Below are 115343 nucleotides of genomic sequence, written 5' to 3' on the forward strand. Positions count from 1 at the left end.
TGGAATTGACGTTTCACTCCGATCTGGATGCCTTTCGGCGCCCAACAGAGCAACAAGAAGCCATTGCCGAAATTGCCGCCTTACCCGAAGGGCGAATTATAATTGCCCATGAGAATAATACCATCATCGGATACGTTACTTTTCACTACGCAGATGAGTGTGAACGCTGGTCCGAGGGCAACATGACAGACCTAATCGAGCTTGGAGCCATCGAAGTCGCAGACGAGTATCGCTCTCTTGGTGTTGGCCGTGAAATGCTCCTTACTGCGATGCAAGATACGTATATGGAGAACTATATTATTTTCACGACAGAGTATTACTGGCACTGGGACTTGAAAGGCAGCGGACTATCGGTATGGGATTATCGCAAAATGATGGAGCGGCTTATGCAAAACATTGATATGACCTGGTACGCGACAGATGATCCTGAAATCTGCTCCCATCCTGCGAATTGTCTTATGGTTCGGATCGGCAGTCAAGTACCTATGACCTCGGAGGAACAGTTTGACCGTGTCCGCTTTCGTCATCGGTTTATGTATTAAAGAAAAAGATAAAAGGTACGAATCGCGAATTGAATACATAAAAGAACCGCCTTACAGATCATTCTCCATCGTAAACGGAAAATGCATCTGTGAGGCGGTTTATTGGTGTCTCATTTCGATTTATTCGTGTCTCATTGCGGGTAAGTCACGTGTTTCGAATCACATATGTTCAAGCATGTGCTCAACAATACGATGGGAACGCTGAGAAGACTGCACCGTGAACTCGGCAAAATTCACATGTGCAGAACCGTCTGCCTTGTCAGACATGCTACGTAGCACAACGAAGGGTACACGGTTCATGTGACATACTTGAGCCACCGCAGCCCCTTCCATCTCTGCACAAGCCCCGTCCATCTCTCTATAGAGCATGTTTACGGTTTCCTTGCTGGCAATAAACTGATCACCCGACAACACCTTGCCAATCCGATATTGAGCGCCCTGCGCCTTGCACGCTTCTTCAGCAAGCGAGATTAACGCAGGCTCTGCCGGGAATGCCGATGTCTCCTGGTACGGTATCACTCCACGCTCGAATCCTAGTGGCGTTACGTCCATGTCGTGCTGCACACACACTGAAGAAATAACCATGTCGCCAATGTTCAATTCGGGATGAACTGCTCCTGCTACACCTGTAAAAATCACTCGATTCACCTGAAAACGATCAATCAGAATCTGCGTAGTTACCGCCGCATTTACTTTCCCTACGCCTGACTTGCATACCACAATCTGCTTGCCAAGCCACTCACCGGCGACATACGTAATCCCTGTCTGCTTCACCGTTTCAAGTTGTTTCATGCCCTGAAGCAGAAGTTCCACTTCCTCATCCATAGCACCCATAATTCCTATCGTTTCACGCACTGTTGTATCCTCCCTGTTCCCGTTCTGTATGTGAGATCATGTCATTACCCAAGCCGTTTTAAGCACAAAAGCTCCGTTTCCGGAGCTCCTGCACAATCAAAATCTATGTAGAGAGAATTGAATCTCCCTTTCGCTTACTTAATAAAATAGTCAATTAACCCGCGTGACTTACAGACAGACGAAGAATGGTTTCATGCGGCAAAATCACTCTTGGATTTTCCACATTTTCTTTCTTCATCAGTTTGGTCAGCAAACGCATCGCTACCGCGCCCAGATCATACATCGGCTGTGCAACAGTTGTTAACTGTGGACGCACCATGGAAGCCATACGAATGTTATCCACACTAATAATGGAGAAGTCATCCGGTACTTTCAATCCATCGTCCTGAATGCTGTGAATTGCACCAATTGCCATTTCATCTGTTGCAGCAAAGATCGCAGTCGGTTTTTTCTTGAGTCCAAGGAAGTATTTCATCGCTTCCACACCGGATTCATAACGATAGTTACCGATGCGTACCAGATCCTCTTGATATTCAATACCCGCTGCTTCCAGTGCCTTCTTGTACCCTTGGAAACGTGCAAACCCGTTAGCCGGATCCTGCAACGTTCCACTGATCATCGCGATCTCTTTGTGACCGTGGCGAATGAGTGTGTTGACAGCATCAAACGCAGCTGCTTCATGATCAATATCAACAGAAGGGAATGTGCCCTTCTCATCACTTGTTGCGCACAATACGATTGGAACTGCTGCAGACTGGAACGCTTGAATGTGTTCATCCGTTACCGTACCGCCCATGAAGAGCAGTCCATCCACTTGTTTCTCCAGCAGGGTGTTGATAACACGAATTTCTTTTTCTTTCTTTTTGTCCGCATTACAGAGAATGATATTGTAGTGGTACATATTCGCAATATCTTCAATTCCGCGGGCAATCTCCGCAAAGGTGGAGTTCGAAATGTCCGGAATAACGACTCCAACTGTCGTTGTCTTTTTGCTCGCCAGACCACGTGCTACCGCATTCGGACGATATCCGAGTCGTTCAATTGCTTCGTATACTTTTTTCCGCGTTTGCGGTTTGACATTAGGGTTATTGTTGACTACCCGTGATACCGTTGCCATAGACACTCCAGCTTCACGTGCCACATCATAAATGGTTACCGTCACAGTACTTCGCTCCATTACCAGTAAATTTTCATTCCATTTTCATTAAGATTTATATTACGACAAATTATTGCATTAATCAATTAAAATAGGCTCTAGGACTCACTTAAAGTGTTAGCAAGCATCTTACTGGTAATCTCTGAATGGGAAGTATGCCATACTGGATTTCCCTTTTTGACCAGAATAACTTGGGGAGATTCGTGCTTAACACCCAGTCTCTCAGCTGCTTCGTTAGATACCGGACGATCTTCCACCACATAGATGATGCCATATTTCACGCTTTCATTCGGAGAGTTATGCAGATAATCATTCATCTCCTGATAAGCATGTGCGCTGATTGGACAGCGGGTACTATGCTTGAACAGAAGCAAGGGTTGATCCTCCGTCGCCTGCACAGCGGAGTTTAGCTGTTCAATACTTGTCATTTTAGTCATGTCAGCCATTCGTTATACATCCCCCTTAATCAGCAATAACGCCTTGTTGAGCGTTTTCACTCTTCGATATCTTAACAAAAAGTGAGCAAAAAATCCAATTTTCATGAAAACAAGCATTCTACACGTCAAAACTAGACGGCATTTGAGAAATGCGCCTGCCATACAAAACCCGACAACTGTGCCAGTCTGCGCTCCGTATCCTCAATCCACGCCTTGTCTTCCGCTTTGTGTGCGTAGCTCATAATATCTAGCAATAGATTGATTCGTCCCTCTACCGCCTCTTTCATTCGGTATTCCATCTCTTGATCCGTGGCCTCCGGCCAGGCCAGAAGCTGTTCGTGGAGCAGGTCAGCCAGTTCATTCTGTTCCCCAAAAGAGACATCCTGCTTCACGGGCTGTTCACCCAGTTTGCTAATACATTCTGTCAAATCCGGTTTCACCGGCTGCAACACCTCGTATGATACACAGTCTGCACACGCAAAAACAGGTACATTACGAATTTCTACCTTCTTGGCGTATACGACCGTTCTTAATTCCAATTCCATTACATGTCCACATCTGCACGACTTGCGCACAACCATCACCTCATTCGTTCTTTACTCTCTATGTATGTACCATTCGACCTATTTCCGCCTAAATCCTGCTGTAAACTAAAGGTTGCACAAATTACCACTGTCACCAGATGAAGGTTGTCGAATGAAGGCTCGGGTTGGTTTGAAATCGTTCTATCCAGATGAGAACTTGTACTTAAACATACTTAAATTAGGAAGCCTATTAGCAAATCTGGTACAATATAAGACGCGATCTGCCAAATTCATTATCGAAGGAGAGTTCATATATGAGATTATCAGGTCAAAAAGTCATCGCACTGGTTGATGAAGAATTTGAAGATCTGGAGCTGTGGTACCCGGTATACCGCGTCCGTGAAGAAGGTGCCGAAGTGCATCTGGCTGGTGAGCAAAAAGGAAAAACATACGTCGGCAAATATGGTGTTCCTGCTACCGCTGAATACAGTTTCGATGAGCTCAGCAGTTCCGATTATGATGGAATTCTGGTGCCGGGAGGATGGGCTCCAGATAAACTACGGCGCTACCCCAAAGTGCTGGAGCTTGTAAAAGAGATGCATGCAGACCACAAGCCGATCGGGCAAATCTGCCATGCAGGCTGGGTACTCATCTCTGCCAAAATTTTGAACGGAGTCACCGTAACCTCAACGCCAGGCATTCGGGACGACATGGAGAATGCAGGTGCGATATGGAAAGATGAAGCCGTTGTCGTGGATGGGCATATCATCTCCGCTCGTCGTCCACCGGATCTCCCTCCTTATGGAAAAGCTTTCTGTGATGCACTTGCTGCAAAAGCTGCCAAATAAAAACGAGCTAAAACGAAAATAAAGTAAAAACCGCTATGCAATCCTATGCATGGCGGTTTTTATATCTTTTGGAAAAAGTGGTACAAAAGTGAATATATTAATTTAAAGGTATTGCTCGTCTGCTAATGCGTGCAGTCAGTTTACTTTAAGATGCGTTTGATCCGCTCTGGTCGTCAGGACTGCCGCTCGCATCATTAAATATCTGCAAACGCTGTTCAATTTCACTGCTCGTTCTGAGGGTAAAACACTTGCGTGCCTCCTCCTTCGCATCAGCAGCCGTAGTATTCAAAACTCTATGCTTCACGCGCAGCAAGGATTGAGGAGACATGCTGAGATGACGAATCCCGAGTTCCAGCCATAACGGAATGGAGCGCTCGTCCCCTGCCATCTCACCACACACACTAACGTCAATCCCAGCCGTATGTGCTGCGTCTACGGTCGCTCGTAGCATACGCAGAACAGCCGGATGATACGGATGATACATATGAGCAATCTGTTCATTCATTCGGTCTACCGCTAGAACATACTGTACCAGATCGTTCGTTCCGATACTGAAGAAATCTGCTTCTTCCGCAAGAAGATCTGCAATCATCACGGCAGCAGGGACTTCAATCATAATGCCTACCTGAATATTTGCATCGTAGGCCAAGCCCCGTTCATCCAGATCAGCCATCGCTTCCCGAAGGATTTCGTTAGCTTGTTGTAACTCCTCAACCGATGAGATCATGGGATACATAATTTTCACATTGCCCGCTGCGCTTGCACGTAGAATGGCCGTTAATTGTGTTTTGAACAGATCCTTACGATCCAAACTGATTCGAATGGCTCGATAGCCCAGAAACGGATTATCTTCTTCCGGTAATTCAAAATAATCGAGCTCTTTGTCGCCCCCAATGTCGAGTGTGCGAATCACAACCGCCTGTCCAGCTGTTTTCTCGGCAACAAGCCGGTACACCTCATACTGTTCCTGCTCTCCAGGGAAGGTCGAACGATCCATATACAGGAATTCAGTTCGGAACAAACCTACACCTTTGGCTCCGTGTTTCAAAGCCAGATCAAGCTCCTTCACGGAGCTGATGTTGGAAGCAAGCTTCAGCACAGATCCATCCTTGGTCACCGCATCTACGGTGGCAAGCACCTGCAACTGTTCTTTTTTCTGCATCTCCTTGTTGCGAAGCATCGTGTAACGTTCAATGGTTTTGCGATCCGGGTCTGTGAACACCAACCCATTATCACCGTCAACGACAAGCATGTCCCCTGTTTCGACCGGCATGCCAAGACTCGCTTCCAATCCGGAAACGAGAGGAATCCCGAGTGCACGTGCCATAATGGCCGAGTGAGACGTTTTACCTCCAATAAGCGTAACGATACCCAAAACATAGCTTGGATTTAAATGCGCCAATTGAGACGGTGACAGCTCTTTAGCAACGAGAATGTAAGGTTGTGTATCTGAAGGTAACGTAATCTCAGGTGCACCCAGAAGATGTTTAAGCAGGCGGTTACCGACATCCTTGATATCGATCGCCCGCTCCTTCATATATTCATCTTCCAGAAGGTCAAACATGGTGACAAAGTGGTCTATCGCCTCTTTTACCGCCACCTCTGCCGCCTTATACTGACGCTCAATAATCCCGCGGATCTCATTCATGAAAACCGGATCTTCCAGAATCGCCAGATGCGCATCAAAGATGCTGGATTCCTCAGGTCCTACAACTTCTTTGAACTCATTTTTGATATATTCGATCTCATCCTTCGATGTCCGTATCCCCTCGTACAGCCGTTCGAATTCCTGGGCAAGATCCACCGAATCCATCTTCTGGTCGGGTAGATCCCATTCCCAGCTGGGCAGGACAAATGCTTTGCCGATGGCGATGCCTGCAGCTCCATTGATGCCTTGTATCTTCATTCTACCCCTCCAACGTTCCTGTCATAGAGCACCACGGACATGACGGATGCCTGACCTTTCTTCACTTGCTTGAATGGAGCAAAACTCCATGATTTTACACGATCCGGATTCGTAATGACCATCGGAGTCGTGAGTGACGCCGCTTGTTCCCTTAATACGGCCAGATCAAATTTGATCAGCAGTTGTCCAGGCTCAACCGTATCGCCTTCTTGCACAAACGCTTCAAAATGCCCTTTCAGCTGTGAGGTATCGATCCCGATATGAAGCAGAACCTCCAGTCCCTCTCGTGTAGAAATGCCTAGGGCATGCATCGTTGGATACAAATGCATGATCGTTCCAAAGACAGGCGACACCAGTTCTCCTCGCTCCGGTACAAAAGCAACACCGTCTCCAACGAGCTTGGCTGCAAAAATCTGATCTGGAACTTCCTCAATCGGAAGCATTTTCCCCTGCACAGGTGCTGCGAACAGTACCTGCTGCAAATCCCGTTCCAGCAACTTCGCAATCTCTTCCCGAATCAGTTCGGAATAGGTGCCGAATACAACCTGCACGTTACCGCCGCCGAGCTTGATCAGTCCAGCAGAACCCAGATTCTTCATTGCACCCGTATCGATCAACCGATCATCGTGAACCGTCAGACGCAGGCGTGTAATACATGCCTCCACCTGCACGATGTTGCTTTTCCCGCCCAATGCTTCGAGAATCAACGGAGCTTGATAAGGGATATTTCCAACCCAATCTTCCAGCATAGACCCTTCTTCTCGCCCTGGTGTCGGGATTTTGAACGTACGAATCGCCCAGCGGAACAGAAAATAATAGACCAGCCCATATAGTATGCCAATCGGAATGAGCTTCCAAGCATTCTCAGACAGATGGAAATTGAGTATGTAATCAATAACGCCAGCCGAGTATGAGAAACCATGCCTTATATCTAGCCAATAACTTAGCCACATGGCCACCCCGGACATCACTGCATGTACGATAAACAGATACGGCGCCGCGAAAAGAAAAGCAAACTCGATCTGCTCGGACACCCCTGTTAAAAAACAGACCAATGCAGAAGTCAGAAACGTTTTTCTGATTTTTGGTTTTAGATCTTCCCTGGCCTCTTGAATAATGGCAAATGCAATCGCAGGGATAGCAAACATCATAATCGGGAAAAGTCCAGCCATGAAAAATCCAGCTGACGGATCACCAGCAAAGAAACGTGGTAAATCCCCTTGCACAATATTGCCACTCGGCGTTTCATAGGTTCCTAGCTGGAACCAGAATACGTTATTGAGCAGATGATGAAGCCCAAAAGCAACCAGCACCCTGTATAACACACCATAGATGAACAATCCGAAACCGCCAAGACTGTATTCCCATGTTGCAATGGAATTCAGGCCATGTTGCAGAACCGGAGCAAGCCATAACATAAAGCAGGAAAAAAGAGCCGAACAGAGTCCGACGATAAGCAAAACAAACCTTGATCCGCCGAAAAATTGCAAGATTTCGGGCAGTTTGATACTTTTGAACCGATTATGCATTCCACCGGCTAACGCACCGAGTATAATTCCAATTAATGATGCAGGTTGCACCGTGCCATCCCCGAAATTTCGGGTAACCTGATCATAGATAACGATACCAGCCAGCGCTGCAAGTCCAGCTTGACCGGCCTGGTTGGAGAGCCCCAGCGCCACACCGACAGCGAACAAATACGGCAAAAAATAAAAAATACCGTGTCCGGCCACGGTAGACACTTCACCAACAACTTTCATTCCCCAGGCGTCCCAGGGCAGACTGCCCACACTGAGCAAAATGGCAGCAGCGGGCAGGACCATTGTAGGCAGCATAACCGCTCTTCCGAGCTGCTGCAAGGATCCGAGCCAATTCATGGCGACCTCTCCTTTCTATCCTAGATGGTAAGCTTTACACAGCATTTTGTCAAAACAAAAGCATCATGTTTAACAGGAAAAATCCCGTGTCTTAGAAAAGACGCGGGATGTTCATTACAATCCTGAATTGGATATGCGATGCCAAGAACGAATTCATGACGACAGCTTGGCCTCTTAGCCGCGGCCAGCGCCGCGCAGAACGATGGAATCTTCTACCTTGATACAACGATTGGTGACTGCAGTCATGCCGTTCTCTGCCGCAATCTGGACAGCCTCATCGTTATGAATGCCGAGTTGAAGCCATAATACATTGGCCTTGATCGCAGCAGCTTCACGAGCGACTTCCGCGCAGAACTCCTCACGCCGAAAAACATTAACAATATCTACAGGCTCGGGGATATCTGCGAGTGTGGCATACACCTTCTCGCCAAGAATCTCTCCCTGTGCTTGCGGATTAACAGGGATAATGCGGTATCCTCTGCTCTGCATCGCTTCCGCGACCATATACGAGGTACGATCTGATTTGTCCGATAAGCCGACAACAGCGATGTTGCCTGCATTGCGCAAAATGTGTCCAATTTCTTCTCGAGTAGGGTTGTTAAATTCCATGTTCAAGCACCATCCTTTTCTGCTTAACGTGTTAATTTACTCTTTTACCCACTGAACCGAGGCGCCAAGCGCCTGCAAATGATCAAAATATTGCGGATATGACTTGGCTACATGGTGTGCATCCCGAATACGGATAGGCTGCTTGGCTCGCAGACCCACGACAGTAAGCGCCATAATGACACGGTGGTCATAGTGAGCATTAATCTCTACGCCGCCCTCGACACCTTCCGGACGCCCGTGTACGATAATCTCAGCCTGACGCTCCTCAACGTTCGCTCCGGCCTTGCGCAGTTCATTTAAGTAATCCGTAATTCGGTCACATTCCTTGTAACGCAGGTTCTCTACATTATAAAACCGTGACGTACCTTCCGCAAATACTGCTGCCGCTACCATAGCCAATACAGCATCCGTAGCCGCATCTCCGTCGAATTCGACCGCCTTCAATCGGCCATTTCCTTGAACATGAACCACATCATTCTCATGAGTGAGCGGCACTTCCATCATACGCAACACATCGACGATGGCACGTTCCCCTTGCTTGCTCTGCTCCATCAGCCTGAGAATTTTCACATCAGACTGTGTAACTGCTGCGGCAGCAAGTACGGCAGCCGAGCCAGGGTAATCCCCTTGCACAGTATACGTTGTTGGCTTGTATGCCTGTCCGCCAGGTACACGGAAGGACATGTAATCATCGCTTGCGTGGATGATGATCCCTGCTTGTTCAAGAACCTCCAGCGTCTGACCGATGACCACTTTGGATTTCAAATCATTCAGAACCTCAATTGTGCTGTCTTCAGCAAGCAACGGAGTAACAAACAGCAAGGCGCTCAAATACTGAGAGCTTACAGAACCAGACACGCGAATATGTCCGCCTTTGGCCTGGCCGCCTTTAATTGTAATCGGCAGTCGCCCTTGCTGATGATCTACCTGTACCCCCATTTGACCAAGTGCATCAATCAAATCATCATGCGGCCGTTTACCCAGTGAATCAGGGTATGTATTCACAAAAGTTACCTCAGGGCATAGTGCGGTAACCCCCATCAGGAAACGAAGTACTGCCCCGGCATTGCCTACGTTTAATTCACGTACATCACGGGGGTGGCTTCCGAAACCTTGAATGACGATTTTGCTGTCGTCTTCTTCCAGCACAGCGCCCAGATCGCGAATACATCTGCGCATCGCATCGCTGTCCTCACTATGTGCCGGAAAATGAATCGTGCTTGTTCCTTCCGCCAGCGCAGCGGCCAGCAGGTAACGGGTGGTGTAGTTTTTGGAGGACAAAGCTCCGATTTCCCCGTTCAAATTAGGGGTAGGGTTAACAATAACGTCCATGGATGATATTCTCCTTTTATTGATTGTAATAGTGAAGCTGCATAAATGGTTTTAGTGAGTCTCTGTAAGGCCAAATTGACATCCCCTGGTTCCCTTGGGTATCATTATAGGCGTTAAGTCCATATAGAAAAGAGGACCTGAATATGACACAAATCGCAGAAATTCAACCATCCGAGCTACGTCGCCGTTTACAAGCGGGGGAGAAGCTACAGATGATAGACGTCCGCGAGGACGAAGAGGTCGCGCAAGGCATGATTGCCGGTGCCAAACATATTCCACTGGGACAGATTCCAGATCGCTTGTCGGAGATTGATAAGTCCGGTGAGATCGTGATCATCTGCCGTAGCGGTTATCGCAGTGAACGAGCTTGTGAATATCTGCAACAGCTTGGATACGACGGCTGTACCAATATGGTCGGCGGTATGCTGGAGTGGCAACAAGAAGATTAAAAAGTTAGGGCCATTGTTATCGCTGGCGAACCTTTCAAAATGTTAATTTCCAATGGAGCACACACTCTGCTTTTCCCAAAACGGGCCCACATGGCCCGTTTTTCAATCTTCCTCTCTCGTTCAACTTCGATGATAACAAGCTTAGACGCGGTAATGCGCTAAAATTAAATGAGTCACTTCGGCCGCAGACAACGCAGTAGTATCCACCGTGTAATCCGCAAAACGATATGCATCTTTGCGTTCTTCCATTATCGTGCGAATGCGTTCCTCGGCATTACCTGCAAGTAGTGGACGGTTATCACACCCGCTCACACGTTCCACAATGACCTCAGGGTCTGCGGTTAGGGCAACAACCCAGCCATTCGCTGACATCGATTCACAGTTGTCCGGTCGAAGTACGACCCCGCCTCCAGTTGCAATGACCTGTCCTTCGTTTTTAAGGACCGTGCACAACACCCGGTTCTCTACGTCACGAAAGTACGCTTCTCCCTTGCCCGCAAACAATTCCGGAATGGTACAGCCTTCCTCCTGTTCAATCGCGGCATCCACATCGATTAACCGGTATCCCAGCTCATGAGAAAGCATATCAGCAACAGTTGATTTGCCCGTTCCCATCATGCCAATGAGAATAATATTTTTAGACTTGCTCAAGGTGTACACTCCTTTAATTCAAGCATTTCGTGAGCACTTTTGTCCTATCATAACACAGCCCTGCGAACGGGGGAAGGCCATGCCTGTACCAAGCTTCCTTTCGAGCCACGACCGTATATACTGTCCCTCCTCTCCCAATGATCTTCATTCATTCATTAATGTTACTCAACAGACTTTTAGTTTCTCTTATCGTATGAAAAAAGAGGAACCTGGTGGTTGTCGGTTTAAACCGATCCTCCAAGTCCCTCTTTACATGCTATGATTCGAATACTACTCCATCCAGTTGTGATGGAAGCTTCCTTCTTTGTCGACACGTTTGAATGTGTGTGCGCCGAAGTAGTCACGTTGTGCTTGCAGCAAGTTTGCTGGCAAACGCTCTGTACGGTAGCTGTCGTAGTAAGACAACGCGCTGGAGAAGCCTGGTACCGGAATACCTTGTTTCACCGCAACGGCTACCACTTCACGCCATGCATCCTGGTAGGATTCCACGATGTTTTGGAAGTATGGATCAAGGAGCAGGTTTTTCAGGGCTGCATCTTTGTCGTATGCTTCCTTGATGTTTTGCAGGAACTGCGAACGGATAATGCAACCGCCGCGGAAGATCATCGCGATGTTGCCGTATTTCAGATCCCAGCCATATTCGTCGGATGCGGCACGCATCTGTGCGAAACCTTGAGCGTAGGATACGATTTTACTTGCGAACAGCGCTTTGCGCACGCTCTCGATGAACGCTTTTTTGTCACCGGAGAACGCTTCGGCCTTAGGTCCGCTCAGGATTTTGCTTGCAGCGATACGCTCGTCTTTCATCGCCGACAAGAAACGGGAGAATACGGATTCCGTAATCATGGACAATGGTACGCCGAGATCCAGCGCGCTTTGGCTTGTCCATTTACCTGTTCCCTTTTGTCCAGCGGCATCCAAAATGACATCAACCATCGGTTTGCCCGTTTCCGGATCGTATTTGGAGAAGATGTCCGCAGTGATCTCGATCAGGTAGCTGTCGAGTTCGCCTTGGTTCCACTCTGTGAAAATTTGATGCAATTCCTCTACCGATACATTCAGTACCGATTTCAGCAAGTGGTATGCTTCACCAATCAACTGCATGTCACCGTATTCGATACCGTTATGCACCATTTTAACGTAGTGTCCCGCACCGTCAGGTCCGATATATGTACAACATGGGTCGTCACCGACTTTGGCCGAGATCGCCGTCAGGATCGGTTCCACCAGTTTATAAGCACTTTCTTGTCCGCCTGGCATAATGGAAGGTCCTTTCAGTGCACCTTCTTCACCGCCGGATACGCCTGTACCGATAAAGCGAATGCCTTTGTCTTCCAGTTCTTTACTGCGGCGAACCGTGTCAGGGAAATAGGCATTTCCGCCGTCGATGATGATATCTCCTTGATCCAAATGAGGAAGCAATTGCTCGATAGTAGCATCTGTAGCTTTACCTGCTTGTACCATGATCAGAATTTTGCGCGGGGATTCCAGGGAGGCTACGAATTCTTCAATGGAGAATGTACCTGTCAGGTTTCTGCCCTCGGCTTCTTTCAGCAGGTCATGTGTCTTCTCTGGGGAACGGTTAAATACCGATACTGAAAATCCTCTGCTTTCAATATTAAAGGCCAAATTTTTACCCATGACTGCCAGGCCGATTACGCCGATTTGTTGTTTTGTCATCTGGTCCTCCATCCTTTACTCCAATTAATTTTATTGAAAAAAAATCTCAACAATACACCCATTTTAACGGTTTTATGTATGAAAGTGAACCCTCCACCCGAGCCGGATAGCGGGAAATCGCTGTAATCAGCAAAGGTGTTCATCGTATTTTCATAAAATACGTTATTATAGTAAGAGTAATGAATCACCATCAGAGTGGAGGAACTTGTGAATGAGCTATGAGCAGCTTTCAAACGAAGAACGGTTTTCACTGGATATCCGTAGAACTTTTCTTTTGGGAACGTATATGAATGAATGGGGTATGCCTGAGAGCAGAATCGTACTTTCTAAAACAGAGCGCAACGTCTATGTGGAAATCTATTATTTCCCTGCAACGTTGCAGTCTGAGATTTCCCGGTTCGTCACTGTAGGTTTATCTCAAGCTACCCGACCTTCAGGGGAACAAGTCTCCGCAGAGTGGATGCTTGCGCTACCTTCCGATTTAGGCGGTGTAAGTGTAGAACGTGTCAACACCTACTTGGCAGATATCATTACGCATCATATCGAAAATGCTCCAGATTCGGATATCCCGCGTGTGATGAAATCAAGTACGCTAGCACCCACAGAATGGAATGCGACTGCCTTACTTATTGACGAATTGCGGGGAGAAAAGGAAGCTCTCGAACTTATTCAAATTGGTCAGGAGACAGTCCCTCTGTTGTGGGTCATTCCGATCACCCCAGATGAAGCAGATCTAATTCTGGAACAAGGGATTGAGGAATTTGATACTCATATAGACAGTTCGGACTATTCCATTATTGATCCTCAGCGTCCGTAGACGAGCGGAAAAGTACAAGTCCAGAGATTCAGAATCCAAAACTAACATTCCCTCTACATATCAAGGGGCCGCCCCTAGTCCGTTAATGACCTTTGGGAACAGCCCCTTTCAACAAAAACGATGCTCAAACACGCTTGGTCTCATCCTTCCAGCATCAGCAGATGCCCGGACAATCGCTGCAGTGCTTCACGGCAGGCATTGGCCTTCTCTGTATTATCGATCTGTACAGCATTATACAGGCGCTCCAGTTCATCGTCGATCTCCATACGCAGTAGCATCAGTCGTTCTTCGCCTTCGCGCGAGAGGAACATTTCTTCCATCTCTTCCGCCGTAGGCGCAGGTTCTTTTTGAAAAATAACTCGTTGCTTGAATCCCGACACTTCCACCAGACGAATGACTTCACCAAACAGAATATTCTCCACCGTCATTTGCTGATCCTTGAAGCGTTTCACCACAGCATGCCCGCGTGTATCGCCAATCAGTTTCTCCAACCACTCTGCGAGCTTGGCATCCTTGATCAGATAATCTCCTGTCATTTTATAGTTCCCACTGCGTGTTTGTTGAAAACGGAGCTTTACCAGCTTACGTCCGGTGCGGACTGACAGGATAAAGAAGGATTCGTCCTCGCTCCAATATAGTGAATACCCCTCACGAATTAGGTCTTTGATTAGATTTTGGATATGCCGACGGTTGAACCGCAGCTCCAGATTGCAATATTCAACTTCATAACTCTTGTTCACGGCACTCCCTCCATCTGTACCGGATCTGCTCCGGCCCTCATGTTTCAAGCGCTTGTGTTACATCGGCTTACCCTATTTTATACTTCATTTTATGTAAGGGTACTTGGTTATTTGACTATTTTTCACGGAATACGAATCCGAATTGAAGCTTTCCGCAGATGCACAGGGGCAAGCCCCCGGTAATTCATCGTGATTCGAATCTTTTCTGCTCCAATATGTACAAGTGACAAAATCATGATCATCATGTTGTACAGCCGACATAACTCACTTCATTTGCACTAATTGACGACTCCCAGGAATCACAACACATCAAAAAAAGAAGATCCTCAACCCTGATCAGGTTATGGATCTCCTTTTTTATATCCTTCATCTATCCAGCAGGTGCGGTACGGTAAGGCTTGCGTGCCAAGACAAAGTGAACGACGAAAAGTCCGGCCATTACAAGAGCGCTCGCGATAAACGGAGCCGGATGACTGATGTGATCCCATAACAACCCCGACACAATCGGACCAAAAACCATACCCGAACCTTGCAAAGTAAGGAAGAACCCCCAAATTGCCCCGCGTTCCCCTTCCGGAATCAGTGTGGCAACAAATGCATTCCAAGCCGGAAGAATCATCGCATAACTTACGCCAACAAGCATGACAATGCCAAAAACAACGGGAATGGCTGTCACTGTCGAGAAAACAAACAAACTTGCTGCCGCCATCAAAAAACCGATATTCAGGAACGGCTTCGTGCCGAACTTGTCCACCATTTTCCCAACAGGAAGCAGTGCGATGACGGTAATCCCTCCTCCTGCAATGAGTAGCAGGCTATACAGATTGGGTGAGATATTCAGATCTGTTCGTGTATACAGCGTAATGACAGGGCTGAGCAGGCCAATCACAAACGACTGCATAAATAGCGCAGGATAGACCAGCGGATTAACGTTGAGTGTGCTACGCACCCGGTGTAATGTACGCTTTACGCTCTGTTGTAACCGAATAAACGGAGTAAGAAGATTCGGCTTGGCTGGATATTTCTGATTTGCAGACATTCGGTCTTCTCTAGCATCTCCTGCTCCTGTTGCTTGTTCCCCCTGAGCCACAACGCGGCCCGGAAGAATCATAGCGACCAGAATGACCAGAATCGCACATCCCATCAGAACGAGGAAGATTGTACGGTAATCATGATCGGTCCGCTCCAGTAGCCAGTTCATGCCAACAGGCCCGAGCCCCGTGCCTCCCAAAGCCGCCATTTCCAGCGCACCCATCGCTGTTCCATTTTTATTCTGTGGGCCTGACATTGCAGTTACTCCCGTCATTGCGCAGGGCCACAGGGGTGACGTGCCGATTCCGAGAATGAGGCAAGCCATAGATAGTCCAACTGCACTTTTGAGAAAAAGAATCATGATCACGGCAATCAAAGTACAGATCAGAGCCGTTACCATCGTGGCGCGGAAACCGATTCGTTCTGCTGCCCAGCCTGAAGGGGCTCTGAACAGATTATCCCCCAGATATTGAAGAGCAAATGCTACGCCGATAACGCCAGCAGACAACCCCAGAATATTGTCCATATATACGGGGAGAACGGCGACCAGCAGTGCCCCCTTGATGATCTCCACTAGAAAAAGTGTCAGCCACATCGCAATAAAAAAAGGCGATCTTAAGATCTTGGCTGGTTTGATGTCGGTTTGCATTCTTTTTCCCCTTTCAAGGTTCATTTACCGTTCCTCTACACATAGTGTAACCGGGGGCATGACAAGCAAATCTCACCAATTCAAAAATTTGTCGTTCATACCGCTTGCATTCAGTGCTTATTTTGCTATACTCATCTTTGTTTACCATTTTACTTAGGAAGGGTTGTGACAGCACTGATGAATCACCACCGTACGCCGCTGTTTACCGCTTTGAAAGATCACGCGGCACTCAATCCCGTACAGTTTCATATTCCGGGACATAAAAAAGGATTGGGAGCGGATACCGAATTCCGTGAATTTATAGGCGATAATGCCTTCTCCATAGATTTAATCAATATCGCACCACTCGATGACCTGCATCAACCCACAGCTGTCATTCGGGAAGCACAGATGCTTGCCGCAGATGCCTTTGGAGCCGATTATACCTATTTTAGTGTACAGGGTACAAGCAGTGCGATTATGACGATGATTCTATCGGTATGCGGACCTGGGGACAAAATTATCGTGCCCCGCAACGTACACAAATCTGTCCTGTCTGCTATTATTTTCTCAGGAGCCAAACCTGTATTTGTTTCTCCTGCACAGGATGTTAACCTTGGTATCGATCACGGTGTAACCATTCAATCGATCCGTCGTGCGCTTGAGCGTCACCCGGATGCCAAAGCTCTGTTAGTCATTAATCCAACCTATTACGGTGTATGTACGGACCTGAAGTCCATCGTAGAGCTGGCTCACAGCTATCAAGTACCCGTTCTGGTGGACGAAGCACACGGGGTACTCATTCATTTCCATGAGGATCTGCCGCTGTCTGCAATGGCCGCTGGAGCCGATATGGCTGCTACAAGTGTGCACAAGCTTGGTGGTTCGATGACACAGAGCTCTGTGCTGAATCTGAATACCAAGAACGGGTATGTCAACCCACAACGTGTACAGACCATTCTCAGCCTGCTGACATCCACATCCACGTCATACGTATTGCTTGCATCGCTGGACACCTCCAGACGCAACCTGGCGCTCCATGGTCATGAGATTGCGCAAAAGGCGATTGATCTTGCTGAGTTTGCAAGACGTACAATCAATGATATTGATGGCTTGTACTGTTTCGGAAAAGAGCTGTTAGGCACAGAAGCCACTTTCAATTATGACCCAACAAAAGTCACGATTCATGTGCGCCATCTCGGCATTACAGGCTACGAAACCGAGAACTGGCTGCGTGAGCATTATAATATCGAAGTAGAGCTTAGCGACATGTACAATATTCTGTGCCTTATCACGCCAGGTGATACAGATGACAGCGTGAATATCTTGCTTAATGCGCTACAGGATTTGTCCCGTACTTATTATCAGGTCAATCCGGCGCATGAACTGGTTGTCAAAGTTCCAGACATCCCTCAGCTGATGTTGACCCCGCGTGATGCTTTTTACGGAGATACTGAGGTCATTCCTTTCAAGGAATCCGCTGGACGCATTATCTCGGAGTTCATTTATGTGTACCCGCCAGGTATTCCGATCCTGCTTCCGGGCGAGGTCATTACGCAAGAAAACATCGATTATATCATTGATCATGTTGAGGTTGGACTGCCCGTTAAAGGACCCGAAGACCGTAGCGTTACTAACGTCAAAGTCATCGTGGAAGCTGACGCCATTTTCTAGAATGGCATTCAGGTCTGAGACAGCTTGAACAGAAAAGGACTGGGTCTACCACCTGGTCCTTTTTGATTTTCATTTTTGGTGACTCTCCGTCTCCGCACCAGCCTGACAATCCAAAGCAACAACAAAAGACCCCCTGAAATTCAAGGAGCCTTCATGTTATATTCCAAAAGATTGACTATTCTTGGGAAGCAACCAGTTCGTTGTATGCTGCTTCAACACGGTTCCACTCTGCTTCATCTTCAATATTGTAGAGCACCATTTCCTCGTCTTCTTCTTCCATACGCAGGATGATGCCGTCAGCTTCAGGATTGTTGCGTTCCAGCAGAAGTGCATAAACGTGATCTTGCACGTCAAATGTTTCTACCAAAACCATTTCCACGTCTTGTCCGTTCTCATCAGTCAATGTGAGAAGGATCTCTTCGTGTTCATGATCGTGATCATGGTCGTGACCGCAACCGCAATTATCTCCATGCTCGTGTTTGTGATCGCTCATTGTAATACCTCGCTTCATTAATAGAAAATGTGTAACCTTGCATATCGTAACATGTTCACAGAGCTAGGTCAATTTAGAAGGATAGCGTCTATTCGCCTTTAATCATTCAAGGCTGTAATGATTTTTTCGGCGACCAGAACATAGTTGCTATTTGCATTTTCTTTAATATGAAAACCGACTTGATATTTGCCAGCACGACTAAAATCATAAGTGAAATCATACGTTCGGAACCAGAAGTTGTCCTTCTGCGTAGCGAGATCCTGTGCCTGAATATCCTTTACCTGACCGCTCGGGTCCGTTATGGTAACTTTCACGGCAGCCACATCGGTTGTGAGACTATCTACCTGAGAGAACACATTAAATTTCAATTTGCCCACATTGACGTTCCCAAACACAGTGTCTCCCTTGAACAGAAAAATATGTACGTTCGGCTTGATCACCGTTACTCGCTTGTTACTATTATCCCACCGAGTAATGCCTCCAGCCTCTCTAACAGGTACATAAGTCGTCCCATCAATTAAATAACCACCGTCAGACGCTTCCTTGCCGTTAATGAGCACACGAATCTTCTCGTTCACAGAGTCCGCAAATAATAAAGACCCGCCCAGCAAGGAGAATACCATGACACACAGCAGCACTCTTTTCCATTTCATCCCGTCAATATACCCTCCCTTGCTGTTAGCTTGTTTGTAGATTTATACTGCGAACGGCTCCACAAAGTTGCGCTGTTTTTCATCATTTTTCATTTTTTATCCAAAATATTTACCACGCTCTGGTAAACACAAAAAAAGGCTATCCTTTTTTTAGGATAACCTATGGCGTCGCATATTATATCTACGTCATTAGACGAAGTATCATGAAGATACGTGGCGAGTGAGGATACAGGGAACCCCTTTGCCAACCGCCCCGCCTTCTCTCATACGTGCAGCATATTCCGTCCCGCGCAAACAAGGTGTCTTGCAGCGTTCACATACATCGGATGTGACCAGCTTCATGGATACACGCATCTTGTCACTTTTTAACGCGGGAGCTTTCTTTCCTTTTGCCTTTGCCATCACGGATTCCCCATTTCCCATAATGCTGAATGAATAGTGCATCATATGGGGAAACGCCCAATTGTGTGCCTTCCTTAGAAAACGTATTTAAATACTAAAAAGATAACGAACAAAATACCACCGAGAATCAGCCAATTGCTGATCTCCCACCAAATACTTCTTCCTCCACCAGAGATGAGTTGCTGTGATTTCTCCTCATGACGCTGCTAAGGCAAAAAAACCTCCGAGTCTTCGGAGGTTTTTGTCTATTGCATTTATTTTATTCTAAAGGAAACGTTACGAAACCCGTCTGCTTACGCCTGCTCTACTTTAACGTTAACATTACCTTTGATCGCTTTGGAATAAGGGCAATATTCATGAGCAAGTTTCACAAATTTTTGAGCCGTTTCTTCATCCAGGCCGAGAATTTTCACTTCTAGCTCCACATCCAGCTTTACACCACCATCTGCCGGGTCCGCTACCAAGGCAACGGTTGCAGATACTGTGCTGCGTTCAATCGTTACATTGTGCTTTTTCAATTGAAATTCCAACGCAGAGTTAAAACATGCACTGTATCCTGCTGCAAACAATTGCTCCGGGTTAGTCGCTGTTGTGACTTGACCTCCAAGTTCAGGGGGTGTGGCTACATCCATCATAAATACGTTATCCGGGGATTGTACGATCCCTTGGCGTCCACCTGTATTAATAACTGTCGTTTCATATAGTGTTTTCATATTAAAATTCTCCTCTTCCGATTTAAGTTTTTGTTATATGTTTTGAACATGTTTTCTTTTAACTTGTTTACAAATTGATTGTACACAATTTAATTTGCTTTGTAAATAGTTTTTTTCTATAAAAAAAGAGCGACCTTGTAAGGTAGCTCTCTATATTATTTTAAGGCAAAACCAAAGCACAAACATTCGTGTAATCTCAAATACCTAGCAATGGAAAACGGAATGACATCTGAGTTTATTGGGATGTATCCGATTTTGATGTATCAGATTGCTCCGTTTTTTCACTCTGTTGATTTTGATTTCCGGAATTACGATTGAACCCTGGGCCTCCGAATCCACCCCTCATGCCGTTTCCTTTGAGACCATCTCCCAATTTGTTTAGGTCAACGGAAGATGCATCGATCAGCTTATCCGCACTCGCTTTTTGCCCTTCTGTAGTGGAAGGGATCGTTCCATCAAGCTGTCCTTGAATGCTCTCGGCACGCAGTGTTCCTAATTTAGTCAATTCAGCAACAGCTTCTTTATACTTGTCATATGTCACGAACGCTGTAGCATCATTTTTAACGTAATCCGTAATCAGATTGTTTAACGTCTCTACCGTTTGCTCAAATTTTCCGTTGGCAAAATAACCGTCCACGATTTGTTGCAAGTATTCATGATACTTCGCTTTGTACTCAGGAACCTCCAGCAACTTGCTTAGAATCGGCCGTTCTTCCATCGTTACGCCCGATAACGGTGTATCAATGGCAAGATTGACCACATCGGATGCGGAACCTGCCTGGAATCCACCAAAAGCCATATTGTAGTCCCAAGGCAACATACTGATCTTGCCGTTATTCTCATATAAATAATAGTTATGCCCCATATTGGATGTGTAACTATCCATGTTAACCACCATATTATGAGCTGCAAAATATTTGAGCACAGCATCCACATCTACATATTTCTCAAGATCGGTGCCCGCATTCAAGTTTTTGAGTGCTTCAATCACACGTTGTTCATCTTCTTCCGTCGTTTTGGTCCTTGCATTATCAAAAATGCCAGAATAACTGGACACTTTATCATCCGTGTACACTAAGGATACGCCGTTCGTGCCACCATTCATTCCACCGCCTCTGCCGAACCCCCGACCACCCTCTCCGCCAGTGTTGGCAGTCTGAGATTTGGCATCGCCTGTTCCTTCACCTTGATCGCTTGGTGGCCCCATGCCTTCAGGAGACTGACGGTCTCCCATCCCGAAGGCTTCCCCTTCTGCTGGCGGGTTCCCCATTCCCATTGGGTTTCCCATTCCGTCCGCTCCCATATTGCCATCGTTATTGGGTTTGTAGATTTCTCCTTCGCCATTCTTCGCTCGTGCCAGATATCCGCTGTCTATGTCTTCAACAGCCAAATATAAGCCCCACGCCTTTCCGTTTACGTTAATGTTGGCAAAAGAAAACAGCGGTGCATCAACTCCGATATAACTCATGATGTCATAGCTGAGATACTCTTTCATATAACTGGCGTCGGAAATCATATTATTTACGACCATTTTATCAAGACCATTCCAGGTCTGACCTTTGACGTATTTGTCAAACTTGATTTTGAAACTATACCGATCGGTTGAATCGTCCTGTGCCACTTGCCTCAAACTGGAGTTTCCTTTGGCTCGTATACCTACATTTTCTATGGTTGTTCCATTGATCGTTACATTGGCCTTGATATAGTTTTCCTCTGTTGCCGTGTCCAGCATTTCCTGCCAGGCATCCTCATCTACATCAATCGAGAAAGACATCACTTCCGTTTTATTAAAGTTTTGTGCGTAATCCACCGTTTTTGTCTGATCTTGTGTGGATTGGTTCTCTGTAGTTGTAGTCGTAGTCGTTGTTGTTTGCAGAGCTCCACTCTCATTGCTGCAAGCCGCTAATAACATCGAAGCAATCACTGTAGTTGTCATAACATTTCGCCATTTGTTATTTATCATATCATTTCCCACCTTTAGTTCTCTTTTATATTCCTGCTACAAAGAAGTTTAAAAGAGAAACCTTAAATGGAACTGAACAAGCAAAAAGAGCCACCTTCTAGGCGACTCTTTATAAACATTTCTTTTTTGCTTCTACTTTATGGTGGCTAAATGCATCATTCGACTTTTTTGCTGTCTTTCAATTTACCGTTGCCATCCAGCTCATAGGATTGGTAAATGTCATTAGAGAGCGTTAGAGATTCCAGAATCTTCTCCATAAAGGACGCTGATGCCTTGGTACTGAGATGGTCGCCGTTCCAATAGTAATGAATCATAAGACGATTTTGATTGTATGGATGTTTAATAACATATGCTCCGGAGTGTCCAGATGCGTTCATAGCCTCTTTCCAGTCCAAACCGATACCCTTTGCCCGAATATTAATGTTGTTTTTCAAAGCTTGGACCATACCATTCGACTTTGCATCACCAACAAGAATGAGGTTACTGCTTCCAATCTCACGTTTCAGCTTCTGCTTCAACTGTTTTCGATCCCGAACTACATCGTACTTCATGCCAAATACATCAAAAATCTGAGTTAACTTGCTGGTCGCTTGTTCCTGTTGTTTTGCTGCTTCTTTGCTCACCTGATCTCCAAGTACAATGGTTAATGGCTCCCCTCGAAAGGACTTTTCCATTAAACGAATCATCACTTCGTAAGGCAGATTTGGAATGTTATTCACCACTGCTTCATACTGGGGCTGATAGGCATCATGCATATATGCTGCAAGTTCCTTCTCCGACATTTGATATTCCTGCTTAAGCTCAAACCCTGGCTCCATTAAAGCTTTTTCCATGTCCTGACGCTGTTCTTTGCCAAGCACATCCTCAATGGTATCAAGTAATCCATCGATTGTAGCGTTTTGATAGACAAAGCGATGGAAGTATTCCTTCATAAACGAATCAAATTTGGGTTCACCAACAGAGCGGTATAATTGATAAATGGCCTGACGTCCTTTTTGATAAAATACATAATTAGCCATGTCTCCTACTTGTTCATTCGTAGAAGCAATGGGTAGATCAATAGGTGAAGGATCAAGCTGAATAGATCTGAACCCTCCCAGCTTATTGCCCTGCTTTTCTAAAAAATACACCGTGGAGAAATCGGCAAAACCTTCATCCAAAAAGGATTCCGTTTCTGAGTTGTTCCCGATTAAAGCATGGAACCACTGATGTGCAATCTCATGTATAAACGTGGTATCCTCTTCAGGAGATAACTCCGCAGGACGCTCCGGCATCTGTATTAATCTTGAATATTCTACGCCAAAGCCATCCACATAAGTTTCAATGACACGAAATTCGGGATATGGATATTTACCATATTTCTCGCTGTAGAACGCTATGACTTTAAATGCATAATCAATGTATTTGTCCACCGCAGCTTTTTTGGCAAGATCATCACCCGAATAAAAATATTCCACGGTTAGACCATCACGCGTCTCACGTTCTACCTTTAAGTTGGCGCCAGCAAAAAAAGCAAATTCTCTGGTGTTCGCTGCGCGCGCTGTAACCACTTTCCGCCCTTGTTCAGCACTGTCTTTGGAAGTGATATCTCCCGGCATAACCACCTGGTATGACTTAGGCACATTGAACTCAACATCGAAATCGGACGAGGTATAGTAATCACTCTCGAATGAAGTGCTATACGGTGCCATATTCCATAGATGTGTAGTCTCGTCATACACAGACATCACAGGAAACCAGTGTGCTCCGTTGACCTGATCCTTGTAATACGATATTCGTTGCATGCCATAAGGAATGTCGAGCCGATAATCCACTTGGAAGGTAATAGACTGACCCGGTTGCAAAGGTGCCTTCAATTGTACGCGTAATGCCTGATCTTTCTTATCAAAAAGAAGCTTCTCTCCTTGCTGCGTCACTTCCACAATATCCATCCCGCCCAAAAAATCTGACGCTTTCTTCTCCGGGTGTTCTTTGGCTATTTGCTCATTCTGGTCTGTATACATAATTGTTTGTGTTGCTTTGGATCGATTCGAATCTGCATAGGTATGCATGACCAACTCTTGAAGGGTATCTTTGCTCGTATTCAGGTAGGTCACCGTCTGGCTACCCTGTATTGTCATGTCTTTTTCGTCCAGACGTGCTTTGATCTGGTACTGAATCGGGGATTGATCTTGAGACATGGCTTGTTGTGAGCGCATGCGAAAAGCTTGTTGCATCTGGAACGCTTTCTGCGTTGTCTCAGAACTCGCAGCCAAGCTCTCCCCCTTCGAAGAGGTGGCATACGTGGTGTGGATAAATGAGGATGTTGTGAGCGCCAGTACCATTGTGCTTAATATGGCCTTTTTAATCACGTTTTTGTTAGTAGATTGGGTTTTGGAAGCGTGCATTTTCTCTCTCCTCTGTTGTATGTTGTTTGCTTACTACAACAATAAAAGATCAATCTTACATTGAATTTAGGTTTGGTTTAAATTTTGTTTAAAAATAAAAAAAGAAGTCCTGCTATGCAAGACTTCTCACTATAATCAGTAGTGCACTCCCCCTCACCTGTGTCAACTCCCTGAATATTTACTTTCACTCGATAAATGTCCCAAAAACTCTTTAAGTCTAACCTTGATCTCTACTGAAATTTTCTCTTTGCTGACGTAAACAACATCAATCATCGTACTTAACATCATTTTCTTCTTTTCCGTTGACGCTTCATCAAAAACATCTTGCCAAACCGGAATATACTCCATTAATTTTTCCAGTTCAGACAATTCAATCTTTTTAGAGGATAGTATTCTTTCAGTTTCATTCATCTCTTTGGTAGTTTGAGTAATCTCCAATTCCTTCTTCTCGATAAGATCATTAAGCATCTTTGGTTTGAAGGCGCTTTTGCCCATAATTGATTTTGGGACTTCGGCGTTAAGAATGGATAGCTCATTATAATGTTCTTCAAGTATAGACTGCAGCTTCTTAATTTTTTTCTCTTCCTCATTTGATATTTTGTTTTTGATTAAATCCATTTCCGAACTAAAATCTATTGTTCCGAGTTGATTTAAGTGACTATTTACTTGCTTCATTACTTGTCTCTCAACCATCTTAGAAGAGAAAGTAGCTTGACCACTACAATCGGTTTTCCCTTGTAATTTTCCGGTGCACCGATAGCTTTTATTTTGATTGTATCTAAGTATTTCTCCATTAGCAGCCTTATATTTATTCACAAATGTTGTTGAAGTTAGCCTTGAGTTACAACACCCGCATCTCGCTATTCCAGTTAGAAGTAAACTTCCTTTTGTGCTCATCGGCACAGAACTATCATTGTTTTGCTTACTTTTGGGATTCTTTTTTTCTCTAATATCTTGAGCTGAATTCCACTCTTCTTCGGATATTATCATTAATTCAGGAATAGGTTCAGAGAATACGGCGTCTCCCGATCCTTTCCTATATCTCATTATTCCTTTATAGATAGGGTTTTTAAGTATGACATTCACAGTAGCCGCACCCCAATGTTTAGCCTTTCTTGTGGGAATATTCTCTTCGTTCAACAATTTAGCTATCCTTAGTTGTCCGTATCCTTCGTCTAGAACCAGTCGGAACATCCTTTGCACAACCAAAGACTCTTCTTCATGTATTACTAATTTAAGCAACACCTTGCCCTTTTTATTAAATTTGCCGGAATCAACACTTCTATACCCATATGGTATACCGCCACCTCTAAATATGCCATCTTCCACCATTTGCATATGCTTTTCGTTCACGCGATTAGAAGTTCTTTTACTTTCTCCGCTCGACTGCCAGAATCTAAGATAGTTAATCACCCTATCTGTATTTACTTCAATTTTTTGTTGCCCTTCTATTACAGACCACATTTCAATTCCTCTGTTTACAAACCACTCAAGTACAAATGGTGTCTCATCATCTTTTCTACCTAATCTATCAAACATGAATACTAGCAGTACATCGAATAATCCATTTTCAGCGTCATCTTTAGCCTGTTTAATTACATCTCGGTTGGAAGCAGATACTTTGAAACCTGAGACTCCTCTTTCAGAATATTCTTTTACTAACTTCCACTCCTCCTGCTTTTCAATCATTCTTCTACAAGCTCGCTGCTGCATTGGTATATCATTTCCATCCAACTGTCCTTTTGTAGATACACGATATAGGGTTGCAACCCGTTTAATTTGCTTCAATTAATTCACCACCATATCTTTTTTCTGTTGTATATTCAGAACTCTCTATAACTGCTTTTACAATTAACTAGTACTTCGATTATAGCATTAAATCAATAAAATATATTAAAGACCACCCCATATTTTTGTAGGTAGTCTTCTGGTTCGTACCATATTCAGTTAGCTTTCTAAATAATAGTTTTTCATTTAAATTAAGACACAGCAAAAAACAGCCATTTAGGGGCTGTCTCAGTTGTGGAATATTGTTTTATGTATAGGACGAGTGGGGATCGAACCCACGACCCTTACCCTGTCAAGATAATGCTCTCCCGCTGAGCTATCGCCCTTCATTAACTAGATTATACAGTTACAATTATTGATTCAATTTACCGCCTCATAAATAAATCAAACTTCTATGAAGTAAAAGTATCATACCAAGTAAACGCGTTCATTGTCAATCATTAAATTGGTTTTAAATCATCCTTATTGGAGCACAATAATGGAAAGATTACGATATTTTGCATGAGGAGAATGTAAGTGATGATGAATGAAAATACGAACCAAACGCTCAATACACGCCTTAACAATAAACACCATAATAAATACAGGAAGCTCACTGTTACTCATATTGCTGTTTTGATCCTTCTCGCCTGTTCCTTGACTGGTTGCAGGCTGGAACGGGACGAGCATACGGTACAATTTCAGCAATTGCACCAACCGAATCAACAAAATGAATCGCTGCCTGTCTGGATGGACGTCTACTCCAAATCCGTAAATCAGGAGGTATACTCCCCTAAGGGAAACAGTGAGTTATTGCCTTAAATGGCAGAGTCAAATCTAGAGCCATGACCAGAAACATTTATCCACTTGTATCAATATATTTAATGTCAGTTCAATCTCCGATCAGCCATGTCCCTGACCGTACCTATCAGAAGTATATACTCACTCTTCTTCATCCCATTTGCGTGAGTATGCCTTCTTGGTCACATAATATAACAAAGCGATCATGCCCGCCGACATAAGCAATGTAATGGTCATAATAGCCGCCATTCCCATGACTCTCCTCCTCCTCCAAAGTCCCAATATGTACCAAACTTAACTATACAGGAAAAGCATTTTTTTGTATAATGCAGTCTGAACTTGTGCGCATGGAGCAGAAAGAAGGAATCGAATTTGGCAGCAGAAATTAGTTATGTCACGACAGAAGAAGAATTGAAGCAAGCACTTGGGATTCGCCGTCAGGTTTTTGTCATTGAGCAACAAGTGCCCGAAGAACTCGAAATAGATCAATACGATGTTATCAGTCCTGATGTGCATCATGTATTGCTTCATACCGATGGTCAGGCTGTTGCCACAGGGCGTCTCATCTATTACAGCAAAGATACGGCCAAAATGCAGCGAATTGCTGTACTGGAGTCCTACCGCTCGTTCGGGTATGGACGTGTGCTCCTGTTAGCGATGGAGGAGCTTGCTCGTGAGCTTGGATTAACCTATTCGCTCCTGGATGCCCAGTGTCAGGCGCAGAAATTTTACGATAAACTCGGTTATGAATTGATTTCGGAAGAACCTTTTTACGATGCCGATATCCTACATGTCCGTATGAGAAAAAGCCTGTAGTCCAGCAGAACAACTCCACAACACAGGCACTACATACATTACACAGCTATTCTCGGAATGTGGAATGTTGTAAAGAATGCATACTTCTCTCCAATTCGGACAGGCTAACATGGTAAACCTATTCCCATTTGGTCATAGAAGGAGAGTGTGACATGATGGATCAAACAACACGCGAAACGTTCACAGCAGTACAAAAGAATGGTGACGGTGACTTGACCGCCTTCCAGACATCGACAGGCCGTATTCTGGATTATCAGCAAGCTCTGAACGAAGTGAAGGCTGGAACAATCGCTGGTGTGAATGTATTCAAAGGCAAGGATGGAGAAATGTATATTCGCGGTGATGCCGACGGCGACCCGACCAACAACCTTGACCAGCTTCCGAATTTCTGATAAATGTATTCACCATACAGCGCCAATCCTTATGGATTGGCGTTTTTGCTGTAACTTCTGCAGAAGTCTGTTACACCTAGGCGTACTATTCGCCCCTCAACGAATCAGTAATCCGTAAAATATTTTACTGCATTGCCGGCAGGTTGTGCTTTTCGTACGGGCTTGGGTTCCTGCTCCCAGGCCTGCAAAATCTGTATATTTTCCAGCGTAGATGGTTGAGGCCAGGAGATATATCCGTTCTGTTCAAGCGCCTGTAGTGACTCCCGAATGTGCGCCGGGTTGCGCCCTGTCTTGGTTTCCAGTTCATCCATACGTGGAATTCGACGTTGCTGACCTGCATAGTTGACAATAATACGAAGTATTTTACGTTCAAAGTCGTTCAGCATACTTCAGTTCTCCCTTCCGATTCCGATCCGTTACAGGGCGCCATGCCAGAATATTTTGCTCCAGAAAAGTCCGGGGTACCCCTTCCATGCCATCAGATGCCCGAATTACTCCGCCTCGCATGCTGTTAATTCGAATCTGCCGTTGCGTAATCTGTCCCGCACGATCCATGTACACAAGCTCCACCATCTGGCCAACATACTTCCCTAGCATGATCATCCCTCCAATAAGAACATCTGTTTGTATTCATTATTATATGCGAACATAAGTTCTTTATTCAATAACAAAAAAAGGAATTTCGAAAAAATAAAAAACCAGACGTACTCCGGGCAAGACGGAAGTCTGGTTCTTCAGGTGAAGATCGAATATTAGTGACGATCTGATTCAGAAAATTGCACTGTTTTTAACTGTTGCGTATTCGGATTAAAATCCACATTAACATAAACAGCAAATTGCTTGCCGTCTTTGGCTCGAACCCACAGCTTGAACTGCTCTCTGGACTGATTCGCGCTAAGCGACGAACGGCCGATATGTTTGTAATCCAGAATGTCGACATTGTACTTCGTTTGGGTTTCCTTCACGGCGATGATGCCCCATTTCGCATAATCCGGAATGTTGCTGCTTGCTGCCGAAATGGTCGTTGAGATGCCTGCGAAACCTAGAACAAGCGTTAATATCGTTATCATAAGCACTCTCATGCATTTCACTCCTTGGGAGAATGTGTTTGCTGATATCGTGCCCGTTCGGATTACATTTTACACCCAGATTCGCAAAATCCAGACCGCTGGCAACAGCCAAAATGGAACAACTGGCATCAGTTTAACCAATGGATCTACCTCGGAAGTATTACTGAAGCTCATCCCCCAATCCCCGGAAAGAAAATGCTGCTCTGCCTGGGACTCTTCTGTAGGCTCTAAACCATACTTCTCCATAAGTATTTGCCTTGTCTGTTCATCCACCTTAACATCATTCCCTACACCGCTTGCCGCCACATGTGCACTGTTTATGTAAGTTAACATCATTAAACTCACTATTGAACATACGATATGTATCCATCTAAATCTCATATGTATTCCTTCCTTTCTACTTCGAATCCATGACCAAAGATCAGCGCAACACTCTGAACAACTTGTCTGATTGTACATAATAATTGTGAAAATGGAAATACCAAACGGTGAACCATTCAACACGTTCTTCAAGCATTCGTGACAGATACGTGCATGACCCTTTAGACCCATTTCATAGTGAATCTGTTTAAAACATCCATATCCCGTGTAATGGGCTTTGACTGACCAAGCTGAATCCAACGTCCGCCCGAGTCCATTTTCACCCCATATTCGAGGAGGTTATATCTGTATGTTCAAACGTCTGGATGAAATTTTGATTGAAATTCCCAACGTCGAAAAGCCTGATCCCAATGCAGCAGCAGCTATACAGGAATTACTTGGTGGTAAATTTGGAGAAATGTCCACACTGAACAACTACCTCTACCAATCCTTTAATTTTCGCTCCAAAGAAAAACTTAAACCATTCTACGACCTCGTCATGAGTATTACGGCCGAAGAATTAGGACACGTTGAGCTGGTATCCCATGGAATTAACCATTGTCTCCGAGGATCAACCGAATATAAAGAACCTGATCAGACTCCGCTCGGTTCCGTCAAGGATGCAAGGCTATCGTATCATTTTCTGGCAGGTGCACAAGGCGCGATGCCTTTTGATTCAATGGGCAATCCGTGGACAGGCGCCAATGTCTTCAACAGTGGCAATCTGGTAGAGGATTTGCTGCATAATTTCTTCCTCGAATGTGGGGCCCGTACGCACAAGATGAAAGTATACGAAATGACCGATCATCCCGCGGCTCGCGAAGTTGTCGGTTTCCTGCTCGTGCGTGGAGGTGTGCACGTGGTGGCTTATGCTAAAGCCATTGAAATTGCGACTGGTGTCAATGTGACCAAACTGATTCCGATCCCTTCTCTGGATAACAAAGCCTTCAACGAGGCTCGTAAATACGAAGAAAAAGGCGTACACACTAAGCTGTACACTTACAGTGACAAAGACTTCAATGCCATCGACCAAATCTGGAAAGGCACGCATCCCGAAGATGGACAACCTCTGGAGGTCATTCAGGGCATTCCGCAAGGCTTTCCGATTCCTGAAGCTCCGGCGGTGGAAGAAGAATTTGCACCAGGCATCTCACACGAGGACTTCAAGGAGATTGCACGTCGCCTGAAAATGGCAGGGAATATTGTGGATTAAGGAAACGGTTGTTAGCAGAATGTATGCTATTTTTTTAGCAGGTTGATTCCCCTATAACTGTAGTTAACCTATGTGAAGAAAAGCCCTCACCCTACTGTTAAAGGCAGTTAAGGTCTGAGGGCCTTTAGAAATTAAATAAATAAATTGAGTATATGTAGTTAACTCCTTAACAAATCGCAATTTTCAGGTAAACGTGCCATTTCCATGGCTATAACTGGTTCAGCATAGGTATGATGACTTCGTCCAGTTCCTCAAGTATCTCGCTATCCGTGGGACATTCTATGATTCTTTCTAAATCAGGTTTTAACATACGCAGACATTCTAAAGGTAATCGAGAGATTAGCCCAGTCAGCATAAAATACTCCCAAGTACAGTCTCTTGTTTGAAATACATATTGAATATGAGGAATCAATTCGTCTCCGAATCTTAACAGCAAATCCTCCACGGGCTTCGAAATCGGCCAATTCCCATCCTGCAACCACTCCATAAGTTCGGGTAAAATATCTCTCAGTTCATCGTTACTCCGTTTGGCAAGTTTCTCTACGGATTCGACATCAAATTTGTCTTTAGGTAACATCGTTCTGATATTCATTCGCTATTCCTCCTCAGAATCGCTTTTTGAGCAGAGCTCTTATCTATGTGGAATGAGAAATAGTAATTATTCATGAACTACCTTCCTATTTATGTACTATCTATTATTGATCAGATTACCCATGATTCTTATTCTTATAAGATCAACTAAAGACTAACGTTACACTTCCATCCGCTAGCACTTCTTTTAACTGTTGAAAATAACCCTCATTTGAACACCTTTCATGATCTACATTTTGAAGAACAATTCTGAATGGTGCTATCGCTCCAAATCCACCACAAAAGCAGTCGGACAAACTATCCAAGTTAAATCCATAGTATCCCCCTGGACCGTTAATTGCCTCACCTAATGCACAATAAAAAGAAGCGGAGTCCTCAATGTTAGTCCCATCCATGTGATATATGCCATTCTGCCGCTCCTGAGAATGAAGCTGGGTTCCTCGATATAATCGGGCGACTTCTAGCCATCCGATTCGTTGTTTTGGAGATAGTCCCACCCATTCGTTCGTTTTAGCTAGAGGTTTTCTTCGCATATTCCAAATAAGCAGACTCTCTTCTGTTGCCACTTGGGACAAATCCCCAACCAGTTTAAACTGTGTTAAAACTTCATTAAATTCTGTAAATCGATTATATGAAAGAGGTTCTCTAAGTACAAAATAATATGATCCTATCGGTTTCTCTTCGTGATCAAGAATAGTGATCTCTATATTGTTAACACTAATTTTTTTCTCTTTAGAGTGTGCTACAAACTCATCGTTATATCGAAAATGAACTAATGTTACTTTATGAAAGTCCTCATCACCAACGGTCTCGATACGGTTTCCAGTCAACCCAATCAAATCCAAAGATTTCCCAATGGTCAAACCACTCTCATCATCAACTAAAGAATACCGATTGATCATCTAGTTTATAAGCTCCTTTAAATTTGCGTAAAGATTCACGTCTAACTCTTAACTTCTAGTAAAGCATATGCCCCCTAGAATTTCATCGGATAAACCAGAGTTTATTCCAATGTCTATTCTAAGAGGTTACACTTTAGGCAATAACTTAATGCTGCAGATTCTACATTATGGGACTTAGCCCACTCTATTATCACATTTTGATCGAAGATTGTACCCTCACTTTTATTCCTTTTTGCACATAGTAAAAATTCAGTAGATTCACTGGGCACTGGATGGAAATAAAAGAAAGACCTTAAGTATTGCCCCTCAAGGTCTTCTTCCAATTTTCTACTTTAATATGTGTTTTAACTCTTGGTCAAGGTTATCAGTAAATTCAATAGAGTTTAATGCAACATTAAATCTAAAACCCCTTTGGCAGTTTTGTATCACTCCATCCGCTTTAGTAGCCTCAAATGTCCATACTGTACATTTAATTTTTTCATCTTCTTCAAGAGCATAGAATTCCAATTCATAGAGAAATTCAAATGTTGAAATCTCTACCTTACCTTACTAAACTTATTTGCTAATTGCATCTCAGAAATTAATGACCTTAATTTCGAAAACATTAAGTCAATCCCAAACATATTGTTGTAATGATGTCGAGCAGGAAGCTGCCGCCTTGCACCAGGTACGACGTATCGCCGTCGCGGCTGAGGCCGAAAGGATCGACGTACGAAACAGGGTTTCCGTTTACGTATGCATAACGGTTCAGCGATTGCACCGCGCTGATCGTTCCCGTTACTACATCACGGTTCACGAAACGGCGGATTTCCGGGTTGTACTAGCGCGCCCTCATGTAGTAAAGGCCTTTCGGGGCGATCATCACGCCATCGCGAATGAATAAGATTAGCAACCCTTAGCCATGCCGATTTACTTGGCACTAAACGGGGAGAGAAAAACCTTGAGGGTGTTAATCCCCGCGGTTTTAGCGTTAGTTATCAATTTCAGCTTTCATTTTGTAAAATAAATCTAAGTGGAACTTTTCTCTCTCCATTAATCCCACATGATGGTCGAAATTAAACGCGATTTCTTTATAGCCAAGGATCGTTGAAATTTGTTCGCGATTGGGTTCACCAATAAAATTGAAGTACCAAGAATTTGGAATTTTTTGATCAATAACTTCGAACCATTCATACGGAAACCATACCGGGTCAAGATTTAAATCGGGGTCCTGATGATCAACTTTCAATAAGTAAAACATGTAATTATCCCAATGGCCGATCGAATACACATTAAATGTTGCCCCAATAATTAATGACTCACATTGATAATTTATTGGGTAACCTGCCTTAGTGGATAATGAATCACTTTTATTAGATATACATTTCACTTTCATAAAGTACCTCTCTAGGAATTACCTATCCTTAAATTTGAAATCATCATACTGCCTAGTTTAATATTATACACCCAATGAATTTCTCCCCCATTAGGTGTCTATCTTGAGCGTATTCCCATGGCTCTGAACAAGCAAGTCTCCAACCTTGAGATCATTGACAAACGTCCATTCTTTACCTTTCACATAGAACGGATGAGTGAAGGTCGATTCAATCACTTGGTCGCCAATATGATCGCAAGTATCCGTTTATATTTACTGAAACTATTAATTGGTTTGCATTTCGGGGTCAACTATCCAATAATTCATTAAAGTGCAAAACCTCATCTCATTATTTTCCACAGAGATCATTTGTTTACTTTCAAGGCTTGATTAATTTTGTCCATATCTAATACTTCCCTACTGTGGTCTGCCACAGCATATATTTTCAGCCAGAATGCATCTTCTTCAGCATAACTTTCGATCGCCTCTCGAATAATCTTTTCTGTTAATTCTTTAACTATAATATCGGGCTGCGCTGGAGGAATAAAGGAAACATCCTCTCTCTCCATAAATTCCGATAAACCGAAAGGAGTAGTACATACAAATGTGTAGGTGCTTCCATCCTCCAATTGAATAAACACATCACAATTTCCATTAGCAGGATTAAGTTGATCTAGCGGGGTCGGGAAGGTGATGTTGCTGATTTTCATGACTACCACACCTTGACTTTCTTATTTGTTATAAATAATATTCCATATTTCTATAACCGATAATATAATCTTTACAATTCAGGCTGGAAGGTAGTTCCTCTTCCTATTCAGACCTTAAATTATGTATCTCCAAATTTAAAATAAATTCAATCACTTGATGCATAACTATTCGACTTACCTACAGTTCTTCCGTTACTTTTTTAGTAACATCCTTTGTGACTTAATAAACTAACTGTTCTTGCCCATTAATCACTAACAGGTCATCGTAAATCTCCCCTGACATCCTATAAAACAACTCATATCTGCCAATTTCCTTTCCATCGTAAATGATGGGGACTAAGGCAATAATATGAGAATATTCAGGTTCATTCCAATTTATTATGCAATAAACTTTTTCTAATTCTAGCATTAATTTTTCAGAGTAGTACTTTCCAAAATACAGTTTCTCGTCTTCTGGAGACTCTACCAAGTAGTTGTTTACGCACGACAAGCAATAATTTCGTGCTGTAGATTCTACATTATGGGACTTAGCCCAATCTACTATCACATTTTGATCAAACATTTTACCTCCACTAAAGCAAATTAAAATTAAACATATCCTTATTCGGAGTCACACCACTTTTCAGTTCAATTAAACAGGTATCATCGTCAATTGCAGGTTCATAACCAAATTTTACAGATTCAACATCATAACGTTCCATAAATAGATAAAAATATTTCAATAATCCTAGACCCTTTTCTTTGTCAAAAATACGATCTTCGATTAATTCTATCTACGAAAAGTTAATCTCAACAGTTCCTGATTCTCCATCAAAACACAATAGAATAAGGAACTGTTCCAAAGTTATACCCAAACGAAGTTTATCTACAGTAATTGTACCCGTCCCCGGGATGGTAAAAAATTCAGAAAAGCTTGTTATGTCTTTAAACTCCTTATTTCTTTCTTCCTCATTATCATAAAAATTCGAAGATATAATATTATCTGGAGTAAGCTTGAAATCATGAAAGAGCATATTATTCAAATATTCCATTCTTAAGTCAAATACTACTTCAAGAGACTCCACATTTAACCTCTTATCATTTATTTGAAATTTTCGATCCATCACTTCCTTTTCCCACGCCACCAATACCTTCCCCACACGCCTAACACACCAAACAACAACAGCGCACAGTATGCCCAGGCAAACAGCATAGCAAGCCCTAACCCGATGTTGGCATCCAAACGTTCATCGGTGATGTAGGTATACAATGCAAACATAAGAGGCACGGCGCCGATTATAAAAAGTCCCATAAACCAGCCAGCCAAGATACGAGGGGCGGATCCTTTGTCATTTCCCATCAGTTTACGAATTCCCCGCAATAACAACGATAAAATTAAAAGAAAACCGAAACAGGTAAGTAGTATTTTAGTCAGATCTGACATGTCAATTGCCTCCCAACGCTCCATTTTCTCCAGATGTTATGCCTGAAAGTCCCTAATCATGTACCTGTTAAACCTATCCTACACTCCAGCCATAGCTTTGCCCATCATTACCCATTTTGGTGCCATATGATCGTACTTTTCCCTCCCTCCAAAATAAAAAAAGACCACCGCCCTGACTCCTTCCAAGTCATGGACGATGGCTCACTTATATAATTCAATGTGACACATATTCCTTCTAACTCAAATTTAACTCAATAAGCAACGGAATCTGCCTATGCACCAAACTGCGCATAGTGCAGGCGACTGTAAATACCGCCAGAAGCAAGCAGTTCCTCATGACGTCCCTGTTCCGTGATGCCTTGCTCGGCCACGACCACGATGCGGTCTGCGTTTTTGATCGTCGCCAGCCTGTGGGCAATGACCAGTGTGGTTCGTCCCTCAGACAACTCCGCGAGGGATTGCTGAATCGCGGCTTCCGTCTCGGTATCGAGCGCAGACGTCGCTTCATCCAGAATCAGAATCGGTGGATTCTTCAGGAACATACGAGCGATAGACAAACGCTGCTTTTGTCCACCGGACAGCTTCACGCCGCGTTCTCCAATCAGTGTATCCAGCCCTTCCGGCATGGACAGAATCAAGGATTCCATCTGGGCCCGACGAGCCGCCATCCAGATTTCTTCTTCCGATGCATCCAGTTTGCCATACGCAATATTTTCCCGAATCGTCCCATCGAAGAGGAACACATCTTGCTGCACGATCCCGATCTGACTGCGTAAGGAATCCAGTGTCATGTGCTGAATGTCCTGACCATCAATCGTGATGCGCCCTTCCAGCACATCATAGAATCGCGGCAGCAGACTGCAAAGTGTTGTTTTCCCAGCACCCGATGGACCGACCAGAGCTACCGTTTCACCGGCACGAACACTTAGATTGATACCCTGAATGACCGGCTCTTGATCCGAATAACCGAAAGTCACTTGCTCGTAACGAATGTCTCCACGTAGATGGGATACCGGAACAGCATTAGGGCGGTCCCTGACCTCCGGTTCCATATCAAGCAAGTCCGTATACCGTTTGAAACCTGCAATGCCTTTAGGATATGTCTCTATAACCGAATTAATCTTCTGAATGGGTGTCAGGAACACATTGGACAACATAATAAAGGCAATAAACTCACCATAGGTCATGCTGCCGTTAATGACAAACCACGTTCCGCATACGAGCACAAACAACGATACCAGCTTCATCAGCACATAACTGATGGAAGAGTTCCACGCCATAATTTTGTATGCAACCAGCTTGGTTTGACGGAAACGACCGTTGTTTACAGCGAATTGTGCTTTTTCATACTCTTCATTGGCAAAAGCCTGAACCACGCGAATACCCGTAATGTTGTTTTCAACACGAGCATTGAAATCGGCAATATCCCCGAACATTCGGCTGAAGGCTTTGGACATTTTGTTCCCGAAATACAAAGATAGATAGATAATCAGCGGCACAATGATAAACGTCAGAATCGCCAGATTCCCATTAATGCTCATCATGATACTGAAGGCACCGACCAATGTCATCACGGCAATAAATACATCCTCCGGACCATGGTGGGCAATCTCTCCGATATCCATCAAATCATTCGTCATGCGGGATACCAGATGTCCGGTCTTCGTATTATCAAAATAACGGAAGGATAACTTCTGTACGTGATTGAACAGACTTTTACGCATATCCGTCTCGATATTGATCCCCAGCTTATGTCCCCAATAGGTTACAACGTAATTCAGGAATGAGTTCAGCAAGTAAATGCCCAGCAGTCCTAGACACGCCCATAGAATCCAATCCCAGCGTCCACCTGGCAGCAGATCATCTACAACCCGGTTCACAGCTAGCGGAAAAGCCAGCTCCAGCAACGCAACCAGAATTGCACAGGTGAAGTCCAGAATGAACAGTTTTTTGTACGGCCTATAATAGGCAAAAAAACGACGAAGCATAAACCTAGTTCCCCCTTACGGCAATCCTCCGTCAACATGATGATGATTACCTTCTATTTCGTCCTGCTTAAAAGATACAGGAAGTATGGTGTACCCAGAATTGCAACGAGAATACCGGCTGGAATCTCCGAAGGTTGCAAAATGACACGTCCCAGCGTATCCGCGACCAAAACGAGCAATGACCCAACCAGTGCAGATGCAGGTAGCAAAAACTGATGTTTTGGCCCAACGAGACGACGCGCCAGATGAGGCCCAATTAGGCCAACAAAACCGATACCGCCGCTTACAGACACACAGGCTCCTGCCAAAACAGCTGCTGCAGCAAGCAAAATCATACGTTCACGCTCTACAGGAGCACCGAGACCACTTGCTGTCTGATCCCCAAGATTCAATACGTTCAGTACACGTGCCTTCGCCAGTACCAACGGTACAAGCACCAGGATAAATGGCAACAGTGCCCAAACAAACTTCCAATTCGAGCCCCAAATGCTTCCTGCAAGCCAAGTGGCCACAAATTGATATTTCTCGGGACTAAGTCGCAACGTTAACACGATCATAGCTGAACTGATACCGGCTGCGATCCCGATTCCCGTGAGCAACATACGGGTTGGCAAGATGCCCTCCCCTTTTTTGTAGGAAAGGATATAGATTAGAAATGCTGCAAAGCTTGCGCCAATCAGCGCAAGGATCGGAAGCAGAAAGATCGGAGCTGCTGTCGTCGTTGGAAAAAAAGAAACAAACAGCATGACCATAAGCCCCGCTCCTGCATTAATACCTAGAATCCCGGGATCGGCGAGTGCGTTCCGCGATACCCCTTGCAGGATACAGCCCGACAACGCCAGACCCGCCCCGATTAGAACAGCAATCACAATACGAGGCAGTCTGAATTCAAACAGGATCAGCTCCTGTTTCGGTGTACCGCTGCCAAACAACGTCCGTAAAACCTCCAGCGGTGAAAGCTTGGTAAAGCCGGTATTCATACTGATAATAAACGCTGTAATAATCAAAAGACCAAGCACAATAAGAACAACGATCCCTTTTGTTTTCTTTTTGCGCTCTGCGCCAACCATAGTTGAGGAACCCATCTTACAGCGTCCTCCTTTCTTTCCGCGCCAGATACAGGAAGAACGGCACCCCGATGAGGGCTACCAATGCGCCAATCGGCGTTTCGTAAGGCGGGTTAATCATACGTGCTGCCAGATCCGAAAATACAAGCAAAAGGCTGCCCATCACGGCTGAACAAGGAATGATCCAGCGATAATCGACCCCAACCAGCTTCCGGGTAAGGTGGGGGATGATCAGACCGACAAATCCGACCGCACCCACGACAGATACTGCAGTACCCGCCAGAATAAGTACGACAATCAGACCGACAAGCTTGATCACACCGGTACGCTGTCCCAATCCGACCGCGATCTCCTCCCCAAGACTGAGTAGCGTAATTGAACGCGAGATGATCATGCCAACGATCAGTGCAGCGAGCACCCAAGGAAACATCACTTCAAGCTGAGACCATTTTGTTCCGGCTACCCCTCCGGCAGTCCAGAACGCCAAGTCTTGTCCGATTCTGAAGTAGAGCGCAATCCCCTCACTCAGCGCAGACAACATAGCCGATACCGCGGCTCCAGCCAGCACGAGACGCAGCGGCGTCAGGCCTGATCGGGATGCTGCACCGAAACCATACACAAGCAGCACGCCAAGTCCTGCTCCTAAGAAGGAATACATAATAATGTACATGTACGGCAAACCCGGGAAAAAGGCAAAACAGATCGCCAGTGCAAATCCGGCACCAGCGTTCAGGCCAAGCAGTCCCGAATCGGCGAGTGGATTCCGGGTCATACCTTGCATAATCGCACCAGCAACAGCGAAGCAAGCCCCAACCATCGCTCCGCCCAAAATACGCGGTAACCGAATCTCCCATATGATCTGATGGGGCGTCAAGTCAGGGTTAAAGTTAAATACCGCCTGCCAGACCACGCCAAGTTGAATATCAGCAGCACCAAATGAAATAGACAACGCCATGCCCAGAGCAAGTAGCAGAATACCGCCTGTTAGAATGAGAGTGGCTGCCCATGGGCGTGTATGGATTTTCGCTGTAGGTGACTCCTCATTTGATTGTGTGGAAGAACTGTTCAAGTTCATACTTGTCCACCTGTGTTATGAGTGACGCTTATTAATCTTATGTACATAACAATCACCTCTCCAAAAATACCGCTTCTATTGATATTGATTCTCATTCCCATAGAACATTGTAAGGGAATCCTTCCAGTCTGGCAATGGACAAAAAGGACAACTTTCTTGCAGATATGAATATTTTCGCATGAATATGCATAAAAAAGGCCACACAGAGCTTCATTGCTCCTGTGTGGCACTCATACGATAACTTTACATACGATAACCTTACATATCTTTATTTGATTCCAATATTCGCTGAGCGAGTCCGAGCGGTCATCAATGAAGCAAGTACATCCGGAAGATCGGTGATGATGCCTTGTACTCCCATATCCATCATCAACTCCATATCGCCGGGATCATTCACGGTAAACGGATAGGTGACTATACCTTGCGCAAGAGCAGCAGTTACTTCCTCTTTAGCCACAGCCAGCTTATACGGATGAAGGCCCGATGCCTCAAGTTTAGCCGCGTAATCATAAGGACGATACAACTTCTCCATATATAAAAGCGCTGTACGAATGTCCGGCGCGATTCGCTTACACTTCACAAGCGAGGCATGATTAAAGCTGGATAGAACAACCTGTTGCTCCATGTTCCACTCCCGAATAACCTGAATGATCTTCTCTTCCATCCCCTTGTATGGCACGATGCCATTTTTCAACTCTACATTAAGCAGAATTCTCTTGCCTTGCACCAGGTTAAACAACATTTCCAGTGAAGGTATAGGCTCTCCGGCAAAATCCGCATGAAACCAGGAGCCTGCATCAAGAGTGCGCAATGTATCATAAGTGAAATCTTTAACCCAACCCTCGCTTCCCGCCGTCCGTTGTAAAGTTTCATCATGAATTAACACCAACCGGCCATCGGCTGACATCTGCACATCCGTCTCAATTCCCGTTGCCCCCAGCTCTAGCGCTCGCTCAAACGCAATCATCGTGTTTTCCGGGCATACCGCAGATGCACCACGGTGGGCAATAATTTCGATTTTGTTCAATCCAGACCCTCCTGCATTTAAAAGTGGATTCTATGAACTTTCACTATATACACCATTTGTCATACACGTATTAAGAGAGCGTATAATTTTATACTGGCTTGTTCATTCAGCACGGGTCTAACATTTAAAGGGCTGGGGATTCACTCATTTTTGCGAACTCAATCTAAAAACCAACATAATATAATATCAGTCGTAGACAACTGCACTCCGCTGTAAGGAGGTTGCCCTTTGAAACCGTTGAAATCACGAACAAGGAAGCACTCGATCTCTTCCAAATCTTGCTCTGCCCAAAAGTGCTCATCACACCATTCAGCGAAGAATAGATCAGAACCCGGATCGAAAATCAGCACGTCAAGACCTCCCGGATCACGACAAACGATTCCGCGAGCTTCTGTTCGAGGACTCTCTTTACCTGACAGAACAAGTAATCAGTCCGGCGTCATCGAACCCAAACAAAATAAACTGGATAAACTGGCCTTTGTTGCGGCTATCCTTGCACTGATTGCTTCTGCTATTGGACTATACATTGCTTGGAAAACACTTATTCTGCCCAGCGATACTACGGAAATCGTCGTATAGTTTCCAAGTAGATAGCTCTATCTCATTGCTATGGGATGGAGGTCTTTTTTTAGGCGCAAGCAAAAAAACCGTTCCCCTGAAACGCCGGCAGCCGCCGGCGTCTCTTTGGAAAGGCCATTTTCTTCGAATGATGCCATGAGTCAGCATGCACCTGTTATAGAATGGTCTGAATTACAGTACGAATGTGCGGGAGATGATAACCAGCAGGATAAACAACACCAGGATTGCGCCTGTTGATGTCCATACACCACCACCGAAACCTCCACAGTAGCCGTAACCTGCTCCTTTGAGATCGCTCATGAGTGACACTCCCCTCTTCATCAAAGTACACTATAGACTATGTCCGCAAGTGTTATTTGCTTGGGCAGATGAGGAAGTTTTTCTCTTGAGGTAACAGGTTAACAACTCCATTTCTTTGGCCGTTACTTACCGCTGAGTTCAGACCATTTCTGAGTCAATTCCTTAGGGATGTAGGCAGCCATCTGAGCAAGTAGTTCAGCCGGATCAGACTCAAGACTCCACAAACTGAGATGTGATGTGTTGGAGAAGCCTTCGTGCACACTGTGCTCCACCATTTTCATAAGTGGTTCATAATAACCGTTGACATTCAAAAGGCCAACAGGTTTGCGATGAATGCCGATCTGTGCCCAGCACAGTACCTCGAACAATTCTTCAAACGTGCCCATCCCACCCGGAAGTGCGATAAATCCATCGGATAACTGTGCCATCGTTGACTTCCGTTCATGCATCGTACCCACTTCAATCAGTTGAGTAAGCCCGCCGTGAACCACCTCACCCCGGAATAAACCCGTAGGCATAACCCCAATCACTTCTCCGCCTGCCTCGAGAGCCGCATCCGCGACTGCCCCCATCAAACCCATACAAGACCCGCCATAGACCAGGGCATATCCGCTGCCCGCAATCTGTTCCCCCAAAAGGGAAGCGTGCTTAATATAATCAGGATGATTTCCCGGGTTAGACCCTGCAAAAACACATATCCGTTTCAAGTGGTTTCACTCCTTTTTGAGATCTATCTCAGTTGGACTAAAATATTTACATGGACACTCCGATGACAGAATAACCTTCCAATCACTGTTATCCCCAGATTTTTTCGATTCCCTTTTTCAAAGGAAAAATCCGGTGATAAAGGCGAACGCTTCGCTTTTTCAGGTTTTTTCTGTCCTCTCCGTTTCTGTGTAAATGATTAGTTCAACTTATCTATCTCCTTAGTATACAGTATAAGTGTCATTGCTATGTTACAGCACGTTAACAGAACTCATGCAAAACGTTATATGAAGTTTGAAATCGTTTATTTCTTTGCTTCTCCATGTTGCTTTCATACGCCTCCCGCTAAAAAAAGAGAAAAAAATACCCGGCCGTTTGCAGCCGGCCGGGTTCCCAAATCCATACACATTCATTTAGAAGGGGTTGTTACTACCTACTATAAGATCGAAACATTAATGCTGTATGATCGCAATATGAAATACATATTAAATTTCAACCAGACTATCGTATGCCGCGCCGCGAACGTACCACAAACATATGCTTGTCCTTGCGAAGCAAACGGCCGTCTTCAAGCTCGACCTGATCTTCGTCATGTCTTACAATCGTAGTGGATAACGCTACAATTTTGGCACGCCGCCAAATCATAATCTGTGACTTGAAATAAATCGCATTTTCAAACTGCACTGCTTTTTTCATCACATATCCGATCTTGTGCACTTCAGAACGTGCTTTCTTCAGAGGCAGGCTTTCGTCCGGAAGTGGTTTGATCATTGCAATATTGTCAAACGATACTTTAATCCGTTTCGGTCCAATTCGAACACATTCCGTTTCTTCATCCCACTCCACCAGCGTTCCCTTCAGAGGCTCGCGAATTCCTGTTGCCCGGTATACTGCTACTTTTCGTCCAATCCAATGTCGCAATGTGCTCGCCTCCAATCTATCTATATCCGTTGAACCAAAGATATTTACACAGACACTCCAATGACAGAAGAACCTGGAGAGTAGCGGTTATCCCCAGATTTTTTGATTCCCTTTTCCAAAGGGGAAAATCCGGTGATAAAGGCGAAGCGTATGCTTTCGATGCTAGCTTTCTTTCAGAAAGCTTTTAGCTTCGCTTTTTCAGGTTTTTTCTGTCCTCTCCGTTCCTTGTGTAAATGATTTGTTCAACATATCTAGTTTTCAGGTATTGTCCAATCGATCGGTTTAATACCCTTGGAGACGAGAAATTCATTCGCTTTGGAAAACGGCCTACTGCCAAGAAAGCCGCGATGTGCAGCTAAAGGGCTCGGATGTGTTGATTCGAGCACCAGATGTTTGTCTCTATTAATAAAAGCACCCTTCTTCTGAGCATGACTTCCCCATAGCATGTACACCATAGGCTCATTGCGTTCATTCAGCTCACGAATAACAGCATCCGTGAACGTTTGCCACCCCAAGGCCTGATGAGAATTCGGCTGACTCTCCCGAACCGTCAGAACCGCATTTAGCAACAACACACCCTGCTCTGCCCAGTGAATAAGTGAACCGTGCTTTGGAACAGGCACACCCAGATCGGCCTGAAGTTCCTTATATATATTTTTCAGTGAAGGCGGTACGCGCACCCCCGGTCTGACCGAGAAACTTAATCCATGCGCCTGCCCCGCTCCGTGATAAGGATCTTGACCAATAATAACGGCTTTCACCCGATGATACGGGGTCAACTTCAAGGCAGAGAACAAATCTTCCTTGGGCGGGTAGACAGTCTGTGTTTTATATTCAGCAGCGAGCGCATAACGAATCTTGTCAAAATACTCCGCTTCCGTCTCCTGCTGTAACACCTCATCCCAATCATTTCCAAACATAATATTTAGGCTCCTTTCCCCTGATGAATACATATCCGTGTAGCCCGTTTGGAAGGGCTCTTCCCTGCAAGAGTCACATGTCCCACGACTCATAGACTATCCATCATTTTAACATAACCGTAGTCCACAGACCAGAAGTGTGCGATGAAGGGAAAGGAAACCGTTCAGATAAATAAAAGAATCACTCAAAAAGGGACGAAACAGAATACGTTCTGCTCCGCCCCTTCAGTATTCATCTGTATATATCCGTGTTCATCGTAAAACGTCCAATGCTATACGTGTACAGGTACCTCTTTCACCTGTTTTTGTTCTGTCTTTTGATCCACCAGCACCCGGCTAATTCGACTCAAGCCTTCCTTCAGGATAGAACGAGGGCAAGCTAGATTCAGTCGAATGCATCCTTCGCCGTTTGCCACAAACATTCCCCCATCCTCCAGTAATACGCCTGCTTGCTCCGCAAAGAACAGAGGCAGGCTGACATTCTTCGGTGCATATGGCGTAATATCAATCCATGCAAGGTACGTTGCCTCAGGAATGTGAAAAACGGCAAGCGGCAGATGTGTTTTTAAAAAGTCATCAACATACGCAAAGTTATCATCCAGGTAAAGCTTTAACTGTCTCAGCCATTCATCGCCATGTACATAAGCTGCTTGAGTTGCCGCAATACTTAGCGGATTTTTGAAGCCGTAATGACGTGCCTGCCAGATCTCCCTTAGTGCTTTGTTGGGAATAATGACATTGGAAAACATCAGACCCGCCATGTTGAACGTTTTGCTGGGAGACATACAAGTTATAATTCGGTCTGTATCCGGGAACAGTTTGGCGAGTGGGGTATGTGTTTTTCCCGTACGAAGCAGATCACAATGAATCTCATCTGATATGATCCATAGCTCATTATTCAAACAGATTTCGCCTACTCGCTTCAGTTCCTCCGTGCTCCAGATGCGTCCAGATGGATTATGCGGATTACAGAAAATGCATACCCGAACTTTCTCGTCTCTGGCTTTCGCTTCAAAATCGTCAAAGTCAATCGTATAGTGCCCTTCTTCATTTAACATGTCCGAGCACACCAGCTCAAGCTGGTTATGGTCTGCTGCCGATTTGAAAAATCCATAGGACGGTGTCAGGATCAATACCTTTTCGTCCGGCTGGCAGATATACTCCACCAGTTCATAGAGCGCGGGAATAATGCCATTCGATGTCTCCAGATGCTCCTTCGGGAAAGACCAGTCATAATATCGTTTCATCCAGCTTGCTACCGCTTCGTAGTAAATCGGGTCAAAAACTTGCGAATACCCCATAATGCGGCGATCCAGGCGTTCTCTCACGGCATCCAAAATCTCGGGAGGTGTGGCAAACTCCATATCGGCAATCCACATGCGGATGAACTCCTCATCCTTAAACGGAAATTTCATCTCACTCGTTGCGTTGAAAATATATTGGCGGAAACCATCCGTATTCATGGCGTTGGTTCCGGTGCGGTCAATGATCTCATCAAAATTATAAGAATTGTCTATCTTGTTCGTATTGCTCATCTTGGTCATAGGGTTAACTCCTCTGTCTGTTCATTTCATCATTTATGGATGTTGAATCTATCCGTTCTTCAGTTCATCACTTCTAACCCTATTGTTCCATGCCGCGGGAGTTGCATCAAATGCAAGGGAATCTACTTAGAAGAAACAAATCAATTATGATGTTTCTTTAGAATAGGCTTTTCACTGAAAAAGTGATATATTTCTGATAGGCTTTGGCGTTTAAGAAAGACTTTCAGCTTATTTGTCTATTCTCAGGAAACACTTCTGATCATCCAACTCGATAAGGAGCACCCCAATGAACAACATCAACCAGGAAGTGGGCAAAAAAATACGAAACTTCCGTAAATGGCGCGGGCTCACCGTACAACAACTGGCAGACCAGATTTTCAAGAGCAAAGGTACTCTTTCCAAATATGAGAGCGGTGATATTACGCTGGATCTCGTCACACTACACCAGATTGCAGATGCGCTGAACATTCAGGTTGAGCAGTTGCTCTACCAAGAACCGAGGCATGCATCTCCGCTGATGAACACGGTCCAATCCAGCTTTTTCAAAAACTCCACCCGCTTCTATTCGTACTTCTACGACGGCAGGAACAACAGTCTCATTCGCTGCGTGATCGACATGATGGCTCAATCGGACGCCAATCGTTACCGTACGGTGATGTATATGAATGTGAAGGATTTTGACAATTATCAGGAATGTGAAAATATGTACTGGGGTCATACCGAGCATTATGATACGTTGACTACACTCATTTTGAAAAATCAGGCTACGCCACTGGAGAATCTGTATATTAATATTTTGGCATCCTTCCAGGAATCGGAGAAAAAATGGGGACTTATGGCTGGTGTTTCATTCAGGCCGTTTATGCCCATTGCGCTGAAAATGCTTTTCTCCCGAACACCGTTGCCGGAAACACCCGAGCTATACAATGAACTGAAGATCTCCAAAGAGGATCTGCGTACGCTTAAAATTTACAACATGCTTGCGGTCACTTAAACTGGGACCCGAACAAGATAAAAAAGACACTTGCCCAAGCTGTTTTACTTACCAGCCCTTGCAAGTGTCTCTTCTTTTTATCTACAGATATTTTTTCTAAAGATATTGATTGAATCTTTCTTTTCACAGCCGCAACCCTGGTTACCGCTCCTTAATGTTTGATCAGATCCAACGTTTCGTCAAACTGTTGCTTCTGCTCCTCAATCTTGTGCTCATTTCCAATAACACACCGATGCTGTTGCTCCAGAATGGCAGAGACAAATCCGGCAAACCCGATAATATCGCTCTCTTTCGTACCAAGCACCTCATTGCGCTCCTGCTGCAGATCAGCTTCCGTCACATTAGACAGATAACATTCCAGCGAGAATGCCCCTTCACTGTAAGGCGTTCTTGGCGTATCCAGATCCTGAATCGCCCCAATGATATAACGAGTCATCTCCCGTTCGTCGGCACGGAAATCGTTCAAATACTGCGGAATCTCCTCGTATACTTTGTAGGTTTTATCCAGATTCGGGTCACGGTAGGAAGCCAGGAAACTGTCACCATTCCGTCTGAACCCAGACATACAGCCGTAAGCGCCACCTTTGGCACGGATATTGTTCCACAGATAGTCCAGTGACAATATACCCTGTAACACACGTAATGAGCCCGTATAGGCGTAGCCCTTTTCAGCATAGTTCCCGGTTTGAACGACATATTGAACCTCGGAAGGAGAACGGAAACCTTCGTTATGTGTTGCAGGCGTAAAGGTAAAAGCTTCCTTCGCCACTTCATGTGTGAACAGCTTGGCTTTCAGAGCGGACACCTGCTCTTCCAGACCTTCGTATCCTTTATCGTCTGCCGTGTAGCTGACAAGCAGGTTCTCCGGTCTGAAAATATAACCCATCAGCTCTTGCAGGCTGGAGGACAGCTGTTCTTTTTTCGCATCAAAGTTCGCCTGTAGATCCTCAAGCCACTGATAATAAGCAATCCCGCTAACCGCCTCCCGGAAATCAGCAACGGCTGAATGTTTCGAGGACGATCTGGCAACTCCTGCGGAATGACCACTGTTGATCAGACTGCGTTGCAAATTACCTTTGACCTGAGAAATGATCTCGAAAAGTCGCTTCGAGTTGTCAAAACGGGACGTAAACACGATCTCCTTGATCATATCAAAAGCAAATCCCAGTTTGTCATAAAGCACTTTCGCATTGAACTCATAGGTTGCTTTGAAATCATGAAGCTGATGTGCATTCGCATACGAACCAACCCCGCTGTTGATGCCTCCAGAATGAATATGAATTTCATTCGATAACTCGTTAAACAAGTAGTTTTGAGTGTCCACGTAACCAAGTACATTTTTGAGCAATCCCACATAAGGCAACAAGCGGCGCGGTACTTCCTTGATATCAAACAACAGTCTCAGATAACCAATACCGTTCGTATACAAGTTATGATGCAAAATCGTTGTCCCATCCACGTTGTTCAGCGTTTGGTACAGTTTAGACGCTTTCGTATCAATGTCCTCAATGGACAACGTCGGGATCACCTGCTGCTGTTCCTTGGTGGAAGGGGTGTTCTGGTACTCGGCAAGCGCTTCGGTGCGCTTAATCATATCCTGCACCTCTTCTGGACGAAGTCCAGCCTGCACTGACTTCAACCGCTCCTTCAGCGCCTCTTCCTTGCGTGCGTTCAAGCCTTTGTCCGGTGTGAGCGCAACAAATGATGTATGTGTATTTTGTAATAAATACTTCTCAACCAGTTGTTCGAAATAACCATCTTTCATTTTGGACCGAAGTTCTGCAAATACATCATTCGCCTCAAAATACGTGAAAGGCGCTTCCTTATCATACAGCCAGCTTTGGAGGGAGGAGAGTCCGTAGATCAGTCCTTTCGGCATCCGGCCAAAGTCCGCTTCCCGGTGGTTGAACTCATAAGAGTTGATTCCGGCAAGCAATGCTTTCGGATCAAAGCCTTCTTTCACAACACGCTCCAGCACTTCCTTGATTGTACCGAGAAATTCGTCCTTGCTGGACAAGTTGCTCTTCTTCAGTCCCACCGTGAACACGGGTTGATACAAGCTATCATCATAAGAGCCGTAGACATCCTTCGCGATGCCTTTATCCAGCAAGGCTTGCTTCAGAACAGCTCCCGGTGCATTGAGCAGTGCGTATAACAAAATCTGAAACGCAATGTTCAATTCCTTATCCAGACTTGTGCCAATCACCGCATTATAGGTCAAAAAGCTATTGTCTACTTCGGATTCCGTACTTCCCGCAGAGTAGGACTTCACCGTATCCACCCGTTTCGGGAAAGCAGATTGCAGTTTAATTTCGGAGTCAATCTCGATCCGATCATAGTTGCCTAAGTAATTTTCATCCAGCCACTGCAGCTTTTCTTCCATATCCATATCCCCGTATAGATAGATGTAACTGTTGGACGGATGATAATACCGTTTGTGGAAATCAAGCAATCCTTCATAAGTGAGATCCAGAATCGCCTCCGGGAAGCCCCCAGACTCACAGGAATACGTTGTATCCGGGAAAAGAGAATTCAGCACCTCGCGTCGAACCAACCGTTCTGGCGAAGAAAAGGCACCCTTCATCTCGTTGTACACTACGCCGTTGTATGTCAGCTCGTCATCTTCAGAAGTCAGGTTGTAATTCCAACCTTCCTGCAAAAATATTTTTTCATTCTCATAAATATTCGTATTTAATACCGCATCCAGGTACACATCCATCAAGTTATGGAAATCATGATCGTTGCGACTTGCAACGGGGTAGACGGTTTTGTCAGGATACGTCATCGCGTTGAGGAATGTATTGAGCGAACCTTTGAGCAGCTCCACAAAAGAATCTTTAGCCGGAAACTTTTTCGATCCGCATAGCACGGAGTGTTCCAGAATATGAGCTACCCCTGTATCATCTTCGGGAGGTGTGCGAAAACCGATGTTGAACACCTTGTTATCATCACTATTGGACAACAGTACGATATGAGCACCCGATTTTTGATGTTCCAGCAGGTACGCATCGGATTTCAGTTCTTCGATTCTACGCTCCTGTAATACCTTATATGGCTTAAGCTGTTTCAACATAAACTTGAGTCCTCCGTCCATAGATTGTTGTGTTGGTTGATGCGAAAGGTAATATATGCCTATCGATAGTATACACCATTGTGACCTCTCTTCATAAATAGACGCCCGAATCCACTTTCTGATATGTATTATGTTGCTTTTTGGTTTATGAACTACAAGGAAAATATCGAAATCCAACATTTAACATAAAAGGGTTCACAAAACATTACTTAATATGGTATATTTAACCAAGATTGGCCAACCTTGTTTATACCTATATCTTTTAATATATCTACCTAAAGCAATTATAAGTTCTTTTTACTTATTTCAATTCAAGTTTATGAGGGAGGTTTTTGTATGAGAAAATTAAGAAATTTAACAGCTTCCGTTGCGTTAGCTGCGGGATTAATGCTATTTAGTACATCACCAGCATCTGCTGCCATAGGATGGGGTGACTCCTTTGAGACAGCGGAAGTCATGTATTCAAGTGTAGCTCAGAACTCTTCATACAGTGCCACTGTACGACTGGATAGTATGAGTGATAATGACTTTTATGTTGTAGACAATACCAATGGTACATCTGAAATTACTTATAGTGTTATAGCAACACCACCAGCAAATTTTGATATTGTGATGGGTGTTATTAAAATGAATGCAAGCGGCGCTATTCTGTCCATACAGATGGATAATTGGAATGGACCTGGTTACGCTGAGGCTATTAGTTGGAACGCTAAACCTGGTGAAAAAGTTTACTTCAGAATTATGGATAACGGAATCAATAATTATAACGAACCTTATACGATTACATTTAAAAGAACCAGTTAATTGATTTGACTCTTACATTAAAGACTTCTCCACGGATGTGGAGAAGTCTTTTTTATTCAATTTCATTGTCCATAAAGCTAATAAACAATTTCTTTCATGCAACGTATTTTTAATGTAGACATAAAAAAAGATCACACTCAACTTGTTTAACAAGTCGAATGTGATCTTTTCTGTAAGATGCCGAGGACCGGGATCGAACCGGTACGGTAGTCACCTACCGCAGGATTTTAAGTCCTGTGCGTCTGCCAATTCCGCCACCCCGGCGTATGTAATATTTTCTTGGCGACAAGAAATATCTTACCATGAATAAATTAATAATGCAACCCTTTTTCCTAAAAAAATGAAACAGGCACTGCAAGCGCCAGCTCACAGTGCCTAGAAAGTCCGAGTTGCGGTCCCGGACTTCCGGTAAACCATCTATATTAAGGGAGGTGTGAGATAAGAATACCTCTCCAACATTAAAGGAACCTAAAATCAGCATTAAATTAAACTAAAAAAGCAAAATAGGCTTCACACGTTCCACCTGCTCCTCACTACACTCTACAAAAATTAGCATATGACCTTGCAATAGCCAGTCCTCGTAATGACGTGCGTCAACTTCCGGAATGCCTGCTTCTGTCAGCGTTAAGACCAGATCATCCGTCTCACTTCCGATCTCATTGCCCGCTAATCTTCGCACTGCCTTCCCGATGGATGCGGTCTGATCCATTCGTTTTCCGAGACCAGCTAATATGCCCTTTAAGGCTCCAAATGCTCCATCTGTTCCAGCACCTTTTAGTGGTTTGGGTAACCCCGTCTTCTCACTGATCATCTCCAGATCAAGTTGTTCTTTGCCTACAGCCCCCAAATATTGATCTTGGATGCCTTCCTTCTTTAAGGCATTCAACATAATAATTGCTTCGTGCTCCGAACGAGCAAGCCCAACAAACAGTTTCGTCATGTGGTTCCCCTCCTCTTCCTGATACCTTATATAACCCTGTAGTTTATGTTCAGTAACGTATCTTCATTTGCTAAGTCAATTCACCTACATCAGCTTGATCATTTCTCTACTGGAAATCCATACCTAGTTCTGATAGACTAGATAAAGAAGACAAATTAACCATTGAAAACACAGTCATATGGATGAACATCTTATAAATCAGGAGCAATGACTTATGAAAAAAGAGGTAGAAATTGCCATTCGGCGCAACCAACAGATTATGGTTCGGAATACAAGCGGACAGACCGTAACCGGTTTTCCAGAACGCTCAGTAGACAGCTCTATTCTCTTTTTACGAACTGTACAGGGAAATGTGTGGATTCCGTTTGATGAAGTCGAACAAGTCACTCGCCTGTTAACCCTTCGTTCTCACCATCTGGGCACGATGCAACTCGTTTAGGCACTTGTGCACAAGCACATTCAATTCATTTGCTCTCCTTACAGAGAACTTAGACAGACACTAATAGATAAAGATACACTGTAGGTGAGAACCTCGGTGTTTCTACTATAGCCAACTTATATTTAAAAACCAGACGCCTCCAACGTCTGGTTTTTCTTATGGTAACTAATGATTCGGATTACTTCACAACAAATTTAACACGCGTACCATCCGGATATGTACTTAGTTGATTGCCCACCCATGAGCCTGCACCGCGATTATCCTTTGGCGTAATATACTGGATATCCGCATCCTTACCGCCTTCTGCACACATTGCCATAGGCCACTCATCCCGATCCTTGCCTTTTTTGACCGGTACACCTTTCAGTGACAGTTCCCTGTTTCCTTCAGCGCCTTTCCGGTCAATTGTACAAACATCGGAATGCCCCGCTTGGATCGCCTTTCGGATATGGTTTGCTGTTTCGGGATACCGCTCTGCCGGAAAAGTAATCGTATGATCTACACTCTTGTCGGTTGTTTTGAACGGAGAAGGAATATCCAGCGGCCACTCTCCTCCCGCCAAGGCATATAGAGCAATCACAACCATGCCGACTAAGGTCAGTATTTTACTTTTGAATCCCCGGCTTCCTCTCTTGCTTCTTCTGCTACGTCTTTTACTCATGATGCGCCTCCCCCATGTAACACTAACATCCATAGCATTATAACAGAACGCCAGTTCGTAAAACAATCCATTCCACAACAATATTCAACATAAAAAAACAGCCGGATCCATCCGGCCGCTCACTGCATATCTTATCCTGCGTTAAAAATACTCTGTGTACTTAGAAAAGGTACTGTCACCTGAAACTCAGTTCCTTTTCCTTCAGCGCTATCTACAGTAATACTACCGTTCATTAATTCTAATAGTTCTTTGCAGATTGTTAATCCAAGCCCACTGCCTCCGAACCTTCTTGCATGTGAAATATCCGATTGCGTAAAGGCATCAAACAGTTGGTCCATCTGATGAGAAGGAATGCCAATCCCTGTATCCCGTACAGAGAAAGCCAACGTGGTCATCTCATGTGATTGCTGCTTGACATCCACGAGAAGCTGCACTTCCCCTTGCTCCGTAAACTTGATGGCATTGCTCAGCAAATTATCCAATACCTGCCTTAATCGCAGTGGATCGCCCCAAAGCACATCAGGAACATTCAGATCAGCATGGCAAACTAAACGAATTTGTTTATTCATGGCCGCCAGCTCATGTGTCTTCACGATTTGCTGAATCAGCTTCAATGGCTGGAATTCAATATGCTCCACTCCCATTTTGCCTCTGCCAAGCTTCGCCATATCCAGACTATTATTTACAATGTTCAGGAGCGCCTCTCCGGATTGACGTGCCAGATCCAGGTATTCTTTTTGCTCTTCGGTAACATCGCCCATTCCCGCAAGCTCGATCATGCCCATAATGCCGTTTAACGGTGTACGAAGCTCATGATTCAACTTGCCGATGAATTCCAGCTGGCCTCTGCTTGTTTTCTCAGCCATAGACGCTGCCGTCTTCAGCTGCTGCTCTGCATATTTACGTTCAGAGATGTCATATTGAATACCGACAAAATAAATACACTCACCGGATTCATTAAAAATGGGATCGATATTCAGCTCATTCCAGAATTTCTGACCACTTTTGGTATAGTTTAAAATTTCAACCTTAATGGATTGTTGTTTACTTATTGCTTCCCGAATGCGTGAAACGGTTTCGGGATCCGTATCTGTACCCTGTAGAAATCGGCAATTCCGCCCGATCGACTCATCGTGCGTATATCCGGTCAGACGGGTAAAATGTTCGTTAACATACATGAGCGGAAGCTCAGGCGAGGTAGCGTCAACTACCGTAACGGAGGATTTTAATTTCGAGATAATAAATTCCCATTGCATGGGGAGTTGATTATATAAACTCATGCCTGTGTCTCCTCCATCTCACATCCATAACTCCAGATGGTATGTGTTGATATTAAACAATCTATTTTATTGTACCACAGTTATTCAAACAATGTAGTTCTTGGGTAATAGTTCTTAATCATATCAATCTTTATCCATTCACAATAACCTGCCTAATCTCAAAAATATACAGATAAAGTTTATTGATCATCGTCAGTATGCTGATTGTCTACATTTTTTCCAGGCGCAGACCTTAAAGGCGAGGCCGTTAATGGCCCGACGAGGAAGGAAGATCGACGATGAAAACTCTCTTTTTTATATTTATGGTGCTGTGTATCATCAATCTGTGTTTCCCCAAGTTTGGCTGGTATCTTCGCTATGGCTGGATTGTACAAGGTGAGGCTGAACCCAGCAAATCTTACATGACGATGGTGCGAATGTCTAGTCTGTTTATGTTGCTTATTGCTTTTACTATCGCCACGGCATAATACACCAATAAACTTGTAGAAAGACCAGTTGCCTCCTGCGCAGCTGGTCTTTCGTATTGTACCGAGTATTACACTGACGGGAATATGATAACTTTGTTTGTGGTGTTACTACAGTGTGCGCCGTAAGATAAATGATATAGATGTATCGTTGCAGAAAGGACACATTGGTATGCACATCGCATTTTATCCATTCTGGGCTGCCAGAACACTGCTCTCACTTATACAAGTGATCTCAATCACAACCTTGACCTGCCTGATCTACAGACAAACGGAATCAATTGGATATGCACTGCTACTCCTGTGCGTTTACCTGCTAGCTTATGCGGCAGCAAAATTCACATTCCATAAGTTGATGAAACACTGTATATTTTCGAGACTCCTGATCGGTATTCCTGTGACCAAAACATTGTTGCTCATCGGCATCGCGTCTTCTCTTCCCTACCTGAGATTACATACTGCAGTTATGTTTATGGGGGCTACACTTCTCGCTGTAGTCAACTGCTGGGAAGCCTTGGTTCTGAAGAAACTCCAGTCAAGACTGATGAGAGGCGAAGATATAGCTAAGGCGAGTAGCCTGCTCTCATTTTCAAATTATACGGTAGCTGGTATTGGACTCGTCATGACCATCATCGCGATCCTATATTTAGGGCGGGCGCAGGTACTTTGGGCGGCTGTGGCCCTTTCACTCGCTGCACTCGCTCTTATCGTGACCGTCCATCGCTTAACTCATAAACTCTCCAGTACTTCGATAAGTCTGGATATTAGACGACCCTTGCATAAATAAAAAAAAGACGAGCATGGTCAAAACTGCTCGTCTTAGGTTACCAGGCTGCTTCTCTTTCGAGCAGCTTATTCGTTTTTCTTTTTCCGAAATGGCTCCTGAACTTCTCACCCGCCGTCTAATCCAATCGGTAATCTGTTAGCGGCTTGCCTTTCTTATAATACAAATTGGGGGACAATATATTGAAAAAAATATGCACATCCGGCAGTTCAGCCTTCTCTAGAATAGACTGCATGGATGCTGCAATTCGATCATGTATCTCCTGATCACGCTGAAACATCAAAATCTCTATGGATGCCGGGGAAGGTGTTAAAGCTTGTACATCATGACGTTCTGCTTTCATTCGTTCCTGCGGAATATGAGTGATTAAGGCCATTTGTTCGGTAATTTGAGGCACAACTTCCTCCAGCTCTGAACCCGTAAATCCTTTAAATCGTATAAACGGCATTGCGATCCCTTCAATCTCTGTTAGTAGTCTCCTTATGTGATTTTAAGCACATTGTTTTCACTTGTCAAATATCCTTGACGTCTTATTGGCTGTAAAACAAGAGCAAAGCCCCACCAAAGTCTTGGTGGAGCTGATGCATGTGCGTCTGACCGTTATCTTACAGCCAGAAAGATTTGGTGATGATGACGAGCAAAATGAAGAGAACAAGGATCGCGCTAGTCGAAGTCCACGCTCCGCCAAATCCACCAACATTGCCACAACCGTATCCAACATGACTCATTTGATTGGCCTCCTTTGAATTTCAAGGTATGCCATAACATATGCGTATTATCCCCAAGTGACAGGGCAAATGACCAAGTCTAATCGCCCAATCCTCCATAGAGCCTGACTGCCCGTCATAGGCGATCATTCCTGCTGGGCTATGTGTTGTAGGTTACATAAAAACAAAAGCCGAATCAGCCCCCTTCACTTCAGGTATTACTTAAAATTGGAATTAATTCCTTTTTATCATACGTCAACGATTGAAGGAGGGTTTCATTTTAACGTCATTCAATTCATATGCTGGTTGTGATCCAGAGATCCCTCTAAACCGTCCAGAAGTGCCGCCGCCTCTTCATGGTTCGGATCTATTTGAATTACACGGCGAGCGTAGACAAGTGCCTCCTGTTCCAGTTCCAACTCATAACAACACACAGCCAGATCATACAATACCGTTATGTGTTGTGCATCAGATTCAGCAGTCAGTGCGTCAGGGTCACCAGTCAGCAATTCCTCCAGGAACATTTTAGCCTCTTCATACATAAACATCTCCAATAGTAACTGACCTGATATGAGCGCAACCTGATTCCGGTGTTCCATTGCATAATAGGACGACCACATCCGTTTGATGCCAAATTGAAGGTCGAACATCTCCTCATCGCTCGCATCGTCCAAAAGCTCCTTGAACCGGGGGAATGAAACCATCAGAAACTCGGCATCGTACCCACCCAATCGCCAGAAAGCCAGAAGTTGTCTGAGATTCATCTGTTCCACTTTAAGGTCTGCCCATTCTTTTAGACTAAAGAAATCATCTGGACCAAATCGTTCAACAAAGCGATGATAAGCCAGCCTTGTATTCACATAACGGTTTGGCTCCTCTAGCATTAAAATCATCCCAACGTTCAGATCCTTATAATGATGTGCCGTAAAATACGTAGAAGCACCCTGCTGTTCCATTACGGCCTTTATCGCATGATAATTAGCTGAGAGCGAGAAACTGCCATGAAACGCGAATTCAGGCGGCTCTGCATATTTCCAGTAATCCAGCCGATGATCCCCTTTATCCGCCGTAATTAACACATAACCTGACCGGGAAAGCTTGCTTAATCGTTCGAGACATCCTAGTCCTGTGGAGGGAAGCAGAATATGCGAATCCTCTAGCTCAGCACGGTACAGCGAAATCAGCTCGGCGTATGGGTAGGTCTCTTCCATATACTCGGGTGCGGGACGATAGTTATATTTCAGTGTCATATTTTCCAGGATCTCGGCAGGGTTCTGTTCAACTGCATGCTGTGGAAGTTCTACAAGCAGATCACACTCAAACACTTGCCCCTCCCCAATGTAAATCAAGTCCTGCGGAATGCTATCAAAGAAGTAATTGGCAATGAGTAGCAGCGGTTGTTGTAGATCCCCTTGCCTTATTGTTTTTTCGGAAATAACCAGATTCAACGCTGTATCGCGCACCGCATCAAAACGTGCAAAATCCAGTACTCCCTGCTCTATGTATGTTTGCATCGAAGGATGCTCTTTCCAGGCAATCACATTCTCCATAGCCAGGTCTGTCATCACATAACGGAAAGGCGGTAGCTCCATACCCGCAATTTCCTTCAAAGCACACAGCTTGTTGAGCACCTGGTGAGCCAGTCTTCCTGCTCCTGCACCAAGTTCAACGATGGTAACCATCTCATGCTGTTCACCTTTGAGCATCAGATCCTGTAAAAAGCTGAAAATCATTTCAGCATAGGCTGTTGCAATGAATGGATTGCTCGTAATATACTGTGGCACCTGGTGATTCTCCCAAGCTTCCAATCCCATCTGTTCATAATAAGCTCTCTGCCAATCCCAAACCGGCGCTTCACTAAACCGGACATACCGGCCTTCGTTCTTCATCATCACTTATATCAAACTCGCTTTCTATCTATTTATTAGGACCAAGTCATCTAATTCTATGAAGAAAAACAATTATATCATATCCTTCTTATTTTACTTTCTATACTCTATTTATTCTTTCCCGAATACAGAGCGTCATTCCTTTCTACCCTCTCTACAAAAAAAGCCTGCTCCGCATGGAAACAGGCACAACGCCAAATAAAATTGAAATCCATAAACTTCGTAGCAAATCAAAAAAGATTGGATTCGCATTTATATTTCTTACAAGCGAGTAACCATTAGTCAGAGTACAAGACACCGTCAAAGTTCTCTGGACCTACACGAACAGTACCCAGCAAGTTACTGCTGACAAACGCAGTGTACGTTAATTGCGGTGTAATTGGCGGATTGAAATCGTCAGCAGAGAATGTGATGACTTGTGGTGCCAGAACACTCAAGTTAAATGTGGATGTAGCCGAATAGATGACAGGATCAGTTGAGACAGTTCCCCGAACGATCGTAATGGTTATACCGGCAAGTGCCAAAGGAAGCTGCACAGTTACGGTGCCTTTGAATTGAACCCGTGGATTCGCACCGATACCAGCTGTTGTCACCAATCCAATCTGTCCAAACAACTGTGGTGTGTTAATGACGAGAATCGGGATAGCGATGGAGTTAGCCAAACTCGCATTTTGCGAGGTTCTTGCATCAATTAATTGAGTCATGAAATCTACCTCCTATAGGTGGAATTGAGATAGTATATGCGAGAATGATCATCTGGCATGGACATCCATCCCGTCATTGAAAAAAAGTCGTATAAAACCCAATAAAAAGGTAGAATCGTACCGTTTTTATTCCTTAGCTAAACTATACGTCGTTCCCATCTATGAAAATAGAAGTCTATGAAAACAGAAAAAAACCCTTGCATCGCAAGGGTTCTAAAATATGGGCCCTACAGGACTCGAACCTGTGACCAATCGGTTATGAGCCGACCGCTCTAACCAACTGAGCTAAGGGCCCTGAACAAATAATATATAACAGTGTAGATGGTCGCTGTAAACCATCCAGTAAAGCTATATTGCGGGGGCAGGATTTGAACCTGCGGCCTTCGGGTTATGAGCCCGACGAGCTACCGGGCTGCTCCACCCCGCGTCGTTAAAATTAATAAACAGCGACTTAATTAATATACACTATTACTCCATCATAAGTCAAGGGGTAATCTTAGGGAATAAATCGCACACCATACCGACCTTTACGTGAACGATACACTTCAACTTCTTCAGGCTCATTGTGTCCGTAAATCCAGCCATCCTGCTCCAGTCTTTTTGCCAGGCAACCTGCTTGAAATTTCGTTGCATACAGCTTGCTGAAATATATCCATTTCATCCTGCTCGTCCTTTCCAAAGGGTTCATATACTGCTGTTAATTGTAGAATACCCCAAATTCGTAAAAATAGCCGCCAGAGATGATAAAATCTCCAGCGGCCATTTTTTTGTAAAGACGAAGATTACTTGGATGTTACTGGTGCATAACTTATTGGAATGTTGCTTTAGGATCTTTTTTCAACTTCGCAAGCATCTCATTCCCTTTGGCTGCCCATTCACCCAGTGCTTCTTTTGGTGTCTTTTTATTTTCTAACACTTGATTAAAATACTCCATACCTTTGTCACTTACCTGCCACAGTCCAGGCATTTTCTGATACATTTTATCCAGATTCGTGTTGGTTGGCGGCACCGGCTTCAACGTGTAGAACGCCTGAATATTGTAATCAAGTCCGTCTTTTGGTTTAATGAAGCTTTTCCGGGATACCAATTCATAGCTGCTACGTGCCTTGATCTTAGCCCAATCCTCGCTATTCATATACTTGATCAGTTCCCAGGCATCATCCGGGTTCTGAGCGGAGCTGTTGATTGCCATCAAACTGCTAAGATAGATGTTGCCTCCGACCTCAGGAGCTTCTGGATGAACGGGAGGTGTAACTACATCCCAATCTATTTTCGTAAAATCTTTCATTTTATCTGCATTTTTATTCGCATCAATTAATTGATTGATGTAATTGTAATCCCCGATCGCCATTGCTGTTTTGCCACTAAGGAACAAGTCGCCCTGAACAGGATTGTAACGTCCTTCTGTTTGCTGATCTTGTGGCTCGTCACCTTTCGGGATGACTTTATCAATCGCCAGCTTGCTGACCGTACTCCACACTTTCTCCCATTGCGGAGAATCTACGGTCATCTTTTCTGCCTTGTCGTCAAAGACTTTCAACTGCAGCGAATTATAATACTGTTGCATAGAGTAGTACGGAGAGCCGCCGTTATATGTGCTGAACGACATTCCGAAGACATGATCTTTACCTTCGCCTTTAGTAAGGCGAGTCGCCAGATTAAAGATATCGTCCCACGTCATGTTGTCCGTTGGTGGTTCAACACCCGCTTTTTCAAACATTCCCTTGTTATAAAACAGAGCAGAAGAAGAGAAGGTTGGTGTCAGCGCATAGATGTTCTGGTCACCCAGATCTTTGATCCCTTCAAGCACACTTGGCACAATGTCGCTGGTGTCAAATTTGTCTTCCTGCATTAACGGATCAAGTTGCTTAACCATGTTCTCCTGAATCAACGACTTGATCGTAGCCGTATCTGCTACAACGACATCCACCGGATTATCTCCTGTCATAATTTTCTTCAAACTCTCCATGGTATCTGGCATTTCGTTTGCTTGTTCGGAATTCCCAAAGCCATACATACTGCCCTGATCAACCGCAGGCACGATTTCTACCGTGACATTTTTGTGTGTGAGTTCGAAAGCATCCGTAAATTGCTGACGGAAATAGCTGTCATCCTGTCCTCCCCAGAGTGTCGCTACACGCAGCACACGCTGTTCATTATCTGTATTCTCACTCGCTGTACATCCTGCGATAAGTGGCAATGCCAGTGTTGCTGTTGCCATGATGGCCAGCACACGTTTTCCCCACAACCTGTTTTTCATCTCCCAGTTCCCCCTCTTAAATTATCTTGGCGGTGTAATAACAATACGTTCACCGTCAAACTCCAATGTCGCTCGGCTATCAATGGACAAGGCTTCCAGATACTCTTTTGGCACCTGAAGCCGCCCCGCACGATCAATAATGACAAAAGCTTCATGAACGTCAGGCGCGCCTGCTTCAGACAGCCCCTGATCGTCATCCAGATTCGGATTGCGTTTCACAAATTCAGTACTGGTCAGGCCATCCCGAATCGCAACGATCCGATCAACCTTGCCAGCAAGCGTCAAGTCATGGGTAACAATGACAATGGTGACGCCAAGTTCCTTATTCATTTTGCGAAAAATGTTCATGATTGTATCACACGTCTCGGAATCGACGGAACCTGTAGGCTCATCCGCCAGCAAAATTTTCGGCCGATTGGACAAGGAGATCGCAATCGCTACACGCTGCTGCTCCCCGCCCGACAGTTGATGCAGTTTGTTATGCATACGATCCTTCAGACCAACCCATTCAAGTAACTGCATAGCGTACTTACGATCACGTTTGCCACCCAAAATCATCGGTGTTTCCACATTTTCCAGTGCGGTGAGATAGGGCAGCAGATTACGACCGTTATTTTGCCAGATGAATCCAACCGTGTGACGTTTGTATTCCACGAGTTGAGCATCCGTCATTTTAAGCAGATCCCAGTCCCCAACCACCGCCGTGCCAGCGGTAGGGCGGTCCAGGCCGCCAAGGATGTTAAGCAGCGTTGATTTACCACTACCGCTGTTGCCAATGATCGCCATCATTTCGCCTTGATTGACGGTCAGATTGAGACCTTGAAGGGCAACGACTTCCACATCGCTGGATTTAAAAATTTTGACAAGTCCTTCGCATTGGATCACGTTTACCTCTCCTCTCCCATTTTGACCGCCTGATGAACTCTGAGCCTGCGAATCTGCCAGAGCAACATCGATGCTCCGATAATCAGCATGACTACGGTTACGCCGTACAGTTGCAGCATATCCTGCTGTTCAAAGACGATGCGGAATGGCGGCACCTGCGCAGACACGTTATCGGTCGTTTGCAAGAATGGCAGGAAGAGCCTGCTTGAAACCTGACCAATACTAATCCCCAGCAAGATCGAAAGCCCAGCGGTGAACACCTGCTCCAGCAATAACATACCGCTAAGCTGTGCTCTGGATAGACCCATAGCCCTCAGGACACCAAACTGTACCACGCGTCCCGAGAGGTTGAAGAACCAATACAGCACGTAACCGATTAACGAGATGATTACCGATACAAGGAATCCCAGACTCAGAATGCCGAATACCCCGCCCCTGGATGGATGTTTTCCCTGAGTAACCAGTTCAGTCCGTACATCACGGACAGAGGATAGCTCAATGCCTTCTGCCGCGAGTTTCTCCATTAATGGAGCTACCTTGGCATCCGGTTTCATTTTTAACCATACCTCGTAGGGCATTAGCGGAACCTGATCATAAATATAATCCAGATTAGCCACGAAGAATGGCATCTGATCCGGGTATTGTGAAGGCCAGTATGGAATAATGCCAAAAACTACAAATTCTATCGCTTGACCTTGTATCCCCATGGAGACCATGTCTCCTGTTTTAAGCTTGAACTTGTCAGCAAATTTCGAAGAGATCAGTACAGCCCCTTCATATTTACCAAGCAAATCAAGATATTTGTAAGGATGTGCAGGGAATAGATCGTTACGGAACCAAGCTACTTTGGCAAAGTCTACATTATCGATACCAACGAGCATCCCTTGCCCGCCAGATTTACCCGAGACAATAATGTTGCCCTTGGTTTGCAGTACCCGTGCAGCATGCTCCACACCGTTTAATTGGCGGAACACTTCAAATGGGGGTTCGGAGTATATGATTTTGGTTGGTTGCGATGAACCGCCACCGCCGCCACTTCCACCTCCTGGAGCTCCACCACCGCCATTTCCTCCACCAGCGCCACCACCGGCCCCTCCGTTGCCTCCACCTTGCTGACCGCCGCCTGATCCGCCGCCTTGTCCAGAACCTCCTGGCTTCACCTCGGGGGTTCCTTCCCATACCGTTTGCATAATAACATCCGAGCCATAACGGTAAAGCGTACGTTCTGTTGAATTCAAATCAATGGTTCGCGCTGCGGCCGAGTTATACACTCCAAGGCCGAGCGTCAGCACTAATAGAATCATGAGCGGATAATAGGATGAAGATGAACGGGATAACTGTGTCAACGTCAGATACATTGGAACTGGTAATAACTTGCGTCCGATCAACTGGATCAACTTCAGAATCCATGGGAACAAACGCAGGAAAAACAGTCCTAGCGCAAAGATGGCAAGCGCAGGTACAAAGAACAGAAATGGCTGCACCTGTAACTGATCCGTTGTCATTCCCGTCTGGAACGTCAGCATCTGACGTTCATAAAACAGATAGTATCCGTATCCCGCTAGACCGAGCAGCCCCACATCGAGGAACCATCGTTGCCACAGCGGCGCACGATCGGTACGTGCCTGGCGCCTTTTAGCGGATACAATCGTTGCCCGTGCGTACGTAATTGCCGGAATCAGTGATGCAATAATAGCAACCAGTACCGCTGCCACGCCAAGCAGAATCGCTTCTTTGGAGACGCCAATCGGAATGGATTTCCGATCTACAAAGGATAAGAATCCACTTGCCGAGCCGATACTCTTCGCCATGAACCATCCGAGTAGCGGCCCAACAACCAGTGCAATCGCGCCCAGGAAGATGCCTTCAAGCAGATAGAGCGAGAAGATCTGACGAGCCGAGGCTCCACGGCTACGTAGCACAGCGATGTCACTTTCCTGCTTTTGCAGGGATTGTCTGGCATTCATTGCGATGAAATAAAAGACCATCGCAATCATCGGTGCAGCAAGTGTAAACAGCATCGTCTGTAGCTGCAGACTCTGGCTACGGAATTGTTTGAGCAGATCGCCGAAGGTAATATCAACCTTGGTATCTTTCAGCCGCTGATAGAGATCAATATCCAGCCGTTCCAGCACAGAGCTGAGGCCAGATAACTGGCTGGTTTGAACCTCTTTAAGATCAAATGCATAGTACCAGCGTGAATTCTGTAGTGGAATACCCTTTTCTTTGAGTAATACGTCATTAAAAACCGATTCATTCACATAAAGTCCATTCATCATACCGTCGAAGCCTTGAACCCAATACGGACTATTCGGATTGTCGGCCTTGAAGGAACCCGTAATTTTCACACGCAACGTAATATTCAGACCGCTGTATATCGGGTATTCCAGAATATCCCCCACATGAAGATCATTCCGGTACATCCCTTCTTCCAGCATCACAGCTTCGATGATGTCGTCCTTGACCTGATTCCCAGGTTTGACACCCGCCGAGTAATTCACCTGATCATCCAGTCCGCTCATCGTACCCAGTGTCATACTCCGCACACGGCTTGCATCCACTTTGGTCGGATCTTCAGGACTGACCTCTGTACTGCGAATGGATCTCGAATTCACATACGTATGAAATGGAAATCCAATGTCGCGAGGAACATCCTCGCGAATGTAGCGATTCACCTCATCCAGTCCTCTGGTATCGGTCTTGGCACCGCCGGGTGCTTGGTAACTCATCAACAGCGATCCTGCTGGTAAACCTTCACTGTTATCCTGCAGCGTCTGCGCGACAACCCGTTTCAACGCACCATCGGCATACATTGGAATACTGACGGTGAACGCTACCGCCACAATCAAGCCGATTAATGTGCTGAAAGTCATCCAGCGTGTGTTCCACATTTTGCGGAACAGCAGCCGAAGCAATGGCAGCCCCATTAGCGTCCCACAACTTTCTGACCAACCGTCAGACCTTTCAGAATCTCGACATCGGTTGATGTCTGCTGTCCAACCTCAACGTCCACTTCACGCTTGCTTCCATCATTCTCGATCACCTGTACATAGGTTCTGGAACCGATGGAGCGCAAAGCAGATACAGGAATGACAATCGCGTTCTCGGTGCGCTGAGTTACGATCGAAACCGTTAAAGGCGTACCGCGTTCTACATTTTTAGGCATCTTCGCCAGAGTAACAAGGACATATTGATCCAGCGTTTCCTTCGCCGGAGGTGAGCCTCCTTGGCCCTGACCTGATCCATTGCCATTATTGTTACTTGAAGCTTCAGCCGTAGGCATTGCTTTGATCTTGCCGGCCACTTTGCCAGCACCGTTGATGTCGACTTCAGCCTTCATGCCAGACGTAAATTTCTCCAGATCCTCCTTGGCAAATGTAGCCGCCACAACCAGGTTGGACGTATCCGCAATGGTCGCAATAGGATCATACGCTTTGACCGATGCGCCCTTCTCCACTTGAACCGCAATCACGGTACCTCCGAATGGAGCCGTCAACGTGGATTGTCCCAGCTTTTCTTCCAGATCAGCAAGCTCCTGACGAAGTTCTTCAAAAGCAATGGTCGCTTCTTCAAACTCCACCGGGTCCATCTCGTCCTTCTTGCGCAGCGTTTCCTTCATCTGTACTTCCGATTTGCGGATCTGAAGCCGCTTGCCGCGAATCTCCTTCTCTACACTTGTTACGTCAAGAACAGCGAGAACCTGTCCTTTCTTCACTTTATCCCCCGTTTTTACATTCAATTCCTTAATGTGCATGCCATCCAGCGTAAAATATACTTTTTCTTCACGCTGACTCATCATCTTGCCACTACCGCTCACCTTTTTCTCCAGCGTCTCCGTACGGACTTCATATTCCGGTTTTTTGGAGATCGTTGGCGGTGTTATTGGTGGGAGCACCTCTTCCTCCGACTCAGATGGTAGCAATGAACAGCCTGACATCGTTGCAGCGAGTATTGCACCAAGTACAATAAGCGCTGTGCGTTTCCCCCTCTTCGGAACGGCACCTTTACGTGAGAAATCTGCCGTCCGCCATTTCATAAACATGGTCCGCAACCTCCAAAATTGTAGGATCGTGTGTAGTCATACATATCGTTACTTGTTCTACTTCAATGATATTGCGGAACACAGCCATAACCTGTGCACCCATTTTGGAATCCAGCTCTGCGGTTGGTTCATCCGCAAGCAGCAACCGTGGCCTGTGTGCAATCGCTTTAGCGATGGCCACCCGCTGCTGTTCCCCCCCGGACATCTCAAAAGGCCGGTGCTTGACACGTTTGCTCAGTCCAACTAGATCCAGACAGTGACCTACTCTGTCCTTCCATTCCGACCGCGGCACATCCGCCATACGGAGCGACAGCTCTACATTTTCCCAAGCAGATAATAAAGGCATGAGTGCATACGCTTGAAAAATAAATCCAATCTCTCTGCGCCGCAAAGCGGTTCGCCGTTGATCTCCCCAATCCTGAAGAGGCTGTCCGGAGAATAGAATCTCTCCACTGGAAGGCTGGTCAAGTCCGCCGAGCATGTTCAGCAATGTTGTTTTACCTGAGCCAGACCGTCCTTTCAGCATAACAAGCTGCTGCGGCTTTACTTCCATATCAATGCCTTTGAGCACATGAATGATACGACTGCCTGTCTGAAAACTACGATGAACGTTGCGTACCTCCAACACGGGTCCATCATACGGAGGCAACAGTTCCTTTCTCGGCTTCGCTTTGGTCTTCTGCGGTTTTTCCTCTATGGCTATAGCCGTTGCTGACTCCTCCATAGCAGATACCTCATCTGACGTGAGCGCTTCCGCGCTTAGAGGCTCGGGCTCCGTTATGTACGAAGGTTCTTCCGATGCAGCCCTTTTCTCCAGCTTAGGTTGTTCCTGTTCGCGTTTATCACCCGATTGACTCTTGGCAGTTCTTTTCCTTGAAAATAACTTTTTCATGCCAGCAATCACGCTCATCCTCTCTTGTTATGCCGCGCATTTCCTTCATGCGCCCTAAATCTAGAAATCTGTTCCATGCTACACTGAATTATAAACGACTGCTCTCCACTAAAAGTTACAAGCTTTTTACAACGTCAGTGTGAAAAAGTTAATATTTTGATGAACATAACAAAAAAGCACCCCAAGTTACGGGATGCCTCTTGATTATTCGATAGTTTTGCCGTCATTACGGGAATCATTACAATTTTGATACCGTTTGCTGAGCAACAGTTTATTGTTGATGGGATGATATTATTTACCAAATGAAGAAGGATCTTCACGCCACGATTGAAGCAGTGCAAAATCGCTCTCTTGAATGGTTCCTTGAGCCAACGCAACATCCATCAGCGCTGTATAATTGGACAGCGTTTGTAGAGGTATGCCGGCTTCCTCGAACGCTTTCACACCTTTATCCAGCTGATAGCTGAAAATCGCAAGAACTGCGAGTGGTGTTGCTCCTGCTACGCGTACAGCTTCTGCCGCTTTAATCGAACTTCCTCCGGTTGAAATCAAATCCTCGATCACGACTACTTTCTGTCCTTCGCTGATTAAACCTTCAATCAGATTTTCCTTGCCGTGACCTTTCGCTTTATCTCGAATATAGGCCATCGGCAGATTCAGCTTCTGAGCTACCCATGCAGCGTGTGGAATGCCCGCGGTCGCTGTACCTGCGATCACTTCAGCATCTGGATATTGATCACGAATGATTGCGGCAAAAGCTTCGGCAATATCGTTACGAATCTCAGGATAAGACATCGTCAGACGATTATCACAATAAATTGGTGATTTGATGCCGGATGTCCATGTGAATGGTTGCTGTGGACGCAGTGCCACCGCCTTTATTTTTAGCAACTGAGAAGCGATATGGTTTGGAATTTGGCTAAGTTCGATCATACGTTCAACATCTCCTTCAAAATGGTCTCTGCCGCTTCACGCGGGTTTGGTGCACCGGTAATGGGTCTGCCCACAACGATGTAATGACTGCCTCTGCTAATAGCTTCACCTGGTGTCAGGACACGTGTCTGGTCGCCAAGACCACTGCCTGCAGGACGAATACCGGGGGTTACCGTGCGGAAATCACTGCCACATGCTACCCGGATTGCTGGCACTTCGAGCGGAGAAGCCACCACACCATCCAGTCCGGCCTCCTGAGCCAGCCCGGCATAACGAACTACCGCTTGCTCTACACTCCCAGGGATACCGATCTCGTTATTCATCGTTTTCAGACTGGTGCTGGTCAATTGTGTCACAGCAATAATCTCAGGTCTTCTCAGCGAAGGATCTGCAGCAAGGGCAGCTTCCGCGCCTTCACGTGCTGCACGCATCATGCTGGCCCCACCCGCCGCATGTACATTAAACATGTCCACTCCAAGACGTGTGATGCTTTCGGCTCCGCCACGCACGGTGTTTGGAATATCATGCATTTTCACGTCAAGAAACACGGAGTACCCTCTCGCTTTCAATTCCCGAATAAAGTCCGGACCCGCTGCATAGAAAAGCTGCATGCCAACCTTGAGATAACAAGGAATACCCTCAAGAGCCTGTACCAGTTTCTGTGCCTCATCTGCCCCCGGATAATCGAGTGCAACCATCAGACGTCCAGCCATTTCATTGAAATTCGGGTGATTCATATCCCAGCGCCCCTTCCGCGTGCTCATTTTTTCCGTTTTTGCCCGATATAAAGGACATCCCGCCAGCCCGCAGGCTGACTGATGTCCTTCATCAAGTGACTATTCATTATACAAAGGCTGGCATAGCCTCCGAGGAGAAGTTGATCGTTTGTAGCATAATCAGCAACGCACGAATGGTATCCAGGGAAGTCATACATACCACACCATTCTCAACCGCTTCACGGCGGATACGGAATCCGTCACGTTGTGGCGTTTTACCTTTAGTCAAGGTATTGAACACAAAGTTCGCTTCACCACTGCGGATCATATCGAGAATGTTAGGTGAGCCTTCGCTCAATTTGTTCACAACGGTTACTGGAATGTTAGCCGCTTGAAGCGCAGCTGCCGTTCCGCCAGTTGCCATGATTTTGTATCCCAGTCTGTAGAAACCTTCGAGCAAAGGTACTGCTTCGTCCTTGTCTTTGTCTGCGACAGTGACCACAATGGCTCCAGTTGCTGGAATTTTCATTCCCGCACCGATCAGACCTTTAAACAGAGCTTTTGCATAGTTCGGGTCACGTCCCATAACCTCACCTGTTGATTTCATCTCAGGTCCGAGAGTCGGTTCAACACGGCGCAACTTCGCGAAGGAGAACACAGGTACTTTTACCGATACGTGATCCGCTTCCGGCCACAGACCATCTACATAACCCAGGTCTTTCAGTTTCACACCCAAGATCGCTTGTGTTGCCAGGTTCGCCATTGGAATGTTGGTTACTTTACTCAGGAAAGGAACCGTCCGGGAAGAACGCGGGTTAACCTCGATAACATAAACCTGACCCTCGTGGATAACAAACTGAATGTTAACCAGACCGATGGTTTTCAGTTCCTTGGCAATTTTGATCGTGATCTCTACAATTTTTTCTTTCAGATCTGCCGACAGATGCTGCGGTGGATATACCGCAATCGAGTCACCGGAGTGTACCCCTGCGCGTTCGATATGCTCCATGATGCCTGGAACCAGTACCGTTTCACCGTCACAGATGGCGTCTACTTCCACCTCTTTACCCAGCATGTAACGGTCGATCAGAACCGGATGCTCTGGATTGATTTTTACCGCTTGCTCCATGTAAGTCAAGAGTTCCGCATCGGAGTATACAATCTCCATCGCACGACCGCCCAGGACATACGAAGGACGAACGAGTACAGGATATCCAAGTGATTGAGCTGTTTCCACAGCATCGTCTACGGAAGTGACCGTTTTACCTTTTGGCTGTGCAATCTCCAGACGGGAGAGCAGGCGTTCGAACTTCTTGCGATCCTCTGCTTCATCAATGCTTTCCAGATCTGTTCCAAGGATCGTTACTCCTGCATTGCGCAGCGGTGCTGCCAGGTTGATTGCCGTTTGGCCACCGAACTGCACGATAACGCCTACCGGTTGCTCTTGTTCAATGACGTTCATGACATCCTCGAAGAACAGCGGTTCGAAGTACAAGCGGTCAGAAGTGTTAAAGTCTGTGGATACAGTCTCCGGGTTATTATTGATAATAACCGCCTCGTATCCGGCTTTCTGCAAAGCCCATACCGCATGTACTGTCGAGTAGTCGAACTCGATCCCTTGACCGATGCGGATTGGACCCGATCCAAGCACCACCACTTTTTTCTTGTCCGAAGGCAATACTTCATTTTCTGTCTCATATGTCGAGTAGTAATAAGGTGTTGTTGCTTCGAACTCAGCCGCACAGGTATCTACCATTTTGTAAACCGGACGAAGGTTCTGCTCTTCACGACGTGCTCTGACTTCTGATTCGGTCGTCAATGTACCTCCAGGTTGACCTTCGGCACGCAGTTCAGCGATAGCACGGTCCGTAAAACCAAGACGTTTCGCTTGATAAAGCGTTTCGGAAGTCAATTCGGATTCTGCGCGAACGCGGTCTTCGAACTTAATGAGCCCTTCGATTTTATCCAGGAACCACCAGTCAATCTTGGTCAGATCCTGCAGTTGCTGCAACGTATACCCTCTACGGAATGCTTCCGCGATCAGGAACATGCGCTCATCGTCCGCTTTCATCAGACGTTCGTTCAGGGTCGTTTCATCCAGTGTTTCTGCACCTTTCAGGTACAGACGGTGTACACCGATCTCCAGGGAACGAACGGCTTTGTGAATGGACTCTTCAAACGTACGTCCAATCGCCATCACTTCGCCTGTTGCTTTCATCTGTGTACCCAGTTTCCGGTTCGCCGATGTGAACTTGTCGAACGGCCAGCGTGGAATTTTACTTACGATATAGTCAAGTGTTGGCTCAAAGCAAGCGTAGGTTTGGCCTGTAACCGGGTTAACGATCTCATCCAGTGTGTAACCCATCGCGATTTTGGCAGCCATTTTCGCAATCGGATAACCTGTTGCTTTGGAAGCCAGCGCCGATGAACGGCTTACACGCGGGTTAACCTCGATTACGTAATATTGGAAGCTGTGCGGATCGAGCGCGAACTGAACGTTACATCCTCCCTCAATATTCAGGGCACGGATGATTTTCAGGGAAGCGGAACGCAGCATTTGGTATTCACGGTCAGACAACGTTTGGCTTGGAGCCACAACGATACTGTCACCTGTATGAACGCCTACCGGGTCAAAGTTTTCCATGTTGCAGACTACGATGCAGTTATCGTTTTTGTCACGCATAACCTCGTACTCGACTTCTTTCATACCGGCGATGCTCTTCTCTACCAGACATTGACCAATCGGGCTGTAACGAATTCCGGCTGCCACGGTTTCGCGCAGTTCTTCTTCGTTCGCACAGATTCCGCCGCCTGTTCCGCCAAGGGTATAGGCCGGACGTACGATGATTGGATAACCGATCTCACCAGCAAACTCCAGCGATTCTTCCAGCGTTGTAACGATGACACTTTCTGGTACAGGTTGTTCCAGCTCACGCATCAGGTCACGGAACAGATCGCGGTCTTCCGCTTTTTCGATGGACGTCAGTTGTGTTCCGAGCAATTTCACGTTTTCACGTTCAAGCACACCCGCACGTGCGAGTTCAACAGCCATGTTCAGACCTGTCTGGCCGCCCAGTGTTGGCAACAAGCCGTCCGGACGTTCCTGACGAATGATTTGGGTTACAAAATCCAGCGTAATTGGCTCAATGTACACTTTGTCAGCCATATTGGTGTCCGTCATGATTGTTGCAGGGTTACTGTTAATGAGTACAACTTCCACGCCTTCTTCTTTCAGAGCCTGGCAAGCTTGCGTACCGGCATAGTCGAACTCGGCTGCTTGACCGATGACGATTGGACCGGAACCAATCACCAGGATTTTTTTGAGATCTTTGTTAATCGGCATGTTATTGCGCTCCTTTCACTGCGGCTGCCAATACGGCTTGACGCGGCTTTTGCGGGTTAGTGATCTTGTGCTCACGAATCATCTCGATGAAACGATCAAACAGGTAGCTGTTATCATAAGGTCCTGGCGCTGCCTCCGGGTGATATTGTACGGAGAAGGCAGGATATTTTTTATGTTTCAGACCTTCGATGGTCTTGTCATTATTGTTGATATGTGTAACTTCAAGATCTGTGCTCTTCACAGACTCTTCGTTTACCGTGTAACCATGGTTTTGGGATGTGATGAAGCAACGTCCACTCTCCAGTTCCTTAACCGGGTGATTGCCTCCGCGGTGTCCAAACTTGAGTTTTTCCGTGTCTGCGCCTGCTGCCAGGGCGAACAACTGGTGACCCAAGCAGATACCGAAGATCGGATATTCACCGAGCAACTCGCTGATCATGTTCACGGCATGAGGTACGTCTTTCGGGTCCCCAGGGCCGTTGGACAATTGAATGCCATCCGGGTTCAGGCGACGAATCTCGTCAGCAGTTACGTCATGAGGCACGACGACAACGTCACAGTTACGTTTGCTGAGTTCACGCAAAATCCCTGTTTTTGCGCCGTAGTCGACCAGTACGATACGTTCTGCTGTTCCCGGGCTATTGTACACATGCTCTGTTGATGTCATAGGCACCTGGTTACGCAATTGCTCAATCGTAGTGTCCCCCATCATCTCCAGCAGTTCTTCGACAGGTTTCGATCCTGTTGTGAGAATTCCCTTCATTGTACCGTGGTGACGAATCCGGCGAGTCAACATCCGTGTATCAATCTCGCTGATCCCTACGATGCCGTATTCTTTCAGCAGATTATCCACGCTGTACTCTGCACGCCAGTTGCTCGGCGTTGGCTCATGACGTCGTACCACGAAACCGTGCACGTATGGACGAATCGACTCAAAGTCATCCCGGGTAATTCCGTAGTTACCGATCAATGGATACGTCATCGTTACGATCTGGCCACAGTATGAAGGATCTGAAAGTACCTCTTGATAGCCTGTAATTCCCGTATTAAAAACGACCTCTCCTGTCGTTTCACCTTCCGCACCAAATGCTTTTCCGGTGAACAGCGTGCCGTCTTCCAACAATAATCTTGCCTGTCCCTGCATCCCATTTCACTCCCTCTGTGTTTATCCAAGTTGAATTCTTGGAGTTGAACATAAGTGATGTACGTTAGCTGTAGCTTCATGGTCAGAAAACCCTGCGATCGCTGTTATCCCCGAATTACTTTAATTCCATTTTTCAAATGGAGTAATTCGTTGATAAAGGCGAGCGCTTCGCTTCTTCGGGTTCTTTCTGCCCACTCCGCAGTTACGTCCCGCGTCTATGTTCAAAAGCAGGATTCAACTTTTCTTTGTTGCGTCTATTTTGACTCAAGGCTTGACTTGCCTTGAGTTTGTTCATAAAAAGTGTTTACTGATCAAGCTTTTAGTTCGTTAAAAAATAGTTGTTATGAGTGCCATTGTATCTTTTTAACGATGTGTTACGTCAGCATATTGCTGTTTTATTGCTCTAACGTGTTATTCCATACACTTTTGCCATCCACCCATGTTTGTACCGGCCAGCCTTTCAGCTTCCAGCCTGTGAACGGTGTGTTTCTGCCTTTTGTTGCGAACGTTGCCGGGTCAACCGCCTTCTCCTGATTCAGATCAATCATCGTCAGGTCGGCAGGTGCTCCTGCTTCCAGCTTGCCCGTATCCAGTCTAAATACGCGAGCCGGATCAGCCGTCATACGTTTTACCAGGAAGTCTAAAGTCCATAATCCTGTTTGAACAAACTTCGTGTAGAGTAACGGGAAGGCCGTTTCGAATCCAACGATACCAAATGGTGCAAGCTCCATGCCCTTTGCTTTCTCTTCTTCACTATGCGGTGCATGGTCGGTCACGATCATATCGAGGGTTCCATCCTGCAAACCTTCGATACAAGCCTGCACATCACGTGGCGAGCGTAGCGGTGGGTTCATTTTCCAATTGGCATCCATGCCTGGGATGTCTTCATCAGATAGAACGAGGTGGTGCGGACATACCTCTGCAGTCACCTTGATGCCGATCGATTTCGCAAGACGAATCAGACGAACCGATTGTTCTGTACTGACATGGCACACATGGTAGTGTACCCCTGTTGCTTCTGCTAGCAGAATGTCGCGGCCTACGTGAATGGCTTCGGACTCGTTCGGGATGCCTTTGATGCCATGGCGTTTGGAGAATTCACCTTCGGTGACATACCCGCCAACTACCAGAGAATCATCCTCACAATGGGCAATCACGGGCATATCCATGCTGGCTGCGAGGCTCATAGCATCCTTCATCATTTGCGCATTCTGCACACCTACGCCGTCGTCCGTGAAGCCAATCGCACCCGCTTCTTTTAATGCGGCAAAGTCGGTCAATTCACGGCCTAGTTCGTTTTTGGTAATCGCCGCATAGGGCAACACTTTAACCAGATCTGCTTCCTTAGCTTTGTTCAGTACCAGTTCTACAACCTCAGGTGTGTCGGTTACCGGTCTTGTATTTGGCATGCAGGCAATGGTTGTAAACCCGCCTTGTGCAGCGGAGAGAGCTCCTGTTTCGATCGTCTCTTTATGTTCGAATCCAGGCTCGCGTAGATGCACGTGCATATCGATTAATCCAGGAATCACCAGCTTGCCTGATGCATCCGTTACCTGCTCTGCTGACTTCTCGGCGTTCCGTACGATTTCATCTTCCGGGCCAGCGATCGTTTTAATTTTACCTTCTTCTATAAGAATGGTTTTCCGTTCAAGTTCCCCTTGTTGATTCAAGACGTTTGCGTTTTTTATCACCTGTACCATAATTGCCCTCCGCTTCGGTTCTGTCCAGCAGGGTAGATCCGCTAGATGAATGTTTTATCGTCTACTCTCTCTTCATTGGTGTGCAAGAACATCGTCTCGCCAGCCTATGACTCTATGCTAGGCCCTGTTACAGCTTCATCGCACGTTCCATAACCGCCATGCGGATCGGAACTCCGTTTGCCATCTGTGGGAAAATTCGTGAAGCTTCGCTCTCTACAACCGCATCATCCACTTCAACGTTACGGTTCACAGGAGCAGGGTGCATAATAATCGTACTTGGCTTCAGGCGTGATGCCCGTTCTTCCGTCAATCCGTAGTGTTCGCGATAATCCTCAGCTGAAGTGATCAGGCCATGTTGATGACGTTCCAGTTGAACCCTGAGCATCATGACTACATCAGCATCCAGCGCTTCTTCAAGACCTACATAAGGTGCGTGCTCTGCAAGCTCTGGCGCCTGCATTGTTTGCGGTGCGCAGAAACGTACATCTGCACCAAACTTTTGCAGTGCCCACAAGTTAGAGCGTGCTACCCGGCTATGCATGATATCTCCGATGATTGAGACACGTAAACCTTTCAGCTCACCAAATGCCTTCCGCATCGTGTAGAGATCAAGGAGCGCCTGCGTCGGATGCTCATTATTGCCATCTCCCGCATTCACTAGCGGCACACTGACCTTCTGAGCCAGTTGTTGCAAGACACCAGCCGGTTTCAAGCGAATGACCCCTGCATCGATCCCCATGGATTCAAGTGTTCGAACCGTGTCGTAGATCGACTCGCCCTTTTCTACACTTGAGGCAGCTGCTGTGAAGTTCAACACTTGAGCTCCCAGTCGCTTCTCTGCCATTTCAAATGAAAATCGGGTGCGGGTACTGTTCTCGAAGAACATGTTCGCTACAAAGCGGGACTCCAGGACCGGCACGAGTTTTTCCTTCTGGGCTTCCCAGTGGGCTGCACGGTTCAAAATCGACTCGATCTCGTCACGGCTAATGTCTTTTAATCCAAGCAAGCTTCGGTCTTTCAGCGCTGTCTGTGTAATCATCATGCCTGCTCCCCTCGGTTCTGTATGATTTTGACCTCATCCTGTCCGTCTGTCTCCATGAGTGCAACCTCGATCTCTTCTGATTTGGATGTCGGCACGTTTTTGCCAATAAAATCAGGTCTGATCGGTAGTTCCCGGTGTCCACGGTCTGCAAGTACCGCCAGCTGTATGTTCTGTGGTCTTCCACAGTCCATCAGCGCATCCATCGCAGCTCGTATTGTGCGTCCGGTATATAGCACATCATCGAACAAAATCACTTTTTTGTTATGAATGGAAAGTGATTCAGGTGTCATAATCAACAGTTCCTTGCGATTCGCCTGGTTATCATCCAGTCGGTCATCACGATAGAGGGTTACATCAAGTTCCCCCCAGGGAACTTTGGCGCCTTCAATCTCTTCGATCTTGGCGGCGATTCGTTCGGCCAGATACACTCCGCGGGTGCGGATTCCAACCAGCACGCAATCGTCGATGCCTTTGTTCTTCTCCAATATTTCATGGGCAATCCTTGTCAATGCGCGGCGAATCGCCGTTTCATCCATAATGACATGTGTCTCTGTGCTCATGCGTTCAGCCTCCTCAGGATTTTCCTTTGAAACCATGGCCCCGTGACGAGGAGAACAAAAAAGACTCCTTGCCGTGTTTATTGGCAAGGAGTCTCCGAACTTCAGACGTCGCTGAAGAAAGTTTACTCTCGGGATGCATCATTATATCTGCCGCAGCAAATAAATGATGAATCGTTCACGTTACCTTGCCAGTCTCACGGGACTGATTTAAAGGTGCTATTCATGTCGTGCATATGAGGAACCTCACAGAGTTCTATCTCAATATGCCCGTTTGTCTTCATGAATTATGACAGAAAGACAACCCTCTGTCAACACCTCACCATCGCAGGTGCAAATCCTCTGCTTCGTCTTATTAGAATCAGCATTTAGGCGACAAAACATCCATGTCACATCACATGTCATTCGTCATTTATAATTATACAACAAACCTGCATATTTATCCATAGACAATTACAACCTGTTTCTAATCCAAATAACACCACCTGTCCCCTATTTTCAAACACTTCTCCTGAATCTATGAAGTCGATGAATCAGTCTCCTTTCAATTGGGGAAGTTTATACACACGTTCATTTATTAAATCCGCCTTTTTTCCGATATACATATAGCTTAGGGAGTAACAACGTAAGGAAGGTGACCTTATCCCTCCACTGTTATAGCTCCCTTCATTATTTTGAAGGAGGACACCATGCGTCACATATGGCAAATTTACAAGACAGACTGGCTACATATTTTCAAAGTACCCACAGGTATATTTCTGATCGTCGCAATCATATTACTGCCAGGTGTATACGACTGGGTAAATGTCAAATCCGTTTGGGACCCGTACAGTAATACACAAGGCATCAAAATCGCCGTAACTAGTGAAGACAAGGGTGCCACAGTTACGGGTACTGCCATTAATATTGGCGATGAGTTAATGAATAGTTTAAGTCACAACCACAAGCTGGGATGGACATTTGTGAATCAAGCCGAGGCTAACCGAGGTGTTCAGACCGGTGAGTATTATGCCAGCCTGCTCATTCCTGCTGATTTTTCATCACGGATCACGGGCATTGTGGATGGAAAACTGGATCGGCCGGAAGTCATATACACAGTCAATGAAAAGGTCAATGCCATCGCTCCCAAAATAACCGGTTCGGGCGTATCCGCCATTACAACGCAGATTAATGAGAATTTTACTGAAGCCGTCAGTGAAGCAGTGCTTACCAAGCTGAAGGAAGCTGGCGTAGAGATTAATGCACAGTTGCCAACGCTACGCAAAATGGAAAGTGGCATCTTTTTGCTGGAGAAAAATCTGCCTGAAATCCAGACAGCTGGTCAGAAAGTGCTCGAAGTTGACCAAGCCATGCCGGAGATTGTAAAACAGGCTCATAAAATTGTTGAATTAGAGAAAAGACTGCCTGAAATTAATGAAGCTGCTGGATATGTACTAAAAGTACAGCAATATTGGCCTCAGATTAAAGCGGCTGCTTCAGAGGTGGTAGCCTTACAAGATCGAATACCGGAAATAGAGCAAGCCGTCGCCCGCATTCAAGAGGTTGATGCCAACTTCGGACAAGTTTCTGGAGTGATTCAAACCGCCCTGGATAAGACCAATCAAGCTCTTGCTATCGTTTCTGATGCTGAGCAGGATTTGGATAAGGTGTCCGAAATTTCTGATAACGCAGTGCAGTTTGCTAATGGATTAAATCAATTTGCAAGTTCCAGTCAGGAAGCTTTCCAATCGATTACGCCAACGATTCGGCAAAATCTGATGTTCGTGCAACAAATAACAAACGTAGCTGGCGATATGTTCGAACAATTAAAAGGAACCGATTGGAGTAAGTTGCCAAGCGCTGATGACATCGACCGTCTTACTTCTCGTCTAGGCACTGCAGTAAAAATCATGGATAGTATGTCTGATCTGTTAGGCAAAATCGATGCTCTATTGCCCTCTCATCCACTGGCAACAAGGATACAGCAATTACAAACGATATCCGAACAACTTCAGCAACAAATAAAACTGGCCGGAATCATCAGTACAGCCTTGCGCGAGAATACAATCCCTCCCGCAGATGTTGTTGCCCGATTAAATGAAATGAATAGAAACATTAACACCGGGATCGATCGCTTCCTAAGCACCTTTGATAGCCAGATTGTTCCTGCGCTTACGGATGCAACCGATCAGCTAAAGTCTGTTCTCTCTACGTCAGCTAATACGTTGCAAGCAGCAAAGGAGCGTCTTCCCGACATTGCAGCAATTCTCGCTACAGCGAAGGAGGGCATTCAATTTGGTCAAACGGAGCTGGAAAAAATTCAGGGTGATCTACCCGACATTCAGGCTAAGGTACATGAGATTTCACAAACCGTTGGCACTAAGAGTGAATCCTTTATCCGTGCTTGGCATGTGGTGTCTTCCCTTATTCAACGTGATATGCCCAAGCTGGAGGATAAATTAAATGCGGCTGCCGATTTTGTTCGTAATGATCTGCCTCAGGCTGAGAAGCAAATTAGCAAAGCGTCCAGCTTTGTGCAGCATCAACTGCCCGATGTGCAACAAGGAGTACATCGCGTAGCTACTCTTGTTCGTAAGGACTTGCCAGAGCTGGAAAGTGCAATCCGCAAGGCTGCCGAGAAATTAAGAGAAGTCGAGGGCAATAATCAATTTGCCGAGCTCGCCAAATTGTTGCGGGGGGATATTGAAGAGGAAAGTGCATTCCTCGCGAGTCCAGTACAGATTAAGGAACAACACCTGTATTCCATTCCGAATTACGGTTCAGCGATGTCACCATTCTATGCCGTATTATCACTATGGGTAGGTTCAACATTGTTAATATCCCTGTTGCGTGCGGAAGCAGAAAACCCGGAGGGCGCATACCGCGGATATGAACTGTATCTCGGTCGCCTAGCTACTTTCCTAACCGTTGGTTTATTGCAGGCGATATGCGTTACAGCGGGAGACATCTGGATTCTGGGAACATATGTCGCAGATCAATGGTTGTTTATTGTATTTGCCATGCTAGTGAGTGCAGTGTTTGTCACGATCACATATACGCTTTTATCTGTATTCGGTAATATTGGCAAAGGCATCGCTATCATCTTCATGGTGTTTCAGTTCTCCAGTTCGGGTGGTACTTTCCCGATCAGCATGACTTCGCCCTTTTTTCAAGCGTTAAATCCGTTCATGCCGTTCACTTATGCTATCAGTCTGCTACGTGAAGCTGTCGGTGGTATTCTATGGTCAACAGCCATAAAGGACATCCTGTGGTTATGTCTGTTCATAGCGCTTAGTCTTATTCTTGCTCTCTTGTTAAAACGACCATTAAGCAGCTTAACGAAACGTTCTGCTGAAAATGCGAAAAAAACGAAAATCATTGCTTGATTTGTGTATTTAGCAGTACCTGAGTTTCGCAAAAAAGGCCTCTTGAACGTAAGTTCAAGAAGCCTTTTTCTTTTTGTATTACTACACAGGATATCATCATGTGCTGTGCCACGCTGTTCTTTCAATTCTTTCCCGATCTGCTCATCGCTGTGCTGAACGTTGCTCTTCCAGCTGTTCATAAGATTGTTTAATCGTCGACAGGGTTTCAAAATGACGATAGATGTTGTTGCCAACCGTGACGAGCAAGGATGCTACGAGCAGTCCAATCAGTACTTTTTTACCCAACCCGGAGCGCAGACTGCTGATAAACATACCACCAAGCAGATAAAAAGCAAACAAATAATGTCCGGCATACAGGTACATATCATACTGATACACAGCTAGCCCGAACCCTACAACAAGGTGAAGCAGGAAAGCAAATATAATGTACGGCATTAACGTCCACACACTGCGCTCGCGTATACCACGAATGAAACCTGCTAGCGCAAGGAACAAAAGAAATATACCCGTAATTTGAACATAAAGCGGATTAGAGCGGGTAAGGTCTGTGACAAATGCGACCATACCCGGATCAAGCAAGTACACTTGGGGAGATAACATCGGATTGATGGTCAGCAATACTAACGCTTTATAATGTGCCGCCCACTGGAAAGGTGTCGCATAACTCGTGCCCCCATTTTGAATACCTAACAACCAGTTGCTTATCCAGCTTCGGCCGCCAAATGCAACATACTGAATGGCTGTTAACACCACAATCATCAGTACGGCGAGTGACATAATGCCGATATATTTTTTCCAACCTGCCTTACTACGCCATGCCTGCATATTAAAGAAGACAGCTCCGGCAAACGGTACGATATTAGTCGAAGTTAATCCAAAGTTAATTGTCGCAAGTAGTGCATTCGGGACATAACGGACGTCCTGCTGTGCACGCGAATACTGCAAGTATAGGACGGACAGAAGAATAACAAACTGCACATACGGATACGAGTCCGGGATAAAAGCTGTAAACATAAGGTACGAGCTGAACCCGAACAGCAACGCGAACAACAACGGTGTATGTGTAGATTTCTTTTCATTTTGGCTAAGAAAAATAAAAACCAGAACAACTGAACCTGCATTCACAAGGGATTGTAAAATCAGAAAAAACCAATTGCCCCCCAGCAGCTTGGAAATAGCTCCGAGCGTAACGGCCAAATAAGATATTAAAGGATGAATAACCGAAGAACTGTTGTCTCCGTAATACATCGAAGGATCAAAATTAAACAGGTTAAGGGGAAATACTGCTGTATTAAACGGTGTATATTTTCCCAGCATCTCTGCGTTTTGACTGATATACATAATATAAGAACCATTCATCAAACCATAAAAAAGAGCAAAACCGGCGAACAAAACAAAAGCAGTCCAAGTCACTCTACGGTCATAAAATATGTAATCTAGAAATTTCATGCGTTCACATCCAATAGTTAATGATAAAGATTAGAAATATAAAATCCGGTCTAGAGTACCAGCAAGCATAGCCCGCCCATTATACAGATAACGCCGATCCATCTCATTGGTCCTACCGTCTCCTTAAAAGCCCACCTTGCAATAATAAGGGTCCAGACGTAGGTTAAAGCGTTCGCAGGCAACACCACGGTTAAAGGTAGAAACTTCAGTAACACAATGTTAAGCAGTGCACCCGTTCCATAAAAACCAAGTCCGATCAGCACATGTAGTCGTTTACGACTCGTTGCGTAAAATTTCAACCCAGCCCCGCCCATCGCTCCGCATAGGGTCATCACGATTAACACAGCAATCATCCAACTATCGATCCACACTGGTTAACGTCACCCCGATTCCCAGGAGCACAACAGCCGCAAGCTTTTGTACCGTAATTTCTTCACCAAGCAAGAAATATCCATAGATTAAAGCAAAAACATAACTGGCACACATGAGCGGATAGGCTACCGAGAGCTTTTCGCGCGCGAATGCCTTAATCATCAAAATGGCTCCCATGCCGTAACATAGAAAACCCACACCCATGTAGATCCACTCCGTCAATCCCCACTTCCAGAACAATTGCCCTGTCGCCGTCAGGAAAGCAGAAGCCAGCATCAACCATTTGCCCGTGTGACGTGAACCTATTTCCCCCACGTCAACGCCTCCATCTCAGGAACACGTTTATTTACAAAATACCGCTGACGCACAAGCTGCATGACGGGAAGATCAGATAAAGAATCGGAGTAGGAGCAGGATTGCTCATAATCAATTTCCATGTTTTTCTCGGCCAAATAAGCTTGAATCCGGCGTACCTTTTCTTCTCCCTTACAATTGGCACCTTCAATGATGCAGGTATAACCATTCTCATGTCGAACAAGTTCGGTTCCGATCACATGATCGACCCAAGGGAAATTTTTGAAATACTTCATATACGCATGCGGAGAAGCCGTTACGAGCAACACGTGATATCCAGCTTCCTTCCGATGTTGCATCTCTACACTCGCCTCCGTAAATATGGAAGGTCGGAGGTGGGTATCGAAAAAATGCTCCAGGTCTTTTTCAGACATACGTTTGATTTCTTGAAAATAGGAACGTTTAACTCGTTCAACCGTCATAATACCCGCTTTGAATAGGAAGGTATGAAATGCAATGACAGGCAGACGCCATACTTGCCAAGGATAACGTCGCACACTATAAAATACAAATTGAAACATGGAGTCACTGCGTATAATCGTTTTATCGATATCAAAGATGGCAACCTTCGTTCGTTTCACCCTGATCCCCCTCTATACTAAATCTCTCTATGATCATTCGAAAATGGCAAAAATCGTAATCACACTCACTACATACAAAATAACCGTAATCAGGATAGGCTTGTCCTCAAATAAAACCCGGTCCGGTGATCCGCCCTGATTTTTCATATGGATAAGATACAAATACCGGAACATGCCATAAATCACCAGTGGAATGGTCCACATCAGATGAATAGTGCGATCTGACGTAAAGGTGAACAGTGAATAACTGATGATGGTTGCTGTCGTGACGATCGTGTTGAACTGATCCAGTAACGTTATCGAGTAATTATCCAGCACTTTACGATGTGATCCTGTGTTGCCTTCGAGCAATGTAAGTTCATTTCTCCGTTTACCAATCGCAAGGAACAGCGATAACAACATCGTGCAAATCAGAAACCAAGGGGTGAACGGCACATGAATCAATACACCACCAGCAATTGCACGAAGCACAAAACCTGCCGCAATAGTCATCATATCCAGAATAACGAGATGTTTCAGTACAAAAGAATAAGATACGTTCAGTAGGAAATACACAATGCACAATACACCGAACAACGGATTCATCACAAAAGCAGCTCCCAAGGAAAACACAAGGAGAGCCATTCCGAATACTATTGCATGTGTAGGATTAACCTGCCCTGAAGCGATTGGACGGAATTTCTTAGTCGGATGTTGCCTATCCCGTTCCCGATCTACATAGTCGTTCAGTATATACACACATCCTGCAACAAGGCTAAATAACAGAAAGCCAATCACTGTTGAAACAATGGTCTCCGTTCGGATTTCCTCAAATGAAAATAACAATGCTGCAAATAACAGCAAATTTTTTGTCCACTGTTTAGGCCTTAGCAATTTAAACAAACCAGAAACGGTTCCAGCATTACCTACAGCAGAAGATGCGGTATCTTGCCGTGATGAAAACAATAGCAATAACTCCTTTCAACAACAATTCTAACGGATTAGTCTATACAAATAACGTAAAGACTTAATCATAAGTTGCTTGGTTATTTTTGTAAAGAGGATAAAGGATATATTTTGACATAAAAAAGAGACCGTTTCCGGTCTCTTTTTACTCTTTATAGTCTATATTAGCGCATGTTTGAATTAAAATTCAAACTCTACGTCACTCAGACGACGTTTGATTTCAGCAATAACACGTTTCTCTTCTTCTTCGCCACTCGCAATGAATGTAACGGAGAAACGAACAAAGTTACCTGCATCATCCCAAGGCACGGATGAAATCAGCTTCTCACGAATCAGGAATTGGGAGAAGTCTTCTCCTGACTCGAAGCGACGTCCACCGACCACACCTTTTGGTGCTTCAACATAAAGGAAGAAAGAACCTTTTGGTTTCTCTGCTTGGAAGCCCAGCTCGTTGAGTGCTGCAACCAGCATATCGTGACGGCGGGAATACTTTTCTGCAATTTTCTCCGTAATTTCAGGATGATTCAATCCGTAAGCCGCTGCCTTCTGAATCGCGATGAATTGACCGGAATCGTTGTTGTCCTTCACATCACTGAATGCTTTGACAACGAGAGGATTACCGGCTACGAAGCCAATTCTCCAACCTGTCATGTTGTAAGATTTGGAGAGAGAGTGCAGTTCTACACCTACATCTTTGGCTCCCGGTACAGAAAGGAAACTGAAAGGCTTTTTGCCATCATACGTCAATGCTGCATATGGAGCATCGTGCACAACAACGACATTGTATTTTTTCGCCCATTCAACGACCTCTGTAAAGAACTCCACTGTTGCACTTGCACCAGTCGGGTTATTTGGATAGTTCAGATAAAGCAATTTTGCACGTTTAGCGATATCTTCAGGAATAGCTGTCAGATCAGGCAAGAAGTTGTTCTCTTTGGTCAATTGAATATTGAATACTTCTCCACCCAAATATTTCGTGTGTGTGCCCATTACAGGATAACCAGGCACAGTCATAATCGTTACATCACCTGGATTAATGAAGCAAGAAGGTAACATTGCCAAAGCCGGTTTGGAACCGATGGAATGTACGATTTCTGTATCCGCATCAATACCATCCACGTTAAATACGTTTTTCAGGTAAGCAGCTGCTGCTGTCTTGAATTCAGGAATACCATTATCGGCATACCCGCGGTTCTCTGGTTTAGCTGCTTCTGCAGCAAGTGCAGCAACGATGCCTGCGTCAGCCATCTCGTCGGGTTCACCAACCCCAAGGTCAATCAGTTCGACATCGGGAAAGTCTTTTTTGGCCGAAGCTTTCGCACGTTTGATTTTTTCGAATTTATAGATGTTCGTGTCTTTACCATAGTTGGAGCCGCCGATACGGTCGGCAAAATTAGTTTGGATATACGTTTCCTGATATTTATCGATACTCATAATGTGTTCATCTCCTCATTTTGACGCAAATTTCTCATGTTTTAATATGAAGCATTTGAGCATTCAACACCATGGACAAAATATCCGAACATTTGTACTTTCTTCAAAGGTTAGCGGCTTCTCAGCGAAGCGAGTACATCTTCCATATCCTGCGGAATCGGTGCACTGAATTCCATGTATTCTCCTGTGGAAGGATGCACAAAACCAAGTGTTGCCGCATGCAGAGCCTGTCCATTCATTTTGATACCTTTGTTCCGCCCGTACGTCGGATCACCAACAAGAGGATGACCTATAAATTTCATATGCACCCGGATCTGATGGGTACGCCCTGTTTCGAGCTTTAATTCGAGCAAGGTATAATCGTTGATGCGCTCCGTCACTGTAAAATGAGTCACTGCATGTTTACTGTTACGTTCGGTGACTGTGTACATTTTACGATCATTCGTGTCCCGTCCGATCGGTGCATCGATGGTACCTTGATCATGACTAAGATGCCCATGAACGAGTGCAATATAACGTCTGTTCACACTGTGTTCCTTCAACTGGGCAGCTAGTGAAGCATGCGCCCGATCGTTTTTGGCCGCCATAATCAAGCCTGACGTGTCCTTGTCAATCCGATGTACGATCCCTGGACGCAGTTCTCCGTTAATACCGGAAAGATCCTTGCAATGGTACATTAGAGCGTTCACAAGTGTTCCTGATGTATGCCCCGGTGCAGGATGTACGACCAGTCCACGTTGTTTGTTAATGACAATCAGATCACTGTCTTCATAAACCACTTCAAGCGGGATATCTTCCGCAATAATCTCCACCGCAGCAGGCTCGGGAATCTGTAATACGATCTGATCTCCTTCTGACAGCTTCGCATTGGACTTCACTAGAGAACCATTGACTGTAACTGCACCATCTGCAATCCATAGTTGCACTTGCGAGCGAGACACGTTATCTACAGCATCTGTAATATATTTATCCACACGTTCCTTCTTATGTTCAGCGGCAACGATCCATTCCATACGTTCCTCGCCATTAAATTGCTCATCGTTATTGCGTTGTTCCTCATTCAAATTACTCATGATGCTCATTCCCTTCAATCTTCGCGGCCGCTTTTTCACGACGTCCTTCCAATAATGTCTCCACAATAATCAAAGCTACCCCGATACAGATGGCCGAGTCAGCAATGTTGAAAATCGGAAACGTGTAACTCCCAAAATTAAGCTGCACAAAGTCTACAACTTCCCCCGTCAACGCACGGTCAAGGAAGTTACCAATCGCTCCTCCAAGCACTAGGCTAAGCGCTACTGGTAGCAATTTGTGCGGGGTATCTTTTACTTTTTGCAAATACCAAATCAAGGCGACAACCACAATAATGGTCACCACAATAAAGAACCAGCGTTGATCCTGCAGGATACCAAACGCTGCACCTGAATTTCGATGGGAAGTGATGACAAAAAAATTACCAATGACCGGAATTTCTTCTCTAAGCTCCATTCGGGTAGCAATCAGATACTTTGTTCCCTGATCCACTAGAAATACGATAAAAGCAAGGATATAATACACCACGTTTGTTGTCACTCCGTTCTTGTCTTTTCCAGCGATACCAAGCATTCGCCAGACTTATTTATTGTAGCACAGCTATTCAGAGATCGTCCATGACGTGGCAACCTTGCGAAGCAATATTGGCTTAGGCGGATTGGAAAAACCGATAACATTTGCCTTCTGTAATCCTGCTCCAAAAGGCACATCCTAGAACGGAGAAAAAACCGGATTCCAAATGGAATAGAAAGGGGAAAGCCATGTCACATTTTACAACCGAGCAAATGCAATCATTGCGTTCCCAGCTCTTGTCAGATAAACGGGATATCGAACACCGGTTGTCAGAGAACGAACACTACGGCCTTGGAGACTCATTAAAACTACAAACAGGTGAACTGTCACCGATTGATAATCATCCTGGTGATCTTGCCACAGAGGTATATGAACGAGAAAAAGACATCTCCTTGCTGGAGCATGATGAATTTCAACTCGAACGTATTGATTCCGCCCTGCACTCGATTGAAGAAGGTCATTACGGTACATGCGCTGTCTGCCAGCAACCGATCCCTTATGAGCGTATGGAGGCCGTTCCATACACAAAGTACTGTAAAAAGCATCAACCGGAAACCATCGTTTCCGAAAATCGGCCTGTGGAAGAAGAGTTCCTCGCCCCATCATTTGGACGTACCAGTCTGGACGAGCGGGATGATCAGAATGGTTTTGACGGCGAAGACGCTTGGCAGATCGTGGAGAGTTGGGGTAGCTCGAATTCCCCGGCAATGGCTGAAAGCGGTGATATCGACAGCTACGATGTGATGGCTATTGAAGCTACGGAAGAGCTGGACGGTTTTGTTGAAGCTTACGAAAGCTTTGTCGCAACGGATATTTACGGTCACGATGTTTCCATTGTACGTAATCGCCAATACCGACAGTACCTGGAGAAGGGTGAGGGCTTAGGATTACTTGAACCAAACTCAGATGACGATGACACGTATTGAGTTTACAGGTGAGCCATCTAAAGGCCTTATTTTTCAATACGTGTTCATATCAAGCTGCCTTTGTACGATTCGTACAATATCAGCAATATAATCTCCTACGATGGGTAGATTTAATGCACCAAGAACCTGTAACACATAGATAATGGTGGCCGCGAAAAAAGTAAATCCGATGGCAATTCCTACACCTCTGGCTGCACCGGACAAGAGATTCAGCCCAATTAGCTTCCACGGCCGATTTAGCAATTCCGTATATTGGGCAATACGTGAACGCTCCAGCTCACTCGCAAGACGGTTGGTTAACGTATGTAATTCTTCAATTTTATCATGCGGTGTGTCCACCTTAGCTATTTCCGCTGTTTCTGTTGCACTGGACTCAGCTGACTTATCCTGTTTGCTCATGTTTCGCTCCAATCCTTGCATCAATATAGATCAAACGAACGTGTTACTTTTTTAAAAAGAACCGCACAATTTAATCATTGCCCGATCTGTGGAAAAACAAACAAAAACAAATGAGCCCAGCTTCAGGAATTGCCCCTTAGCTGTGGCTCATTTATTTTAATCTTACTTATTCTTGTTCACTACGCTTCAATAAAGATTCCGATGCCTTTGCCTCCGGCTTCTACTTGCTCCATGCCATCCACCTTACCAAATGTCACGTCAGTCACCAGTACATTTTCACGCAGAACATCGTCAAATGCTTCAATAGCTGCTTGAAGATCGGCATCCACATCCAGCGTCAGGCGCACTCTTTTCTCGATTGGCAGATCCAGACGTTTACGAGTATCCTGTACCGCACGAACCACTTCACGAACCCAGCCTTCTTGCTCCAGCGCCGTTGTGATCTCTGTGTTGAGGGCTACCGTCAAACCATAACCGGATGCAGAAGCAAAGCCCGATTTAGCCTGTTTCTCAACCAGCAACTCCTCATCCGTCACCTGTAGTTCCTCGCCTTCTGGAGAAACGACGTTAAATGCACCTTCCGCTACCACTTTACGGGTCTCATCCGCCGTCATGCCTTTGAACAAGTTTTGCAGGAAACCTACGTTTTTGCCGTATTTTTTACCCGCGACTTTAAGGTTCAGCTTGAGTGTAAAATCAACAAACTCGGCATCGTTATGCTCTGTACGAATTCCTTTGACGTTGATCTCTTCCTTGATGATCTCTTCATAACTTGCCAGATCAAAGCCTTTGTCAAGGGATACGATCAACTCGGACAATGGCTGACGCGTTTTGATACCAGTCTCGTTACGAACGTTACGAGCAAGCTCAACAACGCGGCGAGCTGTTTCCATATCTTGCTCCAAAGCCGCATCGATTAATGCTTCATTCGCTACAGGATAGTCATCCATATGCACACTTTCGCCCGTTGTCAGGTTGAGGTAAATATCCTCAGCCAGCATTGGAGTGAATGGCGCAACCAGCTTCGCTGTAGTCACGAGCACTTCGGTAAGGGTACGATACGCATCCAGTTTATCCTCTGTCAAACCACTTCCCCAGAAGCGATCACGGGAACGGCGGATATACCAGTTACTGAGCTCATCTACAAAGGCTTCGATCGCTTTGGAAGAGTTCAGGTAGTCGTTCACGGACAATGCTTTTTCTACCACAAGGATCAGGCTGTTCAATCTGGACAGAATCCAGCGATCTAATTTGTGAGCAGACACTTGGAATGGATGTTCCTGTGGATCGAATCCATCGATCGTTGCGTACAGCGTCAGGAATGCATGAGTGTTCACCAGCGTATCCACCATTTTGGACTTCGCTTCTCCTACGATGCCTTTGGAGAAACGTTTGCTGTTCCACGGTGCACTGTCAGACAACAACGCCCAGCGGAATGCGTCCGTACCGTACTCCTCGATAACTTCCCAAGGATCGATAACATTACCTTTGGATTTGGACATCTTTTGGCCATTTTCGTCCAGTACGTGTCCTGTTGCCATAACAGCTTTATAAGGCGCTTTGCCTGTCAAAAGTGTAGATACCGCGAGCAGGCTGTAGAACCAGCCGCGCGTTTGGTCAATCCCTTCACAGATCATATCTGCAGGATATTGCTGCTCAAACACTTCTTGATTTTCAAAAGGATAATGTTGCTGCGCAAACGGCATGGAGCCGCTGTCGAACCATACATCGATGACTTCAGGTGTACGCTTCATTTCGTATTTGCCGCAAGAGCTGAGCACCTTCACTTCATCTACATACGGCTTATGCAACTCGAGGTTTTCCGGCACATCGCCTACCGCACGCGCACGTAACTCAGCAATGCTATGAGGAGCAAACTGTTCGCCTGTCTCTTCACACACCCAGATGTTAAGCGGTGTTCCCCAGTAACGGTCACGGCTGATATTCCAGTCCACGAGATCCTCAAGGAACTTCCCAAATCGTCCTTCACGCACATGACCCGGATACCATTCCACTTCACTATTGTTTGCAATCAACTGATCCTTGATTGCTGTTGTTTGGATAAACCAGCTGTCCATAGCGTAATAGAGAAGTGGAGTATCACACCGCCAGCAGAACGGGTAGCTGTGCTCATATTTCTCTTTGCTGAACAGACGGCCATGCTCAGACAAGTATCTCACAATGTCGATGTCGCAGTCCTTCACGAAACGACCTGCAAAATCAGTAACTTGTGCTACAAACTTGCCTTCCAGGTCAACCATGTTCACAAAACTGATGCCATTCTCACGGCAGACACGGTAGTCATCTTCACCATGTGCAGGAGCCATGTGAACAATACCCGTACCACTTGCGTCTGTTACAAATCCTGCCCCCAGAATGATGTTGGTTTTCTCGGCCTCTACGTAGTTAAATGGCGGGCTGTACGTTTTACCTACCAAGTCTGCACCTTTCAGTGCACCAATGATCTCATAATCGCCTTTGCTATCTTTCATAACTTTCTCCACCAAGTTCGTCGCCATGATATACACTTCATCATTTTGACGTACACGAGAGTAGTCCATTGCCGGGTTTACAGCAAGTGCAACGTGAGAAGGCAATGTCCAAGGGGTCGTCGTCCAGGCCAGTACGAATTCTCCGCTGTCATCCAGCTTGAATTTTGCCGTCGCACTCAAATCTTTAACGTCCTTGTATCCTTGTGCAACTTCATGCGAACTCAATGTTGTTTGGCAAGAAGGGCAGTATGGACTTACGCGGTGACCGCGGTACAACAAACCTTTCTCATGGATCGTCGCTAGGATGTTCCACACACTCTCGATGTAGTTGTTGTCGAGGGTGATGTACGGATTATTCATATCCGTCCAGTATCCGATCCCTTCCGTCAAATCACGCCATTGCTGCTCGTATTCAAAAACACTTGCTTTACATTCGTTGATAAACTTTTCCACGCCATAATCTTCAATTTCCCACTTGTGGGAGATACCCAATTTTTTCTGAACTCCAAGCTCTACAGGTAAGCCGTGTGTATCCCATCCCGCTTTACGCACAACGCGGTAACCCTTCATCGTATTGTAACGTCCAACAAAGTCTTTAATTACACGACCAAGCACGTGACCGATATGTGGTTTACCATTGGCTGTAGGTGGGCCTTCATAAAATACGAAGTTCGGCTTGCCTTCCCGGTTCTCAATGGAGCGTTTAAACGTATTCTCCGTTTTCCATTTATCTAACACACGCAGTTCTCTTGCACGTGCTTTTTCTTTGACATCAACTCGTTGCATGCTGTTCAACTTCCTTCCTTTTGTTAAGATGAATCGATTGTAAAACATTAAACATACACCATCGTAGCTCATAGATTCCGCTCACCGTTTTAGAACACAAAAAACCTCATCCCTGGAAAGGGACGAGGTTCATCTCGCGTTACCACCCTAATTCTGTTCATCACAAACCACATTCAGGTTACCCCGAGTATGCTCTGTCATCAACAGCGCTTAAGCCCCGCTAAACTACTGCAGGGTACCGTTATAACGTACGGCTTACGGTTCAGCTTACACACGGCAATGCATTCACCGCTTCAGCGTCACTTCTCCGGGAGGATATTCGGCTATAACTCATCCGTTGGTTTGCACCAGACACCAACTCTCTGAGGGATGAGATCATAACGTACTGAGCCCGTCATGGAATCACTATTCAATATGAATATAGTTATAGCTTCTTTACCCGCAAAAGTCAACCGGGCGGCAGACTAATAAATCTCTTTCATCTCCCGCTCACGGTCACGCACTTCCTGCTCACGGCTCTCCAGTGCTTCCCAGCCATCCTGTGTCAGCAATTCAAGCTGAGCTTCAACGAGCGTACGGAAACGCGCACGATAGATGGATGCCTGCTTCTTCAGTTCTTCCACTTCCAAAGCAATCTTACGGGACTTGCCAAGCGCTTCGTTAACGATTCGGTCTGCATTTTTCTCTGCTTCCTTCACAATTAACTGAGCTTCCTTCTTTGCGTTATTCTTCACATCGTCAGCAGCTTCCTGCGCAATGATGATCGTTTTGCTAAGAGTCTCCTCGATGGTAGCAAAATGATCCAGCTTCTCCTGAACGGACAGCAACTGATTGCTCAGCTCCTTGTTCTCGCGAATGACGCCTTCGTAATCTTTGATGACTTGATCCAGGAATTCATTGACTTCATCCTCGTCATACCCACGCAAGCGTCGGGAGAATTCCTTGTTATGTATGTCCAGCGGCGTTAATGGCATGCTGTCCACCTCCTGTAAAAATTCCTTCTCACTATAGAGAAGGTTTGCAGCATATGGGTTCCACCCAAGGGGCCGTAAGAAAGAAACCTGAACTGGTAACTTTTTACGGAATAGCAGAATCTGCTCTCACGATCTGCAGAGATCCACATCTTGTACTTTAATGTATATCGGAAACACCGGATATTTTTTTACCTTTACGTTTAACATTTCGACAAGAATTCGGATTATCCTGCAATAACATCAAGCAAATTTACCGATCTTTACCCGGCAACGTCCCTTTTTGGTCATTCCTTCCTGTTCAAGCACCTTAAAACGACCAAATCCTTGAATGGATACCACATCTCCTGCCTTAAGCGGCTTTGAGGGGTCTTCCACCACTTTCCAGTTCACTTTACAGCGTCCTGCTTTAATTGGAATCAGTATTTTGCTACGGCTTAATCGGTGCACATCTGCACAGATACCATCCAGTCGCATCGAGGCAACGGTAATATCTATAGTGTCCAATTTCGTCGCAGACCATTTCATCTGATTCAATGGCAGTAGTTCTGTAAATACGTGCAACCGATGCACCTGATTCAATTGAAGCGATAAAAAAGCGCCGGTCTCTGCTGCCACTACAGTATGGCAGCCATCCTCCAGCACTTGAATATCTCCAATCTTGCCTCGTTTCATCCCGAGACCGAGCAGGGAACCCATATAGTCCCCATGCTCCAGTTCCGAGATTTTCTGATCGTCAGACGTAATGCTGAGGACCTGCATCCCCATATCTTCCTCATCCAGATAACGATAATCAGGAGCAATCAATGCACGCTTACGTTCAGCAGCTTCATATCCGCCATCGAAACGAACCTGAACGTCTTGGCTACGATTGACCAAGGATTGCAGAATAAACACCTGTCTTGGATCAAGGAAATCGGTGAGTTTCATATCATGAACCTTGCTCGCCCGTTCAACCCAATCGGTGGCTTTATCTACAAAGTCCCACTCATCATGGCTAAAATGTTCGTACATATCACCGCTCATCTATGTCACCCTAACTTAAAATGTCAAATACTGAACTATAGAGAGTAACCCAACCAGCGCCAGTCGAAGAACAAGCAACGCGACAATCGGGGAAATATCCAGCACACCGAACAGAGGCGGAATAAACCGGCGGAAAGGACTTAAGTAAGGCTCTACAAATTTGCCTAACAATTCACCGATGAAGCTCTCCCGTGCATTGGGAAGCCATGACATCAATATGTAGACAATAACCATGTAAAAATAAATCTGGTATAGCGTACCCAATATACCTTCAATCATCTGATACAAAAAAGGCTCACCTCATTCTGTTATAATCTTGCTCGCTGTCAGCCAGTATCTCCGTAATGGTTCCCTGAATTTCAACCGTATCTGGCGTACAGAGAAAAATGTTGCCGCCAATTTTAGATATACCGCCGCCTAATGCATATACCGTACCGCTTAGAAAATCAATAACACGTAAAGCCTGATCCTGACGGATTCGTTGCAGATTCACAACAACGGTACGATGCGAGCGCAGATGGTCGGCAATCTCCTGTGCTTCGTCATAAGAACGAGGCTCATAAAGGACAACTTTTACATTTTTCTGGGAATGAATGCTAACCACATTATTACCCCTTTGGTTTCTACGTTTATCAAGTGCAGAGGTTTCATTTTCCTGCTGTTCAGGCTCGTGTTCTTCCTGTGCAGCAAGACGCTCCCGCTCTACAATCTCTTCCTCTTCCTGAAGTCCCAGGAAATTCATAAATTTATTCATTACGCCCATCGTGTTCCCTCCTCTTTTCCTACGAGAATTGATCCAAGCCGCACCCAGGTTGCTCCTTCTTCAATGGCCACTTCGAAATCGTTGGACATGCCCATAGACAACTCTGTAATGGGCTCAGCTGTCAATGCTTGTCCATTCAAATCATCTCTCAGCTCACGCAAACCTCGAAATACAGGACGCGTCAACTCTGGATCTTCCTCATGAGGCGCCATTGTCATCAGACCAATGACCTTAAGGTTGTTGAACGATTGAATATCCTTCAGAAAAGAACTTGCCTGTTCAGGTTGCAGACCATACTTGCTCTCTTCACCTGAAATGTTCACCTGCATAAACGCGTTCACCTTAATTCCAAGTGAAGCAGCTTTTTTATCCAGCTCTTTGGCAAGTGACAAACGATCCAGTGAATGGATGTACGCAAACTTGCCGATGACGTCTTTCACCTTGTTCGTCTGCAAATGACCAATAAAATGCCACGTGCCTTTCTGACCAAAGGCTTCCCATTTCGCCTGTGCATCCTGCCAGCGATTTTCTCCAATATGCTCAAGACCATGATCCAGCACAGCACCCGTCGTTTGCAATGAGACATATTTCGTGACCGCAATCACATTCACATCCTCAAAAGGGCGGTTACTGCGCTTACACGCATCTTCAATCTTCTGATTCACTTGTTGTATACGCTCCTCCAATGACACAGAGGGTCACCTCTCTTCCAGCCCAATCCAGCTTGCCATTCTCCCCGTTACCCCATTTTCCTTACGATAGGAAAAAAATAGTTCGGGATGACAACTTGTACACCATGTTGTACATTCGATATGATCCGGCAATATTCCTGCTTTCATCATAATGTGTCGATTACATTCTTTCAAGTTTAACATCGTTTTTCCGTTCGCAACAGGTGTATATATGCGCTTTGAAGCAGAATGCTTGTATTCATCATTACCCTGAGGTTCATCCAGCCAAACCCGAACATGCCGCATAACAGCCTCATCTACTTCATAACAGCAATCCCCAATGGAGGGACCAATAGCCGCACGAATGTCCTCTCTCCGGCTTCCATACTCCCGCTCCATCGTTTCCACCATAGAGACGGCAATACCCGCCACAGTCCCTTTCCATCCTGCATGAGCAAGACCTACAGCCTGATTCACCGGATCATAGAAATATAAGGGAACGCAGTCAGCATAAAACGAAGTCAGCAGTATACCAGGCACATTGGTAACCAGTCCGTCCGTATCCTGCAATGCCGATTGACGATCCAGCAGTCCTCTGCCTCTGTCTTTGGCTGTAATGACAGCCACCGCTTTACCATGCACCTGTTCTCCACAAGTCCATGCTTCCAGAGGAAAAGCAAGCTTATCCGTCAGCAGACGGCGATTACGGAGCACTGCCTCCGCATCATCCCCAACGTGATACGCACAATTAAGGGTAGCGTAGGGTTCTTGACCAACGCCGCCGTGTCTGGTTGTAAATCCGACCGTTAACCGCTCAAACAACCGTTTCCAAGGTTCAATATATAATAACAGCGGATCTTGATCACCATGATACGTTTTCTCTTCTATATCCTTCATGACATTTTTGTTCAATACAAAGGGTTCCATCCTTCATCACCTCACAACTTCCAGTTTACCAAATGCGGGTGCATTCTGTCTCATTTATATCGTTCTCCGTTGACTCCGATCCAGCCGTTCCAATCGTTCGGTGCGCTCCGTGCGGCCCTGTTGCTGCTCATCATATAACCTTGCTTCTCGCTCACGCTCATCATAAGCTTGTTCTTTCACCTCATCCATTTTAACCAAAATGACATCCGAGCCGATCTTTACGATATTTCTCCAAGGTATAATCAGATCTGTCCCTCCTCCAAACAACCCCATAAAACGGCTATATCCTGGAACAACAATGGCTTCGATTCGCCCCTGTTTAAGATCCAGTTCCAGGTCACTGATCTGGCCAAGACGTTTGCCATCCGTAATATTTATGACATCCTTTGTTTGAAAATCGGAGATTTTCATACCTCGTGACGTTGCCTCATTTGTGTTCACTCTCATTCTACCCGCCCCCTGTTTACAGCTCATCTGTCCGTTCAGCATGCCTCTATACCAATATATGTTCTGTAGGCGAAAAATGTCCTGTTTTTCGCTTGTTTGTTACAACAGCCAACTCGGGCAAGATTACACTGGACTAGGGGGCTTCCCTTCCTTTTACGTAAAAAAGACGATCAATGGAATGGTTCTCCGACTGATCGCCTTTCTTGTCTAATGTCATCTTACGACTTTACATGTTTCTGCATCTGCTGTATAGCTGATTTCTCCAGACGTGAAACCTGAGCCTGAGATATCCCGATTTCATCTGCAACTTCCATCTGGGTTTTCCCTTCGAAAAAGCGCATCGACAAAATCATCTTTTCCCGTTGACCGAGACGGTGCATCGCTTCCCGCAATGCAATCTCCTCAATCCAGGACACATCCTTGTTTTTTTCATCACTGATCTGATCCATCACGTAGATCGGGTCTCCCCCATCGTGATAAATCGGCTCAAACAGCGATACCGGATCTTGAATGGCATCCAGTGCAAAAACAACATCTTCCTTCGGCACATTCAGTGCCTCCGAAATTTCAAATATCGTCGGTTCGCGTGAATTTTTATTCGTCAAGCTGTCACGAACCTGAAGCGCCTTATAGGCAATATCCCGTAGGGAACGGGATACCCGAATCGGATTATTGTCACGCAGATACCTGCGAATCTCACCGATAATCATCGGTACTGCATAGGTCGAAAATTTGACATTCTGGGATAAATCAAAATTATCAATGGCTTTCATCAGGCCGATACATCCAACCTGGAACAGATCATCGACAAACTCCCCCCGATTGTTAAAACGCTGAATGACACTGAGTACCAGACGCAGATTGCCATTCACCAATTTCTCTCTTGCTGAGCGATCATGGTGCTGCTGAAGGGAATGAAATAATTCCCGCATTTCAATATTGGTGAGAACAGGCAACTTTGCGGTGTCCACGCCACAAATCTCGACTTTGTTTCGGGTCATCGTGATTTACCTCCCAAGGAGAAACATTAATGTACATTATCTCCGGGGCAGGCTTTTTTATTCGTCGTTGGCACCCTTGCCAGTAATACCCATTCTTCTTCTCCCACTGGATCAGACCATTTTGTTGAACTCTTTTCGCAGCCTCTTAATGATTCTTTTTTCAAGTCTGGAGATATAAGATTGGGAGATTCCAAGCAGATCTGCCACATCTTTCTGCGTCTTTTCCTCACCATCCGTCAAGCCAAAACGAAGCTCCATAATCATTCGCTCGCGATCGGTCAGTTTTTCCAGCGCCTTATGCAGTAACTTTCGATCTACTTGTTCCTCAATATTTCGATAGATTGTATCGTTTTCTGTACCGAGTACATCGGATAATAAAAGCTCATTTCCATCCCAGTCAATGTTCAGTGGTTCATCAAAAGAAACTTCAGTACGAATTTTACTGTTACGCCGCAGATACATCAAAATTTCATTTTCGATACAGCGCGAAGCGTAAGTTGCGAGCTTTATTTTCTTTTCCGGATCAAAGGTATTTACAGCTTTGATTAGTCCAATTGCACCTATAGATACCAGATCCTCGATGTTAATACCTGTGTTCTCAAACTTACGTGCAATGTATACTACCAAACGCAGGTTACGCTCAATTAACATGGCTCGGATCGCTGAATCCCCTGAAGATAATTTCTGTAGCAAGTACTCCTCTTCTTCCCGTGTCAATGGAGGTGGAAGTGCCTCACTTCCACCAATGTAATAGATCTCTTCACTTTTCAGCCCAAACAGGAATAACAGACGATAATATTGTAGCTGGGCAACCAATTTCCATTTCACAAGCATGTAGGTTCCTCCTATACCACATTCAGCGGCTTTTCTGTGGGTTCTGCGGATTGAGCCTTAGACTGCGCAGAAGCAGCTTCTTGCACCAGTTCAGGATGAATCACGGCCTGATATTTCCCATCCGAGGACAAAACGCCCCCATCCAGTCCAATCAGAACTTTTGTCGTCACATAATCTGTTCCGTCCATTGTCACCTTAACCCGATCGGGCTTGACCGCCATCATAAATGCTGTTCCTTTATTAATCCCCCGATAAGGAACCAATCGCAGACGATCCTGCCAGCAAAAATGTTTCTGATCCAGTTCCATGATGAGATTTTCCGGTGATTCGTGTTTCAGTCTACTGGTCCATGAATCAGGCAGCATCGTTTGCCACAATGAAACCTCCATAACCATCACCGGCATCCGTGATAAAGGGTCTGTGAGCTGATTCCCTGTATCCAAAAGGCCTGTACAAGACACAACAACCTCATCGATGCAAACCTCTACTTGACCAAGGTAAGTGGTCATGCGATCTGATTTACGTTTGGCTCCTTGCACAATTTTGAATAAAATGAGCACCGCGAAGAATACAATGAAAGTGAACCAGAATGCAATCTTCAGATCAAACGACATACCCCCAGATGCTGTGAACCAGATGCCATTGAACAGTTCTCCTGAATTCTGAAGCATATAATGCACACCCAGGATGCCTCCAGCCGCCACAAAATTAATAACGTAAAATGTACCCAGCGTCCTCAGAAAAGCTTGCAGTCCCTTATATCCAAACGCGATACTCAACATCACAAGAGAAAAACCAAACTTGATCAAAAACGTGAACAGGAAATCAAACTGTGGTACAAACATCATCACGACGTATAACGCCCCAACGATAGCCGATAGCAGCCATCTCCACCAGACCAGCTTCGTTTGGCGCATCCAGGCCGTCAGTCCAATGAGCGCTCCATCCATGCATAGATTTGTTAGAAAGATCAGATCGACATACACAACCACGCTCTTCACCTGCCTGCTTCCAACCTATCGAAACGAAAGGTTACAACGAATCTCACATGCTTTTAGATTGAATCGCCCTGAACGCTTCAGATTGAATCAACCTAAATGCTTCGGATTGAATAAACCTAAATGCTTCATCGTCTCGATATTCATGAGCATATTCCCAAGTATACGTAGCCTCCTGTTCAAAGTCTGTCTAAATGTGGGAGCTTGTCTTCAACTATTTTTGTCGGAATGACGCAGCCGAGTTGTTCAGAATTTGTTCATTCCTGTATGTTAAACTATATAAAAAAACAGCAAAAAACCCGGCAACTGCAAAAGCAGCACCGGGTTTTCCAAGTATAATACTACCTAATTATTCGTTGTTATTGTTGCGGGAACGATTACGTAAAAATGTCGGAATGTCCAACTGATCATTACTTGGCTGATTTCCGAAGGGACGAAGATTCGGTGAACGTGTCTCTGCCGGCTCTGATGCTGTAGCAGGTTTACGTACTGGCGGAGCAGAAGGTTTATCCTCAAATCCAGTGGCGATGACCGTAACCTTGATCTCCTCTTTCAGATCTTCATCAATAATCGCACCAAAGATCATATTCACTTCCGGATCGGAAGCCGACGTTACGATCTCTGCAGCTTCGTTCACTTCATACAGGGACAGATTCACGCCACCTGTGATGTTCATGATTACGCCGCGTGCGCCTTCAATGGAAGTTTCAAGCAAGGGACTCATGATGGCTTTGCGTGCCGCTTCGGCTGCACGGTTCTCTCCAGTCGCTTCACCGATCCCCATAAGCGCAGATCCACGCTCGTGCATGATCGTTTTGACATCTGCAAAGTCAAGGTTGATCAAACCAGGTACTGCGATCAGATCGGAGATACCCTGTACCGCTTGACGCAATACGTTATCTGCTTGGCGGAATGCTTCCAGCATCGGCGTCTTTTTATCTACGATCTCAAGCAAACGGTCATTCGGGATGACGATCAGTGTATCCACTTTTTCCTTAAGTGCTTCAATGCCTTGTTCTGCATGGCTGGAACGCTTGCGGCCTTCAAAAGTGAAGGGACGTGTCACCACACCTACAGTAAGGGCGCCACACTCTTTGGCAATTTCAGCGATCACAGGAGCTGCGCCTGTACCTGTACCACCGCCCATACCGGCTGTAACAAAGACCATGTCTGCACCTTTCAACGTGTTCATGATCAGGTCGCGGGACTCTTCCGCTGCTTTTTTACCTACATCCGGATTGGCACCTGCACCAAGACCACGAGTTAATTTATCACCGATTTGCAATTTATGCTCGGATTTTGCCAGGTGTAATGCCTGAGCATCCGTGTTCACCGTAATAAATTCAACACCTTGTACACCATTTTCAATCATTCGGTTTACAGCGTTGCTTCCGCCGCCGCCTACCCCGATGACTTTAATCTGAGCCAAGCTCTCCATCTCAAAATCAAATTCCAACATATTATTCCATCTCCCCCTCAATGTGCATGGATGGCCCGTCCAATTTTTGATTTGAACCGAATCAATTTCATATATCGACGAACGAAAGCGTTTATTTTAGTACCAGCGCATTCAGACGGCTTCAAGAATGTATGAAATGGATCCAACCTGTTATATAAATTCACTGAACATATTCTTCAGTCGTTCGAACAGACCGGGTTTTTGCTCCGATTCCTGTGCCGTATTTGGCTTCGGACGGTTCGTCGGTTTCTTGCTGTTAGTGTTGTTGTTACCGCCATTGCTGCTCGAGGGCCTGATACGCAAACTGCGAATAACATTGTGTAAAATACCAACGCCGCTTGTATATCCAGGGTCACGCACACCAATGTAATCCGGAACGGCGACACGCACCGAAGCAGCAAGTTCATGCTGTGCCACTTGCAGAACACCAGGCATAGAGACCGTACCTCCCGTTAGTATATAACCGCCAGGAAGCTCGTTGTAACCAAGGCGTTTGACCTCTGTGCCGATCATCTGGAATATCTCCTGAACCCTAGGCTCAATAATAGCCGCCAGATCTTCCTGGGAAAACTCCTTGTCCACGTTGCTGCCGATGCGCGTCACTTTGAACATCACATCTGCGGCAGCATCATCAAGCCAGGCACAGCCATATTTCAGCTTAACTTTCTCCGCTTGATCGGTCAAAGTACGCAAACCATAAGCAATATCATTGGTTACAAATTCCCCGCCGATTGGCAGTGTTGAAGTCGCAACCAGGCTATCCTCTTCAAAGATAGCAATGGTTGTTGCTCCTGCTCCGATATCCACGAGCACAGAACCCATCGTTTTCTCATCCTTGGACAGGGCGAGTTGACCTGCTCCGAGTGACATGAGGACCAGGTCGCTCACTTTTAATCCCGCTTTTTCCACGCAGCGCAACAGATTATGTATCGCGGTTTTAGCACCCGTAATGATGGTTGCTTCAACTTCCAGGCGAACACCAATCATACCACGCGGGTCTTGTATGCCTTCCAAGCCGTCTACAACATATTGCTTGGCGACAACATCAATAATTTCCCGTTCGGGCGGAACCGCAATGACTTCGGCTGCTTTCAACACCCGCTCCATGTCTTCTTCTCCGATCTCACGATCTTCGTTCGATACTGCCACCACACCGTGACTGCTCATCAGTCCGATGTGATTGCCTGAGATTCCAACATATACTTCGGATATTTGAATACCTACCATACGTTCTGCATGATCGACTGCATTGCGAATCGACTGCACCGTCTGATCGATATCTACGATTACACCTTTGCGAATTCCTTCCGAGTCGGCAGATCCAACTCCAATAATATTAAAGGTTCCATTATTAATTTCCCCAATAATAGCGCGAATTTTGGATGTACCGATGTCCAAACTAACAATGATGTCATTGTTGCTCAAGTCTGTGGCACCTCCTGACTCCAATAGTAAAATACGTTCGGGTTTAAACACACATTAAAACATATTCAACACAGCTTAGGCTTTCCCTCTTTTTTCTACAATTTTTTTGGGTGCCAAGTTCTGGATGTGAAACATAAAACTTTGAAGAAAAAAGAAGGAGGCAACTCATGTGCCGTAAGTTCAAGTGTACCATTTTTTCTTCATCTCAGAAAGAACAAGTTTCACACATCAACCGGTGCTAAAGCCCGATCCTGTCTACACTTTTACGCAATAAACCGCCAATCAGCAACATGCATCATTGCCCTGCTCCCGGCTCAGCGTCATCCTCAGGATTATCCGGTACAAACGGGACATACGTATCCGCCTCAAGCATCGTAATTTTACCAGGTCGTTCGGTCTCGATCACCTGATTCAAATACTCCACTTTATCCGTTAACAGCGATATCGTTGTAATCACTTCAAACTGTGATTTGGTGTACATGCGAATCTGATCCGGAAAAGAGGGTGTCGGATTCGGAATAATTTCGGATATGTCCGTTGTCAGTTCATTTGGAATTTGAGCCAGCGCCTCACTCAGCTTTGCCTTGAGCGGATCATTCGGTTTCCATTGTGTCAGAATCGGCTTCTCTACAGCAACACCGATCGTTGGCGGAACATTCAGGCTTGTCCCATTAGACAATATGGCTTTAAGCGCCCCGGTTGTGTCCAGTTCATAAGCGACTGTAGGAAACTCCTGAACCTTGATATGAATCGTACCCGGAAATTGCTTGTCCACAGTAACTGTTGAGACAGCTTTAATCGTTTTAAGACGTTCTATGATTTCAGTAGCACTTGTTCCAAAAAACTGATCGCCTTCCCTCAAACCACTCTTTTCAAGTAAATCCGCAGTGGCCGTGTATACATTACCCGTAATTTCGATCGCTGATATGCGACTTACCGAAGAACGAAAGAATAATACAGCCAGCAATGCAATAAATAATAATAATAGGATAATTACAATCTTACGGCTTGTGTTTCCTTTTGGGCGATTCTCCTTGAGAACCGGAATTTGACTTTTAGGCATAATAACGCTCCACAAAGCCTCAGGCCCCCTCCTCTTCCAAGAAGGGGACGCCAAGGACGTTAATTGGCAAAATCCAACTGTTTCGAAACAGTCGACTGTCTCTCCACTGAGGCTCCAAGACTCTGGAATAACTTTTCGATCTGATCATATCCCCTGTCAATGTGATGCACTTGCTCCACAATGGTTTTACCTTGAGCCGCCAGACCTGCAATAACTAAAGCTGCACCCGCACGAAGATCTGTCGCCTCTACAGTAGCCCCATATAGTCTTGGAACTCCACGGATAAAAGCTGCATTCAGGTCAACCGAAATATCCGCTCCCATGACATTCAGTTCATCCACATGTTTAAATCTTCCTTCGAACACGGTTTCCTTCATCACGCTGAATCCATCTGCCAAACTGAGTAGAACCATGATCTGTGATTGAAGATCTGTTGGAAACGATGGATACGGGGAAGTCACAATACGATCCACTGATTTTGGGCGGGTCATACAACTCACAGTCATTATATCATTGCATACTGTGATTTGAACACCAGTGCGCTTTAACACATGTATAAGCGAAGTAAGATGTGCAGGATTGCAGTGTGTAAGCGTAACATTGCCTCGGGTTGCAGCAGCAGCAATCATAACGGTTCCAGCGACAATCCGGTCAGGTATGATTTCATAGGTGCAAGGTTGCAACTTCTCAACACCATTTATCGTGATTGTATCCGTGCCGGCACCCATAATTCGTGCCCCCATCGCATTCAGAAAATGCTGCAAATCCTGAATTTCAGGCTCTCTCGCTGCGTTGAAAATTGTCGTTGTGCCTTCTGCAAGCACAGCAGCCATCATGATGTTTTCAGTGGCTCCAACACTCGGAAAATCCAGATGAATATCCGCACCTGTCAGATTAGCTCCATGACAGATAATTTGCTGATCTTGCTCTTCAATCTGTGCTCCGAGTGCTTCCAGCCCCCGGAGGTGAAGATCAATTTTACGTTCTCCGATCGCACAGCCACCCGGCTGATATACAGATACTCTCCCAAACCTCGCAAGCAATGGCCCCATCAGAAAAATGGAAGACCGCATTTGCTTCATAAGATCCTCTGGCACATCATGTGACCGGACAAGCGACGTATTGATCGTCACTGTTCCCTGCTCATGCCGACATGTGCATCCAAGTCGTTCCAGGATATACAGCATTACTTCGATGTCCAGCAAGTGTGGAACGTTGTGCAGCGTAATTTCTCCGTCTGCGAGCAAACTTGCGGCCATAATCGGTAAAGCGGCATTTTTTGCTCCATGGATGCGTATGGATCCTGATAGGGGTCTCCCACCTTCAATCACCAATTTGTCCAATGTATCACCTCCGGGGTTTACGCTCACCCACTGCGATAACATACGGTACCCGGTGGATACCGCCATGAGATGATATAGTGCTCTGAATAGACTGTATAAGGGTGATGACGTCCTCTGCTGTCGCTTGGCCTGATTGAACAATAAAATGGATATCCATTGTTCCCAGTCAATCTCAGCGAATTGAATTATCCGTGACACATCCGATCCATGAGGCTCCGCAATCCATCCCTCGGTTCGACCAGTCATTTCCAGCAATACCATGTCGGGAATTCACGGTCTTCACCCTAGTTGCACCTTTGCCGATATGATGCTGTACTGCGGTATCATGGAACGATTGTCACGATTTATACCGTATCTTATGTCAGTCCCGTCTGGTGTGTGACAATCGCCCATAAATGCGTCCAAACACCTATTATCGTTTTGCAACAAGACGCTTAATTTCGTTTACAAGCAATTTGGCCGCATCTGGTTTCCCTAATTTTCGAGAAGCCTCTGCCATCTGCTTACGTCCTGATTCGTCATTCATAATGCCTGCAATTGCTTCATACAGGCCTTTGCCTGTAAGCTCTCTCTCCAGCATTGTGAGTGAGGCTCCTCCTTTTTCAAGGGTACGCGCGTTAGCCTCCTGATGATTGTTGGTTACGTTTGGTGATGGAATCAGAATCGACGGAATACCAAGAGATGTAATCTCCGCAAGGAACGAAGCTCCTGCACGGTTTACAATCAAAGAGGTACAAGCGAGTACTTCGGGCATGTTATGTACATAAGGAAGTACATGCAGATGATTAGGCATCGTTCCCAAAGAACTACGGATCGCTTCACGGGTTTCATCAAAATAGGTCTCGCCTGTAACGTAAACAACATGTACATCATCCAGCTGTTCCAGCATCGGTGCCATTTCAATCATCGCCTGATTAATCGCTTTAGCCCCCCGGCTACCCCCAACGACTAGCACAACACGGCTGTCCATCGGAACACCTAATGTGGCGAATCCACGATCCCGACTGGCCTGGGCTACTGTTGTTGCCCGCGGGTTTCCAGTATAGATAACCTTTTTTGCACCAGAGAATGATTTTTCAGAACCTTCAAAACTGACGGCAACTGTATCTACATAACGCATGAGAAACTTGTTCGTCAGACCTGGAATCGCATTCTGTTCATGAATCACGCTTGGAATTCCCAGCTTTGCCGCCGCATATACAACGGGACCACAGACATATCCCCCCGTACCGATGACAACGTCCGGCTTGAATTCCTTCAGCATTTTTTTAGATCTCCTTACCCCTTGAACGAATCGCATGATCGTTTTCACATTTTCAAAGGATAACTTACGCCGAAAACCGGTAATGTCAATCGATTTAAAAGGTATATCTTCCTGAGGAACCAGCTTACTTTCAAGTCCTCGTGTACCGCCAATGTATAAAAACGTCGAGTCGGCATTTTCCGCCTCACATTGTCTTGCTATGGCTACGGCCGGATAGATATGCCCACCCGTGCCGCCGCCACTAAGAACGACTCGCATCGTATAAGTCACCTCGCATAACGGGATAAATTCAATAATATGCCCAGTGCGGTGAGCATGAGTGTCAGTGATGAACCTCCATAACTGATCAGCGGCAGTGTAATCCCTGTGACAGGCATAAGTCCAATCACCACGCCGATATTAATAATGACCTGCACAGCAACCATACCGATAATCCCCACAGCTAGCAGGCTGCCAAAGGAATCCGGAACCGTCATCGCTACACGCATTCCTCTCCACACCAGCACCAGAAACAATAATAATACAATCATTCCACCAATGAAACCGAGTTCTTCCGCCAAAATACTAAATATAAAGTCCGTCTGCGGTTCAGGCACGTAACTGTACTTCTGTCTACTCATCCCCAGCCCGAGACCAGCCAGTCCACCTGGACCAATCGCATAGAGCGATTGAATGATCTGATAACCTGCACCAAGCGGATCTGACCATGGATCCAGAAAAGCTGTAATTCGTTGCAACCGATAAGGTGCCGCTGCAACAAGTGCCGCGAATCCTGCAACTCCACCCAGAGCAAGCAGAGCGAGATGTTTCATTCGTGCTCCGGTTGTGAAAATGATAAGCATGGATGCCCCCATCATCACGGTGCCTGTACCTAAATCGGGCTGTAACATAATTATGCCAAAAGCAAGCCCCATTAGCCCAAGCGGAGGCAACAGCCCTGTTGTAAAAGTTTTAATTTTACCAGGATTTTTGCTCAGCCAATGAGCCAAAAACAAGATCATGCCCAGTTTCATGAATTCGGAGGGCTGGATACCGAAAGAGCCAATCCCCAGCCAGCTACGTGCACCGCCGCGAACGACTCCGATTCCCGGAATTAATACGGCAATGAGCATAATAAAACAGATAATTAAAATCGGCTTGGCATACTTTCGCCATACCCTATAATCCACATTCGCTGTCACAAACATGGCTACCAGCCCAAGCACGGCGAATAAAATCTGCCTTTTCACAAAATAAAATGAGTCGCCATAGTTTCGGAACGCAAGTACTGAGCCTGCGCTGTACACCATAATGATGCCGATGGCAAGCAGAGCCAAAATACAAATCAGGAGCCAAATATCCGGCGCCGGTCGCGTCTGTTTCATCAGGAGGCCACCCCTTGCATGGAAGTAGGGGCTTTTCCACCCCCCTACTTACAAGTTATGCGCCGCCTCTTTAAAAATGCGTCCCCGTTCTTCATAGGAGGCAAACATGTCCCAGCTTGCACACGCAGGGGATAACAAAACAACATCCCCTGGTTCGGCAAGACTTGCTGCTTCCTGAACAGCAACCGTCAACGTACGGGCAGCGTCCTCCTCATTATCGACGACCTTAATATGCTTTAGTCCCGCCAGTTCTGCGACTTTAGCAATTTTAGCACGGTTTTCACCAAGAACCACCAACGCTTTGACACGTTCCTCCAATACCGGCAACAGCTCCATCATATCTGAACCGCGGTCTAGTCCGCCTGCAATCAATACAACAGGTTCCTTAAAGGAATTCAGTGCCATGACCGTTGCTTTTGAATTGGTAGCTTTCGAATTGTTGTAATAAACTGAGCCATTATGCTTGAGCACATACTCCAGTCGATGTTCAACACCTCTGAAATCAGCTAGCGGAGCAGCCAGCTGTGACGGATCAGCACCCGCTGCGATTGCAATAGCTACTGCAGCAAGCGCATTGCCTACATTAAAACGTCCAGGTATGCCAATGTCCTGCACATCGATAATCACTGCTCGATTGCCTGCACCATCCGCATAGATCACCTGACGTTTCACATCATCCTCTTCTCCGTCGACATAAGGCGGATCTGCATACACGCCTGTTTCCAGGTTTTCCGTCAGTGAGAAAGGAATCACCCTCGCCTTGATGTAAGGAATGAGTTCACGACATACCGCATCATCCCAATTGAGAACAGCGACGTCATCTGATTTCTGATTGGCAAACAGCTTTGCTTTGGAAGCCACGTAATCTTCCATGCCGCCATGATAATCCAGATGGGTCTCTGCCACGTTAAGAAGCGCAGCAATACGCGGACGAAACTCTACCGTGCCTTTGAGCTGGAAGCTACTCAGTTCGACGACCATCCAGTTATCAGCGGTAGCCTGCTCTGCAGCTTCACAGAGAGGGGTTCCAATGTTACCAGCAACAATGGGATTCAAGCCCGCTTGTTCCAGCATATTTCCTACCCAAGTTGTGGTCGTTGTTTTTCCGTTAGAACCGGTGATACCGATCATAGGTGCCCCGCAAAGGTGATATGCAACCTCCACCTCGGTTACCACCTCAATACCTAATTCAAGAGCTTGCTGCACAGGAGCAGCCTGATAAGGAATGCCGGGGTTTTTGACGACCAGCTTCACATCACTATGAATGAGATCATCCGGATGGCCCCCGCATACAACAGAAATTCCCAAAGCCTCCAATTCGGAAGCTTCGGGACACTGTTCCCTGTCTTTTTTATCATTTACGATAACGTTAGCCCCGGCACGATACAGCACCTTGGCAACTTGTACGCCGCTCTTCGCAAGCCCAAGCACGACGACTTGTTGTCCGTGATATGTTTCTGGATGATTCATAATTTACAACCCCTTGTTGAGATAAAGTCCAAGAGCGGCCAAAATAGCACCTACCGCCCAAAAGGTAATGACAACCCGCCATTCTGACCAGCCACTAAGCTCGAAGTGATGGTGGATCGGGCTCATTTTAAATACACGTTTACCGCGGGTTTTGAAGGATACAACTTGGATCACAACGGAAAGGACCTCAATTACGAAAATACCGCCGATGACCAGAAACAGGAGTTCTGTCTTCGTAACGATTGCAATCGCGCCGATTGCACCGCCGATTCCGAGCGAACCCGTATCGCCCATAAACACCTTGGCTGGATGTGCATTGTAAACCAGGAATCCGAGAACAGCCCCAATCATGGCAGCTGCACACACCGCCGCCGGCATCGACGTTGCCTGCATGGCCACAATAGCAAACGCGCCAAAAGCAATCGCACTGACACCGGAGAGAAGGCCATCCAAACCATCCGTAAAGTTAACCGCATTGGTAATGGCCAGCATCATAAAGACAACAAACGGATAATAAAACCATCCTGTCCAGTCAAACGAAACCGAAGTTCCTGGGATAGAAATCGCGGTGCTGTGCCCATTTTGAATAAGTAAATAACACATGAGGGCACTGAAGAACAGCTGCCCCAGCATTTTTTGTCTGGCTGTCAATCCAAGCGAACGCTTGAATACAATTTTGATATAGTCATCCAAAAAACCAATGAGACCAAATCCAAGCGTAGCGACAAGCAACACATAAAAGTCTGTGTTTTTGACCGCTGAGAATTTAAGAAACGCCAGCGTGAACGCAAGTAAAATAACAACTCCGCCCATCGTTGGTGTTCCGCTTTTTTTCAAATGGCTCTGAGGCCCGTCTTCCCTGACCTGCTGTCCGAACTTCATCCGCCGCAGAAGCGGAATAAGTAGCGGTGCGGCAATCACCGCCAAAATAAATGAAACGCCGATTGTTAACAGTAATACCTGAAAATCCATGGGTTCACCCCTCTAGTCTACTCGATTCTGTAATGGTGCCGTCTGCAGTGTTTGAACTACATCCTCCAGTTTCATGCCTCGCGAGGCTTTAAACAAAACTGCATCTTTCGGATGAAGATTCTCCAGCAGATAACGGGTCAATTCTTCTTTATTATCAAAAGCATGCACAGCTTCAGCTACCATATGCTTTTTTGCTCCCTCAGCAATATGCACGGATAATGGACCGTATACCAGCACTTTATCCAATTTATCAGGAGTAATATACATCCCGATCTCATGATGAAGCTGCTGCTCCTCCGAACCTAACTCCAGCATATCTCCCAGTACAGCCACTTTCATCCGATATCCTTTTAACCCTTCCAACACATCTATAGCAGCCTTCATGGAAGTCGGGCTTGCATTATATGCATCATTGAGAAGAGTAAGTCCGCTGACCGCCTGAGTGACCTCAATACGCATCCCTGTCAATTTTAGCTGTGACAAGCCTGTTGCCATATTTTCCTCAGTCACTCCAAAATGACGTGCTACGGCCAAGGCAGCCAGGCAGTTAATTACATTGTGCGTACCCAGCAAGGGAAGGTTATAAGCTTTGTCGCCAGACTGCTTGGTTGTAAACACCATCCCGTGCTGTGCATTCATCAGCCCCGTTGGATAATCGTCATTATCCCTTTGTAATCCAAACCTAAACCGCTGCATGCCTTCAGGTTGCTTCGTTGCAGACTCTTCAAGCACCTGCGCGATTAAAGGCTCGTCTCCGTTGTATATGAGTAACCCGCCAGGTTTCATACCAGCAGCAATTTCAGCCTTGGCTCTGGCAATTTCAAGTCTTGAGCCAAGCTGAAGCAAATGGGATTCGCCAATATTCGTGATGATTGCTACATCCGGCTGAGCAATGACAGAAAGGTCATAGATTTCACCGCGACCGCTCATGCCCATCTCCAAAATAATGATCTCCGTATCCGGTGTCATACTCAATACCGTTAGTGGCAGACCGATATGATTGTTGAAATTCCCCTGCGTTTTATGCACCTTGAATGTGGTAGAGAGAAGCGCGTTTACAATATCCTTGGTTGTTGTTTTCCCGTTACTGCCTGTAATGCCAACAACAGATGCCTTGTTCTCACGAAGATAAGCCGATGCAAGTGCCTGTAATGCAGTCAGGGTATCGTCCACCAAAATAACAGCTCCCTGCGGCGGAGCACCATGATTTTTTTGCCACAACGCCCCCGCAGCATCTTGCTCCAGACAAGCCTGCACAAACTCATGCCCATCAAAACGTTCACCTACCAAAGGGATAAACAAACTGCCTGCCACCGGTTTACGTGAATCGGTAAATACCCCTTCGGCGATAACTTCACTATAAACTGCGGCATCACTTAGTGTGCCACCACACATGTCGGCGATTTGCGCCAATGTTCGTTTTATCAATTGGATTTGCCCCTTATCGCTTCTTTGGCTATGATCCGGTCATCGAAATCGGTCTTGGTTGTTCCGATAATTTGATAAGTCTCGTGACCCTTGCCCGCAATCAATACTACATCGGCCGGGCTTGCCATTTCAATAGCTTCATGAATGGCCTGACGCCGGTCCACGATCATTGTGTAACGCTCAGACGGAACGGACTCTTCCAGCAAACCTTGCTCAATGTCTTTTAGAATCAGATCGGGATCTTCCGTCCGCGGGTTGTCAGAAGTCACTAATACAAAGTCACTGTACTTCGCAGCAATTTTACCCATCAATGGGCGTTTTGTGCGATCCCGGTCACCGCCGCACCCAAATACGCAAATGACACGGCCCTCCGCAAACTCATTAACTGTGCGCAGTACATTCTCAAGTCCATCAGGTGTATGGGCATAATCAACGATGACCGCGAATGCCTGGCCTTCATTGACAGCTTCCACCCTGCCATCCACACCCGGTACGGTCTCCAGACTACGCTTGATCTCTTCCAGTGGCACACCTTCCACCAGCGTTGCCGAGATGGCCGCCATTGCATTGTACACGTTGAACTTGCCTACCATACGCAGTTCAATGTCTGTGCTACCCGCAAAGGTATCTACATGGAAGGTCGTCCCCTGAGCTGTGATTGAAATTGCAGATGCACGAACATCCGCCTGTTCTCCCATGCCGTATGTAATAACCTCAGCAGCCGTTACAGAGATATAATAATCCGCAGCCGGATCATCCGCATTGATCACTGCATACTTCCGCTCGGAAGCATCTTCTGCATAACCGTTACCCAGGCGAGCAAAAAACAACCCCTTAGCTCCGCGATATTCCTCCATGGAATGATGGTAATCGAGATGATCCTGCGACAGGTTTGTAAATACTGCTGTACGGAAATCCGTGCCTTTAACCCGCCCTTGCTCCAATGCATGAGAAGAAACTTCCATCACACAGCATTCCGTACCAGCCTGAACCATATCATGCAAACTACGTTGCAAATCCAGAGCTTCAGGTGTTGTTCCCGACATCGGGTAAGTGCGTCCATCATAACGCATCTGGATGGTTCCGATCAGCCCGGTTTTCTGACCGTAGTCGCTCATAATTTTTTCAATCAAATAAGTCGTTGTTGTTTTGCCGTTCGTTCCCGTTACTCCGATCATTTTCATCTTGTGACTCGGTGATTCGAAAAAGAAGTCCGACAAAACAGCCATAGCAAAGCGACTGTCTCTTACAATCAATTGTGGTACAGGCAAGTCAAGCTGCCGCTCCACAACGAGAGCAGACGCTCCGGCCTGCACTGCTTTATCTGCATAATCATGTCCATCGACCGTATGTCCCGGAAGACAGATAAACAGATCACCCGGTTTGACTTGCCGGGAATCTGTCTGAAGGTTGTGACATTCTGTATGGGGGTCGCCCACGAGACGGGCGGTAATCAACTTGGATTCAAACTGTTTTAAAAGCACATGAATAACCTCACTTTTCCAAATATACTTCTGTATCCACAGATTCCTATAGTATTAATATCGACCAGACCACCAAATAATGAAACGCGATCCCCTGCATTTTGTTGCGGTCGGAGTAGGAAACTCCGCTTAAGCCTACATTGCATCCTTACTTAAAGCTCCATTTGAGAACTTTATTCGTGCTTCGAATGATCATGCCCATCATCTTTCAGGACGTTACCCATGTAGATACGTATCGTTGAGCCCTGCTCTACTCTTGCTCCTGGTTTAGGGGCCTGATTAATTACGTATTTGCCACTGCCCGACTTCGCGAGCATAAAATTCATGTTGAGATCCTCGTACAAATCTTCCACTGTAGCCCCAGTAAGATCAGGAACCGTCACAATTTTGGTTTCACCATATTTGTACTCTTTCGCGAGCTGGTCCTTACGCACAGGCACTTTCATATAATGCAGCGAATCTTCCAGAATGTTTTGTACGATTGGGGCTGCAACAACACCGCCAAACTGAATCCCCTTCGGATTGTCTACAGCGGTGTACACCACGATCTGCGGATCATCAGCCGGAGCAAATCCAATAAACGAAACGATGTGTTCACTCGACGAATAACGACCATTAATAACCTTCTGGGCTGTACCTGTTTTGCCTCCAACCCGGTAGCCATCGATAAAAGCTGGACGCCCTGTTCCTTTGGCCACGACACTTTCTAGTGCTTCTCGTACTTGTTTGGACGTATCCTCCGAGATGACTTGACGAACGAGTTCAGGCTTTACTTCTTCCAGCACCTCTCCGGTTTCTGGATGTACCCAGGCTTTCGTAACGTAAGGTTTATAGAGCTTCCCACCATTGATGGCAGCCGACACCGCTGCTACTTGTTGAATAGGGGTTACGGATACCCCCTGCCCAAAGGCAGTCGTTGCAAGTTCAACAGGACCTACGTTTGCTAATTTGAAAAGAATACCACTTGCTTCTCCGCTAAGATCAATCCCGGTTTTGGCACCAAAACCGAAATTTTTAATGTAGGAGAACAACGATTCCTTACCAAGCTTCTGCCCCAAAGCAACAAATCCGGGGTTGCAAGAGTTCTCCACCACCTGAAGGAAAGTCTGGCTTCCATGTCCGCCTTTCTTCCAACAGCGCAAGCGTGCTCCGCCGACTTCTACAAATCCGGGATCAAAAAATTGATCCTGTTGCAGATTTACCTTTTTTTCTTGCAACGCAGCAGCCAGTGTAATAATTTTGAAAGTTGAACCTGGTTCATACGTCATCCAGATGGGCAAGTTCCGGTTATAAATTTCTGAAGGATATTGCTGATAATCTGCCGGCTCGTAGCCCGGTCTGCTAGACATCCCTAGAATTTCGCCTGTTTTGGGATTCATTGCAATAGCCAAAGCGGAATTAGCCTGAAACTTAACCATCGCCTGATCCAATTCCCGTTCCATAATCGATTGAATGGATTTATCAATGGTCAGCTTGAGGTTGAGCCCGTCCTTCGGTTCCACATACTTCTCAGATGAGCCCGGCATGAGCCTTCCGGCCGCATCGGACAAGTAGGATACACTGCCATTTAAACCATTCAGCTTGTCGTCATATCTTTTTTCAACACCAGTCAGTCCCTGATTATCAATCCCTGTAAATCCGAGAATATGAGCAGCCAGATCATCATATGGATAGAAACGTTTGTTATCCTCGGCAACAACGATACCCGGGAGCTTCAAATCACGGATGCGCTGAGCTTTCTCCATCGTAATTTTGCGGCCACCGGGTTGTAGTCTTACAATCAATTCTCGTTTCTTGATGGTTGCCAGTACTTTCTCTTCTGTCATACCTAGTAGCGGTGCCAGCGCCCTGGCTGTGGTCTCCGCTTCTTTAACTTGAGCCGGGATCGCCATGATTGTTGGGGTTGTCACATTGTAGGCTAAAGATGTCCCGTTTCGATCCAGAATCTCTCCCCTTTTAGCTGTGTACGGAATATTACGACGCCAGGATTCTTCCGCTTTGGCCGATAGTTCCGGCCCTTTCCCCAACTGAACATAAGCAAGCCTGATGACCAAGGCCGAAAATAACATAACCAAAATTAACAAACTCCACAGCAACCTGCGGCGCAGATTCACACTTGTTCCCTTCACGAAAAGATCCCCCCACTCGTCCCAAAATCATGAACTGTCTCATTCATGAATATTCAGGACAACCGGGGGTTAGAACAAGCTGTCTATACAGTCTATGGCAGGGAAGCCCCTTCAGTGGCTGGTTTACCAGATGTTTCGTCTTGACCCTTTTGCTTGTCAGACTGACTCTGATTTGAGGCACTTCCCGGCGGATCATCCCCATCCGTTTTACCCTCATCAGCTGTTTTCGTATTGTTGTCCTGGTTTTTCGCATTCGGATCAGAAGAATCTGGAGCTTCATCAGCTATACCGGTTACCGCTGCCTTCGCTGTCTGTAAGGTTAACTGCACCGTTCGTTGCTCACCCGATACCTGCTCCTTCTGTTTCACGACGTATCCCTCACCCTTGACTGTTACGCCTACCTTCATCAGTGAGAGAACCTCCAACGCATCACGAAGCGATTCACCCGTCAGATCTGGAATCTTCATTTTACTGCTCTCTTCCGTCAGTAGGTAGACTCGTTGGCCTGGATTCATCGAAGCACCTGCTTGTGGATACTGGCGAATCACATTTTCACCCTGACCAAGCGTGACATAAGCAATTCCGGAGTTGAGAAGCTGGCTTCTGGCCTGTTTGGCCGTTTTACCACTCAAGTCTGGAGCCTTAGCCTGTACAACAGGAGCTTCTTTTGACTTTTTGTCTGTCGTTTTGGCTGTATCTTTCGGTATACCCATATATTGCAACGTCTGGCTTACAACCTTCTTGAACACTGGAGCCGCTGCAGTTCCTCCGCCAATGTTTGTGCCGTCTGGCTGGTCAATCACAATCAACATCGCAATCTTCGGATTGTTGACTGGTGCAAATCCAATAAATGAAACGACGTCTTTGTTTTTGCTATATTGACCGTTGATAACTTTTCGCGCTGTCCCTGTCTTGCCTGCAACCCGGTATCCTTCAATATAAGCATTACGTCCTGTACCGATCGTCTGATCTGCTACGACCTGCTCCAGATACCCGCCAACAAGCTTGGCCGATTCTTTAGAGATGACCTGTCGAATCACTTTCGGCTTGATTGCTTCCGTTGTGCCATCATTCGGATTAATGATCTCCTTTACGAGATGAGGCTGGAGCAACTTACCGCCGTTTGCAATGGCCGAGATGGCTGATAACTGCTGGATCGGCGTCACTTGTACGAGACCGTGACCATATGCAGCGGTAGCAATCTCTGATTTGTATACCAAGGGTTTGATTGGCGAAGCCGCTTCACTTGGCAGGTCAATGCCCGTCTTTTTACCAAAACCGAATTGATCGATATAGTGACGCAGCCGCTCTCCCCCGAGCATGTTGTACCCCAGATTAACAAAAGCGATGTTACTGGAGCGTTTGACACCTTCAAGGTAAGAGATTCTTCCGTACGTATGTCCGTTATCACTAATCGGAAAACCACCGATGTATATGCGCTTGGATTCAA

Annotated in this window: 112 protein-coding genes, 4 tRNA genes and 1 other annotated feature (2 of these 117 cut by a window edge); of the genes, 17 read left to right on the forward strand and 99 right to left on the reverse strand. The window is 45.7% G+C overall.

The annotated features are described in order from the left end of the window. On the forward strand, positions 1-542 hold the 3' portion of the coding sequence (locus BLQ13_RS21140) for a GNAT family N-acetyltransferase (protein ID WP_090923670.1). The gene continues 91 nt to the left of window position 1, outside the view; 542 of the gene's 633 nt are visible here — the last part of the coding sequence; its start codon lies off the left edge, out of view; its stop codon occupies positions 540-542. Between the two features lie 159 nt (positions 543-701). Here the strand turns inward: BLQ13_RS21140 and BLQ13_RS21145 are convergent, their stop codons facing one another. The 4 genes from BLQ13_RS21145 to BLQ13_RS21160 form a co-directional block, all read right to left on the reverse strand. Further along, positions 702-1376 (reverse strand): 5'-methylthioadenosine/adenosylhomocysteine nucleosidase, encoded by a 675-nt coding sequence (locus BLQ13_RS21145; RefSeq protein WP_090923783.1) that lies wholly within the window; start codon positions 1374-1376, stop codon positions 702-704. 175 nt (positions 1377-1551) lie between these two features. Beyond that, a complete protein-coding gene (ccpA, locus tag BLQ13_RS21150) occupies positions 1552-2559 on the reverse strand; it encodes a catabolite control protein A (RefSeq protein WP_090923671.1) in 1008 nt (335 codons plus the stop codon). A gap of 92 nt (positions 2560-2651) precedes the next feature. Beyond that, complete coding sequence (gene ytxJ / locus BLQ13_RS21155) at positions 2652-2999, reverse strand: bacillithiol system redox-active protein YtxJ (protein ID WP_090923672.1); 348 nt, start codon at positions 2997-2999, stop codon at positions 2652-2654. A 122-nt stretch (positions 3000-3121) separates the two neighbouring features. Next, positions 3122-3535, reverse strand: a complete 414-nt coding sequence (locus tag BLQ13_RS21160) for a hypothetical protein (protein WP_090923673.1) — start codon at positions 3533-3535, stop codon at positions 3122-3124. A 293-nt stretch (positions 3536-3828) separates the two neighbouring features. Between BLQ13_RS21160 and BLQ13_RS21165 the strand changes: the two genes are divergently transcribed. Next, positions 3829-4362 carry a type 1 glutamine amidotransferase domain-containing protein gene (locus BLQ13_RS21165; protein WP_090923674.1) on the forward strand — a complete coding sequence of 178 codons (534 nt, stop codon included), beginning with the start codon at positions 3829-3831 and terminating at the stop codon, positions 4360-4362. Positions 4363-4507: 145 nt separating this feature from the next. On the opposite strand, the gene ptsP is transcribed toward BLQ13_RS21165, so the two are convergent. From ptsP to aroA, 4 genes are all read right to left on the reverse strand, one after another. Continuing rightward, positions 4508-6268 (reverse strand): phosphoenolpyruvate--protein phosphotransferase, encoded by a 1761-nt coding sequence (gene ptsP / locus BLQ13_RS21170; RefSeq protein WP_090923675.1) that lies wholly within the window; start codon positions 6266-6268, stop codon positions 4508-4510. Continuing rightward, a complete protein-coding gene (locus BLQ13_RS21175) occupies positions 6265-8145 on the reverse strand; it encodes a glucose PTS transporter subunit IIA (RefSeq protein ID WP_090923676.1) in 1881 nt (626 codons plus the stop codon). The genes ptsP and BLQ13_RS21175 overlap by 4 nt, the downstream gene beginning before the upstream one ends. Positions 8146-8319: 174 nt before the next feature. Beyond that, on the reverse strand, positions 8320-8754 hold the full coding sequence (locus BLQ13_RS21180; protein WP_090923677.1) for a CoA-binding protein: 435 nt from the start codon (positions 8752-8754) through the stop codon (positions 8320-8322). A gap of 36 nt (positions 8755-8790) precedes the next feature. Then, the gene (gene aroA / locus BLQ13_RS21185) at positions 8791-10086 is read right to left on the reverse strand and encodes a 3-phosphoshikimate 1-carboxyvinyltransferase (RefSeq protein ID WP_090923678.1); all 1296 of its coding nucleotides are present in this window, start codon (positions 10084-10086) and stop codon (positions 8791-8793) included. 143 nt (positions 10087-10229) lie between these two features. Here aroA and BLQ13_RS21190 point away from each other — a divergent pair, with 143 nt between their 5' ends. Continuing rightward, positions 10230-10535, forward strand: a complete 306-nt coding sequence (locus tag BLQ13_RS21190; protein WP_090923679.1) for a rhodanese-like domain-containing protein — start codon at positions 10230-10232, stop codon at positions 10533-10535. A 141-nt stretch (positions 10536-10676) separates the two neighbouring features. On the opposite strand, the gene BLQ13_RS21195 is transcribed toward BLQ13_RS21190, so the two are convergent. Both BLQ13_RS21195 and gndA read right to left on the reverse strand, forming a co-directional pair. Then, entirely contained in the window at positions 10677-11186 is a 510-nt protein-coding gene (locus BLQ13_RS21195) for a shikimate kinase (RefSeq protein WP_244159405.1), read from the reverse strand. 270 nt (positions 11187-11456) lie between these two features. Beyond that, positions 11457-12866 (reverse strand): NADP-dependent phosphogluconate dehydrogenase, encoded by a 1410-nt coding sequence (gndA, locus tag BLQ13_RS21200; protein ID WP_090923680.1) that lies wholly within the window; start codon positions 12864-12866, stop codon positions 11457-11459. A gap of 211 nt (positions 12867-13077) precedes the next feature. Between gndA and BLQ13_RS21205 the strand changes: the two genes are divergently transcribed. After that, positions 13078-13683, forward strand: coding sequence for a suppressor of fused domain protein (locus BLQ13_RS21205; protein ID WP_090923681.1), 606 nt, complete (start codon positions 13078-13080; stop codon positions 13681-13683). A 140-nt stretch (positions 13684-13823) separates the two neighbouring features. On the opposite strand, the gene BLQ13_RS21210 is transcribed toward BLQ13_RS21205, so the two are convergent. The 3 genes from BLQ13_RS21210 to BLQ13_RS21215 form a co-directional block, all read right to left on the reverse strand. Then, complete coding sequence (locus BLQ13_RS21210) at positions 13824-14423, reverse strand: hypothetical protein (RefSeq protein WP_090923682.1); 600 nt, start codon at positions 14421-14423, stop codon at positions 13824-13826. A gap of 122 nt (positions 14424-14545) precedes the next feature. Continuing rightward, positions 14546-14668 (reverse strand): hypothetical protein, encoded by a 123-nt coding sequence (locus BLQ13_RS29055; RefSeq protein ID WP_276326755.1) that lies wholly within the window; start codon positions 14666-14668, stop codon positions 14546-14548. A 125-nt stretch (positions 14669-14793) separates the two neighbouring features. Then, positions 14794-16104 (reverse strand): MFS transporter, encoded by a 1311-nt coding sequence (locus BLQ13_RS21215; RefSeq protein ID WP_090923683.1) that lies wholly within the window; start codon positions 16102-16104, stop codon positions 14794-14796. 177 nt (positions 16105-16281) lie between these two features. Between BLQ13_RS21215 and BLQ13_RS21220 the strand changes: the two genes are divergently transcribed. After that, complete coding sequence (locus BLQ13_RS21220; RefSeq protein WP_090923785.1) at positions 16282-17757, forward strand: aminotransferase class I/II-fold pyridoxal phosphate-dependent enzyme; 1476 nt, start codon at positions 16282-16284, stop codon at positions 17755-17757. Between the two features lie 175 nt (positions 17758-17932). Here the strand turns inward: BLQ13_RS21220 and BLQ13_RS21225 are convergent, their stop codons facing one another. The 8 genes from BLQ13_RS21225 to BLQ13_RS21260 all read right to left on the reverse strand — a co-directional run bounded on the left by BLQ13_RS21225 (position 17933) and on the right by BLQ13_RS21260 (position 26482). After that, positions 17933-18250 carry a DUF1292 domain-containing protein gene (locus BLQ13_RS21225; protein ID WP_090923684.1) on the reverse strand — a complete coding sequence of 106 codons (318 nt, stop codon included), beginning with the start codon at positions 18248-18250 and terminating at the stop codon, positions 17933-17935. Positions 18251-18348: 98 nt separating this feature from the next. Further along, complete coding sequence (locus tag BLQ13_RS21230) at positions 18349-18903, reverse strand: copper amine oxidase (protein WP_090923685.1); 555 nt, start codon at positions 18901-18903, stop codon at positions 18349-18351. A gap of 201 nt (positions 18904-19104) precedes the next feature. Next, complete coding sequence (locus BLQ13_RS21235) at positions 19105-19305, reverse strand: hypothetical protein (RefSeq protein WP_090923786.1); 201 nt, start codon at positions 19303-19305, stop codon at positions 19105-19107. Between the two features lie 293 nt (positions 19306-19598). Continuing rightward, positions 19599-20018 carry an organic hydroperoxide resistance protein gene (locus tag BLQ13_RS21240; protein WP_090923686.1) on the reverse strand — a complete coding sequence of 140 codons (420 nt, stop codon included), beginning with the start codon at positions 20016-20018 and terminating at the stop codon, positions 19599-19601. Between the two features lie 235 nt (positions 20019-20253). Then, positions 20254-21981 carry a CotH kinase family protein gene (locus BLQ13_RS21245; protein ID WP_208606814.1) on the reverse strand — a complete coding sequence of 576 codons (1728 nt, stop codon included), beginning with the start codon at positions 21979-21981 and terminating at the stop codon, positions 20254-20256. Between the two features lie 155 nt (positions 21982-22136). Next, entirely contained in the window at positions 22137-24368 is a 2232-nt protein-coding gene (locus BLQ13_RS21250) for a M1 family metallopeptidase (protein WP_244159406.1), read from the reverse strand. 162 nt (positions 24369-24530) lie between these two features. Next, positions 24531-26156, reverse strand: a complete 1626-nt coding sequence (locus tag BLQ13_RS21255; protein WP_090923687.1) for a recombinase family protein — start codon at positions 26154-26156, stop codon at positions 24531-24533. A gap of 254 nt (positions 26157-26410) precedes the next feature. Next, positions 26411-26482, reverse strand: a tRNA-Val gene (locus BLQ13_RS21260). A gap of 193 nt (positions 26483-26675) precedes the next feature. Here BLQ13_RS21260 and BLQ13_RS28360 point away from each other — a divergent pair. From BLQ13_RS28360 to BLQ13_RS21275, 3 genes are all read left to right on the forward strand, one after another. Next, positions 26676-26957, forward strand: coding sequence for a hypothetical protein (locus BLQ13_RS28360; RefSeq protein ID WP_139168933.1), 282 nt, complete (start codon positions 26676-26678; stop codon positions 26955-26957). 351 nt (positions 26958-27308) lie between these two features. Continuing rightward, positions 27309-27752: a GNAT family N-acetyltransferase gene (locus BLQ13_RS21270; protein ID WP_090923689.1), complete on the forward strand. Its 444-nt coding sequence runs from the start codon at positions 27309-27311 to the stop codon at positions 27750-27752. Positions 27753-27907: 155 nt separating this feature from the next. Next, a complete protein-coding gene (locus BLQ13_RS21275) occupies positions 27908-28144 on the forward strand; it encodes a DUF3892 domain-containing protein (protein ID WP_090923789.1) in 237 nt (78 codons plus the stop codon). A 104-nt stretch (positions 28145-28248) separates the two neighbouring features. Here BLQ13_RS21275 and BLQ13_RS21280 read toward each other — a convergent pair whose 3' ends face one another. The 4 genes from BLQ13_RS21280 to BLQ13_RS21295 form a co-directional block, all read right to left on the reverse strand. Further along, positions 28249-28530, reverse strand: a complete 282-nt coding sequence (locus BLQ13_RS21280; RefSeq protein ID WP_090923690.1) for a LexA family transcriptional regulator — start codon at positions 28528-28530, stop codon at positions 28249-28251. Continuing rightward, positions 28514-28741: a hypothetical protein gene (locus tag BLQ13_RS21285; protein WP_090923691.1), complete on the reverse strand. Its 228-nt coding sequence runs from the start codon at positions 28739-28741 to the stop codon at positions 28514-28516. Before BLQ13_RS21285 ends, BLQ13_RS21280 begins: the two co-directional genes overlap by 17 nt. 155 nt (positions 28742-28896) lie before the next feature. Further along, positions 28897-29226, reverse strand: coding sequence for a DUF3889 domain-containing protein (locus tag BLQ13_RS21290; protein WP_090923692.1), 330 nt, complete (start codon positions 29224-29226; stop codon positions 28897-28899). Between the two features lie 57 nt (positions 29227-29283). Beyond that, entirely contained in the window at positions 29284-29595 is a 312-nt protein-coding gene (locus BLQ13_RS21295; RefSeq protein ID WP_090923693.1) for a hypothetical protein, read from the reverse strand. 289 nt (positions 29596-29884) lie between these two features. Between BLQ13_RS21295 and BLQ13_RS21300 the strand changes: the two genes are divergently transcribed. Beyond that, positions 29885-30787: a manganese catalase family protein gene (locus BLQ13_RS21300; protein WP_090923694.1), complete on the forward strand. Its 903-nt coding sequence runs from the start codon at positions 29885-29887 to the stop codon at positions 30785-30787. A gap of 208 nt (positions 30788-30995) precedes the next feature. Here BLQ13_RS21300 and BLQ13_RS21305 read toward each other — a convergent pair whose 3' ends face one another. The 13 genes from BLQ13_RS21305 to BLQ13_RS21365 all read right to left on the reverse strand — a co-directional run bounded on the left by BLQ13_RS21305 (position 30996) and on the right by BLQ13_RS21365 (position 40924). Further along, positions 30996-31379, reverse strand: a complete 384-nt coding sequence (locus tag BLQ13_RS21305; RefSeq protein ID WP_090923695.1) for a DUF5071 domain-containing protein — start codon at positions 31377-31379, stop codon at positions 30996-30998. A 142-nt stretch (positions 31380-31521) separates the two neighbouring features. Then, entirely contained in the window at positions 31522-32280 is a 759-nt protein-coding gene (locus BLQ13_RS21310; protein ID WP_090923696.1) for a barstar family protein, read from the reverse strand. Positions 32281-32884: 604 nt separating this feature from the next. Next, the gene (locus BLQ13_RS29210) at positions 32885-33088 is read right to left on the reverse strand and encodes an RHS repeat-associated core domain-containing protein (protein WP_090923697.1); all 204 of its coding nucleotides are present in this window, start codon (positions 33086-33088) and stop codon (positions 32885-32887) included. A gap of 162 nt (positions 33089-33250) precedes the next feature. Beyond that, complete coding sequence (locus BLQ13_RS21320; RefSeq protein WP_090923698.1) at positions 33251-33655, reverse strand: hypothetical protein; 405 nt, start codon at positions 33653-33655, stop codon at positions 33251-33253. Positions 33656-33745: 90 nt separating this feature from the next. After that, the gene (locus BLQ13_RS29215; protein ID WP_090923699.1) at positions 33746-33883 is read right to left on the reverse strand and encodes a polymorphic toxin-type HINT domain-containing protein; all 138 of its coding nucleotides are present in this window, start codon (positions 33881-33883) and stop codon (positions 33746-33748) included. Positions 33884-33999: 116 nt separating this feature from the next. Further along, positions 34000-34344 (reverse strand): hypothetical protein, encoded by a 345-nt coding sequence (locus BLQ13_RS21330; protein WP_090923700.1) that lies wholly within the window; start codon positions 34342-34344, stop codon positions 34000-34002. Between the two features lie 220 nt (positions 34345-34564). Then, complete coding sequence (locus BLQ13_RS21335) at positions 34565-34906, reverse strand: hypothetical protein (protein WP_090923701.1); 342 nt, start codon at positions 34904-34906, stop codon at positions 34565-34567. Between the two features lie 211 nt (positions 34907-35117). Next, positions 35118-35468 carry a hypothetical protein gene (locus BLQ13_RS21340; protein WP_139168934.1) on the reverse strand — a complete coding sequence of 117 codons (351 nt, stop codon included), beginning with the start codon at positions 35466-35468 and terminating at the stop codon, positions 35118-35120. Next, positions 35447-35767: a hypothetical protein gene (locus BLQ13_RS21345; RefSeq protein WP_244159407.1), complete on the reverse strand. Its 321-nt coding sequence runs from the start codon at positions 35765-35767 to the stop codon at positions 35447-35449. The genes BLQ13_RS21340 and BLQ13_RS21345 overlap by 22 nt, the downstream gene beginning before the upstream one ends. Positions 35768-36039: 272 nt before the next feature. Then, entirely contained in the window at positions 36040-37755 is a 1716-nt protein-coding gene (locus BLQ13_RS21350) for an ABC transporter ATP-binding protein (protein ID WP_090923703.1), read from the reverse strand. Positions 37756-37808: 53 nt separating this feature from the next. Next, on the reverse strand, positions 37809-38840 hold the full coding sequence (locus tag BLQ13_RS21355; RefSeq protein WP_090923704.1) for a FecCD family ABC transporter permease: 1032 nt from the start codon (positions 38838-38840) through the stop codon (positions 37809-37811). 1 nt (position 38841) lies between these two features. Then, positions 38842-39897 carry a FecCD family ABC transporter permease gene (locus tag BLQ13_RS21360; RefSeq protein ID WP_090923705.1) on the reverse strand — a complete coding sequence of 352 codons (1056 nt, stop codon included), beginning with the start codon at positions 39895-39897 and terminating at the stop codon, positions 38842-38844. Between the two features lie 268 nt (positions 39898-40165). Then, positions 40166-40924 carry a glycerophosphodiester phosphodiesterase gene (locus BLQ13_RS21365; RefSeq protein ID WP_090923706.1) on the reverse strand — a complete coding sequence of 253 codons (759 nt, stop codon included), beginning with the start codon at positions 40922-40924 and terminating at the stop codon, positions 40166-40168. Between the two features lie 228 nt (positions 40925-41152). Here BLQ13_RS21365 and BLQ13_RS28365 point away from each other — a divergent pair, with 228 nt between their 5' ends. Then, positions 41153-41503 (forward strand): hypothetical protein, encoded by a 351-nt coding sequence (locus BLQ13_RS28365; RefSeq protein WP_139168935.1) that lies wholly within the window; start codon positions 41153-41155, stop codon positions 41501-41503. 171 nt (positions 41504-41674) lie between these two features. Here BLQ13_RS28365 and BLQ13_RS29060 read toward each other — a convergent pair whose 3' ends face one another. From BLQ13_RS29060 to BLQ13_RS21390, 5 genes are all read right to left on the reverse strand, one after another. Further along, a complete protein-coding gene (locus BLQ13_RS29060; RefSeq protein WP_260510917.1) occupies positions 41675-41803 on the reverse strand; it encodes a hypothetical protein in 129 nt (42 codons plus the stop codon). Between the two features lie 122 nt (positions 41804-41925). Continuing rightward, entirely contained in the window at positions 41926-42510 is a 585-nt protein-coding gene (locus BLQ13_RS21375) for an LOG family protein (RefSeq protein ID WP_090923708.1), read from the reverse strand. A gap of 499 nt (positions 42511-43009) precedes the next feature. Further along, positions 43010-43429 (reverse strand): hypothetical protein, encoded by a 420-nt coding sequence (locus BLQ13_RS21380; RefSeq protein ID WP_090923709.1) that lies wholly within the window; start codon positions 43427-43429, stop codon positions 43010-43012. 251 nt (positions 43430-43680) lie between these two features. After that, the gene (ung, locus tag BLQ13_RS21385) at positions 43681-44382 is read right to left on the reverse strand and encodes a uracil-DNA glycosylase (RefSeq protein WP_261764477.1); all 702 of its coding nucleotides are present in this window, start codon (positions 44380-44382) and stop codon (positions 43681-43683) included. Between the two features lie 239 nt (positions 44383-44621). Continuing rightward, positions 44622-45893 (reverse strand): MalY/PatB family protein, encoded by a 1272-nt coding sequence (locus BLQ13_RS21390; protein WP_276326756.1) that lies wholly within the window; start codon positions 45891-45893, stop codon positions 44622-44624. 286 nt (positions 45894-46179) lie between these two features. Between BLQ13_RS21390 and BLQ13_RS21395 the strand changes: the two genes are divergently transcribed. Next, complete coding sequence (locus tag BLQ13_RS21395; RefSeq protein ID WP_090923711.1) at positions 46180-46887, forward strand: helix-turn-helix domain-containing protein; 708 nt, start codon at positions 46180-46182, stop codon at positions 46885-46887. Between the two features lie 151 nt (positions 46888-47038). Here the strand turns inward: BLQ13_RS21395 and BLQ13_RS21400 are convergent, their stop codons facing one another. Then, positions 47039-49960, reverse strand: coding sequence for an insulinase family protein (locus BLQ13_RS21400; protein ID WP_090923712.1), 2922 nt, complete (start codon positions 49958-49960; stop codon positions 47039-47041). Positions 49961-50296: 336 nt separating this feature from the next. Here BLQ13_RS21400 and BLQ13_RS21405 point away from each other — a divergent pair, with 336 nt between their 5' ends. Then, positions 50297-50764, forward strand: a complete 468-nt coding sequence (locus BLQ13_RS21405; protein ID WP_090923713.1) for a hypothetical protein — start codon at positions 50297-50299, stop codon at positions 50762-50764. Between the two features lie 178 nt (positions 50765-50942). Here the strand turns inward: BLQ13_RS21405 and BLQ13_RS21410 are convergent. Both BLQ13_RS21410 and BLQ13_RS21415 read right to left on the reverse strand, forming a co-directional pair. Next, a tRNA-Leu gene (locus BLQ13_RS21410) sits at positions 50943-51028 on the reverse strand. A gap of 226 nt (positions 51029-51254) precedes the next feature. Beyond that, on the reverse strand, positions 51255-51704 hold the full coding sequence (locus BLQ13_RS21415; RefSeq protein WP_090923714.1) for a general stress protein: 450 nt from the start codon (positions 51702-51704) through the stop codon (positions 51255-51257). Between the two features lie 214 nt (positions 51705-51918). Between BLQ13_RS21415 and BLQ13_RS21420 the strand changes: the two genes are divergently transcribed. After that, a complete protein-coding gene (locus BLQ13_RS21420; protein ID WP_090923715.1) occupies positions 51919-52143 on the forward strand; it encodes a hypothetical protein in 225 nt (74 codons plus the stop codon). A gap of 178 nt (positions 52144-52321) precedes the next feature. Here BLQ13_RS21420 and BLQ13_RS21425 read toward each other — a convergent pair whose 3' ends face one another. Beyond that, positions 52322-52804: a NucA/NucB deoxyribonuclease domain-containing protein gene (locus BLQ13_RS21425; RefSeq protein WP_090923716.1), complete on the reverse strand. Its 483-nt coding sequence runs from the start codon at positions 52802-52804 to the stop codon at positions 52322-52324. Between the two features lie 131 nt (positions 52805-52935). After that, positions 52936-54084 (reverse strand): sensor histidine kinase, encoded by a 1149-nt coding sequence (locus tag BLQ13_RS21430; protein ID WP_090923717.1) that lies wholly within the window; start codon positions 54082-54084, stop codon positions 52936-52938. 278 nt (positions 54085-54362) lie between these two features. Between BLQ13_RS21430 and BLQ13_RS21435 the strand changes: the two genes are divergently transcribed. Both BLQ13_RS21435 and BLQ13_RS21440 read left to right on the forward strand, forming a co-directional pair. Beyond that, positions 54363-54551, forward strand: coding sequence for a DUF6199 family natural product biosynthesis protein (locus tag BLQ13_RS21435; RefSeq protein ID WP_090923718.1), 189 nt, complete (start codon positions 54363-54365; stop codon positions 54549-54551). Positions 54552-54666: 115 nt separating this feature from the next. Further along, positions 54667-55335, forward strand: a complete 669-nt coding sequence (locus BLQ13_RS21440) for a hypothetical protein (protein ID WP_090923719.1) — start codon at positions 54667-54669, stop codon at positions 55333-55335. Positions 55336-55450: 115 nt separating this feature from the next. Here BLQ13_RS21440 and BLQ13_RS21445 read toward each other — a convergent pair whose 3' ends face one another. The 19 genes from BLQ13_RS21445 to pyrR all read right to left on the reverse strand — a co-directional run bounded on the left by BLQ13_RS21445 (position 55451) and on the right by pyrR (position 76149). Next, the gene (locus BLQ13_RS21445) at positions 55451-55780 is read right to left on the reverse strand and encodes a DUF1904 family protein (protein WP_090923720.1); all 330 of its coding nucleotides are present in this window, start codon (positions 55778-55780) and stop codon (positions 55451-55453) included. Positions 55781-55937: 157 nt separating this feature from the next. Then, complete coding sequence (locus BLQ13_RS21450; RefSeq protein ID WP_090923721.1) at positions 55938-56060, reverse strand: sporulation protein YjcZ; 123 nt, start codon at positions 56058-56060, stop codon at positions 55938-55940. 269 nt (positions 56061-56329) lie between these two features. Then, positions 56330-57931, reverse strand: a complete 1602-nt coding sequence (locus BLQ13_RS21455) for an SAM-dependent methyltransferase (RefSeq protein WP_090923722.1) — start codon at positions 57929-57931, stop codon at positions 56330-56332. A 275-nt stretch (positions 57932-58206) separates the two neighbouring features. Further along, complete coding sequence (locus BLQ13_RS21460; protein ID WP_090923723.1) at positions 58207-58632, reverse strand: hypothetical protein; 426 nt, start codon at positions 58630-58632, stop codon at positions 58207-58209. Between the two features lie 221 nt (positions 58633-58853). Next, positions 58854-58927, reverse strand: a tRNA-Ile gene (locus BLQ13_RS21465). A gap of 58 nt (positions 58928-58985) precedes the next feature. Beyond that, a tRNA-Met gene (locus tag BLQ13_RS21470) sits at positions 58986-59059 on the reverse strand. 69 nt (positions 59060-59128) lie between these two features. Then, positions 59129-59293, reverse strand: coding sequence for a hypothetical protein (locus BLQ13_RS28590; protein ID WP_167375813.1), 165 nt, complete (start codon positions 59291-59293; stop codon positions 59129-59131). Positions 59294-59440: 147 nt separating this feature from the next. Then, positions 59441-60892, reverse strand: a complete 1452-nt coding sequence (locus BLQ13_RS21475; RefSeq protein WP_090923724.1) for an ABC transporter substrate-binding protein — start codon at positions 60890-60892, stop codon at positions 59441-59443. 21 nt (positions 60893-60913) lie between these two features. After that, positions 60914-61777: an ABC transporter ATP-binding protein gene (locus BLQ13_RS21480; RefSeq protein ID WP_090923725.1), complete on the reverse strand. Its 864-nt coding sequence runs from the start codon at positions 61775-61777 to the stop codon at positions 60914-60916. A gap of 2 nt (positions 61778-61779) precedes the next feature. Then, a complete protein-coding gene (locus tag BLQ13_RS21485; protein ID WP_090923726.1) occupies positions 61780-64704 on the reverse strand; it encodes an ABC transporter permease in 2925 nt (974 codons plus the stop codon). Beyond that, entirely contained in the window at positions 64704-65819 is a 1116-nt protein-coding gene (locus BLQ13_RS21490; RefSeq protein ID WP_090923727.1) for an efflux RND transporter periplasmic adaptor subunit, read from the reverse strand. The genes BLQ13_RS21485 and BLQ13_RS21490 overlap by 1 nt, the downstream gene beginning before the upstream one ends. Further along, a complete protein-coding gene (locus BLQ13_RS21495) occupies positions 65782-66729 on the reverse strand; it encodes an ABC transporter ATP-binding protein (protein WP_244159408.1) in 948 nt (315 codons plus the stop codon). Before BLQ13_RS21495 ends, BLQ13_RS21490 begins: the two co-directional genes overlap by 38 nt. A 273-nt stretch (positions 66730-67002) precedes the next feature. Beyond that, positions 67003-67644, reverse strand: coding sequence for an orotate phosphoribosyltransferase (pyrE, locus tag BLQ13_RS21500; protein ID WP_090923728.1), 642 nt, complete (start codon positions 67642-67644; stop codon positions 67003-67005). Beyond that, positions 67641-68381 carry an orotidine-5'-phosphate decarboxylase gene (gene pyrF / locus BLQ13_RS21505; protein ID WP_090923729.1) on the reverse strand — a complete coding sequence of 247 codons (741 nt, stop codon included), beginning with the start codon at positions 68379-68381 and terminating at the stop codon, positions 67641-67643. Before pyrF ends, pyrE begins: the two co-directional genes overlap by 4 nt. A 106-nt stretch (positions 68382-68487) precedes the next feature. After that, positions 68488-71703, reverse strand: coding sequence for a carbamoyl-phosphate synthase large subunit (gene carB / locus BLQ13_RS21510; protein WP_090923730.1), 3216 nt, complete (start codon positions 71701-71703; stop codon positions 68488-68490). Position 71704: 1 nt separating this feature from the next. After that, positions 71705-72847, reverse strand: a complete 1143-nt coding sequence (carA, locus tag BLQ13_RS21515; RefSeq protein WP_090923731.1) for a glutamine-hydrolyzing carbamoyl-phosphate synthase small subunit — start codon at positions 72845-72847, stop codon at positions 71705-71707. Positions 72848-73242: 395 nt separating this feature from the next. Then, positions 73243-74547 carry a dihydroorotase gene (locus BLQ13_RS21520; RefSeq protein ID WP_090923732.1) on the reverse strand — a complete coding sequence of 435 codons (1305 nt, stop codon included), beginning with the start codon at positions 74545-74547 and terminating at the stop codon, positions 73243-73245. A gap of 127 nt (positions 74548-74674) precedes the next feature. Beyond that, positions 74675-75586: an aspartate carbamoyltransferase catalytic subunit gene (locus BLQ13_RS21525; RefSeq protein WP_418792763.1), complete on the reverse strand. Its 912-nt coding sequence runs from the start codon at positions 75584-75586 to the stop codon at positions 74675-74677. Further along, positions 75586-76149 carry a bifunctional pyr operon transcriptional regulator/uracil phosphoribosyltransferase PyrR gene (pyrR, locus tag BLQ13_RS21530; RefSeq protein ID WP_090923734.1) on the reverse strand — a complete coding sequence of 188 codons (564 nt, stop codon included), beginning with the start codon at positions 76147-76149 and terminating at the stop codon, positions 75586-75588. Before pyrR ends, BLQ13_RS21525 begins: the two co-directional genes overlap by 1 nt. Positions 76150-76835: 686 nt before the next feature. Between pyrR and BLQ13_RS21535 the strand changes: the two genes are divergently transcribed. Further along, positions 76836-79511 (forward strand): YhgE/Pip domain-containing protein, encoded by a 2676-nt coding sequence (locus tag BLQ13_RS21535; RefSeq protein ID WP_090923735.1) that lies wholly within the window; start codon positions 76836-76838, stop codon positions 79509-79511. Positions 79512-79652: 141 nt separating this feature from the next. On the opposite strand, the gene BLQ13_RS21540 is transcribed toward BLQ13_RS21535, so the two are convergent. The 8 genes from BLQ13_RS21540 to lspA form a co-directional block, all read right to left on the reverse strand. Continuing rightward, positions 79653-80960, reverse strand: coding sequence for a DUF6080 domain-containing protein (locus BLQ13_RS21540; protein ID WP_090923736.1), 1308 nt, complete (start codon positions 80958-80960; stop codon positions 79653-79655). 50 nt (positions 80961-81010) lie between these two features. Next, positions 81011-81331 carry an EamA family transporter gene (locus BLQ13_RS21545; protein WP_244159409.1) on the reverse strand — a complete coding sequence of 107 codons (321 nt, stop codon included), beginning with the start codon at positions 81329-81331 and terminating at the stop codon, positions 81011-81013. Then, positions 81318-81608 (reverse strand): EamA family transporter, encoded by a 291-nt coding sequence (locus tag BLQ13_RS21550; RefSeq protein ID WP_090923793.1) that lies wholly within the window; start codon positions 81606-81608, stop codon positions 81318-81320. The genes BLQ13_RS21545 and BLQ13_RS21550 overlap by 14 nt, the downstream gene beginning before the upstream one ends. A gap of 26 nt (positions 81609-81634) precedes the next feature. Continuing rightward, complete coding sequence (locus BLQ13_RS21555) at positions 81635-82267, reverse strand: HAD family hydrolase (protein WP_090923737.1); 633 nt, start codon at positions 82265-82267, stop codon at positions 81635-81637. Positions 82268-82300: 33 nt separating this feature from the next. Beyond that, positions 82301-83212, reverse strand: a complete 912-nt coding sequence (locus tag BLQ13_RS21560) for a decaprenyl-phosphate phosphoribosyltransferase (RefSeq protein ID WP_090923738.1) — start codon at positions 83210-83212, stop codon at positions 82301-82303. 180 nt (positions 83213-83392) lie between these two features. Next, positions 83393-84646, reverse strand: a complete 1254-nt coding sequence (locus tag BLQ13_RS21565) for an LL-diaminopimelate aminotransferase (protein WP_090923739.1) — start codon at positions 84644-84646, stop codon at positions 83393-83395. A 110-nt stretch (positions 84647-84756) separates the two neighbouring features. After that, positions 84757-85659, reverse strand: a complete 903-nt coding sequence (locus BLQ13_RS21570; RefSeq protein WP_244159414.1) for an RluA family pseudouridine synthase — start codon at positions 85657-85659, stop codon at positions 84757-84759. Positions 85660-85711: 52 nt separating this feature from the next. Continuing rightward, on the reverse strand, positions 85712-86206 hold the full coding sequence (gene lspA / locus BLQ13_RS21575; protein ID WP_090923795.1) for a signal peptidase II: 495 nt from the start codon (positions 86204-86206) through the stop codon (positions 85712-85714). Positions 86207-86439: 233 nt separating this feature from the next. Here lspA and BLQ13_RS21580 point away from each other — a divergent pair, with 233 nt between their 5' ends. Beyond that, positions 86440-87177 carry a TraR/DksA C4-type zinc finger protein gene (locus BLQ13_RS21580; RefSeq protein ID WP_090923741.1) on the forward strand — a complete coding sequence of 246 codons (738 nt, stop codon included), beginning with the start codon at positions 86440-86442 and terminating at the stop codon, positions 87175-87177. A 33-nt stretch (positions 87178-87210) separates the two neighbouring features. Here BLQ13_RS21580 and BLQ13_RS21585 read toward each other — a convergent pair whose 3' ends face one another. The 24 genes from BLQ13_RS21585 to BLQ13_RS21700 all read right to left on the reverse strand — a co-directional run. Continuing rightward, complete coding sequence (locus BLQ13_RS21585; protein WP_090923742.1) at positions 87211-87576, reverse strand: DUF5665 domain-containing protein; 366 nt, start codon at positions 87574-87576, stop codon at positions 87211-87213. A gap of 179 nt (positions 87577-87755) precedes the next feature. After that, positions 87756-90854, reverse strand: coding sequence for an isoleucine--tRNA ligase (gene ileS / locus BLQ13_RS21590; protein WP_090923743.1), 3099 nt, complete (start codon positions 90852-90854; stop codon positions 87756-87758). Positions 90855-90969: 115 nt separating this feature from the next. Next, positions 90970-91261 (reverse strand) — a binding site (T-box leader). A gap of 57 nt (positions 91262-91318) precedes the next feature. Further along, complete coding sequence (locus BLQ13_RS21595; protein ID WP_090923744.1) at positions 91319-91828, reverse strand: DivIVA domain-containing protein; 510 nt, start codon at positions 91826-91828, stop codon at positions 91319-91321. 240 nt (positions 91829-92068) lie between these two features. Continuing rightward, complete coding sequence (locus BLQ13_RS21600; RefSeq protein WP_090923745.1) at positions 92069-92851, reverse strand: YlmH family RNA-binding protein; 783 nt, start codon at positions 92849-92851, stop codon at positions 92069-92071. Positions 92852-92866: 15 nt separating this feature from the next. After that, entirely contained in the window at positions 92867-93130 is a 264-nt protein-coding gene (locus tag BLQ13_RS21605; protein ID WP_090923796.1) for a YggT family protein, read from the reverse strand. Between the two features lie 16 nt (positions 93131-93146). After that, positions 93147-93614, reverse strand: coding sequence for a cell division protein SepF (locus BLQ13_RS21610; RefSeq protein WP_090923746.1), 468 nt, complete (start codon positions 93612-93614; stop codon positions 93147-93149). Next, positions 93605-94306, reverse strand: coding sequence for a YggS family pyridoxal phosphate-dependent enzyme (locus BLQ13_RS21615; protein ID WP_090923747.1), 702 nt, complete (start codon positions 94304-94306; stop codon positions 93605-93607). The genes BLQ13_RS21610 and BLQ13_RS21615 overlap by 10 nt, the downstream gene beginning before the upstream one ends. A 6-nt stretch (positions 94307-94312) precedes the next feature. Further along, positions 94313-95212 (reverse strand): peptidoglycan editing factor PgeF, encoded by a 900-nt coding sequence (gene pgeF, locus BLQ13_RS21620; RefSeq protein ID WP_090923748.1) that lies wholly within the window; start codon positions 95210-95212, stop codon positions 94313-94315. 54 nt (positions 95213-95266) lie between these two features. Then, positions 95267-95659 (reverse strand): YlmC/YmxH family sporulation protein, encoded by a 393-nt coding sequence (locus BLQ13_RS21625; protein WP_244159411.1) that lies wholly within the window; start codon positions 95657-95659, stop codon positions 95267-95269. A 218-nt stretch (positions 95660-95877) separates the two neighbouring features. Continuing rightward, entirely contained in the window at positions 95878-96660 is a 783-nt protein-coding gene (gene sigG / locus BLQ13_RS21630) for an RNA polymerase sporulation sigma factor SigG (protein ID WP_090923749.1), read from the reverse strand. 111 nt (positions 96661-96771) lie between these two features. Further along, complete coding sequence (gene sigE / locus BLQ13_RS21635; protein WP_090923750.1) at positions 96772-97494, reverse strand: RNA polymerase sporulation sigma factor SigE; 723 nt, start codon at positions 97492-97494, stop codon at positions 96772-96774. Between the two features lie 11 nt (positions 97495-97505). After that, positions 97506-98486, reverse strand: coding sequence for a sigma-E processing peptidase SpoIIGA (gene spoIIGA, locus BLQ13_RS21640; protein ID WP_090923798.1), 981 nt, complete (start codon positions 98484-98486; stop codon positions 97506-97508). 355 nt (positions 98487-98841) lie between these two features. Next, positions 98842-99951, reverse strand: coding sequence for a cell division protein FtsZ (gene ftsZ / locus BLQ13_RS21645; RefSeq protein ID WP_090923751.1), 1110 nt, complete (start codon positions 99949-99951; stop codon positions 98842-98844). A gap of 150 nt (positions 99952-100101) precedes the next feature. Beyond that, entirely contained in the window at positions 100102-101376 is a 1275-nt protein-coding gene (gene ftsA, locus BLQ13_RS21650) for a cell division protein FtsA (RefSeq protein ID WP_090923752.1), read from the reverse strand. 295 nt (positions 101377-101671) lie between these two features. After that, a complete protein-coding gene (locus tag BLQ13_RS21655; RefSeq protein ID WP_090923799.1) occupies positions 101672-102439 on the reverse strand; it encodes a cell division protein FtsQ/DivIB in 768 nt (255 codons plus the stop codon). Between the two features lie 59 nt (positions 102440-102498). Further along, positions 102499-103824, reverse strand: coding sequence for a UDP-N-acetylglucosamine 1-carboxyvinyltransferase (gene murA / locus BLQ13_RS21660; RefSeq protein ID WP_244159415.1), 1326 nt, complete (start codon positions 103822-103824; stop codon positions 102499-102501). A 370-nt stretch (positions 103825-104194) separates the two neighbouring features. Then, on the reverse strand, positions 104195-105304 hold the full coding sequence (murG, locus tag BLQ13_RS21665) for an undecaprenyldiphospho-muramoylpentapeptide beta-N-acetylglucosaminyltransferase (RefSeq protein WP_090923753.1): 1110 nt from the start codon (positions 105302-105304) through the stop codon (positions 104195-104197). Between the two features lie 8 nt (positions 105305-105312). Continuing rightward, positions 105313-106410 carry a stage V sporulation protein E gene (spoVE, locus tag BLQ13_RS21670; RefSeq protein ID WP_090923754.1) on the reverse strand — a complete coding sequence of 366 codons (1098 nt, stop codon included), beginning with the start codon at positions 106408-106410 and terminating at the stop codon, positions 105313-105315. A 48-nt stretch (positions 106411-106458) separates the two neighbouring features. Beyond that, on the reverse strand, positions 106459-107880 hold the full coding sequence (gene murD, locus BLQ13_RS21675) for a UDP-N-acetylmuramoyl-L-alanine--D-glutamate ligase (protein ID WP_090923755.1): 1422 nt from the start codon (positions 107878-107880) through the stop codon (positions 106459-106461). A 3-nt stretch (positions 107881-107883) separates the two neighbouring features. Further along, positions 107884-108852 (reverse strand): phospho-N-acetylmuramoyl-pentapeptide-transferase, encoded by a 969-nt coding sequence (gene mraY / locus BLQ13_RS21680; protein WP_090923756.1) that lies wholly within the window; start codon positions 108850-108852, stop codon positions 107884-107886. Between the two features lie 12 nt (positions 108853-108864). Continuing rightward, on the reverse strand, positions 108865-110277 hold the full coding sequence (locus tag BLQ13_RS21685) for a UDP-N-acetylmuramoyl-tripeptide--D-alanyl-D-alanine ligase (protein ID WP_090923801.1): 1413 nt from the start codon (positions 110275-110277) through the stop codon (positions 108865-108867). Continuing rightward, positions 110277-111764: a UDP-N-acetylmuramoyl-L-alanyl-D-glutamate--2,6-diaminopimelate ligase gene (locus BLQ13_RS21690; RefSeq protein ID WP_090923757.1), complete on the reverse strand. Its 1488-nt coding sequence runs from the start codon at positions 111762-111764 to the stop codon at positions 110277-110279. Before BLQ13_RS21690 ends, BLQ13_RS21685 begins: the two co-directional genes overlap by 1 nt. Positions 111765-111937: 173 nt before the next feature. Further along, positions 111938-113833, reverse strand: a complete 1896-nt coding sequence (locus BLQ13_RS21695; RefSeq protein WP_418792764.1) for a stage V sporulation protein D — start codon at positions 113831-113833, stop codon at positions 111938-111940. A gap of 152 nt (positions 113834-113985) precedes the next feature. Then, a protein-coding gene (locus BLQ13_RS21700; protein WP_090923759.1) for a penicillin-binding transpeptidase domain-containing protein crosses the window boundary here: on the reverse strand, positions 113986-115343 show its 3' portion. The gene runs 991 nt beyond the window's last position; 1358 of the gene's 2349 nt are visible here — the last part of the coding sequence; its start codon lies beyond the right edge, outside the window; the stop codon is at positions 113986-113988.

Origin of the sequence: Paenibacillus polysaccharolyticus, assembly GCF_900102085.1 — a bacterium.
In the GTDB taxonomy this organism is placed as follows: Bacteria; Bacillota; Bacilli; order Paenibacillales; family Paenibacillaceae; genus Paenibacillus; species Paenibacillus polysaccharolyticus.

What these genes read in the sequence shown, in the direction of transcription:
- BLQ13_RS21145 (WP_090923783.1), bottom strand. Translation starts at nt 1,376, where the DNA reads ATGGGTGCTATGGATGAGGAAGTGGAACTTCTGCTTCAGGGCATGAAA.
- ytxJ (WP_090923672.1), bottom strand. Translation starts at nt 2,999, where the DNA reads ATGGCTGACATGACTAAAATGACAAGTATTGAACAGCTAAACTCCGCT.
- BLQ13_RS21160 (WP_090923673.1), bottom strand. Translation starts at nt 3,535, where the DNA reads ATGGAATTGGAATTAAGAACGGTCGTATACGCCAAGAAGGTAGAAATT.
- BLQ13_RS21165 (WP_090923674.1), top strand. Translation starts at nt 3,829, where the DNA reads ATGAGATTATCAGGTCAAAAAGTCATCGCACTGGTTGATGAAGAATTT.
- ptsP (WP_090923675.1), bottom strand. Translation starts at nt 6,268, where the DNA reads ATGAAGATACAAGGCATCAATGGAGCTGCAGGCATCGCCATCGGCAAA.
- BLQ13_RS21175 (WP_090923676.1), bottom strand. Translation starts at nt 8,145, where the DNA reads ATGAATTGGCTCGGATCCTTGCAGCAGCTCGGAAGAGCGGTTATGCTG.
- BLQ13_RS21180 (WP_090923677.1), bottom strand. Translation starts at nt 8,754, where the DNA reads ATGGAATTTAACAACCCTACTCGAGAAGAAATTGGACACATTTTGCGC.
- aroA (WP_090923678.1), bottom strand. Translation starts at nt 10,086, where the DNA reads ATGGACGTTATTGTTAACCCTACCCCTAATTTGAACGGGGAAATCGGA.
- BLQ13_RS21190 (WP_090923679.1), top strand. Translation starts at nt 10,230, where the DNA reads ATGACACAAATCGCAGAAATTCAACCATCCGAGCTACGTCGCCGTTTA.
- gndA (WP_090923680.1), bottom strand. Translation starts at nt 12,866, where the DNA reads ATGACAAAACAACAAATCGGCGTAATCGGCCTGGCAGTCATGGGTAAA.
- BLQ13_RS21205 (WP_090923681.1), top strand. Translation starts at nt 13,078, where the DNA reads ATGAGCTATGAGCAGCTTTCAAACGAAGAACGGTTTTCACTGGATATC.
- BLQ13_RS29055 (WP_276326755.1), bottom strand. Translation starts at nt 14,668, where the DNA reads ATGATGATCATGATTTTGTCACTTGTACATATTGGAGCAGAAAAGATT.
- BLQ13_RS21215 (WP_090923683.1), bottom strand. Translation starts at nt 16,104, where the DNA reads ATGCAAACCGACATCAAACCAGCCAAGATCTTAAGATCGCCTTTTTTT.
- BLQ13_RS21220 (WP_090923785.1), top strand. Translation starts at nt 16,282, where the DNA reads ATGAATCACCACCGTACGCCGCTGTTTACCGCTTTGAAAGATCACGCG.
- BLQ13_RS21225 (WP_090923684.1), bottom strand. Translation starts at nt 18,250, where the DNA reads ATGAGCGATCACAAACACGAGCATGGAGATAATTGCGGTTGCGGTCAC.
- BLQ13_RS21230 (WP_090923685.1), bottom strand. Translation starts at nt 18,903, where the DNA reads ATGAAATGGAAAAGAGTGCTGCTGTGTGTCATGGTATTCTCCTTGCTG.
- BLQ13_RS21235 (WP_090923786.1), bottom strand. Translation starts at nt 19,305, where the DNA reads ATGGCAAAGGCAAAAGGAAAGAAAGCTCCCGCGTTAAAAAGTGACAAG.
- BLQ13_RS21240 (WP_090923686.1), bottom strand. Translation starts at nt 20,018, where the DNA reads ATGAAAACACTATATGAAACGACAGTTATTAATACAGGTGGACGCCAA.
- BLQ13_RS21245 (WP_208606814.1), bottom strand. Translation starts at nt 21,981, where the DNA reads ATGATAAATAACAAATGGCGAAATGTTATGACAACTACAGTGATTGCT.
- BLQ13_RS21250 (WP_244159406.1), bottom strand. Translation starts at nt 24,368, where the DNA reads ATGCACGCTTCCAAAACCCAATCTACTAACAAAAACGTGATTAAAAAG.
- BLQ13_RS28360 (WP_139168933.1), top strand. Translation starts at nt 26,676, where the DNA reads ATGATGAATGAAAATACGAACCAAACGCTCAATACACGCCTTAACAAT.
- BLQ13_RS21275 (WP_090923789.1), top strand. Translation starts at nt 27,908, where the DNA reads ATGGATCAAACAACACGCGAAACGTTCACAGCAGTACAAAAGAATGGT.
- BLQ13_RS21280 (WP_090923690.1), bottom strand. Translation starts at nt 28,530, where the DNA reads ATGCTGAACGACTTTGAACGTAAAATACTTCGTATTATTGTCAACTAT.
- BLQ13_RS21285 (WP_090923691.1), bottom strand. Translation starts at nt 28,741, where the DNA reads ATGCTAGGGAAGTATGTTGGCCAGATGGTGGAGCTTGTGTACATGGAT.
- BLQ13_RS21290 (WP_090923692.1), bottom strand. Translation starts at nt 29,226, where the DNA reads ATGAGAGTGCTTATGATAACGATATTAACGCTTGTTCTAGGTTTCGCA.
- BLQ13_RS21295 (WP_090923693.1), bottom strand. Translation starts at nt 29,595, where the DNA reads ATGAGATTTAGATGGATACATATCGTATGTTCAATAGTGAGTTTAATG.
- BLQ13_RS21300 (WP_090923694.1), top strand. Translation starts at nt 29,885, where the DNA reads ATGTTCAAACGTCTGGATGAAATTTTGATTGAAATTCCCAACGTCGAA.
- BLQ13_RS21305 (WP_090923695.1), bottom strand. Translation starts at nt 31,379, where the DNA reads ATGAATATCAGAACGATGTTACCTAAAGACAAATTTGATGTCGAATCC.
- BLQ13_RS21310 (WP_090923696.1), bottom strand. Translation starts at nt 32,280, where the DNA reads ATGATCAATCGGTATTCTTTAGTTGATGATGAGAGTGGTTTGACCATT.
- BLQ13_RS21320 (WP_090923698.1), bottom strand. Translation starts at nt 33,655, where the DNA reads ATGAAAGTGAAATGTATATCTAATAAAAGTGATTCATTATCCACTAAG.
- BLQ13_RS21330 (WP_090923700.1), bottom strand. Translation starts at nt 34,344, where the DNA reads ATGAAAATCAGCAACATCACCTTCCCGACCCCGCTAGATCAACTTAAT.
- BLQ13_RS21335 (WP_090923701.1), bottom strand. Translation starts at nt 34,906, where the DNA reads ATGTTTGATCAAAATGTGATAGTAGATTGGGCTAAGTCCCATAATGTA.
- BLQ13_RS21345 (WP_244159407.1), bottom strand. Translation starts at nt 35,767, where the DNA reads ATGTCAGATCTGACTAAAATACTACTTACCTGTTTCGGTTTTCTTTTA.
- BLQ13_RS21350 (WP_090923703.1), bottom strand. Translation starts at nt 37,755, where the DNA reads ATGCTTCGTCGTTTTTTTGCCTATTATAGGCCGTACAAAAAACTGTTC.
- BLQ13_RS21355 (WP_090923704.1), bottom strand. Translation starts at nt 38,840, where the DNA reads ATGGGTTCCTCAACTATGGTTGGCGCAGAGCGCAAAAAGAAAACAAAA.
- BLQ13_RS21360 (WP_090923705.1), bottom strand. Translation starts at nt 39,897, where the DNA reads ATGAACTTGAACAGTTCTTCCACACAATCAAATGAGGAGTCACCTACA.
- BLQ13_RS29060 (WP_260510917.1), bottom strand. Translation starts at nt 41,803, where the DNA reads ATGAGCGATCTCAAAGGAGCAGGTTACGGCTACTGTGGAGGTTTCGGT.
- ung (WP_261764477.1), bottom strand. Translation starts at nt 44,382, where the DNA reads ATGTATTCATCAGGGGAAAGGAGCCTAAATATTATGTTTGGAAATGAT.
- BLQ13_RS21390 (WP_276326756.1), bottom strand. Translation starts at nt 45,893, where the DNA reads ATGACCAAGATGAGCAATACGAACAAGATAGACAATTCTTATAATTTT.
- BLQ13_RS21395 (WP_090923711.1), top strand. Translation starts at nt 46,180, where the DNA reads ATGAACAACATCAACCAGGAAGTGGGCAAAAAAATACGAAACTTCCGT.
- BLQ13_RS21400 (WP_090923712.1), bottom strand. Translation starts at nt 49,960, where the DNA reads ATGTTGAAACAGCTTAAGCCATATAAGGTATTACAGGAGCGTAGAATC.
- BLQ13_RS21405 (WP_090923713.1), top strand. Translation starts at nt 50,297, where the DNA reads ATGAGAAAATTAAGAAATTTAACAGCTTCCGTTGCGTTAGCTGCGGGA.
- BLQ13_RS21415 (WP_090923714.1), bottom strand. Translation starts at nt 51,704, where the DNA reads ATGACGAAACTGTTTGTTGGGCTTGCTCGTTCGGAGCACGAAGCAATT.
- BLQ13_RS21420 (WP_090923715.1), top strand. Translation starts at nt 51,919, where the DNA reads ATGAAAAAAGAGGTAGAAATTGCCATTCGGCGCAACCAACAGATTATG.
- BLQ13_RS21425 (WP_090923716.1), bottom strand. Translation starts at nt 52,804, where the DNA reads ATGAGTAAAAGACGTAGCAGAAGAAGCAAGAGAGGAAGCCGGGGATTC.
- BLQ13_RS21430 (WP_090923717.1), bottom strand. Translation starts at nt 54,084, where the DNA reads ATGAGTTTATATAATCAACTCCCCATGCAATGGGAATTTATTATCTCG.
- BLQ13_RS21435 (WP_090923718.1), top strand. Translation starts at nt 54,363, where the DNA reads ATGAAAACTCTCTTTTTTATATTTATGGTGCTGTGTATCATCAATCTG.
- BLQ13_RS21445 (WP_090923720.1), bottom strand. Translation starts at nt 55,780, where the DNA reads ATGCCGTTTATACGATTTAAAGGATTTACGGGTTCAGAGCTGGAGGAA.
- BLQ13_RS21450 (WP_090923721.1), bottom strand. Translation starts at nt 56,060, where the DNA reads ATGAGTCATGTTGGATACGGTTGTGGCAATGTTGGTGGATTTGGCGGA.
- BLQ13_RS21455 (WP_090923722.1), bottom strand. Translation starts at nt 57,931, where the DNA reads ATGATGAAGAACGAAGGCCGGTATGTCCGGTTTAGTGAAGCGCCGGTT.
- BLQ13_RS21460 (WP_090923723.1), bottom strand. Translation starts at nt 58,632, where the DNA reads ATGACTCAATTAATTGATGCAAGAACCTCGCAAAATGCGAGTTTGGCT.
- BLQ13_RS28590 (WP_167375813.1), bottom strand. Translation starts at nt 59,293, where the DNA reads ATGAAATGGATATATTTCAGCAAGCTGTATGCAACGAAATTTCAAGCA.
- BLQ13_RS21475 (WP_090923724.1), bottom strand. Translation starts at nt 60,892, where the DNA reads ATGAAAAACAGGTTGTGGGGAAAACGTGTGCTGGCCATCATGGCAACA.
- BLQ13_RS21485 (WP_090923726.1), bottom strand. Translation starts at nt 64,704, where the DNA reads ATGGGGCTGCCATTGCTTCGGCTGCTGTTCCGCAAAATGTGGAACACA.
- BLQ13_RS21490 (WP_090923727.1), bottom strand. Translation starts at nt 65,819, where the DNA reads ATGTTTATGAAATGGCGGACGGCAGATTTCTCACGTAAAGGTGCCGTT.
- BLQ13_RS21495 (WP_244159408.1), bottom strand. Translation starts at nt 66,729, where the DNA reads ATGAGCGTGATTGCTGGCATGAAAAAGTTATTTTCAAGGAAAAGAACT.
- pyrE (WP_090923728.1), bottom strand. Translation starts at nt 67,644, where the DNA reads ATGATCGAACTTAGCCAAATTCCAAACCATATCGCTTCTCAGTTGCTA.
- pyrF (WP_090923729.1), bottom strand. Translation starts at nt 68,381, where the DNA reads ATGAATCACCCGAATTTCAATGAAATGGCTGGACGTCTGATGGTTGCA.
- carB (WP_090923730.1), bottom strand. Translation starts at nt 71,703, where the DNA reads ATGCCGATTAACAAAGATCTCAAAAAAATCCTGGTGATTGGTTCCGGT.
- carA (WP_090923731.1), bottom strand. Translation starts at nt 72,847, where the DNA reads ATGCAGGGACAGGCAAGATTATTGTTGGAAGACGGCACGCTGTTCACC.
- BLQ13_RS21520 (WP_090923732.1), bottom strand. Translation starts at nt 74,547, where the DNA reads ATGGTACAGGTGATAAAAAACGCAAACGTCTTGAATCAACAAGGGGAA.
- BLQ13_RS21525 (WP_418792763.1), bottom strand. Translation starts at nt 75,586, where the DNA reads ATGATTACACAGACAGCGCTGAAAGACCGAAGCTTGCTTGGATTAAAA.
- pyrR (WP_090923734.1), bottom strand. Translation starts at nt 76,149, where the DNA reads ATGAGCACAGAGACACATGTCATTATGGATGAAACGGCGATTCGCCGC.
- BLQ13_RS21535 (WP_090923735.1), top strand. Translation starts at nt 76,836, where the DNA reads ATGCGTCACATATGGCAAATTTACAAGACAGACTGGCTACATATTTTC.
- BLQ13_RS21540 (WP_090923736.1), bottom strand. Translation starts at nt 80,960, where the DNA reads ATGAAATTTCTAGATTACATATTTTATGACCGTAGAGTGACTTGGACT.
- BLQ13_RS21550 (WP_090923793.1), bottom strand. Translation starts at nt 81,608, where the DNA reads ATGCTGGCTTCTGCTTTCCTGACGGCGACAGGGCAATTGTTCTGGAAG.
- BLQ13_RS21565 (WP_090923739.1), bottom strand. Translation starts at nt 84,646, where the DNA reads ATGAGTATCGATAAATATCAGGAAACGTATATCCAAACTAATTTTGCC.
- BLQ13_RS21570 (WP_244159414.1), bottom strand. Translation starts at nt 85,659, where the DNA reads ATGGAATGGATCGTTGCCGCTGAACATAAGAAGGAACGTGTGGATAAA.
- BLQ13_RS21580 (WP_090923741.1), top strand. Translation starts at nt 86,440, where the DNA reads ATGTCACATTTTACAACCGAGCAAATGCAATCATTGCGTTCCCAGCTC.
- BLQ13_RS21585 (WP_090923742.1), bottom strand. Translation starts at nt 87,576, where the DNA reads ATGAGCAAACAGGATAAGTCAGCTGAGTCCAGTGCAACAGAAACAGCG.
- ileS (WP_090923743.1), bottom strand. Translation starts at nt 90,854, where the DNA reads ATGCAACGAGTTGATGTCAAAGAAAAAGCACGTGCAAGAGAACTGCGT.
- BLQ13_RS21595 (WP_090923744.1), bottom strand. Translation starts at nt 91,828, where the DNA reads ATGCCATTAACGCCGCTGGACATACATAACAAGGAATTCTCCCGACGC.
- BLQ13_RS21600 (WP_090923745.1), bottom strand. Translation starts at nt 92,851, where the DNA reads ATGAGCGGTGATATGTACGAACATTTTAGCCATGATGAGTGGGACTTT.
- BLQ13_RS21605 (WP_090923796.1), bottom strand. Translation starts at nt 93,130, where the DNA reads ATGATTGAAGGTATATTGGGTACGCTATACCAGATTTATTTTTACATG.
- BLQ13_RS21610 (WP_090923746.1), bottom strand. Translation starts at nt 93,614, where the DNA reads ATGGGCGTAATGAATAAATTTATGAATTTCCTGGGACTTCAGGAAGAG.
- pgeF (WP_090923748.1), bottom strand. Translation starts at nt 95,212, where the DNA reads ATGGAACCCTTTGTATTGAACAAAAATGTCATGAAGGATATAGAAGAG.
- BLQ13_RS21625 (WP_244159411.1), bottom strand. Translation starts at nt 95,659, where the DNA reads ATGAGAGTGAACACAAATGAGGCAACGTCACGAGGTATGAAAATCTCC.
- sigG (WP_090923749.1), bottom strand. Translation starts at nt 96,660, where the DNA reads ATGACCCGAAACAAAGTCGAGATTTGTGGCGTGGACACCGCAAAGTTG.
- sigE (WP_090923750.1), bottom strand. Translation starts at nt 97,494, where the DNA reads ATGCTTGTGAAATGGAAATTGGTTGCCCAGCTACAATATTATCGTCTG.
- ftsZ (WP_090923751.1), bottom strand. Translation starts at nt 99,951, where the DNA reads ATGTTGGAATTTGATTTTGAGATGGAGAGCTTGGCTCAGATTAAAGTC.
- BLQ13_RS21655 (WP_090923799.1), bottom strand. Translation starts at nt 102,439, where the DNA reads ATGCCTAAAAGTCAAATTCCGGTTCTCAAGGAGAATCGCCCAAAAGGA.
- murA (WP_244159415.1), bottom strand. Translation starts at nt 103,824, where the DNA reads ATGTTATCGCAGTGGGTGAGCGTAAACCCCGGAGGTGATACATTGGAC.
- murG (WP_090923753.1), bottom strand. Translation starts at nt 105,304, where the DNA reads ATGCGAGTCGTTCTTAGTGGCGGCGGCACGGGTGGGCATATCTATCCG.
- spoVE (WP_090923754.1), bottom strand. Translation starts at nt 106,410, where the DNA reads ATGAAACAGACGCGACCGGCGCCGGATATTTGGCTCCTGATTTGTATT.
- murD (WP_090923755.1), bottom strand. Translation starts at nt 107,880, where the DNA reads ATGAATCATCCAGAAACATATCACGGACAACAAGTCGTCGTGCTTGGG.
- mraY (WP_090923756.1), bottom strand. Translation starts at nt 108,852, where the DNA reads ATGGATTTTCAGGTATTACTGTTAACAATCGGCGTTTCATTTATTTTG.
- BLQ13_RS21695 (WP_418792764.1), bottom strand. Translation starts at nt 113,833, where the DNA reads ATGTTATTTTCGGCCTTGGTCATCAGGCTTGCTTATGTTCAGTTGGGG.